This window comes from Streptomyces sp. NPDC038213 (genome assembly GCF_055600495.1).
In genome coordinates, this window is the sequence record NZ_JBVJYM010000001.1 from 222,333 (window position 1) to 337,675 (window position 115,343).

Annotated in this window: 91 protein-coding genes, 2 pseudogenes and 1 riboswitch (1 of these 94 only partly in view); of the genes and pseudogenes, 34 read left to right on the top strand and 59 right to left on the bottom strand. The window is 74.0% G+C overall.

The window, feature by feature from the left end; genetic code table 11:
- Positions 1-56: 56 nt before the first annotated feature.
- Positions 57-962 carry a LysR family transcriptional regulator gene (locus tag ACZ7JZ_RS01040; RefSeq protein WP_470931837.1) on the bottom strand — a complete coding sequence of 302 codons (906 nt, stop codon included), beginning with the start codon at positions 960-962 and terminating at the stop codon, positions 57-59.
- Between the two features lie 120 nt (positions 963-1,082).
- Here ACZ7JZ_RS01040 and ACZ7JZ_RS01045 point away from each other — a divergent pair, with 120 nt between their 5' ends.
- From ACZ7JZ_RS01045 to ACZ7JZ_RS01055, 3 genes are all read left to right on the top strand, one after another.
- The gene (locus ACZ7JZ_RS01045) at positions 1,083-2,381 is read left to right on the top strand and encodes an MFS transporter (protein ID WP_470931839.1); all 1,299 of its coding nucleotides are present in this window, start codon (positions 1,083-1,085) and stop codon (positions 2,379-2,381) included.
- Positions 2,382-2,573: 192 nt separating this feature from the next.
- On the top strand, positions 2,574-3,326 hold the full coding sequence (locus ACZ7JZ_RS01050; RefSeq protein WP_470931841.1) for a L,D-transpeptidase family protein: 753 nt from the start codon (positions 2,574-2,576) through the stop codon (positions 3,324-3,326).
- Between the two features lie 149 nt (positions 3,327-3,475).
- Complete coding sequence (locus tag ACZ7JZ_RS01055) at positions 3,476-4,537, top strand: sigma-70 family RNA polymerase sigma factor (protein WP_470932425.1); 1,062 nt, start codon at positions 3,476-3,478, stop codon at positions 4,535-4,537.
- A gap of 4 nt (positions 4,538-4,541) precedes the next feature.
- Here ACZ7JZ_RS01055 and ACZ7JZ_RS01060 read toward each other — a convergent pair whose 3' ends face one another.
- The 12 genes and pseudogenes from ACZ7JZ_RS01060 to ACZ7JZ_RS01115 form a co-directional block, all read right to left on the bottom strand.
- On the bottom strand, positions 4,542-4,853 hold the full coding sequence (locus ACZ7JZ_RS01060; protein WP_470931843.1) for an STAS domain-containing protein: 312 nt from the start codon (positions 4,851-4,853) through the stop codon (positions 4,542-4,544).
- Positions 4,854-4,960: 107 nt separating this feature from the next.
- Positions 4,961-6,238 (bottom strand): thymidine phosphorylase, encoded by a 1,278-nt coding sequence (locus tag ACZ7JZ_RS01065; RefSeq protein WP_470931845.1) that lies wholly within the window; start codon positions 6,236-6,238, stop codon positions 4,961-4,963.
- Between the two features lie 97 nt (positions 6,239-6,335).
- Positions 6,336-6,746 (bottom strand): cytidine deaminase, encoded by a 411-nt coding sequence (locus ACZ7JZ_RS01070; protein WP_470931847.1) that lies wholly within the window; start codon positions 6,744-6,746, stop codon positions 6,336-6,338.
- Positions 6,743-8,008, bottom strand: a complete 1,266-nt coding sequence (locus ACZ7JZ_RS01075) for an ABC transporter permease (protein WP_470931849.1) — start codon at positions 8,006-8,008, stop codon at positions 6,743-6,745. The genes ACZ7JZ_RS01070 and ACZ7JZ_RS01075 overlap by 4 nt, the downstream gene beginning before the upstream one ends.
- A complete protein-coding gene (locus tag ACZ7JZ_RS01080; RefSeq protein ID WP_470931851.1) occupies positions 8,005-9,120 on the bottom strand; it encodes an ABC transporter permease in 1,116 nt (371 codons plus the stop codon). Before ACZ7JZ_RS01080 ends, ACZ7JZ_RS01075 begins: the two co-directional genes overlap by 4 nt.
- Positions 9,117-10,847 carry an ABC transporter ATP-binding protein gene (locus ACZ7JZ_RS01085; RefSeq protein ID WP_470931853.1) on the bottom strand — a complete coding sequence of 577 codons (1,731 nt, stop codon included), beginning with the start codon at positions 10,845-10,847 and terminating at the stop codon, positions 9,117-9,119. Before ACZ7JZ_RS01085 ends, ACZ7JZ_RS01080 begins: the two co-directional genes overlap by 4 nt.
- Before the next feature lie 125 nt (positions 10,848-10,972).
- The gene (locus tag ACZ7JZ_RS01090; protein WP_470931855.1) at positions 10,973-12,031 is read right to left on the bottom strand and encodes a BMP family lipoprotein; all 1,059 of its coding nucleotides are present in this window, start codon (positions 12,029-12,031) and stop codon (positions 10,973-10,975) included.
- A 343-nt stretch (positions 12,032-12,374) separates the two neighbouring features.
- A complete protein-coding gene (locus ACZ7JZ_RS01095; RefSeq protein WP_470931857.1) occupies positions 12,375-13,619 on the bottom strand; it encodes an amidohydrolase in 1,245 nt (414 codons plus the stop codon).
- Positions 13,620-13,756: 137 nt separating this feature from the next.
- Entirely contained in the window at positions 13,757-14,971 is a 1,215-nt protein-coding gene (locus tag ACZ7JZ_RS01100; protein WP_470931859.1) for a hypothetical protein, read from the bottom strand.
- A gap of 87 nt (positions 14,972-15,058) precedes the next feature.
- Positions 15,059-15,988, bottom strand: a complete 930-nt coding sequence (locus ACZ7JZ_RS01105; RefSeq protein ID WP_470932427.1) for an N-acetylneuraminate synthase family protein — start codon at positions 15,986-15,988, stop codon at positions 15,059-15,061.
- Positions 15,989-16,492: 504 nt separating this feature from the next.
- Positions 16,493-16,891: pseudogene (locus ACZ7JZ_RS01110) on the bottom strand (cytidylyltransferase domain-containing protein); the annotation flags it as partial.
- A complete protein-coding gene (locus tag ACZ7JZ_RS01115; RefSeq protein ID WP_470931861.1) occupies positions 16,888-18,198 on the bottom strand; it encodes a DUF6716 putative glycosyltransferase in 1,311 nt (436 codons plus the stop codon). The pseudogene ACZ7JZ_RS01110 and the gene ACZ7JZ_RS01115, both read right to left, overlap by 4 nt.
- Before the next feature lie 226 nt (positions 18,199-18,424).
- Here ACZ7JZ_RS01115 and ACZ7JZ_RS01120 point away from each other — a divergent pair, with 226 nt between their 5' ends.
- The 3 genes from ACZ7JZ_RS01120 to ACZ7JZ_RS01130 are packed head-to-tail and all read left to right on the top strand — an operon-like array spanning position 18,425 to position 21,965.
- Complete coding sequence (locus tag ACZ7JZ_RS01120) at positions 18,425-19,420, top strand: glycosyltransferase family 2 protein (RefSeq protein ID WP_470931863.1); 996 nt, start codon at positions 18,425-18,427, stop codon at positions 19,418-19,420.
- Entirely contained in the window at positions 19,420-20,784 is a 1,365-nt protein-coding gene (locus tag ACZ7JZ_RS01125) for a polysialyltransferase family glycosyltransferase (protein ID WP_470931865.1), read from the top strand. Before ACZ7JZ_RS01120 ends, ACZ7JZ_RS01125 begins: the two co-directional genes overlap by 1 nt.
- Positions 20,781-21,965 carry an acyltransferase family protein gene (locus tag ACZ7JZ_RS01130; protein ID WP_470931867.1) on the top strand — a complete coding sequence of 395 codons (1,185 nt, stop codon included), beginning with the start codon at positions 20,781-20,783 and terminating at the stop codon, positions 21,963-21,965. Before ACZ7JZ_RS01125 ends, ACZ7JZ_RS01130 begins: the two co-directional genes overlap by 4 nt.
- Here the strand turns inward: ACZ7JZ_RS01130 and leuE are convergent.
- Together leuE and ACZ7JZ_RS01140 are read right to left on the bottom strand one after the other, a co-directional pair.
- The gene (gene leuE / locus ACZ7JZ_RS01135) at positions 21,958-22,638 is read right to left on the bottom strand and encodes a leucine efflux protein LeuE (RefSeq protein ID WP_470931869.1); all 681 of its coding nucleotides are present in this window, start codon (positions 22,636-22,638) and stop codon (positions 21,958-21,960) included. The genes ACZ7JZ_RS01130 and leuE overlap by 8 nt on opposite strands.
- A gap of 136 nt (positions 22,639-22,774) precedes the next feature.
- Entirely contained in the window at positions 22,775-24,355 is a 1,581-nt protein-coding gene (locus tag ACZ7JZ_RS01140; protein ID WP_470931871.1) for an acyl-CoA mutase large subunit family protein, read from the bottom strand.
- Between the two features lie 117 nt (positions 24,356-24,472).
- Here ACZ7JZ_RS01140 and ACZ7JZ_RS01145 point away from each other — a divergent pair, with 117 nt between their 5' ends.
- Entirely contained in the window at positions 24,473-25,309 is an 837-nt protein-coding gene (locus ACZ7JZ_RS01145) for a L,D-transpeptidase family protein (protein WP_470931873.1), read from the top strand.
- Between the two features lie 263 nt (positions 25,310-25,572).
- On the opposite strand, the gene ACZ7JZ_RS01150 is transcribed toward ACZ7JZ_RS01145, so the two are convergent.
- Both ACZ7JZ_RS01150 and ACZ7JZ_RS01155 read right to left on the bottom strand, forming a co-directional pair.
- Positions 25,573-26,694 (bottom strand): hypothetical protein, encoded by a 1,122-nt coding sequence (locus tag ACZ7JZ_RS01150; RefSeq protein WP_470931875.1) that lies wholly within the window; start codon positions 26,692-26,694, stop codon positions 25,573-25,575.
- A complete protein-coding gene (locus ACZ7JZ_RS01155) occupies positions 26,694-27,413 on the bottom strand; it encodes an RNA polymerase sigma factor (protein ID WP_470932429.1) in 720 nt (239 codons plus the stop codon). The genes ACZ7JZ_RS01150 and ACZ7JZ_RS01155 overlap by 1 nt, the downstream gene beginning before the upstream one ends.
- Before the next feature lie 423 nt (positions 27,414-27,836).
- Between ACZ7JZ_RS01155 and ACZ7JZ_RS01160 the strand changes: the two genes are divergently transcribed.
- The 9 genes from ACZ7JZ_RS01160 (at position 27,837) to ACZ7JZ_RS01200 (ending at position 35,953) form a co-directional block, all read left to right on the top strand.
- Positions 27,837-28,412 carry a 2-oxo-4-hydroxy-4-carboxy-5-ureidoimidazoline decarboxylase gene (locus tag ACZ7JZ_RS01160; RefSeq protein ID WP_470932431.1) on the top strand — a complete coding sequence of 192 codons (576 nt, stop codon included), beginning with the start codon at positions 27,837-27,839 and terminating at the stop codon, positions 28,410-28,412.
- Positions 28,413-28,546: 134 nt separating this feature from the next.
- Complete coding sequence (gene sdhC, locus ACZ7JZ_RS01165) at positions 28,547-28,927, top strand: succinate dehydrogenase, cytochrome b556 subunit (protein WP_470931877.1); 381 nt, start codon at positions 28,547-28,549, stop codon at positions 28,925-28,927.
- A gap of 5 nt (positions 28,928-28,932) precedes the next feature.
- Positions 28,933-29,412, top strand: coding sequence for a succinate dehydrogenase hydrophobic membrane anchor subunit (locus ACZ7JZ_RS01170; protein WP_470931879.1), 480 nt, complete (start codon positions 28,933-28,935; stop codon positions 29,410-29,412).
- Positions 29,413-29,437: 25 nt separating this feature from the next.
- Positions 29,438-31,192, top strand: coding sequence for a succinate dehydrogenase flavoprotein subunit (gene sdhA, locus ACZ7JZ_RS01175; protein ID WP_470931881.1), 1,755 nt, complete (start codon positions 29,438-29,440; stop codon positions 31,190-31,192).
- Positions 31,192-31,950, top strand: a complete 759-nt coding sequence (locus ACZ7JZ_RS01180) for a succinate dehydrogenase iron-sulfur subunit (protein WP_470931883.1) — start codon at positions 31,192-31,194, stop codon at positions 31,948-31,950. The genes sdhA and ACZ7JZ_RS01180 overlap by 1 nt, the downstream gene beginning before the upstream one ends.
- 166 nt (positions 31,951-32,116) lie before the next feature.
- On the top strand, positions 32,117-32,893 hold the full coding sequence (locus tag ACZ7JZ_RS01185) for an alpha/beta fold hydrolase (RefSeq protein ID WP_470931885.1): 777 nt from the start codon (positions 32,117-32,119) through the stop codon (positions 32,891-32,893).
- A 1,333-nt stretch (positions 32,894-34,226) separates the two neighbouring features.
- Positions 34,227-34,631, top strand: coding sequence for a hypothetical protein (locus ACZ7JZ_RS01190; protein WP_470931887.1), 405 nt, complete (start codon positions 34,227-34,229; stop codon positions 34,629-34,631).
- Between the two features lie 3 nt (positions 34,632-34,634).
- A complete protein-coding gene (locus ACZ7JZ_RS01195; protein WP_470931889.1) occupies positions 34,635-35,090 on the top strand; it encodes a thiol-disulfide oxidoreductase DCC family protein in 456 nt (151 codons plus the stop codon).
- Between the two features lie 11 nt (positions 35,091-35,101).
- On the top strand, positions 35,102-35,953 hold the full coding sequence (locus ACZ7JZ_RS01200) for a TetR/AcrR family transcriptional regulator (protein ID WP_470931891.1): 852 nt from the start codon (positions 35,102-35,104) through the stop codon (positions 35,951-35,953).
- A 63-nt stretch (positions 35,954-36,016) separates the two neighbouring features.
- Here ACZ7JZ_RS01200 and ACZ7JZ_RS01205 read toward each other — a convergent pair whose 3' ends face one another.
- Together ACZ7JZ_RS01205 and ACZ7JZ_RS01210 are read right to left on the bottom strand one after the other, a co-directional pair.
- Positions 36,017-37,312 carry a metallophosphoesterase gene (locus ACZ7JZ_RS01205; RefSeq protein ID WP_470931893.1) on the bottom strand — a complete coding sequence of 432 codons (1,296 nt, stop codon included), beginning with the start codon at positions 37,310-37,312 and terminating at the stop codon, positions 36,017-36,019.
- A complete protein-coding gene (locus tag ACZ7JZ_RS01210) occupies positions 37,309-37,596 on the bottom strand; it encodes an SCO4848 family membrane protein (RefSeq protein ID WP_470931895.1) in 288 nt (95 codons plus the stop codon). Before ACZ7JZ_RS01210 ends, ACZ7JZ_RS01205 begins: the two co-directional genes overlap by 4 nt.
- 121 nt (positions 37,597-37,717) lie before the next feature.
- Here ACZ7JZ_RS01210 and ACZ7JZ_RS01215 point away from each other — a divergent pair, with 121 nt between their 5' ends.
- Positions 37,718-38,971 (top strand): D-alanyl-D-alanine carboxypeptidase family protein, encoded by a 1,254-nt coding sequence (locus ACZ7JZ_RS01215; RefSeq protein ID WP_470931897.1) that lies wholly within the window; start codon positions 37,718-37,720, stop codon positions 38,969-38,971.
- Here ACZ7JZ_RS01215 and ACZ7JZ_RS01220 read toward each other — a convergent pair.
- The 4 genes from ACZ7JZ_RS01220 to ACZ7JZ_RS01235 all read right to left on the bottom strand — a co-directional run bounded on the left by ACZ7JZ_RS01220 (position 38,922) and on the right by ACZ7JZ_RS01235 (position 43,473).
- Entirely contained in the window at positions 38,922-39,917 is a 996-nt protein-coding gene (locus ACZ7JZ_RS01220; RefSeq protein WP_470931899.1) for a YihY/virulence factor BrkB family protein, read from the bottom strand. The two genes, ACZ7JZ_RS01215 and ACZ7JZ_RS01220, sit on opposite strands and share 50 nt — an antisense overlap.
- 218 nt (positions 39,918-40,135) lie before the next feature.
- Positions 40,136-40,723 (bottom strand): 2'-5' RNA ligase family protein, encoded by a 588-nt coding sequence (locus ACZ7JZ_RS01225; protein WP_470931901.1) that lies wholly within the window; start codon positions 40,721-40,723, stop codon positions 40,136-40,138.
- 152 nt (positions 40,724-40,875) lie between these two features.
- Positions 40,876-41,889, bottom strand: coding sequence for a tryptophan--tRNA ligase (gene trpS / locus ACZ7JZ_RS01230; protein ID WP_470931903.1), 1,014 nt, complete (start codon positions 41,887-41,889; stop codon positions 40,876-40,878).
- 318 nt (positions 41,890-42,207) lie between these two features.
- Positions 42,208-43,473 carry a serine hydroxymethyltransferase gene (locus tag ACZ7JZ_RS01235; RefSeq protein ID WP_470931905.1) on the bottom strand — a complete coding sequence of 422 codons (1,266 nt, stop codon included), beginning with the start codon at positions 43,471-43,473 and terminating at the stop codon, positions 42,208-42,210.
- A 35-nt stretch (positions 43,474-43,508) separates the two neighbouring features.
- A riboswitch (ZMP/ZTP riboswitch) is annotated at positions 43,509-43,600 on the bottom strand.
- A 106-nt stretch (positions 43,601-43,706) separates the two neighbouring features.
- On the opposite strand from ACZ7JZ_RS01235, the gene rocD reads away from it, so the two are divergent.
- Positions 43,707-44,933 (top strand): ornithine--oxo-acid transaminase, encoded by a 1,227-nt coding sequence (rocD, locus tag ACZ7JZ_RS01240; protein ID WP_470931907.1) that lies wholly within the window; start codon positions 43,707-43,709, stop codon positions 44,931-44,933.
- 33 nt (positions 44,934-44,966) lie between these two features.
- Here rocD and ACZ7JZ_RS01245 read toward each other — a convergent pair whose 3' ends face one another.
- Positions 44,967-46,157, bottom strand: a complete 1,191-nt coding sequence (locus ACZ7JZ_RS01245) for a glutathionylspermidine synthase family protein (RefSeq protein ID WP_470931909.1) — start codon at positions 46,155-46,157, stop codon at positions 44,967-44,969.
- 2 nt (positions 46,158-46,159) lie between these two features.
- Positions 46,160-46,402, bottom strand: a complete 243-nt coding sequence (locus ACZ7JZ_RS01250; protein WP_470932433.1) for a hypothetical protein — start codon at positions 46,400-46,402, stop codon at positions 46,160-46,162.
- Between the two features lie 248 nt (positions 46,403-46,650).
- On the opposite strand from ACZ7JZ_RS01250, the gene ACZ7JZ_RS01255 reads away from it, so the two are divergent.
- The 3 genes from ACZ7JZ_RS01255 to ACZ7JZ_RS01265 are packed head-to-tail and all read left to right on the top strand — an operon-like array spanning position 46,651 to position 51,023.
- Positions 46,651-47,526 (top strand): DMT family protein, encoded by an 876-nt coding sequence (locus ACZ7JZ_RS01255; protein ID WP_470932435.1) that lies wholly within the window; start codon positions 46,651-46,653, stop codon positions 47,524-47,526.
- A 52-nt stretch (positions 47,527-47,578) separates the two neighbouring features.
- On the top strand, positions 47,579-48,346 hold the full coding sequence (locus tag ACZ7JZ_RS01260; protein ID WP_470931911.1) for a hypothetical protein: 768 nt from the start codon (positions 47,579-47,581) through the stop codon (positions 48,344-48,346).
- A 52-nt stretch (positions 48,347-48,398) separates the two neighbouring features.
- Positions 48,399-51,023 carry a VWA domain-containing protein gene (locus tag ACZ7JZ_RS01265; protein WP_470931913.1) on the top strand — a complete coding sequence of 875 codons (2,625 nt, stop codon included), beginning with the start codon at positions 48,399-48,401 and terminating at the stop codon, positions 51,021-51,023.
- A 27-nt stretch (positions 51,024-51,050) separates the two neighbouring features.
- Here the strand turns inward: ACZ7JZ_RS01265 and pdxR are convergent, their stop codons facing one another.
- The gene (pdxR, locus tag ACZ7JZ_RS01270; RefSeq protein ID WP_470931915.1) at positions 51,051-52,478 is read right to left on the bottom strand and encodes a MocR-like pyridoxine biosynthesis transcription factor PdxR; all 1,428 of its coding nucleotides are present in this window, start codon (positions 52,476-52,478) and stop codon (positions 51,051-51,053) included.
- 47 nt (positions 52,479-52,525) lie between these two features.
- Between pdxR and ACZ7JZ_RS01275 the strand changes: the two genes are divergently transcribed.
- Complete coding sequence (locus tag ACZ7JZ_RS01275) at positions 52,526-53,041, top strand: carboxymuconolactone decarboxylase family protein (RefSeq protein WP_470931917.1); 516 nt, start codon at positions 52,526-52,528, stop codon at positions 53,039-53,041.
- A gap of 25 nt (positions 53,042-53,066) precedes the next feature.
- Here the strand turns inward: ACZ7JZ_RS01275 and ACZ7JZ_RS01280 are convergent, their stop codons facing one another.
- The 6 genes from ACZ7JZ_RS01280 to ACZ7JZ_RS01305 all read right to left on the bottom strand — a co-directional run bounded on the left by ACZ7JZ_RS01280 (position 53,067) and on the right by ACZ7JZ_RS01305 (position 59,240).
- Positions 53,067-54,215 (bottom strand): serine/arginine repetitive matrix protein 2, encoded by a 1,149-nt coding sequence (locus ACZ7JZ_RS01280; RefSeq protein ID WP_470931919.1) that lies wholly within the window; start codon positions 54,213-54,215, stop codon positions 53,067-53,069.
- Between the two features lie 2 nt (positions 54,216-54,217).
- Positions 54,218-54,637 carry a hypothetical protein gene (locus ACZ7JZ_RS01285; RefSeq protein WP_470931921.1) on the bottom strand — a complete coding sequence of 140 codons (420 nt, stop codon included), beginning with the start codon at positions 54,635-54,637 and terminating at the stop codon, positions 54,218-54,220.
- A complete protein-coding gene (locus ACZ7JZ_RS01290; RefSeq protein WP_470931923.1) occupies positions 54,624-56,426 on the bottom strand; it encodes a hypothetical protein in 1,803 nt (600 codons plus the stop codon). Before ACZ7JZ_RS01290 ends, ACZ7JZ_RS01285 begins: the two co-directional genes overlap by 14 nt.
- A gap of 128 nt (positions 56,427-56,554) precedes the next feature.
- Entirely contained in the window at positions 56,555-57,544 is a 990-nt protein-coding gene (locus ACZ7JZ_RS01295; protein WP_470931925.1) for a malate dehydrogenase, read from the bottom strand.
- Positions 57,545-57,889: 345 nt separating this feature from the next.
- Positions 57,890-58,351 (bottom strand): DUF3017 domain-containing protein, encoded by a 462-nt coding sequence (locus tag ACZ7JZ_RS01300; protein WP_470931927.1) that lies wholly within the window; start codon positions 58,349-58,351, stop codon positions 57,890-57,892.
- Positions 58,341-59,240: a bifunctional methylenetetrahydrofolate dehydrogenase/methenyltetrahydrofolate cyclohydrolase gene (locus tag ACZ7JZ_RS01305; RefSeq protein WP_470931929.1), complete on the bottom strand. Its 900-nt coding sequence runs from the start codon at positions 59,238-59,240 to the stop codon at positions 58,341-58,343. Before ACZ7JZ_RS01305 ends, ACZ7JZ_RS01300 begins: the two co-directional genes overlap by 11 nt.
- A 238-nt stretch (positions 59,241-59,478) precedes the next feature.
- Here ACZ7JZ_RS01305 and ACZ7JZ_RS01310 point away from each other — a divergent pair, with 238 nt between their 5' ends.
- On the top strand, positions 59,479-60,072 hold the full coding sequence (locus ACZ7JZ_RS01310) for an RDD family protein (protein WP_470931931.1): 594 nt from the start codon (positions 59,479-59,481) through the stop codon (positions 60,070-60,072).
- Positions 60,073-60,164: 92 nt separating this feature from the next.
- Here ACZ7JZ_RS01310 and purH read toward each other — a convergent pair whose 3' ends face one another.
- Both purH and purN read right to left on the bottom strand, forming a co-directional pair.
- Entirely contained in the window at positions 60,165-61,730 is a 1,566-nt protein-coding gene (gene purH / locus ACZ7JZ_RS01315) for a bifunctional phosphoribosylaminoimidazolecarboxamide formyltransferase/IMP cyclohydrolase (RefSeq protein ID WP_470931933.1), read from the bottom strand.
- Positions 61,727-62,359 carry a phosphoribosylglycinamide formyltransferase gene (gene purN, locus ACZ7JZ_RS01320; protein WP_470931935.1) on the bottom strand — a complete coding sequence of 211 codons (633 nt, stop codon included), beginning with the start codon at positions 62,357-62,359 and terminating at the stop codon, positions 61,727-61,729. Before purN ends, purH begins: the two co-directional genes overlap by 4 nt.
- Positions 62,360-62,635: 276 nt before the next feature.
- On the opposite strand from purN, the gene ACZ7JZ_RS01325 reads away from it, so the two are divergent.
- Positions 62,636-63,205, top strand: a complete 570-nt coding sequence (locus ACZ7JZ_RS01325; protein WP_470931937.1) for a hypothetical protein — start codon at positions 62,636-62,638, stop codon at positions 63,203-63,205.
- Positions 63,206-63,653: 448 nt separating this feature from the next.
- On the opposite strand, the gene ACZ7JZ_RS01330 is transcribed toward ACZ7JZ_RS01325, so the two are convergent.
- Positions 63,654-65,525, bottom strand: a complete 1,872-nt coding sequence (locus tag ACZ7JZ_RS01330) for a cell division protein PerM (RefSeq protein ID WP_470931939.1) — start codon at positions 65,523-65,525, stop codon at positions 63,654-63,656.
- Between the two features lie 116 nt (positions 65,526-65,641).
- Between ACZ7JZ_RS01330 and ACZ7JZ_RS01335 the strand changes: the two genes are divergently transcribed.
- Positions 65,642-67,144, top strand: a complete 1,503-nt coding sequence (locus tag ACZ7JZ_RS01335; protein ID WP_470931941.1) for a helix-turn-helix domain-containing protein — start codon at positions 65,642-65,644, stop codon at positions 67,142-67,144.
- A 101-nt stretch (positions 67,145-67,245) separates the two neighbouring features.
- On the opposite strand, the gene sucD is transcribed toward ACZ7JZ_RS01335, so the two are convergent.
- From sucD to ACZ7JZ_RS01360, 5 genes are all read right to left on the bottom strand, one after another.
- Positions 67,246-68,130, bottom strand: coding sequence for a succinate--CoA ligase subunit alpha (gene sucD / locus ACZ7JZ_RS01340; protein WP_470931943.1), 885 nt, complete (start codon positions 68,128-68,130; stop codon positions 67,246-67,248).
- 20 nt (positions 68,131-68,150) lie between these two features.
- Positions 68,151-69,329: an ADP-forming succinate--CoA ligase subunit beta gene (gene sucC / locus ACZ7JZ_RS01345; RefSeq protein ID WP_470931945.1), complete on the bottom strand. Its 1,179-nt coding sequence runs from the start codon at positions 69,327-69,329 to the stop codon at positions 68,151-68,153.
- Positions 69,330-69,564: 235 nt separating this feature from the next.
- Positions 69,565-70,764, bottom strand: a complete 1,200-nt coding sequence (locus tag ACZ7JZ_RS01350; RefSeq protein WP_470931947.1) for a VWA domain-containing protein — start codon at positions 70,762-70,764, stop codon at positions 69,565-69,567.
- Positions 70,765-70,846: 82 nt separating this feature from the next.
- Positions 70,847-73,366 carry a DUF5682 family protein gene (locus ACZ7JZ_RS01355; RefSeq protein ID WP_470931949.1) on the bottom strand — a complete coding sequence of 840 codons (2,520 nt, stop codon included), beginning with the start codon at positions 73,364-73,366 and terminating at the stop codon, positions 70,847-70,849.
- Positions 73,363-74,469 carry an ATP-binding protein gene (locus ACZ7JZ_RS01360; RefSeq protein ID WP_470931951.1) on the bottom strand — a complete coding sequence of 369 codons (1,107 nt, stop codon included), beginning with the start codon at positions 74,467-74,469 and terminating at the stop codon, positions 73,363-73,365. Before ACZ7JZ_RS01360 ends, ACZ7JZ_RS01355 begins: the two co-directional genes overlap by 4 nt.
- 179 nt (positions 74,470-74,648) lie before the next feature.
- Here ACZ7JZ_RS01360 and ACZ7JZ_RS01365 point away from each other — a divergent pair, with 179 nt between their 5' ends.
- Positions 74,649-76,013 (top strand): SWIM zinc finger family protein, encoded by a 1,365-nt coding sequence (locus ACZ7JZ_RS01365; protein WP_470931953.1) that lies wholly within the window; start codon positions 74,649-74,651, stop codon positions 76,011-76,013.
- 287 nt (positions 76,014-76,300) lie between these two features.
- The gene (locus ACZ7JZ_RS01370; RefSeq protein WP_470932437.1) at positions 76,301-77,908 is read left to right on the top strand and encodes a DUF5691 domain-containing protein; all 1,608 of its coding nucleotides are present in this window, start codon (positions 76,301-76,303) and stop codon (positions 77,906-77,908) included.
- 305 nt (positions 77,909-78,213) lie between these two features.
- Here the strand turns inward: ACZ7JZ_RS01370 and ACZ7JZ_RS01375 are convergent, their stop codons facing one another.
- On the bottom strand, positions 78,214-78,627 hold the full coding sequence (locus tag ACZ7JZ_RS01375; RefSeq protein WP_470931955.1) for a cobalamin B12-binding domain-containing protein: 414 nt from the start codon (positions 78,625-78,627) through the stop codon (positions 78,214-78,216).
- A gap of 225 nt (positions 78,628-78,852) precedes the next feature.
- Between ACZ7JZ_RS01375 and ACZ7JZ_RS01380 the strand changes: the two genes are divergently transcribed.
- Entirely contained in the window at positions 78,853-79,653 is an 801-nt protein-coding gene (locus tag ACZ7JZ_RS01380) for an esterase/lipase family protein (protein ID WP_470931957.1), read from the top strand.
- A 251-nt stretch (positions 79,654-79,904) separates the two neighbouring features.
- Entirely contained in the window at positions 79,905-81,470 is a 1,566-nt protein-coding gene (locus ACZ7JZ_RS01385; RefSeq protein WP_470931959.1) for a M23 family metallopeptidase, read from the top strand.
- A 53-nt stretch (positions 81,471-81,523) separates the two neighbouring features.
- Here ACZ7JZ_RS01385 and pcrA read toward each other — a convergent pair whose 3' ends face one another.
- Positions 81,524-84,001: a DNA helicase PcrA gene (gene pcrA / locus ACZ7JZ_RS01390; protein WP_470931961.1), complete on the bottom strand. Its 2,478-nt coding sequence runs from the start codon at positions 83,999-84,001 to the stop codon at positions 81,524-81,526.
- Between the two features lie 71 nt (positions 84,002-84,072).
- Positions 84,073-84,426, bottom strand: a complete 354-nt coding sequence (locus ACZ7JZ_RS01395; protein ID WP_470931963.1) for a hypothetical protein — start codon at positions 84,424-84,426, stop codon at positions 84,073-84,075.
- 141 nt (positions 84,427-84,567) lie between these two features.
- Here ACZ7JZ_RS01395 and ACZ7JZ_RS01400 point away from each other — a divergent pair, with 141 nt between their 5' ends.
- Positions 84,568-85,662, top strand: a complete 1,095-nt coding sequence (locus ACZ7JZ_RS01400) for a C40 family peptidase (RefSeq protein ID WP_470931965.1) — start codon at positions 84,568-84,570, stop codon at positions 85,660-85,662.
- A gap of 48 nt (positions 85,663-85,710) precedes the next feature.
- On the opposite strand, the gene ACZ7JZ_RS01405 is transcribed toward ACZ7JZ_RS01400, so the two are convergent.
- Positions 85,711-86,412: a LuxR C-terminal-related transcriptional regulator gene (locus tag ACZ7JZ_RS01405; RefSeq protein WP_470931967.1), complete on the bottom strand. Its 702-nt coding sequence runs from the start codon at positions 86,410-86,412 to the stop codon at positions 85,711-85,713.
- Positions 86,409-87,728, bottom strand: a complete 1,320-nt coding sequence (locus ACZ7JZ_RS01410) for an ATP-binding protein (RefSeq protein WP_470931969.1) — start codon at positions 87,726-87,728, stop codon at positions 86,409-86,411. The genes ACZ7JZ_RS01405 and ACZ7JZ_RS01410 overlap by 4 nt, the downstream gene beginning before the upstream one ends.
- 130 nt (positions 87,729-87,858) lie before the next feature.
- Here ACZ7JZ_RS01410 and ACZ7JZ_RS01415 point away from each other — a divergent pair, with 130 nt between their 5' ends.
- Both ACZ7JZ_RS01415 and ACZ7JZ_RS01420 read left to right on the top strand, forming a co-directional pair.
- Positions 87,859-89,190, top strand: a complete 1,332-nt coding sequence (locus ACZ7JZ_RS01415; protein WP_470931971.1) for a PspC domain-containing protein — start codon at positions 87,859-87,861, stop codon at positions 89,188-89,190.
- Positions 89,177-89,377 carry a hypothetical protein gene (locus ACZ7JZ_RS01420; protein ID WP_470931973.1) on the top strand — a complete coding sequence of 67 codons (201 nt, stop codon included), beginning with the start codon at positions 89,177-89,179 and terminating at the stop codon, positions 89,375-89,377. The genes ACZ7JZ_RS01415 and ACZ7JZ_RS01420 overlap by 14 nt, the downstream gene beginning before the upstream one ends.
- Here ACZ7JZ_RS01420 and ACZ7JZ_RS01425 read toward each other — a convergent pair.
- The 4 genes from ACZ7JZ_RS01425 to guaA all read right to left on the bottom strand — a co-directional run bounded on the left by ACZ7JZ_RS01425 (position 89,347) and on the right by guaA (position 93,871).
- Positions 89,347-89,784, bottom strand: a complete 438-nt coding sequence (locus tag ACZ7JZ_RS01425; protein ID WP_470932439.1) for a DoxX family protein — start codon at positions 89,782-89,784, stop codon at positions 89,347-89,349. The genes ACZ7JZ_RS01420 and ACZ7JZ_RS01425 overlap by 31 nt on opposite strands.
- A 111-nt stretch (positions 89,785-89,895) precedes the next feature.
- A complete protein-coding gene (locus ACZ7JZ_RS01430) occupies positions 89,896-91,170 on the bottom strand; it encodes a hypothetical protein (RefSeq protein ID WP_470931975.1) in 1,275 nt (424 codons plus the stop codon).
- A gap of 79 nt (positions 91,171-91,249) precedes the next feature.
- Positions 91,250-92,104, bottom strand: a complete 855-nt coding sequence (locus ACZ7JZ_RS01435; RefSeq protein ID WP_470931977.1) for a class II aldolase/adducin family protein — start codon at positions 92,102-92,104, stop codon at positions 91,250-91,252.
- A gap of 186 nt (positions 92,105-92,290) precedes the next feature.
- Entirely contained in the window at positions 92,291-93,871 is a 1,581-nt protein-coding gene (gene guaA / locus ACZ7JZ_RS01440) for a glutamine-hydrolyzing GMP synthase (protein ID WP_470931979.1), read from the bottom strand.
- 298 nt (positions 93,872-94,169) lie between these two features.
- Here guaA and ACZ7JZ_RS01445 point away from each other — a divergent pair.
- Positions 94,170-94,493 (top strand): annotated as a pseudogene (locus tag ACZ7JZ_RS01445) (chorismate mutase); the annotation flags it as partial.
- A 328-nt stretch (positions 94,494-94,821) separates the two neighbouring features.
- Here the strand turns inward: ACZ7JZ_RS01445 and ACZ7JZ_RS01450 are convergent.
- The 7 genes from ACZ7JZ_RS01450 to ACZ7JZ_RS01480 all read right to left on the bottom strand — a co-directional run bounded on the left by ACZ7JZ_RS01450 (position 94,822) and on the right by ACZ7JZ_RS01480 (position 110,598).
- Entirely contained in the window at positions 94,822-96,444 is a 1,623-nt protein-coding gene (locus tag ACZ7JZ_RS01450) for an LPXTG cell wall anchor domain-containing protein (protein ID WP_470931981.1), read from the bottom strand.
- 240 nt (positions 96,445-96,684) lie between these two features.
- Positions 96,685-98,583 carry a GMC oxidoreductase gene (locus ACZ7JZ_RS01455; RefSeq protein WP_470931983.1) on the bottom strand — a complete coding sequence of 633 codons (1,899 nt, stop codon included), beginning with the start codon at positions 98,581-98,583 and terminating at the stop codon, positions 96,685-96,687.
- 11 nt (positions 98,584-98,594) lie between these two features.
- Complete coding sequence (locus tag ACZ7JZ_RS01460; RefSeq protein WP_470931985.1) at positions 98,595-100,238, bottom strand: succinic semialdehyde dehydrogenase; 1,644 nt, start codon at positions 100,236-100,238, stop codon at positions 98,595-98,597.
- A 177-nt stretch (positions 100,239-100,415) separates the two neighbouring features.
- Positions 100,416-102,194, bottom strand: coding sequence for a serine/threonine-protein kinase (locus ACZ7JZ_RS01465; RefSeq protein ID WP_470931987.1), 1,779 nt, complete (start codon positions 102,192-102,194; stop codon positions 100,416-100,418).
- Between the two features lie 155 nt (positions 102,195-102,349).
- Positions 102,350-105,907: a protein kinase gene (locus ACZ7JZ_RS01470; RefSeq protein WP_470931989.1), complete on the bottom strand. Its 3,558-nt coding sequence runs from the start codon at positions 105,905-105,907 to the stop codon at positions 102,350-102,352.
- Between the two features lie 202 nt (positions 105,908-106,109).
- Positions 106,110-108,701, bottom strand: a complete 2,592-nt coding sequence (locus ACZ7JZ_RS01475) for a serine/threonine-protein kinase (protein WP_470931991.1) — start codon at positions 108,699-108,701, stop codon at positions 106,110-106,112.
- Between the two features lie 190 nt (positions 108,702-108,891).
- On the bottom strand, positions 108,892-110,598 hold the full coding sequence (locus ACZ7JZ_RS01480; RefSeq protein ID WP_470931993.1) for a glycerol-3-phosphate dehydrogenase/oxidase: 1,707 nt from the start codon (positions 110,596-110,598) through the stop codon (positions 108,892-108,894).
- Positions 110,599-110,989: 391 nt separating this feature from the next.
- On the opposite strand from ACZ7JZ_RS01480, the gene ACZ7JZ_RS01485 reads away from it, so the two are divergent.
- Positions 110,990-112,219 (top strand): nucleotide sugar dehydrogenase, encoded by a 1,230-nt coding sequence (locus ACZ7JZ_RS01485; protein WP_470931995.1) that lies wholly within the window; start codon positions 110,990-110,992, stop codon positions 112,217-112,219.
- 104 nt (positions 112,220-112,323) lie between these two features.
- Here the strand turns inward: ACZ7JZ_RS01485 and ACZ7JZ_RS01490 are convergent, their stop codons facing one another.
- The 3 genes from ACZ7JZ_RS01490 to ACZ7JZ_RS01500 all read right to left on the bottom strand — a co-directional run.
- On the bottom strand, positions 112,324-113,448 hold the full coding sequence (locus ACZ7JZ_RS01490; protein ID WP_470931997.1) for a GuaB3 family IMP dehydrogenase-related protein: 1,125 nt from the start codon (positions 113,446-113,448) through the stop codon (positions 112,324-112,326).
- Between the two features lie 147 nt (positions 113,449-113,595).
- On the bottom strand, positions 113,596-115,101 hold the full coding sequence (gene guaB, locus ACZ7JZ_RS01495; protein ID WP_470931999.1) for an IMP dehydrogenase: 1,506 nt from the start codon (positions 115,099-115,101) through the stop codon (positions 113,596-113,598).
- A 135-nt stretch (positions 115,102-115,236) separates the two neighbouring features.
- A protein-coding gene (locus ACZ7JZ_RS01500) for a sigma-70 family RNA polymerase sigma factor (RefSeq protein WP_470932001.1) crosses the window boundary here: on the bottom strand, positions 115,237-115,343 show its 3' end. It continues 523 nt past the right edge of the window; 107 of the gene's 630 nt are visible here — the last part of the coding sequence; its start codon lies beyond the right edge, outside the window; its stop codon occupies positions 115,237-115,239.

Sequence of the window (115,343 nt, forward strand, 5' to 3'; positions counted from 1 at the left end):
GGCGGGGTAAACGGGCGGGGGAGGAGACCCCGCCCCGGGGGGTGGCGCCCGTACCCCTACACGTGCGGCAGCAGGTTGCCGCGGCGGCTGAGGAGGAAGCGTTTGAAGGCGGCTACCGGTGGGGTGTCGGGGTGGCCGTCGAGCCAGGCGACGCCGATTTCGCGGACGGCGCGGGGGGCCGTGACGGTCAGTTCGACGACTCCGGGGCGGGCCACCGCCGGGGGCGGGAGGAGGGCCACGCCCAGGCCGGCGGCGACCAGGCCGCGGAGGGTCTCCGCCTCCTCGCCCTCGAAGGCGACCCGGGGGGTGAACCCGGCCGCCGCGCACAGGTCGTCGGTGATGCGGCGCAGACCGTAGCCCGGTTCCAGGGTCACGAAGGTCTCGTCGGCGGCCTCGGCGAGGCGGACGCGCTTGCGGGCGGCCAGGCGGTGGTCCTCGGGGACGACCAGCCGCAGGCGCTGTTCGTCGAGGCGGCGGGCGACGAGGTCGGGGGCGTCGGGGACCGGGGAGGTGAGGCAGAGGTCGAGTTCGCCGGCGCGCAGGCGCTCCAGCATGGCCTCGCCGTAGTTCTGCACGAGCGAGAACCGCACCTTGGGGTGGTCGACGCGGAAGGCCCGGATGAGCTCGGGTACGGTCTCGGAGCCCATGGTGTGCAGGAAGCCGAAGGCGACCTTGCCGGCCGCGGGGTCGGCGTCGGCCTGGACGGACTCGGCGGCGCGGGCGAGGTCGGCGAGGGCCCGTTCGGCGGCGGCGTGGAAGGTGCGGCCGGCCGTGGTGAGGACGAGGGCGCGGCCGCGGCGGGCGAACAGCGTTACTCCCAGGTCCTGTTCGAGCCGGGCGATGGAGCGGGACAGGGTCGGCTGGGGAACTCCCAGTTCCTGGGCGGCGCGTGTGACGTGCTCGTGGCGGGCCACGGCGGCGAAATGGGTCAGGCGCGGGGCGATGATCGTTGTCACGGCCATGTCTTCTTCGTAACTACTCAATGACAGGCACCTCCCTGAGCATTGCTTATACGGCTGTGCATGGATTATCGCGATTCATTGCATTGGACGCATGAAGGCGGGCCGCCCTACCGTCGACGCATGCCTCCCGCTCATACCGGGGCACCCGCCACCGCGGGTGCCTCTCCCCTGCCGTCCCCCGCACCCCTCACCCCCGCACCGGCCGCCCCCGAGCCCCTCTCCCCCGGCCGTCCCGGCTACCGCCGGCTGAGCCTCGCGCTCTTCGCCGCCGGTCTGGCCACCTTCGCCCTGCTGTACTCCACGCAGGCGCTGCTCCCGGCCCTCTCCGCCGGCTTCGGCGTGACGGCGGGCCAGGCCAGCTGGACGGTGTCCGCGGCCACCGGTGCGCTCGCCCTCTTCGTCCTCCCGCTGAGCGCCCTGTCCGAGCGCTTCGGCCGGACCCGGATGATGACCTGGTCGCTGGCCCTCGCGGTCGGCGTCGGCCTGCTGGTGCCCCTCGCGCCGAGCCTGGAGGCGCTGACCGTGCTGCGCGCGGTGCAGGGCGCGGCGATCGCCGGCATCCCGGCCTCCGCGATGGCGTACCTGGCGGAGGAGGTCAAGCCGCGGGCGCTGGTGGCGGCGATCGGGCTGTTCGTGGCGGGCAATTCGATCGGCGGCATGAGCGGGCGCCTGGTCACGGGCTGGGGCGCCCAGCTGTGGGGCTGGCGCGGCGGGCTGGCCGCGGTGGGCGTGCTGGCGCTGCTGTGCGCGGTGGTGTTCCGGATGCTGCTGCCGAAGGCGCGGTTCTTCCGCCCGGCCTCGCTCCAGCCGCGGGCGGTGGGCCGTACGGTCGCCGGGCACCTGAAGGACCCGCTGCTGCTGCGCCTGTACGGGATCGGCGCGCTGTTCATGACGGTGTTCGGGGCCGTGTACACGGTGATCGGCTACCGGCTGTCGGAGGAGCCGTTCTCGCTGGGGCAGGGCGTGATCGGCTCGGTGTTCCTGGTCTACCTGGTCGGTACGGTCTCCTCGGCCGCGGCCGGGCAGCTCGTGGCCCGGCTCGGGCGGCGCGGGGCGCTGTACCTGGCCGTGTCGACCACGGCCGCCGGTCTGCTGCTGTCGCTGTCGGACCGGCTGGGGGCGATCGTGGCGGGCCTGGTGCTGATCACGGCGGGGTTCTTCGCGGGCCACGCGGTGGCCTCGTCCTCGGTGAGCCGGACGGCGAAGACGGGCCGCGCGCAGGCCTCGGCGCTGTACCAGTCGGCGTACTACCTGGGCAGCAGCGCGGGCGGCACCCTCGGGGCGGTGGCGTACCACGCCGGGGGCTGGGAGGCGACGGTGCTGCTGGGGCTGCTGGCGGTGCTGGGCGTCGTATCGATCACGCTGTACGGGTCGCGGGTGGCCCGCGCCGAGCGGCTGGCACTGTCGGCGGCGCGCTGACCGCGCGGGCGCGGGGCTCCTACGGGGTCCCCGGCCGTCCCCACCCCTCCGTCCCTCCGCGCCTCCATCCCTCCACCCCCTCGATAAGCCCGAATATCCGAAAAATACGTGCGCGGAACGCAACCCTCCCCACCCCCTCGTGCGTCACCCATCCGAGGGCCCGCCCGGGGCCCGCGAGGGGAGGACGACGAGATGGACGTGAAGGCCGGAATACGGTCGCGGGCAGCGGTCCGGGGGGACGGTACGACGGGGCGGCGGCTGCGACTGCGTGCCGCTGCCGTGGGTGCGGCGACGGCGCTGGTCGTGCCGCTGACCCTCGCGGCCACGGCGGCTCCGGCACAGGCCGCCTCCTGCACCACGAGCACGGGCCCGTACCAGAAGCAGGTGGAGAAGTTCCTGGGGCGGACGGTGGACGGCCGCCAGTCCGCCGGTGACTGCCAGGCCATCAAGGCCTTCCAGGCCAAGCACGGGATCACCCCGACCATGGGGTACGCCGGGCTGGTGACCTGGCGCACGATGGAGACGATGATCGCGCAGAAGGCCGCGGGCAAGAACCCGAACAAGGCCGGCAAGTGTCCGACCAACAAGGGCCGGATCGCCTGCGTGGACCTGACCCGCCAGCTCAGCTGGATCCAGGACGGGTCGGTGCTGAAGTTCGGTCCGGTGCCGGTGCGCACGGGCAAGGACGGTACGGAGACCCGTACCGGCCTGAAGAAGATCTACCACCGGAACATCAACCACTGGTCGTCGATCTACAAGGTGTGGATGCCGTACTCGCAGTTCTTCGACGGGGGCCAGGCCTTCCACTCCACGAAGAAGAGCATGTGGAACCCGCCGGGCTCGGGCGGCTGCGTGAACATGACCCCGGCCGACGCCAAGGTGTACTGGAACATGCTGAAGAAGGGCGACGACGTCTTCGTGTACGGGCGCAAGCCGGGTACGTGACCGACGGCCGGAGCGCGCGGGCCGGATCGTACGGTCCGGCTGCGCGTTCCGGCTGCCGCTGTCAGTGCCCTCGGGTAGTTTCCGGAGTACCGGGTGTGCGGCGCCGCGCGTCCGGTCACCGCAGAACCGATCCTGGGGGATTGAGCACGATGAGCGACCTCGGCCTCGACCTGGACCTGATCCGCGAGCCCGACCCGGTCGGCGGCCCCGGCCCCGGCCCTGCGGACCGGCCGGCGCTGGACGGGGTGCTGGAGCGGCACCGGACCGAGCTGCGCGGGTACTGCTACCGGATGCTCGGCTCGGCCTTCGACGCCGAGGACGCGGTGCAGGAGACCTGCATCCGGGCCTGGCGGAGCTACGAGAGGTTCGAGGGCCGCTCCTCGGTGCGCTCCTGGCTGTACCGGATCGCGACGAACGTGTGCCTGGACCTGCTGAGCGCGGGCAGCAAGCGGGCCCGCCCGATGGACCTGTCGGCCCCGCAGGCCCAGTCCTCCGCGGTGCTGAACACCCTGCCCGAGGTGACCTGGCTGGAGCCGGTGCCGGACGGGCGGGTGCTGCCGCAGACCGCCGATCCGGCGGAGATGGCCCTCGCGAAGGAGTCCGTGCGGCTGGCGTTCGTCGCGGCCCTCCAGCACCTGCCGGCCAAGCAGCGGGCCGTGCTGATCCTGCGCGAGGTGCTGGCCTGGAAGGCCGACGAGACGGCGGAGCTGCTGGGGACCACGGTGGCCTCGGTGAACAGTGCCCTCCAGCGGGCGCGGGCCACGCTCGCCGCCCGGCCGGTGCGCGAGAGCGAGACGGCCGACCCCCTGGACGAGGAGCAGCGCAAGCTGCTCGACCGGTACGTGGCCGCCTTCGAGGGCTACGACATCGCGCAGCTGACCTCGCTGCTGCACGAGGACGCGGTGCTGTCGATGCCGCCGTTCGACCTGTGGCTCCAGGGCCCGGCGGACATCGCGGCCTGGCACCTGGGGCAGGGCATCGGCTGCAAGGGCTCGCGCCTGGTCCCCACGGTGGCGAACGGACTCCCGGCCTTCGCCCAGTACCGTCCGGCGGAGGACGGGCGGGGGCACACCCCGTGGGCCCTCCAGGTGCTGGAGATAGCGGACGGCCGGATCGTCGGGCTGAACGCCTTCCTGGACACCGACCGGTGGTTCCCGCTGTTCGGGCTGCCGGAGCGGCTGGCGCCGGAGCCGGCCGCCGGTCCCGCCTGAGGGTTCAGTCACTGCCGAGTACGCCGGTCAGCCCGGTCAGGACCAGGAGGCTGCGCAGTCCGCCGCCCGCGCCCGTCACCCGCATCCGGGTGCCGTGGCGGCGGGCGGTGAGCGCCATGCGCGCGAGGGCGTTGACCGCGCCGAGGTCGGGCCGGACGAGGGCGGCGGCGTCGCACAGCAGCTCGGCGGGGCCGTCGCGGCTCAGCTCCCGCACCCGTTCGCACAGGGCGGGTACGTCGCTCTCGGGCAGCCCGGGGCCGGGCAGGGTCAGGATCCGGGGTGTCTGGTGCCCGTACGGGCTCGGATTGGTCTCCACGGGGTAGAGACCCCGCCCGGCCCCCCGATTCATCGGTGGGCCGGGCGGAAAGGCGCCGGAGGGGCGCCGGAAGTCGCTGCGGGCCGCCGCGGGGCGGCCGCGGGACGTCAGGCGATCCGGTCGAGGACGATCGGGTCGGCGGTGAAGGCCGTGCCCGCGGGGGCGATGTCGTAGCCGCCCTCCAGGGCCGCGAGGGCGTAGTCGAACTTCTCCGGGGTGTCGGTGTGCAGGGTCAGCAGCGGCTGGCCGGCCACGACGGTGTCGCCGGGCTTGGCGTGCAGCTCGATGCCCGCGCCCGCCTGCACCGGGTCCTCCTTGCGGGCCCGGCCGGCGCCCAGGCGCCAGGCGCCGACGCCCACGGCGTAGGCGTCCATGCGGGTCAGGACGCCGGAGGCGGAAGCGGTGACCACGTGCTGCTCGCGGGCCACCGGCAGGGCCGCGTCCGGGTCGCCGCTCTGGGCGGAGATCATCCGGCGCCAGACGTCCATGGCGGAGCCGTCCGCGAGGGCCTTCGCCGGGTCGGCGTCCTTGATGCCGGCCGCGTCGAGCATCTCCCTGGCCAGGGCGAGGGTCAGCTCGACCACGTCGGCGGGGCCGCCGCCGGCCAGGACCTCGACGGACTCGCGGATCTCGAGCGCGTTGCCCGCGGTGAGGCCGAGCGGGGTGGACATGTCGGTGAGCAGGGCGACGGTCTTGACCCCGGAGTCGGTGCCGAGGCCGACCATGGTGCGGGCCAGCTCGCGGGCGTCCTCGATGTTCTTCATGAAGGCGCCGGTGCCGACCTTGACGTCGAGGACCAGGGAGCCCGTACCCTCGGCGATCTTCTTCGACATGATCGAGGAGGCGATCAGCGGGATGGCCTCGACGGTGCCGGTCACGTCGCGCAGCGCGTAGAGCTTCTTGTCGGCGGGGGCGAGCCCGTCGCCGGCGGCGCAGATGACCGCGCCGGTGGTGTCGAGGACGTGCAGCATCTCCTCGTTGGAGAGCAGGGCGCGCCAGCCGGGGATGGACTCCAGCTTGTCCAGGGTGCCGCCGGTGTGGCCGAGACCGCGGCCGGAGAGCTGCGGTACGGCGGCGCCGCAGGCGGCGACGAGCGGGGCCAGCGGCAGGGTGATCTTGTCGCCGACGCCGCCGGTGGAGTGCTTGTCGGCAGTGGGGCGGGAGAGGGAGTCGAAGTTCATCCGCTCGCCGCTCGCGATCATCGCGGCGGTCCAGCGGGCGATCTCGGCGCGGTTCATGCCGTTGAGCAGGATGGCCATGGCCAGCGCGGACATCTGCTCGTCCGCGACCGCGCCGCGGGTGTACGCGTCGATGACCCAGTCGATCTGCTCGGGGCTCAGCTCGCCGCGGTCGCGCTTGGTCCGGATGACGGAGATGACGTCCATGGAGGTACTTCCTTCTACGCGCATAGAGAGGGGTGTCAACGGTACTGCGGGGAAGTGCGACGGCCCCCCGCCCGGCAGGGGGCGGAGGGCCGTCCTCTTACGGCTTTCTCAAGTGGTCGGGCCCGAAGGCCTGCGGCAGCATCGCCGCCAGCGGGAGCACCCCGTCGGGGGTCTCCACCAGCAGCTCGGGGCCGCCGAACTCGTAGAGCAGCTGGCGGCAGCGGCCGCACGGGACCAGGATCTCGCCCTTGCCGTCCACACAGGTGAAGTGCGTCAGGCGGCCGCCACCGGTGGCCTGGAGCTGCGAGACCAGTCCGCACTCGGCGCACAGGCCCAGTCCGTAGCTCGCGTTCTCCACGTTGCAGCCGGTGACCGTGCGGCCGTCGTCCACCTGGGCGGCCACGCCGACCGGGAAGCCCGAGTACGGGGCGTAGGCGCGGGACATCGCGTCCCGGGCCAGCTCCCGCAGGGCCTCCCAGCCGATGGCCGGCCCGGCGGACGCCGTCACTTGCCCTGGCCCTTCCGGTACGGCATGCCGTCCGCCTTGGGCATCCGCAGGCGCTGGGCCGACAGGGCCAGCACGAGCAGGGTGGTGACGTACGGGGCCGCGTCCACGAACTGGCTCGGGACCTCGTCGGTCAGCGCGTACCAGACGAAGAGGCCGGCGGAGCAGGCCGCGGAGACCAGGGCCGCCGTGTACTTCTTCTTGTACAGCTGCCAGGCGAAGGCGATGACCAGCAGCAGGGCGATCAGCAGCAGCATCGCGTGGACGTTCTCGGCGCCGCCGCGCAGCTTGAGGCTGTCGGTGAAGCCGAAGAGTCCGGCGCCGAGGGCCATGCCGCCCGGCATCCAGTTGCCGAAGATCATCGCGGCGAGGCCGATGTAGCCGCGGCCGCCGGTCTGGCCCTCCTGGTAGATGCCGGTGGACACGATCGCGAGGAACGCGCCGCCGAGACCGGCCAGGGCGCCGGAGATGACCACGGCGATGTACTTGTACTTGTACACGTTGACGCCGAGGGACTCGGCGGCCACCGGGTTCTCACCGCAGGAGCGCAGGCGCAGGCCGAAGGACGTGTGCCACAGCAGGTAGATCGACGCGGGGATCAGCAGCAGCGCCACGATGGTGAGCAGCGACAGGTTGGTGATCAGGCCGCCGAGCACGCCGGCGAGGTCCGAGACGAAGAACCAGTGCTTGGCCTGGAGGTCGGCCAGCCAGTCGGACAGCCCCGGAATGGTGACGTCCGTGATGGGGTCGATGCGCGGGGACTGCTTGGAGGAGCCGCCCGGGGCCTCGTTGAACGTGTAGTTCGAGAGGTACTGGGTCATGCCGATGGCCAGGATGTTGACGGCGACACCGGACACGATGTGGTTCACGTTGAACGTGACCGTGATGATCGCGTGCAGCAGGCCGCCGAGGGCGCCGCCGACGATGCCGAGCAGGACGCCGGTCCACGGGCCCCACTGGTAGCCGGCCCAGGCGCCGAACCAGGTGCCGAGGACCATCATGCCCTCGAGGCCGATGTTGACCACGCCGGCCCGCTCGGCCCAGAGGCCGCCGAGGCCGGCCAGGCCGATCGGGATGGCGAGCTGGAGGGCGCCGGAGACCTGGCCGACGGAGGTCAGGTCGTTCGCGCCGCTGACGAGGCGGACCAGCGACACCAGGGCGAGGCCGCCCGCGATGATCAGCAGGATCCAGGGCAGGGTGAGCTTCTTGCGGCCCGAGTCCTTCTTGGGCGCGGAGCTCTTGGCGGAAACGGTGCTGGTGCTCACGCCGAGGCCTCCTTCTCGGTCTTCATCGCGAGGCCCGCGGCCAGTTCCTCGCCGACCTTCTGCTGCTGGCGGCGGATGCCGTAACGGCGGACGAGTTCGTAGGACACGACGACCGCGATCACGATCAGGCCCTTCATGATCGTGGCGATCTCCTTGGCGTACCCGTACTGGTCCAGGGAGGCGGACGCCTTGTCGAGGAACGCGATCAGCAGGGCGGCGAAGAAGATGCCGACCGGGTGGTTGCGGCCCAGGAGCGCGATCGTGATGCCGGTGAAGCCCACGCCCGCCGGGAAGGACAGGCTGTACGTGTGGGTGTCGCCGAGCAGGGTGGGCATACCGGCGAGGCCGGCCACGGCGCCCGAGATGAGCATCGAGGTGAGGATCATCTTCTTGGCGTCCACACCGGAGGCCTGCGCGGCGGACTCGCTGGCGCCGGTGGCGCGCAGGTCGAAGCCGAAGCGGGTGCGGTTGAGGACGAACCAGTAGACGACGCCCAGGGCGAAGGCCACGAAGGTGAACCCGTAGATCTCGCCGGAGTCGCCCATGCTCACGCCGGGGAACCAGCCGGATTCGGCGATCTCGCCGGTGGTGAGGTCGTTGGAGCCCTCGATCTGCACGCCGAAGTTCTTCGGCAGGAGCAGCCAGGCGATCAGGCTGGTCGCGATGGCGTTCAGCATGATCGTGGAGACGACCTCGCTGACCCCGCGCTTGGCCTTCAGCAGACCGGCGATGCCGGACCAGAAGGCGCCGACGCACATGGCGACGAGCACGATCAGCAGGATGTGCAGCGGGCCCGGCAGGGTGACGGCCGCACCGACAACCGCCGAGATCATCGCGGCGAGGCGGTACTGACCGTCCACGCCGATGTTGAAGAGGTTCATCCGGAAGCCGATGGCCACGGCCAGGGCCGCCAGGTAGTACGTACCCGTCTGGTTCAGGATGAGGACCTGGACGTCCTCGTAGCCGGCGTTCTCCACCATCAGGCGGATCGGCTCGATCGGGCTCACGCCGGTGGCGAGGAGCACCAGGGCGGTCAGCAGGAAGGCGCTGACCAGGGCCAGTACCGGACCGGCCGCCCCCAGGATCAGCTTGTCCTTGTCAAAGCTCTTCATCGGGCCTCGCCCTCCGGCGCGTCGCCCTCGGCGGCGGAGTTGTCGTCGTTGGCTTCCAGGTGGCCCCGGGCCGCGCCGGTCATGGCGGTGCCCAGCTCCTCCGGGGTGATGGTCGCAGGGTCGGCGTCCGCGACGAGGCGCCCGCGGTAGATGACCCGCAGGGTGTCGGAGAGGCCGATCAGCTCGTCCAGGTCCGCGGAGATCAGCAGGACGGCCAGGCCTTCGCGGCGGGCCTCGCGGATCGCGTCCCAGATCTGGGCCTGCGCGCCGACGTCCACACCGCGGGTGGGGTGGGCGGCGATCAGGAACTTGGGGTTGTGGCTCATCTCGCGGCCGACGATCAGCTTCTGCTGGTTGCCGCCGGAGAGCGAGGCCGCGGTGACCTCGATGCCGGGGGTGCGGACGTCGTACTCGCGCACGATCCGCTCGGTGTCCTTGCGGGCCGCCTTCGGGTCCAGGATGCCGCGCTTGGAGTTGGGCTCCTCGGTCACGTGCCCGAGGATGCGGTTCTCCCACAGCGGGGACTCCAGCAGCAGGCCGTGCCGGTGCCGGTCCTCGGGGATGTACCCGATGCCGCCTTCGCGGCGCTTGCGGACCGGGGTCTTGGTGATGTCGGCCCCGTCCAGGGTGATGACGCCGGCGTCGGGCGTGGTCATCCCCATGAGGGCTTCGATCAGTTCGGTCTGGCCGTTGCCCTCGACACCGGCGATACCGAGGATCTCACCCTTGTGGATCGTGAAGCTCAGGTTGTCCAGCAGGAGGCGGCCGACCTCGGCGCCCTCGTGGATGTAGGTGTCGCTGAGGCCGATCACCCGCTGCGTGGACACCTGCGGTACGGCACGGACACCGCTTTCGGCAAGGGTCAGACCCTCGACCTTCAGCATCGGCACGTCGGTGACCGTGGACTCGCGGGTCTCCGGGGAGGGCAGCTCGCTGCCGACCATCAGCTCGGCGAGCTGCTTGGTGGTGGCGGTCTTCGGGTCGGCGGTGCCGACCGTGGTGCCCCGGCGGATGACGGTGATGTCGTCGGCGACCTTCAGGACCTCTCCCAGCTTGTGGGAGATGAAGATGACGGTCAGGCCCTCGGACTTCAGCTCGCGGAGGTTGTCGAAGAGCGCGTCCACCTCCTGCGGGACGAGCACGGCGGTCGGCTCGTCGAGGATGAGGATCTTCGCCCCGCGGTACAGGACCTTGAGGATCTCCACGCGCTGGCGGTCGGCGACGCCGAGGTCCTCGACCAGGGCGTCCGGGCGCACGCCCAGACCGTAGGCGTCGGAGATCTCGACGATCTTCTTGCGGGCCTTGGCACCGATGCCGTACAGCTTCTCGCCGCCGAGGACCACGTTCTCGAGGACGGTGAGGTTGTCGGCGAGCATGAAGTGCTGGTGGACCATGCCGATGCCGCGGGCGATGGCGTCGCCCGGGGTGTTGAAGGCGACCTGCTCCCCGTCGATGGCGATGGTGCCCTCGTCCGGCTTCTGCATGCCGTAGAGGATCTTCATCAGGGTCGACTTGCCGGCACCGTTCTCACCGATCAGGGCATGCACGGTGCCCTTGCGGACGGTGATCGCGATGTCCTTGTTGGCGACGACGCCGGGGAAGCGCTTGGTAATGCCGTGCAGTTCTACGGCGGGAGGCGGGCTGGACGCGTTGATGACGCACTCTCCTTGACGGAAGGAGCGGGGAGCAGGAGAAGGACAGGCGGGTCGTGAAGGTATCGCGTCCACGAGACCTCTACGCGCGTAGCACTGTCGAAAGTGAAAACTTCAGGCCACAAAAGCGGCCCGGGGTCCGGGAGCGGCTGTGCCGCGTTCCCGGACCCCGGGGACCGTCAGATCGAGACGACCTGCCCTTACGGGGTGGTCTTGACCTTGATCGTGCCGGCGATGATGTCGGCCTTCGCCTTGTCAACGGCGGCGATCAGGTCGGTCATCTTCTTGTACTCGGGGTTGGAGTCGGCCAGGCCGACGCCGTCCTTGTCCAGGCCGTAGCGGATCTCACCGGTCTCCGGCTTGCCGTCCTTGACCGACTTGATCAGGTTGTAGACGGCGTCCGAGACGTCCTTGGTGACCGAGGTCAGGATCTGGTTCTTGTACTTCGCCAGACCGGCCTGGTTGTACTGGTCCGAGTCCACGCCGATGGCCCACTTGCCGGCGGTGGAAGCGGCCTCGATCGCACCGGAACCGGCGAGACCGGCGGCGGCGTAGACCACGTCGGCGCCCTTGTCGAGCTGGCCCTGCGCGGCGGCCTTGCCCAGGTCGGGCTTGGCGAAGCCGTCGAAGTTCGGCGGCTGGGTCAGGTACTGGGTCAGCACCTCGGCCTTGGGGTTGGTGTCCTTGACGCCCTGGACGTAGCCCGCCTCGAACTTCTTGATCAGCGGAACCTCGACACCGCCGATGAAGCCGACCTTGCCGGTCTTGGAGGCCTTGGCGGCGGCGACGCCGGCCAGGTAGGAGCCCTGCTCCTCGTTGAAGACCATGTTGGCCACGTTGGCGCCGGTCACCGAGGTGTCGTCGATGATGCCGAAGGTGGTCTTCGGGAACTTCGGGGCGACCTTCTTGATGGCCGGGGCGTACGCGAAGCCGACACCGATGACCGGGTTGGCGCCGGAGCGGGCCAGCTCGGTGAGGCGCTGGACCTTGTCCGCGTCGCTCTCGCCCTCGGTGGGCTCGGCTTCCTTGCCCTTGACCTGGAGGTCCTTCTCGGCCTTCTCCAGACCCGCGTAGGCGGCGTCGTTGAAGGACTGGTCGCCGCGGCCGCCGATGTCGTAGGCGATGGCGGCGGTGGCGTCCTTCGCCGACGGGTCCGAGGACCCGGCGTCGGTGGACTTCTTACCGCCACACGCGGTGGCGGACAGCGCGAGGGCCGCGGACGCGATGCCCACGGTGGCGATCCTGGTGATCCGGCGCAAGGGGAGGCTCCTTCAAAACCTGACCGAAGCGCCACTGACCGGCGCTGGTTTCGCCGCGATCGTAACGCGCGTAGATGTCAGTTAAAGGCCCGTTCAGGAGTCGTTATCGGATCGTCGCGAACCGGACAGTGACCGGCTGGTAACCCGAAAGGCCCAAAACCTTGTGGTACCTGGGCTCTCTCCGGCCCGTCCCGGGCCCCCGCCCGGTCCGGGGGCGGCCGAAAAAAATCCGGGGAAATCTGCGGCAAACCCTGGAAGCGGCGCCCGGGGCCCGCTCCGGCCGCGGGGTGTGCGGCGGACCGGGCGGGTCCGGGCGGGTCCGGGACGGACCGGCGGGGACGGGTCAGCGGCCCGGCCGGGTGTGGCGGGCGTCGAGCAGGGCCGCCGCGGTGAAGAGCTCCACGCCCACCGCGATGGCGGACTCGTCCACGTCGAAGTCGCCGCGGTGCAGGTCGCGCTTGACCGGGTCGCCGGGGGTGCGGACGCCGAGCCGGGCCATGGCCCCGGGCACCTGCTCCAGGTACCAGGAGAAGTCCTCCCCGCCGAGGCTCTGCTCGGTGTCCTCGACCGCGCCGGGGCCGCGGCGGGCGGCCATGGAGTCCCGGAGCAGGTCGGTGACCACGGGGTCGTTGACCACGGGCGGCACCCCGCGCACGTAGGTGATCTCCGACTTGGCCCCGTGCAGGGCGGCGACCTCGTCGATGGCCGCGTGGATCAGGTCGGGGGCCTCGTGCCAGGCGTTGATGTCGAGGCAGCGGACGGTGCCGGAGAGCTCGGCGGTCATCGGGATGACGTTGCAGGCGTGGCCCGACTCGATGCGGCCCCAGGTCACGGAGAGTCCGGAGCGGGTGTCGATGCGCCGGCTGAGGAGGGCGGGCACGTCGACCGCGACGCGCGCGGCCGCGGTGACCATGTCGGTGGTCAGGTGCGGCCGGGCGGTGTGTCCGCCGGGCCCGGAGAGGCTGACCTCCAGCCGGTCGCAGGCGGAGGTGATGGGTCCGGCCCGCAGTCCGATCTTCCCGGCGTCGACGCGCGGGTCGCAGTGCACGGCGATCATCCGGCCGATCCCGTCGAGCACGCCCGAGGCGATGGCGTCGGCGGCTCCGCCGGGCAGCACCTCCTCGGCGGGCTGGAAGAGCAGCCGTACGGGCCGGGGCAGCAGGCCCTGCCGGTGCAGCTGGGCCAGGACCAGGCCGGTGCCGAGCACGGTGGCGGTATGCACGTCGTGCCCGCAGGCGTGGGCCCGGTCGGGGACGGTGGACCGGTAGGGGGCCGAGAGCTTGGCGTCGGGGATGGGGAGGGCGTCGATGTCCGCGCGGATGCCCAGCATGGGCCGCTTGCCGTCCCATACCCCGATATCGCAGACGAGTCCGGTGCCGGTGGCGAGTACGCGCGGGCGCAGCCCGGCTTTCTCCAGTCTCGCCTTGATCGCGGCAGTGGTACGGAACTCCTGGTGGCCCAGCTCGGGGTGCATGTGCAAGTCCCGGCGGAACGCGATCAGTTCGGCTCGCAGGTTCTCCGGGAGCTTGCCGGGCAGCGCGGGCTCGGCCGGCGCTCCGGGCAGGACGGTCTCAGATTCGCGGGACATCAACTGGTTCACCCGTTTAAGGGTAGGCGCACGCAGCACCCAACTGGCTGGAGATCACGAAAAGTTCAGCCCGTTAGGGGAAGAAAAACCGGCTTCCAGACGCATAGCCCCCTACCCGTAGGGGTAAACTCCGCCGCTCATCCGGCCGGGGAGGGGGTCCTCGGACCCGCCGCCGTGGCCGCGAGCCTGCGCACGTCACGTGCGGTGTCGGTGACCCCGGCGAGGAAGCTCTGGGCCCGCGGGGAGGCCGTGCCGGTGAGCCAGTCCGGATCGATGTCGATCACGCCCACGGTGACCCCGGTGCCCGCGAGTGCGTAGGGCAGGGTGTGGACGACCGTGGACGGAAAGCTGACGATCGTACGTCCGACCGGTCCACGGCGGGCAATGAGTTCGAGCGGCAGGTCGGGGCGGACGATCTCCATGCCGGTGGCCTCGGCCAGCTCGCGCAGTTTGGCGCTGCTCTCGCGGCGGTGCGCGAAGTAGCGGCCGGCCCCGTGGGTGCGGGCCAGGGCCCCGACGGCGGCCAGGTAGCGGGCGCCGTCGACCACCCCGGTCTCCACGAGCGAGGTGCCGACCAGGTCGGTGCCGGGGAGGACCCTCGGCGGGCCGAAGGCGCTGCGGGTCCACGCGAACTCGTTGACCCGCAGCCGGACCCCCTCGGGGGCGGTCACGGGCATCGCGCTGAACACCTCGACGCGCTGCCCCGGGCGCGGGGTGAAGCGGCGCCGGGCGGTGGTGGACACCGGGGCGTAGGCCAGCTCGCGGGCCCGCCCGGCCAGGCCGGACCCGGCCCGGTGCCAGCGCACCAGGCGCTCGCCGCGGGCGATCTGGGAGACGAACTCCATGGTCGCGGTGCCGTCGTCGACGACGACGAGCTCGTCGGCCCGTACGAGGGTCAGCAGCAGCTGGACGTACCGCGAGAAGGGGTCGCCGACCACGATCCGGTCGGCGCGGCGCACGTCGCGCGCGAGGGCGGCGAGCGCCTTGAAGGGGGCGGTGCCGGAGCCCCGGGCCTCCTGCCACTGGACGCGGTGGCCCGCGTCCCGGGCCAGTGCGGCCATCCGGCGCAGCTGGCCGCGGGACATCGGGTCCACGGGCGGCAGGACGACTATGCGCAGCTCCTCCGCGCCGGGTGCGGGCTCCCCCGCCCCGCCCCGGGCCCCCGCCCCGCCCGGCCGGGTGCCGCCGGCGGGCGGCTGGGCCGGTACGCCGTCCAGGAGGACGGTGTCGGGGGCGGGCCCGGACGGGGCGGCCGCCCCGTCCCGCCATGCGTGCGCATGGGCCCATTCCAGTACGTTCAGCAGCTGGACCGGGCTCTCCACGAAGGCCAGGGTCGTCACGTGCGCGGTCACCGGGTTCTCCTCGGGTCGGGGACGGGCCGTACGGGACGGGCGGTTCGGAGGACGGGGCGGGGCGGCGGGGTGCGTGGGCGGTGCGGGTCAGACGCCCGCGGTGGCCGGCACGGGGGCGGCGGTCCCGCCCTGGACGCGGCGGAGCTTCTTCATCGGGCCGAGCTCGGACTCGTAGACCTTCTTGACGCCGTCGCCGAGGGCGGTCTCGATGGTGCGGATGTCGCGGACGAGGCGGGTGAGGCCGCCGGGCTCGACGGAGGCGGCCTGGTCGGAGCCCCACATGGCGCGGTCGAGGGTGATGTGGCGCTCGACGAAGGTGGCGCCGAGGGCGACGGCGGCGAGGGTGGTCTGCAGGCCGGTCTCGTGGCCGGAGTAGCCGATCGGGACGTTGGGGTACTCCTCCTGGAGCGTGTTGATCACGCGCAGGTTCAGCTCCTCGGCCTTGGCCGGGTAGGTGGAGGTGGCGTGGCAGAGCAGGATGTTCGCGCTGCCGAGGACCTCGACGGCGTGGCGGATCTGCGCCGGGGTGGACATGCCGGTGGAGAGGATGACGGTGCGGCCGGTGGCGCGCAGGGCGCGCAGCAGCTCGTCGTCGGTGAGGGAGGCGGAGGCCACCTTGTGGGCGGGGACGTCGAACTTCTCCAGGAAGGCGACGGCCTCGGTGTCCCACGGGGAGGCGAACCAGTCGATGCCGCGCTCCTTGCAGTGCTCGTCGATGGCGCGGTACTCGTCCTCGCCGAACTCGACGCGGTGGCGGTAGTCGATGTAGGTCATGCGGCCCCAGGGGGTGTCGCGCTCGATGTCCCACTGGTCGCGCGGGGTGCAGATCTCCGGGGTGCGCTTCTGGAACTTGACGGCGTCGCAGCCGGCCTCGGCCGCGGCGTCGATCAGGGCGAGGGCGTTGCCGAGGTCGCCGTTGTGGTTGATGCCGATCTCGCCGACCACGTAGACGGGGTGGCCGGGGCCGGCGGTGCGGGAGCCGAGGGTGCGCAGGCGGGGCGAGGCGGTGGCGGTCATGGCAGGTGGTGTCCTTCGGGGGTGAGTGGTTCGGGGTGCCGGGGGGCCGGGGACTGCTTCGGGGTGGCCGGGCACTCCGGCGGGGTGGAGCTGCGGGTCGTCCGGGTGGTTCTGGTGGTCCTGTTCGCGCAGGTCGGCCCCGTGCTGCGGGTGCTCGCGGGCCGGGCCGTCCAGGAGGGGGGCCAGGGCGCGGGCGCGGGCCAGGTCGTGCGGGTCGTCGATCTCCAGCACGCGGGCGGGGTCGGTGTGGACGGGCACGATGTGCCCGAAGAAGCGGTGGCGGGCGGTCCGGAAGCCGGCGGCGTCCATGGCGTACGCGGCGCCGGTCTCCAGCAGGTCGAGGGGGCGGTCCTGGCGGCGGGGCCGGTGGGACTCGTCGTGGTTGACGCCGTAGCCGGTGCGGCCGGAGGGGACGGGGCTCTCGCGCCACAGGAAGCCGTGGAAGGGGGCGACGGTCATCGCGCAGTCGGCGCCGCCCCGGACCACCGCGGCGGCCACGCCCCCGACGTCGCCGGGGGTGAGGAAGGGGCTGGTGGCCTGGACGAGGAGGACGACGTCCGCGGCGGGTCCACCGAGGGCTTCGAAGGCGTCCATGGCGTGCAGGACGGCGGCCTCGCTGCTCGCGGTGTCCCCGGAGAGGGCGGCCGGGCGGGGCAGGGCCTCGGCACCGGCGGCGCGGGCCGCGGCGGCGATGTCCGCGTCGTCGGTGGAGACCACGACGTGCGTGACGTGCCGGGCGGCCAGGCAGGCGCGGACGGCGCGGGCCACCAGCGGGCTGCCGCCGACCTCGGCGAGGTTCTTGGCCGGTACGCCCTTCGAGCCGCCCCGGGCGGGGATGACGGCGAGGACCACGGGGGCGGCAGCGGCGGGTGCCGTGCCGGGGGTCGCGGCGGGGGTGTTCACAGGTCTCCCATCCGGCGGATGGCCGGGGCCACCCGCTGTACGCCGTGCCGGTAGGCGCCGCGCGCCGCATCCCGCAGTGCGGAGCGGACGTAGCGCCGCATCCGCGACTGGCCGGCCGCCGGGCGGGCGGCTCCGGGCAGCGGGATGCCGTCCGGGCCGAGGTGGTGGCGGGCGAGGATGCCGGGCAGGTAGCCGGGGGCGGTGGCGAGCGTGTAGTAGGGGGCGATGGCGGGCAGTTCGGGGCGGGCCGCGAGGGCGGCGACGCGCTGGCGCGCGGTGTCGAAGGCCCGGTCGTACGGACCGTCGGAGGCGACGCCCTGGCGGGCGAGCCAGCCGGGGTCGGCCTGCGGGCGCAGTCCGCGGTCGAGCTGGTCCCAGGAGGCGAGGCAGCCGGAGCCGAGGAAGTGGTGGTTGCCGAGGGCCTCGCGGACGCCGAGGTCGGTGAGGACGGCGGTGGGGATGCCGCGGTGCAGGGATTCGAGGGCGGCGGTCGAGGAGACGGTCACCAGCAGGTCGGTGCCGTCCAGGACCTCGCCCATGTTCCCGTACACCAGGCGGCAGTTGGCGGGCAGGCCGCCGGGGAGCTGCTCGGCGAGCCGCTGGTAGGGCAGCTCTTCGAGGTGGGTGGTGTGCTCGCCGGGCCTGCTGCGGAGTTTGACCAGCACCTGCCGGCCGGGGTGCAGCCGGGCGTGTTCCGCGGCGCGGCGCAGGATGTAGGTGCGCTCGGCGCGGGTGGCGGGCACGGAGGGCTGGGCGGCGAAGACCACGGTGTGGGCGCGCTCGCCGGCCTGCTCGTACGGGGCTCCGCCGAGGAAGGGCAGCGCGGTCTCGGTGACCGCGCCCGCGTCGGCGCCCACGCCCTCGTACACGGCGCGGAACCGGTCCGCGTCGTGGCGGGAGTTGGCGAGGACGAGGTCGGCGCCGTGCCGCAGCAGCAGCCCGTCGGAGAGCTTCTCGTAGACGACGCCCACGTAGCCGGTGACGACCACGGGACGGCGGGCGGGGGCGGGCCACAGGGCGCGCATCCCGTGCAGGACGGCCTGGACCGCCCCGCCGACCAGGGCGAGGACCACGGCGTCGTACCCGCCGCGCCCGACCTCCGCGAGGAATTCGGCGCAGGTGACCTCGGAGAGCCGGTCCGTGTGCACGCCGACCTCGCCGAGCTGCCGCGCGGTGGGCGTGGCCCGGCCGCGCAGCAGGAACCCCGAGACCACGGCGGGGGTGTCGGCGGCGGGGGCGAGGCGGCGGGCGGTGAGCGCGCCCCATTTCCATCGCGTATCGGAATCGGCGATTACGGCGATCCGCATTGTCCCGGGAACGCTCGAGCCGTTGGTACTTGCTGGCACGGGAAGGAAGCTATGCCGGAATTCCAGTGATCGGCCCAACGACCGCACAACAGACGGTTAACAGCCGGTCTACGCGATGCGAATCCGCAGGCGGCGGGGGCCGGTTAACAGTTCCGACCCCCGGAGTTCACCGAAAGGCCTTGCCCGGTCCATGGTGAATGCCGCCCCAAGTCCTAGTGTCACTCGGGTGGTCAAGCTCTCTGTCGTCGTGCCGTTCTTCAACGTGCAGACATACGCACCAGATGCCCTCCGGAGCCTGCGCGCCAATGCGCGGGAGGACTTCGAGTTCGTCCTCGTGGACGACTGCTCCACGGACGGGACGCCCGGTCTCCTGGAGCGCGCGGCCGCCGAACTGCCCGGCGCGGTGTACGTACGGCACGAGGTGAACGGCGGTCTCGCCACCGCCCGCAACACCGGGCTCGACGCGGCCCGCGGCGAGTACCTGGCCTTCATGGACGGGGACGACTGGCTGGCCCCCGGGCACCTGGCCCGGGTGCTGTCCGCCATCGAGACCCTGGGCTGCGATTTCGTACGCACCGACCATGTGCAGTGCACCGGGCGCAACCGCAGCGTGCAGCGGGTGCCGCACGGCCCGCAGGGAGAGGTGCTCGACCCGCGCGAGGCCATCCTGCCCGCCGACCGGTCCACGTCGGTGGACTACCCCTTCGCCTGGGCCGGGATGTACGCCCGGCGGCTCGCGGACCGGGGGCTGCTGCACTTCACGGACGGGCTGCGGACGGCCGAGGACCGGCCGTGGATCTGGCGGCTGCACCGGGAGGCGGAGAGCTTCGCCGCCGTGGGGCTGCCGGGGCTGTTCTACCGGCGCGGGGTCGCCACCTCGCTCACGCAGATCGGCGACGTGCGCCAGCTCGACTTCATCCGGGCATTCGACCAGGTACTGGCCGATACGACCGGGGACCGGGAAGCCGACCGGCTTATGCCCAAGGCCGTGCGCACCTATTGCGCGATCATCGCCCATCATGTCGGCAATATCGAAAGGTTCGAACCGGCCGTGGCCAGAAAACTTCGCTCCATGGCCTCGGCTGCATTGCGGAGAATGCCTCAGGACGTTCTCGACGAGGCATTGAATTCCATGGATGCGGAGCGGGCGGTGCGGCTGCGCCGGCTGCGCCGCCGTCCGGCCGGCCCGGAGGGCCAGGGCGGCCCGGAGGTGGCCGCCTGATGGCCGCGCCCCGCACCACCCAGATCTTCCTGGCCTCCACCCTCTACGGCATCGCCACCCTGGCCGCCGCCCTCGACGCGGGCTGCTTCCGCCCGGCCGACCGCCGGATCCTGCTCGTCAGCAACAACGCGGCCGTGCCGGAGACCACCCCCGGCCCCGCCGAGATGCCCGGCTTCGGCCTGCTCGCGGGCCGCTTCGACGAGGTCCTCGACTGGAACGCCGTCATCGCGCCCTTCCACCCGGGCGGCTGGCAGCCCCGCACCGAGGACGCCCCGCTGTGGGAGCGGCAGTTGAGGCACCTGTGGGGGCTCGGCGAGGACCGCGTCGAGCTGGTCGTCGAGTCCATCCAGGTCGCGCCCGCGCAGGCCCTCGTGCAGCTGTTCGCGGGCGTGCCCGTGGAGGTCTACGCCGACGGGCTGATGAGCTACGGCCCCACCCGCAACAAGCTCGACGCGCTGACCGGGCTGCGCATCCGGCGGCTGCTCCACCTCGACCTGGTGCCGGGCCTGGAGCCGCTGCTGCTCGGGGAGTTCGGCGTACCGGCCGAGGTGGTGCCCACCGCGGCCTTCCGCACGGTGCTCGACGAGCTCGCCGCCGACCCGGAGTGCGCCCCCGGGCCGGGGGCCGGCGCCCGGCCCGCCGTACTGCTCGGCCAGTACCTGTCCGCCCTCGGCCTGATCACCCCGCAGGAGGAGGAGGAGCTGCACGTCCGGATGGTCCGCGGCGCCCACGCCCTCGGCCACACCGAGCTCGTCTTCAAACCCCACCCCAGCGCCCCGGCCCGCTGGTCGCGCATGGTCGAGGAGGAGGCGGAGCGGCTCGGCGCCCGGCTGCGGGTGGCGGACCGCCCGGTCCTGGCCGAGGTGCTGTACGCGCAGCTCGAACCGGCCCTGGTCGTCGGCTGCTTCTCCACCGGCCTGCTCACGGCGGCGAGCCTGTACGGGATCCCCGTGGCCCGCACCGGCACCGGCCCGCTGCTCGACCGGATCACCCCGTACGAGAACAGCAACCGCATCCCGCTCACCCTCGTCGACGCCCTGCTGCCCGACCTGGACGCGGGGCGGCCCGTCGGGGACTGGAGCCCGCCCGGGCCCGCGGCCCTGGAGGAGCTGACCGGCCTGGTCACGGCCGTGGGGTACGCCATGCAGGCGCAGATCCTGGCCGGGCGCCGGGCGGCGGCCGAGCAGTACCTCGCCACCCGCCTGGACGAGCGCACCTGGCGGTACTTCAAGAAGCGCCGCCTGACGGCGCTGGGGCTGCCCGGCGCCGTACCGCCGCAGCTGGCCTTCATCCCGCGCAGCCCGGCCGTGCGCCGGGTGGTGCGCCGGGTCCGGCACCTGCGCCGCACCGCCGCCCGCCGGTGAGCGCCCCCGGGACCGCACCCGCGCCGATACCCTCCCCCGCCGGGGCGGGCGGGACGGCCGGGGACACCGCGCCCGCGCCCGTACCCGCTGCCGGTGCTCCCGGTGCTCCCGCCCCCGGCGGGAAGCGGCGGGCTGCGCCGCCGCGGCTGCGGGCCCTGGACGGGCTGCGGCTGCTGGCCGCCCTGATGGTCGCGGGCTACCACTACGCCGGGCGCGGCGGCGAGGTGGCCCGGTCCTGGGGGGCCTCGCCGCGCGAGCTGTTCCCCGGGTCCTCGCCCTGGCTGGCGTACGGCTGCCTCGGGGTCCAGATCTTCTTCGTCATCAGCGGTTTCGTCATCTGCATGAGCGCCTGGCAGCGGCCCCTGCGCTCGTTCTTCGCCTCGCGGGTGTCCCGGCTCTACCCCGCGTACTGGGCCGCCCTCGTGCTCGTGACCCTGGTCTTCGCCCTGCCCTGGGCCGGCCGGTCCGCCGTGCCCGCCTCGGACTTCCTGGTGAACCTGACCATGCTCCAGCAGCCCGTGGGCGCCGACCGGGTGCTCGGCGTGTGCTGGACCCTCTGGGCGGAGCTGCGCTTCTACGCCCTCTTCGCGCTGTTCGTGGTGCTGCCGGGCGGCGGCCGGCAGCGGATCCTGCTGTTCTGCGCCGCGTGGACGCTCGCGGCCGCACTCGCGGACGCCGCCGGCAGCGAGCTGCTGCGGCAGGTGCTGATGCCGGAGTACGCGCCGTTCTTCATCGGCGGTATCGGCCTCTACCTCGTCCACCGCAACCACCGCGACGCCCTGGCCTGGGGCGTGGCCCTGTCGGGCTGGCTGATCGGGCAGCACTACGCCGTGGCCGGGCTCTGGCACGCCCCGGACCCGCGGTTCTTCTCGTACCGCAGCGCGGCCGTGATCGTCGCCGTGGTCACCGCGGGGTTCGCGGCCGTCGCCCTGATCGCGCTGGGCCGGCTCGACCGGCTGAACTGGCGCTGGCTGACCGTGGCGGGCGCGCTCACGTACCCCTTCTACCTCGTGCACGAGCACCTGGGCTGGGTGGCCATCGCGTACCTGCACCGCACCCTCGGGCTGCCCCCGACGGCCACCCTGCTGGGCACGACCGCGCTCATGCTGCTGCTGGCCTGGCTGCTGCACCGGCTGGTGGAGAAGCCGCTCACCCCGCTGCTGCGGCGGGCCCTCAGCTGACGGCGAGCTTGGCCGCGAAGCCGAGGAAGAGGACGCCCGCGGCCGAGGTGACCCCCGCCGAGAGCCGGCGGCGCCGCCGGAAGGCCTCCGACAGCCGGGCGCCGCTGAAGATGAGCGCGCTCAGGTAGGTCATGCTCGCGATCTGCGACAGCGTGCCCAGCAGCAGGAAGGACAGGGCCGGGTACGGGTACGCGGGGTCCACGAACTGCACGAAGAACGACAGCAGGAAGAGGATGGCCTTCGGGTTGAGCAGGCTGACCACCAGCGCCCGCCGGTACGGCCGCTCGCCCGAACCCGCGCCCCCCGGGGCTGCACCCGCACCCGCCGCGGCCCCGCCCCGGTCCTCCAGCGGGTCCACGCGGGCGGCGCGGGTGCGCCACAGCCCCCACGCGGCCCGCATCATGCCGACGGCTATCCAGGCCAGGTACCCCGCGCCGAGCACCTTCACGATGCCGAAGAGCAGCGGGCTGGCCTGCAGCAGCGCCCCGGCACCGACGGCGGCGAGCACCATCAGCACCGTGTCGCCCGTGAAGACCCCCGCGGCCGCGCGGTAGCCGTCGCGGACCCCGCGGCGGGAGGCCACGGAGAGCACGTAGAGGGAGTTGGGTCCCGGCAGCAGGACGATCAGCACCAGCGCCGCGACGTACGTCGGAAGATCGGTCACACCCAGCATGTCCGGAGTGTCGCACGGAGGTACGACAACGGCGCCAGTCAGTTTCGTCACGTGAGATGACACCTGACAGCCGGGGCCTGCGCACGCCGTCTCCGGGGCCGCCCCGGAGCAGCCCCCCGGGCAGCGCCCGGAGCCCTCAGAACGTGTCCGCGGGCACGTACGTGCCCCACACCTCCCGCAGCGCGTCGCAGACCTCGCCGACCGTGGCCCGGGCCCGCAGGGCCTCCTTCATCGGGTACAGCACGTTGTCCGTGCCCGCCGCGGCCTCCCGCAGGCGGGCCAGCTCCCGCGCCACCCGCTCCCCGTCCCGCCCGGCCCGCAGCCGGGCCAGGGCCGCCGCCTGCCGCTCCTCGATCGCGGGGTCCACGCGCAGCGGCTCGTACGGCTCCTCCTCGTCGAGGGCGAAGCGGTTCACGCCCACGACCACCCGCTCGCCGCCGTCCGTCTCCAGCGCGATCCGGTAGGCGTTCTGCTCGATCTCCGCCTTCTGGAACCCGGCCTCGATGGCCGCCACCGCCCCGCCGAGGTCCTCGACCCGCCGCATCAGCCCGAGCACCGCCTCCTCCAGCCCGTCCGTCAGCGCCTCGACCGCGTACGAGCCCGCGAAGGGGTCCACGGTCGCCGTCACGTCCGTCTCGTACGCCAGGACCTGCTGGGTGCGCAGCGCGAGCCGGGCGGACTTCTCGGTGGGCAGGGCGATGGCCTCGTCGAAGGAGTTGGTGTGCAGGGACTGGGTGCCGCCGAGCACGGCGGCCAGCCCCTGCACGGCCACCCGCACCAGGTTCACCTCGGGCTGCTGCGCGGTCAGCTGCACCCCCGCGGTCTGGGTGTGGAAGCGCAGCATCATCGACTTGGGGTCGCGGGCCCCGAACTCCTCCTTCATCACCCGCGCCCAGATCCGCCGCGCGGCCCGGAACTTGGCCACCTCCTCCAGGAGGGTGGTGCGGGCCACGAAGAAGAACGACAGCCGGGGCGCGAACTCGTCCACGTCCATGCCCGCCGCCAGGGCGGTGCGGACGTACGCGATCCCGTCGGCCAGGGTGAAGGCGACCTCCTGCGCGGGCGAGGCCCCCGCCTCGGCCATGTGGTAGCCGGAGATGGAGATGGTGTTCCACTTCGGCAGCTCGGCCCGGCAGTAGCGGAAGACGTCGGCGACCAGCCGCAGCGAGGGGGCCGGCGGGAAGATGTACGTCCCGCGGGCGATGTACTCCTTCAGCACGTCGTTCTGGACGGTCCCGGTCAGCCGGTCCCCCGGGACGCCCTGCTCCTCGGCCACCAGCTGGTAGAGCAGGAGCAGCAGGGCGGCCGGGGCGTTGATGGTCATCGAGGTGGAGACCCGGTCGAGGGGGATCCCGTCGAACAACACCCGCATGTCCTCGACCGAGTCGACCGCGACCCCCACCTTGCCGACCTCGCCGTGGGCGGCCGGTGCGTCGCTGTCGTAGCCCATCTGCGTGGGCAGGTCGAAGGCGACGGACAGGCCGGTGGTGCCCTGCCCGATCAGCTGCCGGTAGCGGGCGTTGGACTCGGCGGCCGTGCCGAAGCCCGCGTACTGGCGCATGGTCCAGGGGCGGCCGGTGTACATCGTGGGGTACACCCCGCGGGTGTAGGGGTAGCCGCCCGGCTCCCCGAGCTGCCGCTGCGGGTCCCGTCCGGGGTGGTCCGCGGGACCGTACACCGGCCGGATGGGCAGTCCCGACTCCGTCTCGCGCGCCATGTGCGTACCTCCGTGCGGGGTCCGTGTCACGTACTGGCAACATCGTCGCGCCGTCCGCAACCGTGCACGTCCGGGCGGCATCCATTACGTACACACGCAGATATTCGGGGGAGACCAATGCGCCGCAAAACCGTCATATTCCACACGTTCGCGGCAGTCGCCGCCATGGCCGTGGCGGTCGGCTGCGGTCCGTCGGACGAGCCCGGCCCGGCCGGTACGGACAGCGGGGCGGTCGGCGCCGCGCCCAGCCCCTCGACGGACGACAAGCCGGGCGGCGGCCCCTCCGCCTCCGCCGAGCCCTCCGCCTCCGCGCCGGCCTCCAGCGGCCCCCTGATGGCGGACGGCACGGAGAGCGAGCAGGTGCGCGAACTCCAGGCCCGGCTGCGGCAGCTCGGCCACTTCAAGCGCAGCCCCACGGCCTTCTACGGCACCCTCACGGGCGCGGCGGTCAAGGCCTTCCAGGAGGACAAGCAGCTGCCGGCCACGGGCACCGTGGACGGGAGGACCTGGCAGGTGCTGCTGGAGTCCTCCCGCAAGCCCACCGGGAGCGAGCTGAACCCGCCCACCACCAAGGAGCTGGCCGCGCCCGACCCGCGGTGCCTGACCGGCCGGGTGCTGTGCATCAGCAAGGAGAGCCGCACCCTCGCCTGGATGGTCGACGGCAAGGTGGTCTCGGCGATGGACGTCCGCTTCGGCTCCGAGAACACGCCCACGCGCGAGGGCGAGTTCAAGGTGGACCGCAAGGAGGTCGAGTGGACCTCGACGCTCTACCACACCGAGATGCCGTACTCGATGTTCTTCAGCCGGGGCCAGGCCGTGCACTACTCGGCCGACTTCGCGGCGCGCGGCTACTCGGGCGGTTCGCACGGCTGCGTGAACGTCCGCGACAAGGCGCGGCTCGCGTCGGTGTTCAAGCAGGTCAACGTGGGTGACAAGGTCGTCGTCTACTGGTGAGCCGACGGCGGCCGCAGGGCGGCGGCCGGGCGGGACGCAGGGGGCGCGGGCAGGGCCGGGGGAACGTGCCCCGCCCGCGCCAGGTGCGCAGAGCCCAGGGGTACGGGGGGAACCCCGGCTCATGCGCGGCCGATGACCAGTCGGCTCACTAGGTACTGCGCCGACGGGTCGGAAAGTGTTACAGCCGGGTGCGGGGGCCCGCCGGAACCGGAGTGTCCGGCCTGTTTCCGGGCGGCCGGGCCGGGCTGCGGTACGGGTCCCGCTCAGTCCTCGCCGCTGCCGAAGCCCAGCTTCGGGAGGTCGCCGTCCCCGCCGCCGCCCGGCCGGGAGCCGGCGGGCGGGGTTTCGAGGATCTCGTTGTCGCCCGGGTCGGCGGGCTCCCGGCCGCCCGAGCCGCCCGTACCCCCGGAGCCGCCCGCGGCGGAACCCGCGTCGGCTCCGGTGCGGCCGGTGATCCGCTCGCAGAACTTGTCCAGGCGGGTGCCCTGTGCGGCGCGCTCCAGCCGCTTGCGGCGCTCCCGGTCCAGCCGGCCCGCCTCCAGCTCCCGGCAGAAGGCGGCCAGGGCGGTGCGGCTCAGGACGCTGTCCCCGCCGTCCCCGTCCCCGCTGCCCGCGCCGCCGGAACCGCGCTCGCGGTCCTTGCCCTTGGCCTCGTCGTCGCCGGCGGCGCCGGCGTCGGTGCCCGCGTCCGGGGTGGGCGTGGCCTGCGGGTCCGGGGACTCGGAGCTGCCCGAGGCGCCGCCGACGGCCTGCAGCCGGTCCGCCGGGACCCCCTCGACGGGGTGTCCGGTGGCGCCCGGTGCGGTGGTCCCGGGTACGGGTGCGGGGCCGACGGACAGGGCGGGGCCGGTGCCCGCGACCTCCCGCCCGTCGCGCAGCATCCCGCTGCCCGCGGCGAAGGCGGCCCCGCCGAGGGTGGCGGCGGCCAGGGTCGCGGCCAGGGCCAGGCGCACCGGGCGGGCGGAGCGGCGGCGGCGCACCGGCGCGCCGCAGTTCCCCGCCGGGTGCGGTGCGCCGAGGCGGACGGTCAGGGGGGTGTCCGCGGCGGGGCCTGCGTACAGGTCGTGCACGTGCGGGTCGGCGGGGTGCGGGGCGGCGTACGGGTCCGCGGTGCGGCCGTCGGCCGCGTGCGGGTCAGCGGCGTACGCGGCCGGGGCCGCGGGCCGGGCCGCGCGGAAGGCGGCCAGGGCGGCCGCCTCGCCGGGGAGTTCGCCGGAGCCGGGGGCGCGCGGTACGGGTACACCGGAGCCGAGCGCGCCGAGGGCCTGCGCCAGGCGTTCCGCTTCGGCTTGCGCACGGGGGCCTTCGAGGGGCTCGAGCGGTTCGCCGCGCAGCAGTTTCTCCGCCGCGGCTCCGTCGAGCCACCTGTAGCGATCGTCGGCCATCACATGTCCTTCTGCGTACGCCAACGCGAATGCGTCACACCGGTGCGCGCCACCGGGCCTTCGCGGTGGGCCCGCTGCGCCGGTACGGCGTCGAGCTCCCCGGGGTCTGCCTGGCCCCGGGAACCGCCGGGTTCGCCGGGCGGGCCGTGGGCCTCCGCATTATCCCCGAATTCGCCGCCGATCATCTCGGCGAGCCGCTTGAGCCCGCGGTGGGCGGCGGTGCGGACGGCTCCGGGGCGCTTGCCGAGGGTCTCGGCCGCGCTCTTGGCGTCGAGGCCGACGACCACGCGCAGGACGACGGCCTCGGCCTGGTCCTGCGGGAGTTTCGCGATGAGGGCCATGGTGCGGCCGGTGGCGAGGGCTTCCATCGCCTCGCCCGCGGTATCGCTGTCGGCGGCCCTGCCGGTGAGTTCCGTTTCGTCTCCGCCGACGGCCGGCCGGCGGCCGCGCATCCGGACGTGGTCCAGGGCGCGGTTGCGGGCTATTCGGGCGGCCCAGCCCCGGAAGCGGTCGGCGTCGCCGCTGAAGGAGCCGAGGTCCCTGGCGATCTGCAGCCACGCCTCCGAGGTGACGTCCTCGGCGTCGGCCTCGCCGACGAGCGTGCGTACGTATCCGAGCAGCCGTGGATGCACGGCGCGGTACACAGTCCGGAAGCCGTTCTCGTCGCCGCACTGTGCCGCGAGCACCGCGGTGGTCAGCTCCGCGTCGTCCCCCAGCAAAGTCCCCAACCCGTTCACTGTCCTGTTACGTCCTGCGCAAATCAGCACGTTACGGCTTTCACGTACCCGCCGTCCATGTGTAGTACAACCAGCAACCATCCGTACGCGAAGCGGGGTGTGACACAAAACGCACCCGCGGCGCTGTAGGGGGTACGGGCTTGTCGCACGAGCCCGTGTCGGACGGCGGCCGGGGCCTCTCCTGTGGGGGGTGGCGGCCTCGGCTGTCGCTCCGGACCCCCGGGTCCCGCCCGCGCCGGCCGCACCCCGCACGTCCCGCCCCCTGCGTGCACCACACCCCCTCCCCCGGCACCGCCCGGTCCACTCCCCCTCGTACGGGTGAAATCCGCGTATCCGTACGACGCCGCCGCCCCGCCCTCGATAGCGTGGCCGCACACCCCCCGCTGCGCCGCCCCGAGGAGCCCCCTGCTGTCCAGCCACTTCCCGGCCCAGGTCCGCGGCAGCTCAGGGCTGGCCCGGTTCAACGCCGCGCCGGCCGCGGAGGCCGAGGAGGAGCTGCTGCACTGCTGCGGCAGCCGGCGCTGGGCCCACCGGCTGGCCGCCCACCGCCCCTACCCCGACCTGGGATCCCTCCTGGCAGCCGCCGACGAGGCCGGGTACGACCTGTCCCCCGCGGACCTCGCGGAGGCGCTGGCCGACGAGGACTCGGCGGAACTGCACCACGGCGCACCGTACGCCGCCCACCTCGCCCTCGGGGCCGCTCACGCGGAATACGAGCGGAAATTCGGCCACGCCTTCGTCATCTGCCTGGACGGCCATCCGGCGGAGGAGCACCCCGACCAGGTGCTCGCCGGGATCCGGCACCGGATGGCCCACGAGCAGGAGGAGGAGCGGGCCGTCTCGGCGGAGGAACTGCGGCGGCTCGCCCGGTCCCGGCTGACCGCGATGGTCGGCGGAGGGGCTCCGGCCGGCCCGGCGGCCCCGGTACGCCCGGAACACACCGGTTCCGCCCTGTCGGATAGCCCGTCCGTGCCTGTTTGATCACACCAGAGGCCCCCGCGCGAAGGAACCGACAACTCGTCGCTACGATGTCCGGGGCCGGAGGACCGTACCCGGCCGGGCCCGACCGACAACGAAGCCGGCAGGCCCCCGCCCCGCTTCCGGAGGGTTATTCCGTGCCGGCTGGAACGTTGTACCGCGGCCGGGAAGGAATGTGGTCCTGGGTGGCTCATCGAGTCACCGGCGTCCTCATCTTCTTCTTCCTGTTCGTACACGTCCTCGACACCGCTCTCGTCCGCGTCTCCCCCGAGGCGTACGACGATGTCGTGGCGACCTACAAGACCCCGATCGTCGCGCTGCTGGAGTACGGCCTCGTCGCCGCCATCCTGTTCCACGCGCTCAACGGTCTCCGTGTCATCGCCGTGGACTTCTGGTCCAAGGGCCCGCGCTACCAGAAGCAGATGCTCTGGACCGTCGTGGGCATCTGGGTCGTGCTGATGGCCGGGGCCCTGTACCCCGTGCTCGGCCACGCAGCCGCTGAACTGTTCGGGAAGTGACGCCGATGTCCGCAGACACCTCTTCTTCCGCCGTCGGCGATGTCGAGGGCGTAAGCCTGTACGACGTCGACAACCCGGCCCCGTACATCGAGGCCCCGCGCAAGCGCACCGGCAAGACGCCGCGCTCGACCCGCGGCAACTTCGAGATGGCCGCCTGGCTCTTCATGCGCCTGTCGGGCATCGTGCTGGTCGTCCTGGTCATCGGCCACCTCCTGATCCAGCTGGTGCTGGACGGCGGCGTGTCGAAGATCGGCTTCGCCTTCGTGGCCGGCCGCTGGGCCTCCCCGTTCTGGCAGATCTGGGACCTGCTGATGCTGTGGCTGGCCATGCTGCACGGCGCGAACGGCCTGCGTACCGTCATCAACGACTACGCGGAGCGCGCCAACACGCGGCTGTGGCTGAAGGGCCTGCTCTACACCGCCACGGTGTTCACCATCCTTCTGGGCACGCTGGTGATCTTCACCTTCGACCCGAACATCCGCTAGGCAACGGGGCTGAGGCGAAACACTGATGAAGATCCACAAGTACGACACCGTCATCGTCGGCGCCGGCGGCGCGGGCATGCGCGCCGCCATCGAGGCGACGAAGCGCAGCCGCACCGCCGTGCTGACCAAGCTGTACCCCACCCGCTCCCACACGGGCGCCGCGCAGGGCGGCATGGCCGCCGCGCTGGCCAACGTGGAGGAGGACAACTGGGAGTGGCACACCTTCGACACGGTCAAGGGCGGTGACTACCTGGTCGACCAGGACGCCGCCGAGATCCTGGCGAAGGAGGCCATCGACGCCGTCCTCGACCTGGAGAAGATGGGCCTGCCGTTCAACCGCACCCCGGACGGCACCATCGACCAGCGCCGCTTCGGCGGCCACTCGCGCAACCACGGCGAGGCCCCGGTCCGCCGGTCCTGCTACGCCGCGGACCGCACCGGCCACATGATCCTCCAGACGCTGTACCAGAACTGCGTCAAGGAGGGCGTGGAGTTCTTCAACGAGTTCTACGTCCTGGACCAGCTCATCACCGAGGTGGACGGGGTCAAGCACTCCGCGGGCGTCGTCGCGTACGAGCTGGCCACCGGCGAGATCCACGTCTTCCAGGCGAAGGCCGTGATCTACGCCTCCGGCGGCACCGGCAAGTTCTTCAAGGTGACCTCCAACGCGCACACCCTCACGGGTGACGGCCAGGCGGCCTGCTACCGCCGCGGCCTGCCGCTGGAGGACATGGAGTTCTTCCAGTTCCACCCGACGGGCATCTGGCGCATGGGCATCCTGCTGACGGAGGGCGCCCGCGGTGAGGGCGGCATCCTCCGCAACAAGGACGGCGAGCGCTTCATGGAGAAGTACGCGCCGGTCATGAAGGACCTCGCGTCCCGTGACGTCGTCTCGCGCTCCATCTACACGGAGATCCGCGAGGGCCGCGGCTGCGGCCCCGCCGGCGACCACGTGTACCTGGACCTGACCCACCTCCCGCCGGAGCAGCTCGACGCCAAGCTCCCGGACATCACGGAGTTCGCGCGCACCTACCTCGGCATCGAGCCCTACACGGACCCGATCCCGATCCAGCCCACCGCGCACTACGCCATGGGCGGCATCCCGACCAACGTCGAGGGTGAGGTCCTGTCGGACAACACCACCGTCGTCCCGGGCCTGTACGCCGCCGGCGAGGTCGCCTGCGTCTCCGTGCACGGCGCCAACCGCCTCGGCACCAACTCGCTGCTGGACATCAACGTGTTCGGCAAGCGCTCCGGCATCGCGGCCGCCAAGTACGCGGCCGAGGCCGACTACGTCGAGCTGCCGGAGAACCCGGCCCAGCTCGTCGTCGACCTGGTCGAGCAGCTGCGCAACTCCACCGGCAACGAGCGGGTCGCCGACCTGCGCCTGGAGCTGCAGGAGACCATGGACGCGAACGTCATGGTGTTCCGCACCGAGCAGACGATCAAGACCGCGGTCGAGAAGATCGCCGAGCTGCGCGAGCGGTACAAGAACGTCTCGATCCAGGACAAGGGCAAGCGGTTCAACACGGACCTGCTGGAGGCCATCGAGCTGGGCAACCTGCTCGACCTGGCCGAGGTCATGGCGGTCTCCGCCCTGGCGCGCAAGGAGTCCCGCGGCGGTCACTACCGCGAGGACTACCCGAACCGCGACGACGTCAACTTCATGCGCCACACCATGGCGTACCGCGAGGTCGCGGCCGACGGCTCGGACTCGGTCCGCCTGGACTACAAGCCCGTCGTCACCACCCGCTACCAGCCGATGGAGCGTAAGTACTGATGGCTACCCCGACCCTGGACAAGGTGGAGTCCGAGGCAGCCGCCTCGCACAACATCACGGTCACCTTCCGGATCCGCCGCTTCAACCCCGAGGTCTCGGACCAGGCGGAGTGGCAGGACTTCCAGATCGAGATCGACCCGAAGGAGCGCGTGCTCGACGGTCTCCACAAGATCAAGTGGGACCTCGACGGCACGCTGACCTTCCGCCGCTCGTGCGCGCACGGCATCTGCGGCTCCGACGCGATGCGGATCAACGGCAAGAACAGGCTCGCCTGCAAGACGCTGATCAAGGACATCAACCCGGAGAAGCCCATCACCGTCGAGGCCATCAAGGGCCTCACGGTGATGAAGGACCTCATCGTCGACATGGAGCCCTTCTTCCAGGCGTACCGGGACGTCATGCCGTTCCTGGTCACCAAGGGCAACGAGCCGACGCGCGAGCGCCTGCAGTCCGCCGAGGACCGCGAGCGCTTCGACGACACCACCAAGTGCATCCTGTGCGCCGCGTGCACCTCCTCGTGCCCGGTGTTCTGGAACGACGGCCAGTACTTCGGCCCGGCGGCGATCGTCAACGCGCACCGCTTCATCTTCGACTCGCGCGACGAGGCCGGGGAGCAGCGCCTGGAGATCCTGAACGACAAGGACGGCGTGTGGCGCTGCCGCACGACCTTCAACTGCACCGACGCGTGCCCGCGCGGCATCGAGGTCACCAAGGCGATCCAGGAAGTCAAGCGCGCGCTGATCACGCGCCGCTTCTGACCCGCCCGGCCGCCGTGCGCAGGCCCGCACCCCCCGGGGGGGGTACGGGCCTGCGCCGTATCCGCCGCGCCCGGGGGCCTGGGCCCTGCCCCTGCCCCTGCCGTACGGGGATTCGCCGGTCGGCAATTCGCTGGTCGGCACTGCATGGACCTGCCAGGATGCCGCCATGATCATTTCTCATGACGTGGACGGCCCGCTCGACGGCCCCGCCGTACTGCTCCTGCACTCGACCGTCTGCGACCGCCGCATGTGGGACCCCCAGATCGGGCCGCTCACCGCGGCCGGATACCGGGTGGTGCGCCCCGACTTCCGCACCTGCGGGGCGTCCCCGGCGGCCACCGCGCCGTACTCCGACGAGACCGACGTACTCGCCCTCCTGGACCACCTGGGCATCGAACGGGCCGCCGTCGTCGCCGCCTCGTACGGGGGCCGCGTCGCCCTGCGCGTGGCGGCCCTGGCCCCGGAGCGGGTCACCGCGCTCGCCCTGCTGTGCGCGGGCCGGCCGGGCCAGGAGCCGGGGCCGGCGCTGCGGGGCTTCTGGGACGAGGAGAACGCCCTCCTGGAGGCCGGCGACGTCACCGGCGCGGTCGACCTCAACGTCCGCACCTGGCTGGGCCCGGACGCCGCACCGGAGGTACGCGCGCAGGTGGCCGACATGCAGCGCCGCATCTTCGACACCGCCCTCGCCGCGCACGCGGCCGGGGCGGAGGACCACGAGCTGCCAGAGCCGGACCTCGACCTGAAGACCGTGACGGCGCGCACGCTGGCGGTGGGCGGCGCGCACGACCTCGCGGACTTCCGCGAGGTGGCCGCGTCCCTCCCGGCCCTCCTCCCCGACGCCCGCCACATCGAACTCCCCTGGGCCGCCCACCTCCCGTCCCTGGAACGCCCCGAGGAAACCACGTCCCTCCTCCTGTCCTTCCTGAACCCCCAGGACGGGTAACCCGCGGGCCGGGGCGGGGTACGGATCCCAGCTCCGGGCCGGGGTCTCCACCCCCGGAGCGGGCCGGGGTACGGCGCCCAGCTCCCGGCCGGGGTCTCCACCCCCAACCGTCCACCCCCGCCGACCCGTCTTTGCCCACCGCCCCCGGAGCGGGCCGGGGTACGGCGCCCAGCCCGTACGGGGTTGGGTGGGCGGCCCGTGTCGCGGCGCGGGGTCGGGGCACCCCCCGGGGCCCGTTCCGACCCGGCTGTCCGGCCCCGTCAGGGGCTGGCCCCCGGGACGAAGTCCGGGGGGTTCGTTGCGCGGGCTTGGTCCATCCCCAAGTCCCGTCTCGACCCCGTCTATCCAGCCTCGCCAGGGGGTCCCCCCGGACGAAGTCTGGGGGAGTTTGAGGCGCGGGGTCTGGGGCGGAGCCCCAGTTTCGGGAAGGGGCGGGTAGGGGAACCAGCACCGCGCAGCGGCCCCCGCTACCCCCGGCCCACCTCTCTGACCCCTTACCCGGGTCGGGAAGGCTCTCCGGTGTCTGCTCGCATGTCTGAGGGTGCGGCCGTCCCGCGGCACCCTGTCAAGGGCGCTCCCTTCGGTCGCGTCGCTGCGCGACTCCGCTTCGCTCCGCCCTTGACAGGGCACCACGGGACGTCAAGTCCCAGACTTGCCAGCAGCCACAGGAGAAAAAGCAGCAGGGGGACCAGGACCCCGGCCGGTCCGGATAGCCAGGCGGGCCCGAGCCCGCCGGACCCCCGCCCCCCGGGCGGAAAGACAACCGACACAAGCCGCGACGGATCGCTACACAGCCACGGCCGACTCAGCGGCAGCCGGACCGCCCGGGGCCGGGCAACGGCCGCCAACGACCGCTACGCGCTCCGCCCGGCCAGGCGGCCTGCGGGCCGCCCTCGGCTGGGCAAAGGCCGCCAGGGATCGCTACACGCTCCTGCCGTCCCGGCGGCAGCCGGACCGGCAGGGGCCGGGCAACGGCCGCCAACGACCACTGCGCGCTCCGGCCGTCTCAGCGGCCTCCGGGCCGTCCCGTGTCCTGTGAGCCGCTGGACGGGACTCAAGGCACAGCACCCGGCAGACAACCACCCCGCCACGGGACCCAAGGCCGCCTCCCGTGCCCTGAGATCCGCTGAACGAGCCTCAGAGCACGGCAGGACCACTGCTGTCGCGAGGCGGCGGGGCCGGGGGCCGCCGAACAGCCCCTGCTGCGTAGCGATCCGCCGCGCACCCGCCACCATCGACTTGAACGTGTTCAACCCCGAGCTTGAACGCGTTCAAAGAACCCCCTACAGTGAGTCCCGTCAGCCTTTTGAACACGTTCAAGGAGGCGGGGGGCATGGACCTCACCGTGGTCGCGTACGTCATCTACCTGCTCATCAGCGTCGGACTCACCATCTGGGTCGCGCGCACGCTCAGCCGCAACGGACGGATCTTCATCTCGGACGTGCTCCAGGGGAACGAGAAGCTCGCCGACGCCGTGAACCACCTCCTGGTGGTCGGCTTCTACCTCGTGAACTTCGGCTTCGTCACGCTCTACCTCCGCGCCGCGGAGAGCATCACCGACGCCCGCGGCCTCTTCGAGGCCCTCTCGGTCAAGCTCGGCGTGGTCCTGCTCGTCCTCGGGTTCATGCACCTCGCGAACGTCTACGTGCTGAACAAGATGCGCCGCCGCAGCACCCTGGAGCGCCAGAACACCCCGCCCGTGGCCCCGCAGGGCTGGACCACCCCGGCCGGAGCCTGAGCCGTGACCGCGCCCGCGCCCGCGTACGGACCGCAGCCCGTCAGGCGGCTGACCGTCCTCTACGACGCGAACTGCCCGCTCTGCGTACACATCAGGCAGTGGCTGCTGAGCCAGCGCTGGCTGGTCCCGCTCTCGCTGGTACCGGCGAACTCCTTCGAGGCCCACCGCCGCTTCCCGCAGCTCGACCACGCCGCCACGCTCCGCGAGATCACCGTGGTCGGCGACCGCGGGCAGGTCTTCACCGGCACCAGCGCCTTCATCGTCTGCCTCTGGGCCCTGACCGAGTACCGGCCGAAGGCGTACTGGCTGGCCACCCCGGCCGGTGCGCCCTTCGCCCGGGCGACCATGCTCGCCGCCGCCAAGTGGCGCGAGGCCACCCGGGACGGGGGCGGACCCGCCGGACCCGGCGGCACGGCCTGCGAGGACGGCGCGTGCCACGCGCCCGGTACGCCCGGATAGGCTCGGGAACCGTGACAGACACGAAGCCCGTGGACGCGAAGGCGGCCAAGAGCGAGCAGACCCGCACGCTCATCCTCGAAACCGCGCTCCGGCTGTTCCAGGAGCGCGGTTACGACAAGACGACCATGCGGGCGATCGCGAAGGAAGCCGGAGTCTCGGTGGGCAACGCCTACTACTACTTCGAGTCGAAGGAACACCTCGTCCAGGGGTTCTACGACCGCATCGGCGCCGAGCACCTGGAGGCCGTGCGCCCGATCCTGGCGCGCGAGACCGACCTGCAGGCCCGGCTGTCGGGGGTCCTGACCTCCTGGCTCGACATCGCGGCGCCGTACCACGAGTTCGCCGCCCAGTTCTTCAAGAACGCGGCCGACCCGCAGAGCCCGCTCAGCCCCTTCTCCGAGGAGTCCGAGCCGGCCCGCAACCAGGCGATCCGGATGCACCGCGAGGTGCTCGCCGGTTCGAAGACGAAGGTGCCGGCGGAGCTGGCGCAGATCCTGCCCGAGCTGATGTGGCTCTCGCAGATGGGCCTGGTCCTGTACTGGGTCTTCGACCGCTCCGAGAACAGCGAGCGGACCCGGCGGATGGCCGAGCGCGGCGCCGCGCTCACCACCCGCGGCATCCTCCTGGCCCGCTTCCGGATCCTGCGCCCGCTGGTGCGCGAGCTGCACGAGCTGTTCGACGACTTCCTGCCGGGGATGACCGGGCCGGCGCAGGAGCCCGCCCCCGCAGCGGATCCGGAGGACGGCGCGGAAGTCGGCGCGGGCGACGGCACGGAAGACGCCCACGACGGCGGCCCCGGGACCGCCGCGAAGCCCAGGGCGACGCGGCGGGCGGCGAGGACCGCACGCAAGGCCGGGCAGTAGCCGGGACGCCGGGCCGGGCGGCAGGCCGTCCCGGGCGGGCGATGCCGCAGCCGGCCTCGAAGATCACGAGTGGTAGGAGGCGAGTTCCACGACGGTGATGTCGGACGGTGCGCCGACCCGGACGGGCGGCCCCCACGCACCGGCTCCGCGGGAGACGTAGAGCTGCGTGTCGCCGTAGCGCTCCAGCCCGGCCACGGTGGGGTTGGCGAGCTCGGCGAGGTAGTTGCCGGGCCACAGCTGGCCGCCGTGGGTGTGCCCGGACAGCTGGAGGTCCACCCCGTGCCGGACCGCGTCGTGGATGACCACGGGCTGGTGGGCGAGGAGCACGGCGGTGCGGCCCCGGTCGCGGTCGCCGAGGGCCTTCGCGAAGTCGGGTCCCTGCCCCTCGCTCTCGCCCGCGATGTCGTTGACCCCGGCGAGGTCGAAGCCGGGCAGCTCGGTGCGGGCGTTCTCCAGCGGGTGCAGGCCGAGTTCGCGCACGTGGTCCACCCACTGCTGCGCGCCCGAGAAGTACTCGTGGTTGCCGGTGACGAAGAAGGTGCCGTGCCGGGCGCGGAGCCGGGCCAGGGGCTCGGCGGCCGAACCCAGGTCGGCCACGTCCCCGTCGACGAGGTCGCCCACGATGGCGATCAGGTCGGGCTGGGTGGAGTTGACCGTACGGACGATCCGCTCGGTGTGGGCCCGGCCGAGCACCGCGCCGATGTGGACGTCGCTCACTACGGCGATCCGGAATCCGTGCGCCGCCCGCGGCAGCTTCGCCAGCGGTACGGTCACCCGCTTGACCGAGGGCCCGTTCAGGACCCCGTACGCCCCGGCCCCGACGGTGCCGGCCGCGGCGGCCACGGCCGCTCCGGCGAGGGAGCGGGCCACGAAGGTGCGGCGGGTGAGGGAGGGGCGCTGCGGCCCGGGGTCCGGGGGCGCGGCCGCGGTCTCCGTGGCGGCGCCCGCGCCCGCTCCCGTACCGGCGGCGGAAGCGGAGGAGGTGTCGGCAGCAGAAGCGGAGGAAGCGGTCCGGGGGGCCGCCGCCACGGTCTCCCGGGCCGCCGACCGGCGCAGCCACAGGGCGCGGACCGGCTCGGCCACCAGCAGGGCCAGGACCAGGTACAGCAGGAACGGCAGCCACAGGTACCCGGGCCACGCGACGGCCTGCTGGACGGCGAACGGCATTCCGGCCCGGCCCGCGGTCAGGGCCGCGAGGGAGAGCAGCGGGAGGACGATCAGCGCCCAGGTGCCGGCCCTGCGGGCGGGGCTGCCGGGGGCGGTCGTATCGCGGACGGTGCGGATCCACACCCAGCGGTGTACGAGGGCCAGCACGGCCAGGACCGCGAGCACGGCCGCCACGGCGATCACCACGCTCATGCCGCAGCCCCGGAGGACTCGGAGGAACCGGCGTCCCCGTCACGTGATCCCCGCCGCAGCGCGCGTACTCCGCGCAACCCGATCAGGCCCACGGCCGTCCCCAGGAGAAGGGACGTGACGGCGAGGGTGAGGTGCACCCAGAAGTACGCTGTCGGGTCCCCCGCGTCGTCGAAGGCCTGGCCGCTGCCGTCCTTCCAGAGGTTCCGTACGAAGGACACCCAGATGAACCAGCTCCACACCCCGAAGGCGAGCAGGAACCAGGATGCGGCGCGGCTCAGTCTCATGGTTCCAGTATCGGTTCCGTCCCCAGGACGGCCGCGTCGGGGTGGGCTGTCCCGGCGTCCCTTGCGGCGGGTTTTCCGGAGCCGCTCGGCATCCCCGCAGACTGCATGTACTTTCACCTGCGTGTCTGCCAAGAAGACCGCGCTGACGGTCCTTACCGCCGCGCTGCTGCTGCCCGCCCTGGCGGCCGGCCCGGCCTCCGCCGCACCCACTCCGCCGCCCGCCGACGCCAAGGGCCAGACGAAGAAGGAGCCCGCGCCGCCGGCCTCGATGTCCACGGTCGGCGGGGTCCGGCTGGGCCAGCCGGGCACCCAGGTGAACCTGGTGCCCGGGGTGCCCGCGCTGCCGGCGAAGCTGACCGGCCGTTCGTGGATCGTGGCGGACGCGGAGTCGGGCGAGGTGCTCGCCGCGCACAACGCGCACTGGCGGCTGCCCCCGGCCTCCACGATGAAGATGCTCTTCGCGGACACCGTGCTGCCCGCCCTGCCCAAGGAGCAGGTGCACAAGGTCACGGACGCCGAGCTCCAGGGCATCGGCGCGGGCAGCAGCCTGGTCGGGGTCAAGGAGGACCAGGAGTACTCCGTCCACGACCTGTGGCTCGGGGTCTTCCTGATGTCGGGCAACGACGCCGTGCACGTCCTGGCCTCGATGAACGGCGGGGTGGAGAAGACCGTGCGGGACATGCAGGCGCACGCCGAGGAGCTCCAGGCCCTCGACACGCAGGTGGTGTCCCCGGACGGGTACGACGCCCCGGGGCAGGTGAGCAGCGCGTACGACCTGACGCTGATCGCGCGCTCGGGGATGCAGAAGAAGGACTTCCGGGAGTACGCGGCGACGGCGACCGCCCAGTTCCCCGGGGAGGCGAAGCCGGGCAAGAAGCGGCCCACCTTCGGGATCCAGAACACGAACCGGCTGATGACGGGCGCGCACCAGGTCACCCCGTACAAGGGGATCGCCGGGGTGAAGAACGGCAATACGACGATGGCGGGGTCCACCTTCACCGGCGTGGCCCAGCAGGGCGACCGCAAGCTGCTGGTGACGGTGATGAACCCGAGCGCGGGCAGCGGGAACCCGGTCTACGAGGAGACCGCGGCCCTGTTCGACTGGGGGTTCGCGGCGGCCGGCAAGGTGAAGCCGGTCGGTGAGCTGGTGCCGCCGAAGAGCGCGGACACCCGCCCGCACGGCTCGCCGGCCCAGTCGCACGAGGACAACTCCGGCGACACCCCGGAGACGGCGCAGGCCGTGGAGCAGCAGGGCGGCGGCTTCGCCACGGCCCTGGCGGTCACGGGCGGGGTGCTGGCGCTGCTGGCGGGCGGCGGCTTCGCCGTCAACCGGCGCTGGCCGCGGAGCCGCCGGACGGCCGCGGGCGGGGAGTGACGGACGGGGGCCCCTCGGGCTCCCCCTCCGCCGGTTCCTTCCTTGGTCCCTCCGCCTGCGCCTCCGTCTCCCCCGGCTCCGGCGCCCCTTCCTCCCCGGCCTTCGGCGTGGCCGTCCAGGCCGCGCAGAACAGCAGCAGTTTCGCCGTGAAGCTGATCCACAGCAGCAGGGCGATCGGCACGCCGAAGGCCCCGTACATGCTCTTCGCCGCCACCTCGCGCATATAGCCGCTGAGCAGCAGTTTCAGCAGTTCGAACCCGGCGGCCCCGATGAGGGTGGCGACCACGAGCCGGCCGCGCGGGGGCTGCACCCCGGGCAGCAGGGTGAGCACGTACAGCAGCAGCAGGAAGGCCGCGAGCACGCCGACCCCGAAGGCGGCGGAGCGCAGGACCGCGCCGCCCGCCCCGTCCCGGGGTACGCCCAGCCATTCGGCGCCCTTGCCGACGGCGCTGGAGCCGATGACGGAGGCGGCGGCGGAGGCGAGTCCGGCGGCGCCGAGGCCGAGGAGCACCGCGCCGTCCTTGAGCTTGCGGACGACCGGGTTGCCCTCGTCCTCGTCGTCCTTCTCCCAGACGGCGCGCAGGCAGTCGCGCATGGAGCCGACCCAGCTGATGCCGGTGACGAGGAGGACGGCGCCGGCGACGAGTCCGACCGTGCCGGCGTTGTCGACCAGTCCGGAGATGTTCAGCTGGTCGGAGATGCCGGGGACCTGCTCGGCGAGGCTGTCCTCCAGCTTGTCGAGCTGCTTGGGGGTGAGGAGGGCGGCGCCGACGGCCGCGGCCACGGTGAGCAGGGGGAAGAGGGAGAGGAAGCTCGTGAAGGTGATGGCGGCGGCGAGCCGGGTCCACTGGACCCGGTCGAGGCGCTCGTACGCGAGCCAGGCGCGGGTCCGCATCAGCTGTGTGACGAGCGGGCCGACCACGGGGAGCTTCTTCAGCCAGTCCATGGGCTCACGGTAGACGCGAACGGCCTACGGGGCGGGGAAGCCGGACCGGGCGGCTCCGGGGTGCCGGACGGCCCGGGGTGGATCGACCCGATGCGCCGGAAATCACCGGATTTGTCCCTATTGGGCGCTACCGTCGGGCGCATGAGGAAGTCCGCAGCCGTCCGACCGTTCCGCACCCTGGTACTGCGGTCCCTCCGCTTCCGGGCCCGCCGGGCCCGTCAGGCCTGCTGCCTGGTCGGCTCGTCCAGGTGGGCCGGCACCTGCGCCGGCACCGCGGCCGGACCGGTCCCGAAAGGGTAGTCGCGCAGCTTGCGCCAGATCCCGTCCGCGCCCTGCTCGTAGAGGGCGAAGCCCTCGGAGGTCCACTCCGCCTCGAAGCCCGCCAGCTCCTCGTGGGCCAGGTCCATGGCCTCCTCGGAGATGCCGTGCGCCACCGTGACGTGCGGGTGGTACGGGAAGAGGAGCTCCCGCTGGAGGGGGCCCTGCGGGTCCCGGACCAGCTCCTGGAGCCGGGTGCAGCCCGCCCCGCCCTCGACGACCTTCACGAAGACCACCGGGGACAGCGGGCGGAAGCTGCCCGTCCCCGCCAGCCGCATCACGAAGGGCCGGGTGGCCGCGGCCACCCGGTCGAGGTGGGCCCGGATCGCGGGCAGCCGCTCGGGCGCCACCTCGGTGGGCGGTACGAGGGTCACGTGCGTGGGGATGCCGTGCGCGGCGGCGTCCCCGAAGCCGGCGCGCCGCTGCTGGAGCAGGCTGCCGTACGGCTCCGGGACCGCGATCGAAACGCCGAGCGTTACGGTCCCCACGGGTTCTCCTCAGTCGTCGGTGTGCGGGCCTCGGTACAGGCGGGTCGGTACGAGTGTGCTGCCGCCCAGTGTGGGGGCAGCACCCCCCTTACTGCCAGGGTCGCAGGTCCGCGGGTGTGGCTGCGCACCCGGCGGGCCCCGGCGGTGCCCCGTCAGCGCTTCGGGGGCAGGAAACCGATCCGCTCGTAGGCCTGTCCGAGGGTGTCGGAAGCGACCGCGCGGGCCTTCTGCGCGCCCTTGGCCAGCACGTTGTCCAGCTCCGCCGGGTCGTCCAGGTACTCCTGGGTGCGCTGCTTGAAGGGTGTGACGAACTCGACCATGACCTCGGCCAGGTCGGTCTTCAGTGCGCCGTAGCCCTTGCCCGCGTACTTCTCCTCCAGGACCGGGACGGCGGTGCCGGTCAGGGTGGAGTAGATGGTGAGGAGGTTGCTGACGCCGGGCTTCTTCTCGGTGTCGAAGCGGATCTCGGCCTCGGTGTCGGTCACCGCGCTCTTGATCTTCTTCTCGGTGACCTTGGGCTCGTCGAGGAGGTTGATCAGGCCCTTGGGCGTGGAGGCGGACTTCGACATCTTGATCGCCGGGTCCTGGAGGTCGTAGATCTTCGCGACCTCCTTGACGATGTGCGGCGCCGGGACGGTGAAGGTCTTGCCGAAGCGCTGGTTGAAGCGCTCCGCCAGGTCGCGGGTCAGCTCGATGTGCTGGCGCTGGTCCTCGCCCACCGGGACCGCGTCGGCCTGGTAGAGCAGGATGTCGGCGACCTGGAGGATCGGGTACGTGAACAGGCCGACGGTGGCGTTGTTCGCACCGGACTTCGCCGACTTGTCCTTGAACTGGGTCATCCGGCTGGCCTCGCCGAAACCGGTGATGCAGTTCATCACCCAGCCGAGCTGCGCGTGCTCGGGCACGTGGCTCTGGACGAAGAGGGTGCAGCGGTCCGGGTCCAGGCCGGCGGCCAGGAGCTGCGCCGCCGAGAGGCGGGTGTTCGCGCGCAGGGCCTCGGGCTCCTGCGGCATCGTGATCGCGTGCAGGTCGACGACCATGTAGAAGGCGTCGTGCGTTTCCTGCAGGGCGACGTACTGGCGAATCGCACCGAGGTAGTTCCCGAGGTGGAACGAACCGGAGGTGGGCTGGATACCGGAGAGCGCGCGGGGACGATCGAAGGCCATGCGCCCATTCTCTCAGGTACGGGGGCTGACTCCGGCCCCCGCTGGCCGGAACCCGGCGGGTCAGCGGGGCGGGTGAGGCGGGGATCACACCCCGCCCGCCGCGCGGGGGCGGGGGGCCCGCCAATAACCGGGCAGTAGCGGCGCGGCCGGAATGCGCCCCGGCCGAGCGACCGCTTTGACGACCGCCGCGGCGGGCTCTCCGGCGACCCCTCCGACGACTCTTCGAGGAGCGTTCCGGCCATCGCTCCCGCCGCAGCCCGGCCGCTGCCCGGACACCGCCCGGCCGCCGCCTCCCGCGGCAGCCGGGCGGCCGGCCCCTCAGTCCTGCGGCAGGCCCGGGGCCGGGTACGCGGCCATCAGCGCGGCGACCTCGGCGCGGACCGCGGCGAGGGCGCCCCCGTCCTCCTTGGCGGCGGCGGCCACCGCGCGGGCGATCCAGTCGGCCACGGCCGGCATGTGCTCGGCGGTGAGTCCGCGGGAGGTCAGCGAGGGGGTGCCGATGCGGATGCCGGACGGGTCGAACGGCTTGCGCGGGTCGTACGGCACGGTGTTGTAGTTGACGACGATGCCCGCCCGGTCCAGGGCCTTGGCCGCCACCTTGCCCGCGACCCCCTGCGCGGTGAGGTCGATCAGGATGAGGTGGTTGTCCGTACCGCCGGAGACCAGGTCGAAGCCCCGCTCCAGCAGGGCCGCGGCCAGCGCCCCGGCGTTGTCCACCACCGCGTGCGCGTACGTGCGGAAGGCGGGCTGCGCGGCCTCGTGCAGGGCCACCGCGATACCGGCCGTGGTCTGGTTGTGCGGGCCGCCCTGGAGGCCCGGGAAGACCGCCTTGTCGATGGCCTTCGCGTGCTCCGCGCGGCACATCAGCATGGCGCCCCGCGGGCCGCGCAGGGTCTTGTGGGTGGTCGTGGAGACCACGTCCACGTGCGGTACGGGCGAGGGGTGGGCCCCGCCCGCGATCAGGCCGGCGATGTGGGCCACGTCCGCGACGAGTACGGCGTCCACCTCGCGCGCGATCTCCGCGAAGGCGGGGAAGTCGATGGTGCGGGGCAGCGCGGTGCCGCCGCAGAAGATCACCTTGGGGCGCTCGGCGAGGGCCAGTTCGCGGACCTGGTCGAAGTCGATCAGCCCGGTGTCGGCGCGCACGCCGTACTGGACCCCGCGGAACCAGGAGCCGGTGGCGGAGACGCCCCAGCCGTGGGTGAGGTGGCCGCCCATGGGCAGGGCCATGCCCATGACGGTGTCGCCGGGCTTCGCGAAGGCCAGGTAGACGGCCAGGTTGGCCGGGGAGCCGGAGTACGGCTGGACGTTGGCGTGGTCGACGCCGAAGACGGCCCTGGCGCGGGCGACCGCCAGGGACTCGACCTGGTCGATGTTCTGCTGGCCCTCGTAGTAGCGGCGGCCGGGGTAGCCCTCGCTGTACTTGTTCTGCAGGACCGTGCCGGAGGCTTCGAGCACGGCGGCGGAGACGTAGTTCTCGCTGGGGATCAGGCGCAGGGTCTCGGCCTGCAGGGTCTCTTCGGCCCCGACGAGCGCGGCGAGCGCGGGGTCGGTGGCGGCGAGGGCGGGGTGGCGCGGGGTCATGGCGCGTCCTCCGGGGTCGTTGTCGATGCGTACCCCGCGACGGCCCAGGCGAGCGGCCCGCGAATGCGGTCGTGCGCGCGCGGCTCCCCCGGAGTTGTTTCCCCGTACGCCAGTCGCCGCGCGTGGTGCCACCCTAACGGGCGCGCCGGGCGGACAGGTTTCCCCGTCCACGATGCGAGCGACGATAGGAATTGACGCCACCCACGTCGCCGGCCAGGACGAACGGAGATCCCGTGTCGACTACAGCAGACGCCATCCGCTCCGCCGAGGCGCACAGCGCGCACAACTACCACCCCCTCCCCGTCGTGGTCGCCTCCGCCGAGGGCGCGTGGCTGACGGACGTCGAGGGCCGCAGGTACCTCGACATGCTGGCCGGCTACTCGGCCCTCAACTTCGGCCACGGCAACCGCCGCCTGGTCGAGGCCGCGAAGGCGCAGCTGGAGCGGGTCACGCTCACCTCCCGCGCCTTCCACCACGACCGCTTCGGCGAGTTCTGCGCCCGGCTGGCGCAGCTGTGCGGCAAGCAGGCGGTGCTGCCGATGAACACGGGCGCGGAGGCCGTGGAGACGGCGGTCAAGACGGCCCGCAAATGGGGCTACGAGGTCAAGGGGGTCCCGGACGGGCACGCCAAGATCGTGGTCGCGGCGAACAACTTCCACGGCCGTACGACCACCATCGTGTCCTTCTCCACGGACCACGAGGCCCGCGACCGCTTCGGCCCGTACACCCCGGGCTTCGAGATCGTCCCGTACGGGGACCTGACGGCCATGCGGGAGGCGCTGACCGCGCACACGGTCGCGGTGCTGATCGAGCCGGTGCAGGGCGAGGCGGGGGTGCTGGTGCCGCCGGCGGGCTACCTGGCCGGGGTGCGGGAGCTGACCCGGGAGCGGAACGTGCTCTTCATCGCGGACGAGATCCAGTCCGGGCTGGGCCGCACCGGGCGCACCTTCGCCTGCGACCACGAGGGCGTGGTGCCCGACGTGTACGTGCTGGGCAAGGCGCTGGGCGGCGGGATCGTGCCGGTGTCGGCCGTGGTGGCCGACTGGGACGTGCTCGGGGTGTTCAGACCGGGCGAGCACGGCTCCACCTTCGGCGGCAACCCGCTCGCGTGCGCGGTGGCGCTGGAGGTGGTCGCGATGCTGGAGACCGGCGAGTACCAGCAGCGCGCGGCGGAACTGGGCGACCACCTCCACCGGGAACTGGGCCTGCTCCTGCACACGCCCCCGGCGGCAGGCGCACCCGGCCCGGTCACGGCGGTGCGCGGCCGCGGCCTGTGGGCGGGCGTGGACATCGCCCCGGCCCACGGCACGGGCCGGCAGGTCTCGGAGAAGCTCATGGAACGCGGAGTCCTGGTCAAGGACACCCACGGCGCCACCATCCGCCTGGCCCCGCCCCTGGTCATCTCCAAGGAGGACCTGGACTGGGGCCTGACCCAGCTCCGGACGGTCCTGACCACCTGACCTCCGCCCTCCCGGCTCCGGGAGGGCGGCGGTTCAGAGGATGACGTGGGGGATGAAGCGGGCGTACTCGTCCGTGACCGGGCCCGCCGACTCGCGGATGCCGAGGCCTGCGGCCTCGTCCTCGACCACCCAGGCGCCGAGGACGACGTGGTTGCCGTCGAACTCGGGCAGGGTGGCGAGGGCCTGGTAGCAGCAGGGCTCGTCCTCCCGTACGGCGGGCGCGCTGCCCGCGGCGTGCAGGGTGACCCCGGCGCCCTCGCGCCCCAGGAGGGGTTTCGACACCCAGCCCGCGCCGTCCGCGGCGGCCAGTTCGCGCGGGCCGTCGAGGTAGGCGGGCAGCAGGTTGGGGTGGCTGGGGTAGAGCTCCCACAGCACGGCCAGCAGGGCCTTGTTGGACAGCAGCATCTTCCAGGCCGGTTCGATCCAGCAGGTGCTGCCGGAGCCGCCCCCGTTGTCGAGGGTGGCGAGGACCTGCGGGCCGAAGGCGTCGGTGGCCAGCCACTCCCACGGGTAGAGCTTGAAGCAGCTGCGGATGAAGCGGAGCCGCTCGTCCACGAACCGCCCGGTGATCCGGTCCCAGCCGATCTGCTGCACCGGCAGCGCGGCGGTGTCCAGGCCGGCCTGCTCCGCGGTCTCCCGCAGGTAGGCCACCGTCATCAGGTCCTCGCCGAGCTCGTCCGCGTCCGAGTGCGCGAAGTGGACGGGCCCCGGGGGCAGCAGGCGGGCCTGCCTGCGCCAGGCCTCCACGAGCCGCTCGTGCAGGGAGTTCCACTGGTCGGCGCCCGGGAAGCGCTCCTCCATCCAGAACCACTGCGGGCCGGCCGCCTCGACCAGCGAGGTCGGGGTGTCGGCGTTGTACTCCAGCAGCTTCGCCGGGCCCGTGCCGTCGTAGCGAAGGTCGAAGCGCCCGTAGAGGGAGGGCAGTTCGGCGCGGCGCTGCCAGGACTCGGTGACCAGCGCGGCGAGCAGCGGGTCGGTGATGCCGAGCTCGGCGAAGCGGTCCCGCTCGACGATGTGCGCGGCGGCCGCCAGGCACATCGCGTGCAGCTCCTCGACGACCTCCTCCAGCGCCTCCACCTCGGGCAGGCTGAAGGAGTAGTACGCGCTCTCGTCCCAGTACGGGCGCAGGGAGCCGTCGGGGTAGCGGGTGAGCGGGTAGATCAGGCCCTGCTCCTCGACGGTCTGCTGCCAGCCGGGGCGGGGCTCGATGGTGTGCCGGCGCACGCTCAGCCGCCGGAGGAGCCGGAGCCGGACTTGCCGATGCCGCCGCGGGTGACGGCCGACTTGTCGAAGCTGCCGCCGGAGATCTTGCCGTCGCGGACGGTGCCGCCGTAGTAGTACGTGCCGCTGCCGCCCTTCCTGCTGCAGTCGCGGTCCGGCAGCTTCTTCATGGTCTTGCGGTCGGCGCAGCGCCTGTCGGGCTCGCTGTCGGAGCCGCAGGCGACGAGGGTCGCGGCGAGCAGGCCCATGCCGCCGAGCACCACGGCGCCGGAGCGGAAGCGGCGCTTCGCGCTGCGGCGGCCCTCCGCGGGCCCGGCTGCGGCGCCCGCCGTCCCGTCCGTACCGCCCGCGGCCCGGGCCACCTGACCGGTCTGCTCCATGACTGTTCCTCCCCCGTACGCGCCGATGTCCGCCACCAGAGTAGGACCGGCCGCGGGGGCGGCGGAATCCGGCCGCCCGGATCTCTCTGGACTACAGTCGGTTCGTGCTGTTGGGGATGGTTTGCGCACTCGGTTCGGCGGTCTGCTTCGGCACGGCCTCGGTGCTCCAGGCCGTGGCCACCCGCGCGACCGGCCCCGGAACCGGCTCCGGCGTGGACGCCCGGCTGCTGCTGCGCGCCCTGCGGCAGTGGCGGTATCTGGCCGGACTGGCCCTGGACGGCTGCGGTTTCGTCCTCCAGATCATCGCCCTGCGCTCGCTGCCCATCTACGCCGTCGGGGCGGCCCTCGCCGCGAGCCTCGCCGTGACCGCGGTGGTCGCCGCCCGGCTGATGCGGGTGCGGCTCAGCGGGACGGAGTGGGCGGCCGTCGGGGTGGTCTGCGCGGGCCTCGGCATGCTGGCCCTCGCCGCGGGCGAGGAGGGCTCCGACCCCGCCCCGGAGGCCCTCCGGTGGGCCGTGCTCGGCTGCGCGGCGGCGGTCCTGCTGCTCGGCGCGGCCGCGGGCCGGCTCCCGGACGGGCCGCGCGCCCTGGTCCTGGGCCTGGGCTCCGGCACGGGCTTCGGCGTGGTCGAGGTCTCGGTCCGGCTGATCGACAGCCTGTCCCCCGCCCACCTGCTGGCCAACCCGGCGGCGTACGCGCTCCTGCTCGGCGGCGGCGCGGCCTTCCTCCTGCTCACCTCGGCCCTCCAGCGGGGCTCGGTGACCACGGCGACGGCGGGCATGGTCCTCGGCGAGACGGTCGGCCCGGCCCTGGTCGGCGTGGTCTGGCTGGGCGACCGCACCCGCGGGGGCCTGGGCTGGCTGGCCGTCACGGGCTTCGCGGTCGCGGTGGCGGGCGCCCTGGCGCTGGCGCGCTTCGGCGAACTGCCGCAGGAGCGGGCGGGCGTCGGGGCGGGGGACGCCGGACCTCCGGAGGCTTCCGGAAAGGCGTGAACTGCCCCCGAATTCCGGACAGAGCCCTGCCCAAGGTCCTACAGTCCGTGGCATGTTGGAGCTCTTCCAGATCCTCGGCGGCATCGCCGGATTCGGCGGCCTGGCCCTCTGCGTGTACTTCCTGATCTACCGCGACTTCGTCCGCGGCCTCATCCAGCAGCGCCTGTTCCGCACCCTGACGGCCGCCCAGGCCACCGGCCTCTTCGCGGGGGTCATCGTCCTGACCTTCGTCATCGCCGTCCTGGGCGTCTTCGCCACCGTGGGCGGCGGGGCGGCCTCGCAGCCCTTCCTGATCCTGGTCGGCATCGTGCTCGTGTTCATCCTGCTGGTGCTGCTGCTGGCCGGCCGCTACCTGGCCCCGGCGCGGGTGCCCGCCGCGGGCGGCGCCGGGCCCGCCGAGCGGCCCCTCGCGAAGGTCGAACGGCTGCTCGCCGCCAAGGAGCCGCAGCAGGCCGACCGGGCCCTGCGGGCCGCCGGTGCCGACCGCGAGTCCGAGGAGTACTGGTACTGGAAGGGCCGGATCGCCCTGGCCCAGGGCAACCCGGCCGCGGCCGCCGGGTACGCCGACGAGGCCCTGAAGATCGACGCCCGCAACCCGTACGGCCTCGCCCTCAAGATCCGGGTGCTGCTGGTCGGCAGCGACCCGGCCGACCTGGAGCGGGCGCGGGCGCTCGCCGCCGGGGCGGAGGGCGTCAGCACGGGCTTCGACTCCTGGCTGCGCAGCCTGCGGGCGGAGGGCATGTTCGCGGCCCGCGTCAGGACCGCCACCGACCTGGACGAGCGCTTCCCGCTGCCGACCCGGTACGGCCCGGCGGCCTGACCCGGCCGCCCCTCCCGGCGGCGGAACACCCACGGAATCGGAGAAGGTGCGCATGACGAACACCCCCGGCGGACCCGCGGCGGGCACCCCCGCGGTCCTGTACGTGCCCGAGCCGCTGCCGGACGACCCCGGCCCCTGGTACTGGGCCTCCGAGGAGGCCGTACGCCGGGCCCGCGCGGACGCACGGGCGCGGGGCCTGGACCTGGCACCCCGCACGGCCCGCGAACCCGGCGAAGTGGAGTCCCTGGCCGGGGATCCGGGGACGGTCATCGTGGTCCAGCCGCCCCTGCGGGACGGCTGGCTGCACGCCTGCGTACAACGCCCCGGCACCCTCCTGTCCGCACTGCTCGGCCTCGGCGCGAGCCTGCGGATCTGCGGCGGACCGGCTCAGGCCCCCTTACCCCGGCACGACGGCCTGGCCGCCGACGGCGCCGTACTGCTCGTCGGGAACCCCTACGCACCCGCCCCGGCGGACCCCGCCACCGCCCGGCGGCGCCTGGCGGAGTGCCGCGCCCAGACGCGGGCACCGGGCTGGGACCTCGACGTCCACGAGGTGGTCACGGACCTGCGGACCTTCGCCCGGTTCGCGGTACCGGCGCTCAGCGAGCGGTACCGGGCCACCACGGTCGTGGTCCACCCCGACCTGCTCCCGGCCCTCACGGACCTGCACGCGTACCCGCCCCGCACGCCCGACGCGTGGATCGCGCGCTGGCTGCTCCGCGGGTACGTGGTCCACTCCGCGGGCCCCGCGCCCGAGGGCAGCGACGGGCTGCTCAGCCTGACCCACGGGGACCGGCTGGACAGCCCGGCGCCGGAGAGGGTCCGGCTCTCCGAAACAGTGCCGCAGCCGAGCATGCAGGGCGCCGTTCGCCGCCGGGTGCAGGTCCGCGGCTTCGACAGGGAGGACGTCGGCTCCCCTGATTTCCACGTATCCGCGTCCCGGGTGCGGAGGCGGACGACCGGGTCCGGAGCCCAGCCCCGAGGCGCCGCCAACCGCCGGACCGCGGCCGGCACCCCGCGGGCGGCCGAGACCGGTCCCGGCCGCCCGCCCGGGCAGCCGCTCCCCCGCGACGGCCTGTTCATCCGGCGCAGTTCGGCCTTCGGCACCCGGTCCGTGCTCGGGGTCGGGGAGCTCATCGACCAGGGGATCCTGATCGGCCAGGAGCAGATCCGCTTCGACGACTTCGTCGCCTCGCGCAGCGACCAGGTGCCCGCCCCGGCCGCGGGCGAGGCCGTCGCCGTCAGCCACGGGTTCGTCCCCGTACCGGCCGACGCGAAGGCGCACCCGGAGACGACGCACTTCGTGGAGATCGCCCTCAAGGCGGCCGCGGGGCCCGGGGCCGGGTCTGCGGCCGGGGCCGCGACCGGCGGCACCGCCCCCGACCCGCTCCCCGTCAACTTCGTCTTCGTCGTGGACACCAGCATCTCCATGGCCGGGGAGAAGCTGGACACCGTGAAGACCTCCCTCCAGGAGATCTACGACCGGCTGCGCCCCGGGGACTCCCTCGGCATCGTCACCTTCGCCACCGACGTCTCCACCCTCCTCCAGGCCACCCGCAAGCAGGACCTGCCTCCGGAGCGGTTCGCCGCGGTCGTGGCGGGCATGACCGCGGGCGGCGGCACCGACATCAACCTCGGCCTCCAGTACGGCATCGCCGAGATCGCCCGGCGCGGGGGCGGCGGCCGCACGGTCAACCGCCTGTACCTCTTCTCCGACGGGGACCCCACCTCCGGCGAGCGCAGCTGGATCACCATCCGCAGCAACGCGGCCTCCCGGATGCGGGGGGACCTGGCCCTGTCCTGCTTCGGGTTCGGCGCGGACGCGCGGATGCCCGAGCTGTCCGCCCTCGCGGGGGCGGCCGGCGGCCACTCGACCTTCGTCACGCGGCCCGAGCAGGTGCGGGCGGGGCTGCTGGAGGACCTCGGGCGGCGCGACCACCTGGCCGCCGTCAACATCCAGCTGCGTCTGGACATCGACCCGGCGGTGACGGTCTGGCACCTGTACGGGCACGACCACGTGACCGATCCGGCCGAGCGGGCGCGGGTCTTCCAGGAGGCCGGGGACGCGGCGCGGACCGGGCTGCGGGAGTACGGCACGCGGTCCCTGCCCGACCTGGTCACCGGGGAGGAGGGCATCCGGATCTTCGCTCCGGACCTGGCCTTCGGGGAGACGTACTGGGTGGTGCTGGAGGTCCAGGTGCCGGAGGGTGCGGGGGCCGTGGGGACGGCCGCCGTGCAGTACGTGGACGCCGTGGCCCGGGACAACCGGTCCCGGACCCTCACGCTGTCCGAGGACCCGACGCTGTCCGCGGAGACGGTGACCGTGCACGCGGTCGGGCTGCGGACCAGCGAGGTGGTCTTCCATGCGCTGGACGACCTCTACGAGGACGACCGGGACGCGGCGGGGCGGCGGCTGGACCGGCACGGGCAGGTGCTGATGCGGGTGCACGGGGCGGTGCCGTGCGAGGAGTTCGTGGAGGACCGGGTGACGCTGGAGAAGCTGGGGATTCTGGCGGGGGCGCTGGGGACGCTGGCGTACGGGACGGATGACGCGGGTGCGGTGGGGGTTGCCGGGTACGCCGGGTCCGGAGCGGGACCCGGCCCCGCCGCACCGGCCGCCCACACGATCCGGGTGATGAACCGCTTCGGCCGCGTCCGCTCGGGCGTCACCTTCTGACCCCGGTTCCCGCTGCGCGGGGTGTGGTCACGGGGAGCCGTGTGGGGGGAGGCTCGCGCAGAGGGCGGTCAGGGTCGCGGCCCACGCACTGTCCGGCGGCGTGCCGAAGCCGATGACCAGGGCGTCGCGGGGCGGGAGCTCCGCGAGGGGGTGGCGGTAGGGGCCCAGCCCGCAGACCGTCAGGCCGCGCCCGGCTGCCGCCCGGACCGTCGCGTCCTCCCTCCCCCCGGGCAGGTCGAGGACCGCGTGGAGCCCGGCCGCCACCCCGGTGACCGCCACCGCCGGCGCCGCCGCGGCGACGGCCGCCACCAGCTGGTCCCGCCGCCTCCGGTACCGCAGCCGCATGGCCCGGACGTGCCGGTCGTACCCGCCGGAGGCGATGAACCGGGCCAGGGTGAGCTGCTCCAGCGCCGACGAGTACCGGTCCGCGCCCGCCAGTTCCGCCACCGCCTCGTCGACCGCGCCCGGCGGCAGCACCATCCATCCGATCCGCAGCCCGGGCGCCAGCGACTTGCTCGCCGTACCGAGGTACACGACCCGGTCGGGGTCCAGGCTCTGGAGGGCGCCGATCTGGCGCCGGTCGTAACGGAACTCCCCGTCGTAGTCGTCCTCCAGGATGAGCCCGCCCGTCTCCCGCGCCCACCGCAGGAGCCGTTCGCGCCGCGCGGGCGGCAGGGCCTCCCCGGTGGGGAACTGGTGGGCCGGGGTGAGGAGGACCGCGCCCGTGCCGGGCCCGGGCAGGTCTCCGGGCGGCACCGGCACGGTGCGCATCCCGGCCCGGTCCAGGACCGCCCGGTGCAGGTCGAGCATGTACGGGTCCACGCCGACCGCCCGTACCCCGCGCGCCTTCAGCATCCGGGCGGCCAGCGCCAGCCCGTGTCCGAAGCCCGCGCACATCACCATGTGCGCGGGGTCGGCGAACACCCCGCGGGCCCGGGCCAGGTACTCGGCGAGGACGGTGCGCAGTTCGGTGCGCCCGCGCGGGTCCCCGTACCCGAAGGCGTCGTACGGGGCCGCGGTGACGGCCTGCCGGGCGGCGGCCAGCCAGGCCGCGCGCGGAAAGCCGGAGAGGTCGGGGGTACCGGGGACCAGGCTGTACGCGGGCCCGCGGGCGACGGGGGTGCGGCGCGGCGGCGCGGGCCGGTCCGCGACCCGGGTGCCGGAGCCCTGGCGGGCCGTCAGCCAGCCCGCGGCGACCAGTTCGGCGTACGCGTCGGCGACGGTGTTGCGGGCCAGTCCGAGATCGGCGGCGAGCTGCCGGGAGGAGGGCAGCCGGGTCCCGGCGGCGAGGCGCCCGCCGCGCACGGCCTCCCGCAGCGCCGCGACCAGGGCGGCCCGTACCCCGCGGGTACCGGGTCCGGCGGGTCGGCGCGCGTCGGCGGCGGCTCCCGGTGGCCCACCGGCGGCCAGTTCCAGATGCAGGTCAGCGCCGAAAGTGGCCCACGTTTCCGTCACGGGAATGGACCATATCGCCCCGCCGGGCGGCTCGTACGGTGGGACGCATGACGACGACGACCACGCACGAGACCCCCGCCCCCGCCGACCGCGCCCCCGAGCAGCCGGCCCGGCTGAACTGGACCAGGTACGCCCCCGAGGCATTCAAGGCCATGCTGGCCCTGGAGAACGCCTCCAAGAAGCACCTGGACCCGTCCCTCGTCGAACTGGTCAAGATCCGCGCCTCGCAGCTCAACCACTGCGCGTACTGCCTGGACATGCACACGGCGGACGCGCTGGAGCACGGCGAGACCCCGCAGCGGATCGTGCAGCTGGCGGCCTGGGAGGAGTCCCGGCACTTCTACACCGAGCGGGAGCTCGCGGCCCTCGAACTGACCGACGCGGTGACGGTCCTGACGGACGGCTTCGTGCCGGACGGGGTCTTCGAGCGGGCGGCCGGCCAGTTCGACGAGCGGGAACTGTCCCACCTGCTCGCGGTGATCGCCACCATCAACGCCTGGAACCGCTTCGGAGTCGCCTGCCGCCTGGTGCCGGGGCACTACACGCCGGGCATGTACGCGTAACACCCGCCTCCCGCCCCCGCCTGCCTCAGGGCTTGGTGAAGGATCCGACGGCCGCGGCCAGCACCTCCTGCTGGCGCGGCCATTCGGCGGCCGGGGCCCGGACCAGCACGGCGTACTTCTCCCCGCCGGGGGTCACGAACACCCGCTCCACGCCGCGCCGCCGGACACCGGTGTCCCTGCCGTCGTACTCGTAGACGAGCTCGGCGGCGGGCCGGCCGCCGGCCGCGGCGGGCAGTTCGCGGACGGACACCTCGGTGTAGCCCGGGTTCGGGGACAGGGTCCGGGAGGCCCCGCGGACCGCCTCCAGCGGGCTCATCCCGGCCTCGTCCACGCGGAAGACCTGGAGCAGGGACTCCCGGTCGGCGGACCGGAAGAACACCCCGGTCGGCTCCCTGCTGCGCTCCCACTGCTCCGGGACGGCGAGGGTGAAGCCCTCGGGGTCCCGGGCCAGCCGGAACCCGGCCGGGAGGACCGGGACGCCCGCGGAGGGCGCGGCGGAGGCGGGTGCGGAGGGCGCGGCGGCGGCCGGGTCCCCGGACGGGGCCGCCGGGTCTTCGCCCGGCCGGGCACCGGCCGTCCCCCCGGTCGCCGCCGGGGCCGGGGCCGCCTGCCCGGCGGGCTCCCCGTCGCCGCGCTGCACGAGCCACACGGCAGCCGCCCCGCCCAGCAGGGCCGCGACCGCCACGGTCGCCAGCACCGGGGTGAACCGTGCCCCCTTCCGCGCGGGCGGCGAGGGCGGCGGAGGCAGGGGCTGCGGGTAGGGGGACCCCGCGGGCCGGTACGGGCCCGGGCCGGGGGCGATCGGCGGCAGCGGGGGCACGGGCGGCAGCCCGGACGGTACGCCGGGGGCAGCGGGCACGGGGGCAGCGGCCTGAGCGGGGCCGGGCGCCGGCTCGGGGTACGGGAGCCGCGAGGCCTCCGCAGTCGCCGCGGTCTCCGCGGGTGCCGATGCCTGTGCTGCCTGCGCCGGGCGGGGCTGGGGCAGCGGGGGGAGCGGGGGCAGGACGGGCAGGGGCGTGTCCTGCCGGAAGCCGAGGGCCGGGGCGCTCGCCTCCGGCCCCGGCGCCGCCTCCGGCTTCGGCCCCGGCTCCGGCTTCGGCCCCGGCTCCGTGTCCCAGCTCTGCGTGGCCGGGTTCCAGCGGGGGACCCCGGCGCCGCCCCGGCTCGCGGCCACGGTCAGCTCCCGAGGAGGGTCGCGAGGGCGGCCGTCACCGCGGCCCCCGAGGCGAGGAACTCCGCCACCGGGCCGGCCTCGGCCAGGGCGGTGCGCAGCCGGGCCAGCCGGCCGGGTGCGGCGGCGCCCTCGTCCTCGATCTCCTCGGCCGTACCGGCGAGTTCCGCCTCCAGCGCCTCCGTGCCCGCCGTCCGGTTGACCCGCGCGAGGTCGGTGCGCAGGTCCCGTACGGCGGCGAGCAGGGCCAGCTGGTGCGGGTCGGGGGCGGGTGCGGCGGCCGGGCCCGTGTTCACGTGGTTGACGGCGGAGCCGCCCTGTCCGAAGTTCACGGCGCCGCCGGAGATGCCTCCGACGTGGAAGACGGGCCCGGGCCCGTTCTCCCCCGCCGCCCCCTGCTGGTTCCCGCTGCTACTTGCCGCCACCGGCTCCCCCGTTCATCGGTCCGCCCTGCTGGTTGGTCACGTTCCTCGCGGAGCCGCCCTGTCCGAAGTTGACGGCGCCGCCGGAGACCTCGCCGACGTACGCCGAACCCGCCCCCATGTTGATGATCTTCTGCTCGAACTCGCCGGTCTGCCAGCCGTTCTGGTGGAGCGCCGTCTTCACCCCGCTCTGGATGCGGTCCTCGATGGTCTTGAGGTACCGGTCCACGTCCATGCTCTGGAAGAGGGACGCGTCGTCGGTGGAGCCGAGTTCCCGTACGGAGGCCGCGGGGCCGGCGGGCCGGGCGCCGCCGTTGCCCTCGACCAGGATCCGCCAGCTGCTGACCAGTCCGCGGCCGAGGGTGGCGAAGGCGCCGCCGAGGGCGCGCGGGGCGTGGGTGAGGGCCCAGACGGCCTTGCCGACGTGGTTGTTGTGCAGGAAGCGGTACGCCTGTTCGTCGGCGTCCTGGAAGGCCTCGCGCACGGGCGGCAGCACGTGCGGGGCCACCTCCAGCATGAGCATCCCGCCCTGGGTGTGGACCCGGACGAAGACGGTGACGACGATCTCCTCGTCCCAGCCGCCGACCCGGATCCGCAGGAAGTGCCGCCGCTTCTCGCCGCCCTCCTCGACGGACTCGCCGCGGTGGCGGGCGAAGTCCTCGGCGGTGAAGGGCACGGCGTCCCGGTGCGGGAGGCCGCGGGCGGGCAGGAAGACGCACTCGTCGACGGCCAGTTCGCGCAGCCGGTCCGCCACCGCCTCGGCGGCCTGCGGGGAGCCGTGCGGGGAGGGCACCCGCAGCCGCTCCAGCAGCGGCAGGACCTGGCGGAGGATCTCGGCGTTGTCGACGGCCTTCGCGCCGGTGCCGGCCGGCAGGTCGGTGCGGGGGACCAGTTCGACGGCGAGGTTCCAGGTCCGGTAGGCCAGGCCCGCCCCGCAGAAGGGGTCGTGGACGTCGTACATGACCAGCGGCCAGTGCTGTTCGGCGCGGATGCGGGTGCGGGCGCGGGCGAACCGGGCGCCCGCGGCCTTCTCGGCCGGGTCCGCGGACAGGTCCGGGTAGCGCTGCGGGGACAGCTCGGCGGTCAGCACCCGCGCGAACTGGCCGCGCTGGAGCCACTTCAGGGCGGCGACGCCGGTGAAGAGGACCAGGACGCCCCAGGCCGTGCCCCTCGGGAGGCCGCCGCCGTCCTGCGGCAGCAGCAGCCCGCCGGCCAGGTCGAAGAGGTCGTCGCCGGAGCCGTACGGCTCCCCGGACCAGCCCGGGGAGCCGTCCCCGTAGCCGTACCCGTCCCCGTCCGAGCCGCCCGCGAAGCCCGCGAGGAGCAGTCCGGCGAGGACGAGGAGGAGGAGCAGCCGGGACCACAGCCGCAGCAGGAGGACCGGGAGCCGGATCCAGGCGGCGGCCCTGCGGGTGCGGTCGGTGAGCCAGCCGGCGAGGCTGAGCCACAGGCAGGGGCCGAGGAGCAGCAGGAAGACGTAGTCCGTGACGAGGGCGGCGAAGACCCACAGGGCGACGACGGCCGCGGCCCACAGCAGTTCGAAACGGCGGGCGCGCAGCGCGTGCGCGAGGACGCGGGCGGCGTCGAAGCCGTAGGAGGGGGCGGCGATGCGCTCCTCGTGGACGTACAGCTCGTCGATGACGCGGTCGCGGTACGCACCGTCGAGGTACGTGCCCGCGCACAGCAGGCGGCCCGCCTCGCTGGCGGCCGGGTGGACGGGCGTCCGGCCGGGGCGCGGCCGGGGGTCGTCCCAGGCGCTGCTGGGCTGAGGGGGAACGGCACTCTGGGTCACCGTCGGCACCTTAGAGCGACGGGGTGGGGGCCGACAGTCGTATTCGCGCCAAAGCGCCCCGGCGAGGTTTACCGGGGCGCTTCGGGTGGTTCAGCAGGGTGCGGCGGCCGGGTGGGCCGCTGCGGGGGTCAGAGCAGGCCGAGCTCGCGGACCGCGTCGCGCTCCTCGGAGAGCTCCTGCACCGAGGCGTCGATGCGGGTGCGGGAGAACTCGTTGATGTCGAGGCCCTGGACGATCTCGTACTTGCCGTCGGTGCAGGTGACGGGGAAGGAGGAGATGAGGCCCTCCGGGACGCCGTAGGAGCCGTCCGAGGGGATGCCCATGGAGGTCCAGTCGCCCGCGGCGGTGCCGTTGACCCAGGTGTGGACGTGGTCGATGGCGGCGTTGGCGGCCGAGGCGGCCGAGGAGGCGCCACGGGCCTCGATGATCGCGGCGCCGCGCTTGGCGACGGTCGGGATGAAGGTGTCGGCCAGCCACTGCTCGTCGTTGACGACCTCGGCGGCGTTCTTGCCGGCGATCTCCGCGTGGAAGATGTCCGGGTACTGGGTGGCCGAGTGGTTGCCCCAGATCGTCAGGCGCTTGATGTCGGAGACGGCGGCGCCGGTCTTGGCGGCCAGCTGCGAGATCGCGCGGTTGTGGTCCAGGCGGGTCATCGCGGTGAAGCGCTCGGCCGGTACGTCCGGGGCGGCGGCCTGGGCGATCAGGGCGTTGGTGTTGGCCGGGTTGCCGACGACGAGGACCTTGATGTCGTCCGCGGCGTTGTCGTTGATGGCCTTGCCCTGCGGCTTGAAGATGCCGCCGTTGGCGGAGAGCAGGTCGCCGCGCTCCATGCCGGCCGTACGCGGGCGGGCGCCGACCAGGAGGGCGACGTTGGCGCCGTCGAAGGCCTTGTTGGCGTCGTCGGTGATCTCGATGCCGCGGAGCAGCGGGAAGGCGCAGTCGTCGAGCTCCATGGCGGTGCCCTCGGCGGCCTTCAGGCCCTGCGGGATCTCCAGGAGGCGCAGGTTGACCGGCACGTCCGCGCCGAGCAGGTGACCGGAGGCGATGCGGAAGAGCAGCGCGTAGCCGATCTGGCCGGCGGCGCCGGTGACGGTGACATTCACGGGAGTGCGGGTCATGGCCTTCTCCGTTAGACAGCTGGCGGTGGGGGCGGCTCCGCCCCGGTGCTGGGGGACGCCGCTTCGCCGTGAATCTTGATGTGAAGAGACATCCGCGGTCAGGCTATCCGACCCGGACTCCGGCGAATCCCCACCCCCGTGTGGTCCGGCGCACACGGCGGCCGTCCGGGCGGCCCGGATTCGAAGGCGGGGCGCTGCCCCGGCCACCGGAACGGGTGGCCGGGACGGGTCCGGACGGCGGAAACCCACCCGTACGGCGGCCGGAACCGGACGCGGTACGGAGGGGGGCCGGACGCGGCGCGGCCGGGAAGGCGGCCGGGAAGGCGCCGGGGACGGCCGGTCGCGTCAGCGGACGGTGATGCGGACCGCTTCCTCCAGGAAGGGCAGGTTCAGCAAGGGCTTCGGCTCCGCGGCCAGGGCCAGCAGCGTGATGGTCACGCCCAGCAGCCCGTACGTGACCATGTCCGTGAACCGGGACCGCACCGCGAGCATGCCCACCGAGGGCACCACCCGGCGCAGCACGGCCGCCGCGATCAGGGCCGCTCCGATGATCACGCAGCCGATCCGGAACTGGTCGAAGGCCGTGACGAGCAGCCCGGCCGCCGTGGCGGACAGCACCGCGAGCATCGGCCACTGGCGGGCCGGGGCCGGGGCGTCCCCGGGCGCGGCGCGGCCGCCGCCCTCGGGGCGGGCGGTGTCGCGGGTGATGGAGGGGAAGCGCCGGGAGCGCCTGGGCTCGGGCTCCGGGCCGGGGCCCGGCCCGGCCGCTGAGCCGCCCGGACCGCCCGTACCGCGCTCAGCCAACACGGGGTCCGCCCTGCGCCTCCGGTGCGGCGGCCGCCTGCGCCGCATCCCGCTCGGCCGCCTCGACCACGTTCACGAGCAGCTGGGCCCGGGTCATCGGGCCGACTCCGCCCGGGTTCGGGGAGAGCCAGCCGGCCACCTCGGCGACCCCGGGGTGCACGTCCCCGACGATCTTGCCCTCGTCGTTGCGGCTGACGCCCACGTCGAGCACGGCCGCGCCCGGCTTCACGTCCTCCGGCCGGACCAGGTGCGGGACGCCCGCCGCCGCCACGATGATGTCGGCCGTCCGCAGGTGGGCTGGGAGGTCGCGGGTGCCGGTGTGGCAGAGGGTCACGGTGGCGTTCTCGGACTTGCGGGTGAGGAGGAGTCCGATGGAGCGTCCGACGGTGATGCCCCGTCCGACGACGACCACGTGCGCACCCTTGATCTCCACGCCGTGGTGGCGCAGCAGTTCGACGATCCCGTACGGGGTGCAGGGCAGCGGTCCGGGCTCGTTGAGGACCAGGCGGCCCAGGGACGTCGGGTGCAGCCCGTCCGCGTCCTTCGCCGGATCCATCAGCTCCAGCACGCGGTTGGTGTCGATGCCCTTGGGGAGCGGCAGTTGGACGATGTACCCCGTGCACTCGGGGTTCCCGTTGAGTTCACGTACGACCGCTTCGATGTCCTCCTGCGTGGCCGTGGCGGGCAGTTCGCGCTGGATGGATGCGATGCCCACTTCGGCACAGTCCCGGTGCTTGCCGTTGACGTACCAGCGGCTGCCCGGGTCGTCGCCGACCAGGAGGGTTCCCAGGCCGGGGGTGACGCCCCGTTCCCTGAGCGCCGCCACGCGGGCGGTCAGTGCGGACTTGACGGCCGCGGCCGTTGCCTTGCCATCGAGAATCTGGGCGGTCATGACCCCCATCCTCCCGGATGAGGGCACCCCGGTTCCAGTTGGTGGCGCACAGCGGTCGCGGAGGTTGCACTTGCACAACGGGTCCTGCACCCGGCTGGACAAGAACGGCGCCGCCGGACCACGATGGCCGAACTTAGTAGTACCGCGGGCAGTGCCGGGGGGCGGACCGCTCAGTTCGTTTAGTTCCTCCACACGGGCCGCGCGTCCCCGCACTTCCATTTCGGAGGAACACCCCAAGATGAGCTTCGGCGACCCGAACAACCCGTACGGCCAGCCCCAGCAGCCCCAGCAGGGCCAGCCCGGTTACGGCTACCCGCAGCAGGCCCCCCAGGGCGTCCCGCAGCAGGGCGGCTACGGCTACCCCGCCCCGGGCCAGCAGGCCTACCCGGCCGCCCCCGGCTACCCCAACCAGGCCGCCGTCCAGCAGCAGTACGCCGGCTGGGGCTCCCGCTTCGTCGCGCGCATCATCGACGGCCTGCTGATCGCCGTGGTGCCCCTCATCCTGATGTTCACGGGCGGCATCGACCCGGAGACCGGCGAGATCGGCGCCCTGTACTGGGTCGGCATCCTGCTCCTCTTCGGCGGCCAGATCTTCCTGGCCTACATGCTCGGCACCACCGGCCAGACCCCCGGCCGCAAGGCCGTCAGCATCCAGGTGCTGAAGGAGTCCACGGGCCGCCCGATCGGCTTCGGCATGGCCTTCGTCCGCTTCATCCTGGACTTCATCAACGGCCTCCCCTGCTACCTCGGCTACCTGTGGCCGGCGTGGGACGCGAAGAAGCAGACCTTCACCGACAAGATCGTCGGCAGCGTCGTCGTCAAGAAGTTCTGACGGCAGGACGCCGCAACGGCCGAAGGCCCTGCTCCCCTCGGGGGGCAGGGCCTTCGCCTCGTGCGGTGCCGGCGGGTCCCACCGGTGCGGGCTCAGTGGAAGAAGTGGCGGGTCCCGGTGAGGTACATCGTCACTCCCGCGGCCTTCGCGGCCTCGACGACCTGGTCGTCGCGCATCGAACCGCCCGGCTGCACGACGGCCTTGATGCCGGCCGAGGTCAGGATCTCCAGCCCGTCCGGGAAGGGGAAGAAGGCGTCGGAGGCGGCGTACGAGCCGCGCGCCCGCTCCTCGCCCGCGCGCTCCACCGCGAGCTTCGCGGAGTCCACGCGGTTGACCTGGCCCATGCCGACGCCGACCGAGGCGCCGTCCTTGGCGAGCAGGATGGCGTTGGACTTGACGGCGCGGCAGGCCTTCCACGCGAAGGCGAGCTCGGCGAGCTCCTCGGCGGAGAGGGCCTCGCCGGTCGCGAGGGTCCAGTGCGCCGGGTCGTCGCCCTCGGCCTGGAGGGTGTCGGTCTGCTGGAGCAGCGCACCGCCGCTGATGACCTTCAGCTCGCCCGGCTGGTAGGGGTCTCCGTCGACCTTCAGGACGCGGACGTTCTTCTTCCTGGCGAGGACCTCGAGGGCGCCGTCCTCGTACCCGGGGGCGGCGACGACCTCCGTGAAGATCTCGGCGATCTGCTCGGCGAGCTCGACGGTCACCGGGCGGTTGACGGCGATGACCCCGCCGAAGGCGGACAGCGGGTCGCAGGCGTGCGCCTTGCGGTGGGCCTCGGCCACGTCCGCGCCGACCGCGATACCGCACGGGTTGGCGTGCTTGATGATCGCGACGCAGGGCTCGGCGTGGTCGTACGCGGCGCGGCGGGCGGCCTCGGTGTCCAGGTAGTTGTTGAAGGACATCTCCTTGCCGTGCAGCTGCTCGGCGTTGGCGAGCCCGCCCGGACGGCCGTCGGTGTAGACCGCGGCGGCCTGGTGGGGGTTCTCGCCGTAGCGGAGGGTGGCCTTGCGGTCCCAGGCGCCGGCCAGGAACTCGGGCAGGGCCGCGCCCTCCTCGGGGGCGTACGCGCTCGTGAACCAGGAGGCCACGGCCACGTCGTAGGCCGCCGTGTGCTGGAAGGCCTCGGCCGCCAGGCGCTTGCGGGCGGTCAGGTCGAACCCGCCGCTCCCGACCGCGGCCAGCACGTCGGCGTACCGCTCCGGGCTGGTGACCACGGCCACCGAGGGGTGGTTCTTGGCGGCGGCGCGCACCATCGAGGGGCCGCCGATGTCGATCTGCTCGACGCACTCGTCGGGGGTGGCGCCGGAGGCGACCGTCTCCCGGAAGGGGTACAGGTTCACGACGACCAGGTCGAAGGGCTCCACGCCCAGCTCGGCCAGCTGCCGCTGGTGGTCCTCCAGGCGGAGGTCGGCGAGGATGCCGGCGTGCACGCGCGGGTGGAGGGTCTTGACCCGGCCGTCGAGGCACTCGGGGAAGCCGGTGAGCTCCTCGACCCTGGTGACCGGCACGCCGGCGGCGGCGATCTTCGAGGCGGTGGAACCGGTGGAGACCAGCGTGACGCCCGCCTCGTGCAGCCCGCGCGCGAGCTCCTCCAGCCCCGTCTTGTCGTAGACGCTGACGAGCGCACGGCGGATGCCGCGCTTGGTACCTTCGGCGGTCACTGGATCGTTACCTTTCGTCCCTCAATGCGGTAGCCGTGCCGGGCCAGACGCCCCACGACATCGACGAGCAGCCTGCGCTCGACTTCCTTGATGCGCTCATGGAGAGCGGCTTCGCCCTCAGGCGTGTCCTCTTCCGTCACCTCGACCACACCCTGGGCGATGATCGGACCGGTGTCCACGCCGTCGTCCACGAAGTGGACGGTGCAGCCGGTGACCTTCGCGCCGTACGCGAGGGCGTCGCGGACCCCGTGCGCGCCGGGGAAGGCCGGCAGCAGGGCGGGGTGCGTGTTGACGAAGCGGCCGCCGAAGCGGGACAGGAACTCCTTGCCCACGATCTTCATGAACCCGGCGGAGACCACCAGGTCGGGGGCGTACCCGGCGGTCCGCTCGGCCAGGGCCGCGTCCCACTCACCGCGGGTGGCGAAGTCCTTGACCGCGCACACGAAGGTGGGGATGCCGGCCTTCTCGGCCCGCTCCAGACCGGCGATCCCGGGGCGGTCCGCCCCGACGGCCACCACCTCGGCGCCGAAGCCGTCGGCGCCTTCCGGGTGGGCGGCGATGGCGTCGAGCAGGGCCTGGAGGTTGGTGCCGGAACCGGAGACCAGCACGACCAGGCGGGAGGCGGCCATGGGAGGCCCTTTCTCGCAGGTGCAGCGTGGAGCGTGCAACGGGATGCAACTTGTGTGGTCGTACAAAAACATAGACCCCCGCCATACGGGGGACTCTACGAAGGAGCCGACCGCCTGCAACGATACCGGCACACCGGACGGGCCCCGGGGGACGGGGGCAGGGCCGGGGGGTAGCGTCTGGGTACGGACCGCCCGCCGGTCCGTACGGCCCCGACGGGCCCGCCCGCTCACCCGCCCGACCCACCCGCCGACGACTCAGGGGAAGAAACGCACCCGATGCCGGACCCACGCCAGTCCCCCACAGACGACAACCCCTTCGCGGCCCCGCCGGAGGACCGGCCCGACCAGCCGTGGCAGCCGCGCGGCGGCGCTGCGGAGGAGAACGGCGGCGACGGCTCCGGGAACGGCTCCGGGTCCGGGAACGGCGGGCGCCCCTCGCCTGACAGCGGCAACGGCCCCGGCGGCCCGGGCCGCTGGGACCCGAGGGACCCGGCCCAGCGCCGCGCCCGCTACGCGCTGCTCGCCGGCATGTGGGCCTTCTTCTTCGCCCTGTTCGGCATCCCCGCCATGGGCCTGCTGCTCGGTGCGCTGGCCCTGTACTGGGGCATCAGCTCGGTCCGCGCGAAGACCCCCCCGGAGGAGTCCCGCCCGCAGCTCACGGCAGCGATCGGCGGCCTGCTGACCGCGGCGGTGGCCCTGGTCCTGACGGTGGGCACGTACACGGTGCAGCTGGTCTACAAGGACTTCTACGTCTGCCGCGACGACGCCCTGACGCAGCAGGCGGAACTCCAGTGCAACGACCTCCTCCCCACCCCCCTCCGCGACCTGATGGGCGTCAAGAACTAACCCCTTCCCCACCCCGGGGCTCCGCCCCGAACCCCGCCCCCGCGCGCTCCGCGCCCGGAGCGCTCAAACGCCGCGCAGGCTTGATTTCCCCCCACCAGCCCTTGAGGCCCGGGGCGGACCCCACCCCGCCCCGGGGCTCCGCCCCGAACCCCGTCCCCGCGCGCTCCGCGCCCGGTGCGCTCAAACGCCGCGCAGGCTTGATTTCCCCCGCCGACGCTTGAGGCGCGGGGCGCGGGCCCACCCCACCCGGGGCTCCGCCCCGAATCCACCCACCCACCCATCCACCCGCACTCGACCCACCCACCCCGGCAAAATCCAGCCCCGCCAGGGGGTCCCCCCGGACGAAGTCTGGGGGAGTTTGAGGCGCGGGGGTGTGGGGGCGGAGCCCCCGCTTCGGGAAGGGGCGCGTCGGGGAACAGGCCCCGCGCAGCGGGGTGGTGGGTGACGGTCAGGACGGCGGGGCGGGGTCTCGACGCGGACGACGCGAGATCAGCCGCATCCCGGTAGCTCCGGCCACCACCCCTCCGGCCGCCCCCGGCGCCGAACCCGCGGCCAGGTCCGGGTTCAGGGACGAGTCCGGGTCCGCGTACGGGCCAGCCCCCGCACCGGATGACCCGGCATCGGACACGGCGCCACCGCCCGACACGGCCTCAACCCCCGCCACCGCGGGCCCGGTCGAGGCCAGCACCTGGCTGGTAGGGGACAACACGGTCGGATCCGGGGCAGACCCGGCGGCCGCCCCCGGAGGGGCGGAAGGTACGGCCCCGCCCACCGGCCCCCCGGCCCCTGCCGTGGGCACGGGCAGCAACACCCCCGACTCCGCCCCACCCGCCGTCGGCACCACCGGCCCCGCCACCGGCGTCAACCCGCTCGCCTCCACCCCACCCCCGGCCCACCCGGATCCGGAGGCCCCGGACCGGGCCCCCGCCCCCGCCGACCCCGCCCTCAGGTCCGGGAACAGCGTTCCGGCAGACCTCCGCAGCGTCTCCCACCGCAACTCCCGCACCCCGCTGTCGTGCCAGTTCCCCACACCGGGAACGTCCGCCGGATCCAGCGGCCCCCCGGCCGCCCCCCGCTCCCGCCAGGCCGCGACGACCAGCGCGACCGGCACCGACACCACCAGCGTCCACCCGAACGCCGCCGCCCCCACCGCCCACCACACCGGTCCGAACCGCGCCAGCTCCCCCGAGCCCATCGGCCCCCCGGCGGCGGCCGCCAGCCCCGCGGCCAGCAGCCCGCAGACGAGGGCCCCGCAGGCGGCCGTGGCCGCGGTCTCCCTGAACCGCCGCGACTCCCGGCCCGCCTCCACGGCGAACCGCCCGACCACCACCCCCGCCAGCACCGGGATCCCGGCCGCCGCCCAGGTCAGCGGGGTCCCCGGCCCCTCGGCCGGCAGCGCCGCCAGCAGCGGGAAGCGCGGCAGCGCCGGCTCCCCGGCGAAGCCGAGCGGGGTCACCGCGGCCCCGGCGCCCAGGGTGAACCCCGGCCCGAGCCCGTACGAGGCCCCCCACACGGCCGCGTTGGGGATCAGCGCGAGCGCGAGCAGCAGGACCGCGAAGCGCCCGGACCAGACCCCGGTCAGTTCGAGGAAGGTCTGCTGCGCCGCCCCCGCGTGCCAGACGAGCGACAGTCCGACCAGCAGCGCCCCGCCGCCCAGCAGGGTGAGCACCCCGGCCGTCCCGGCGCGCAGCGCCAGCGCGTACCGGGGGCGCTCGAGGTGGTCCCGCACGCCCCAGGGGAGCCAGGCGGGCAGGGGCCCGTACGGGCGTCCCCGCACGGCCCAGACCCCGCCCGCGGCCGCCGCGACGGCGACCAGCGGTACGTGCCAGGCCGCGCTCAGCGGGTCGGCCGGCATCGGGCCGCCCGCCGCGTAGACGGTGGCGGCGGCGCCGACCAGCAGGTATCCGCAGGTCACAGCGGAGAAGACCACGACGGGCGGCAGCCCGTCCCCGTCCTCCGCCTCGTCCTCGTACACGGCGAGCCGGGCCGCCCTGCGCATCAGCCAGACCGGCAGGGCCACCAGCAGCAGGGGGGTCATCCCGACCGGAGCGGGCACTCCGGAGAGCGTGTCGTACCTGATCAGCTCGGTGCCGTGGGCCAGCAGCCACAGCCCGGCGGCCACGTGCAGGGCGCCGTCCGGACCGCTGTCGGGATAGGGCGAGCTGATCCAGAGGACCATGACGAGGACGGCCAGGGAGCCGAGCCCCAGCCCGGCGGCGACGGCCCCGCCCAGTACACAGGCGACGGCCGCGGGCGAGCGGCGGCGCCCGGACCGCTGACCGCTCGTAGCGGAGGGGACGCGTTCGGTCACGTGGGTCACTCCGCCATGGTCCCAACGACACGCGCTAAGGCCGCGTAACAGGCGAACGATCGTTGTGTCGCCCAATATACGTTTATGTACTTTTTTGCCCAGTGCTGCGCCACGGGGGGTCAGGCATGACACAGAGCGTCCACACCGCCTCCGACATGTCCCTGCCCTCCCCCAAGGAGCGGCGCAGGCTGCGGGAGTCCCGGGACCTCAGCCACGAGGAGGTCGCGGCCGCGGTCGGGGTGACGGCCACGACGGTCCGGTCCTGGGAGACCGGGCGCACCGACCCCCGCGGACGCAAGCGCGAGGCCTACGTGAAGCTGCTGGAGCGGCTGCGCGTCCTCGACGAACTGTCAGCGGAGGAGCGGGAGGGGGGAAATGGGGCGGATGAGGCGGCTGAGGCGAGTGAGACCATCGTCTCCGGACCCCCGTTCGAGCCCGAGGCCGAGGCAGCGGACGAGGCTCCGGTACGGCGCTCCGGCCCCGCCCCGAAGCCGGGGGCGGCGGGGGCCGGCACCCGGCCGCGGCCCGCGGCCAAGCGCGCTGCGAAACCCCCGTCCGGGACGGGACGGCAGCAGCATCCCCAGCCCCAGCAGAGCCCGCAGGCTCCGGCCCCAGCCCCGACCCCTTCTGCCGCGTGGGCCGCGTGGGCCCCGTCCGCCCCCTCAGCCGCGTCAGCCCCTCCGTCGCCCGCCCCGGGTACGCACACGGACACGGCCACCGACACCGACGGGCCCGCGGGTACGGATACCGGTACGGCCCCCCGTACCGGAGACGCCGCCGCCACCCCGCCGGCCGCGGGGAGCGACCAGCCCTCCGTCCGGCCCGAAGAGGCCTTCGACGCGCTGTACGCGTTCACCGCGGCCTCCCTGGTCCGGCAGGCGTACCTGCTCACCGGGCGCCGCTCGCTCGCCGTCGAGGCCGTGGAGCGGGCCTTCCAGCAGGCCTGGGAGCGCTGGCCCGAGGTGGCCGTGGACCGGGACCCGGTGGGCTGGGTGCGCGCCGCGGCCTACGAGTACGCGCTCTCCCCCTGGCACCGGCTGCGGCGGGCCCACAAGCACCCCGACCGGGCCCCCGCCGCCCCCGCGGACAGGGCCCTGCTGAACGCGATGCTCGCGCTGCCGCCCCGGCAGCGGCGCACCCTGCTCCTGTACGACGGGGTGGGCCTGGACCTGCCCGATACGGCCGCCGAGACCGAGGCCAGCACCCCGGCCGCCGGCAACCGGCTGCTGTGCGCCCGGGCCGAACTCGCCCGGCGGCTGCCGGAGCTGGGGGAGGTGGCGGCCGGGTCCCCGTCGGCGGTGCTGCGCGAGCGGCTCGGGGCGCTGGCCCCGGCGGTGCGGCTGGAGGCGCGCCCGGCGCGGGCCGTGCGCGCGGCGTCCGAGCACCGGGCGAAGCGGTGGACGCGGGCGGCGGTCGGGCTGACGGCGGTCATCGCGGTGGCGACCGCGTACACCGCCTTCACCGCCCCGACGAAGTACGAGCCGGCCCCCGCACCCGGGGCCTCCGTGACCGGCGTGCCACCGAACATGGGGCCGCAGCGGCTGACGGAGGAGCGGCGGGAGCTGCGGGACAAGCTGCGCTCCGAGACCAGCAGCGGACCGGAGCGGCTGGTTCCCCAGCTGTCCTGAGGGCGCCCCGGTACCGGGACACAGCGGAAAGGCCGCGGGCCCGCACCCCTTGACGGGGGTGCGGGCCCGCGGCCTTCGAACGTGTGCCGTCCGGACCCGGATTACAGGCCGAGGATGGCGCGCGCCAGCTTGGCGGTCTCGGTGGGGGTCTTGCCGACCTTCACACCGGCGGCCTCGAGGGCCTCCTTCTTCGCCTGCGCGGTGCCGGAGGAGCCGGAGACGATGGCGCCGGCGTGGCCCATGGTCTTGCCCTCCGGGGCGGTGAAGCCCGCGACGTAACCGACGACCGGCTTGGTGACGTTCTTCGCGATGAAGTCCGCCGCCCGCTCCTCGGCGTCGCCGCCGATCTCGCCGATCATGACGATGAGCTCGGTCTCCGGGTCGGCCTCGAAGGCCTCCAGGGCGTCGATGTGCGTGGTGCCGATGACCGGGTCGCCACCGATGCCGACGGCCGAGGTGAAGCCGATGTCGCGGAGCTCGTACATCATCTGGTACGTCAGCGTGCCGGACTTGGACACGAGGCCGATCTTGCCGGGCTTGGTGATGTCGCCCGGGATGATGCCGGCGTTGGACTGGCCGGGGGTGATCAGGCCGGGGCAGTTCGGGCCGATGATCCGGGTCTTGTTGCCCTTGGCGGTGGCGTACGCCCAGAAGGCCGCGGAGTCGTGGACCGCGATGCCCTCGGTGATGACGACGGCCAGCGGGATCTCGGCGTCGATGGCCTCGACGACGGCGGCCTTGGCGAAGGCCGGCGGCACGAAGAGGACGGACACGTCGGCGCCGGTCTTCTCCATGGCCTCGGCGACGGAGCCGAAGACGGGGACCTCGGTGCCGTCGAAGTCGACGGTGGTGCCGGCCTTGCGCGGGTTCACGCCGCCGACGATGTTGGTGCCGTCACCGATCATGAGCTTGGTGTGCTTCATGCCGGTGGCGCCGGTCATGCCCTGGACGATGACCTTGCTGTCCTTGGTGAGGAAGATAGCCATGGCTGTGTGTTCCCTCTTCCTTACTTCGCAGCCGCGAGCTCGGCGGCCTTGTCGGCCGCGCCGTCCATGGTGTCCACGCGCTGGACCAGCGGGTGGTTGGCGTCCGACAGGATCTTGCGACCCAGCTCGGCGTTGTTGCCGTCGAGGCGCACGACCAGCGGCTTGGTGACTTCCTCGCCCTTGGTCTTGAGGAGCTCCAGGGCCTGCACGATGCCGTTGGCGACCTCGTCGCAGGCGGTGATGCCGCCGAAGACGTTGACGAACACGGACTTGACGTCCGGGTCGCCCAGGATGATCTCCAGGCCGTTCGCCATGACCTCGGCGGAGGCGCCGCCGCCGATGTCGAGGAAGTTGGCGGGCTTGACGCCGCCGTGGTTCTCACCGGCGTACGCGACCACGTCGAGGGTGCTCATGACGAGGCCCGCGCCGTTGCCGATGATGCCGACCTCACCGTCGAGCTTGACGTAGTTCAGGCCCTTGGCCTTGGCCGCCGCCTCGAGCGGGTTGGCCGCGGCGTGGTCCACGAACTCCTCGTGGCCCGGCTGGCGGAACTCGGCGTTCTCGTCCAGGGAGACCTTGCCGTCGAGGGCGATGACCTGGCCGGACGCGACCTTGGCGAGCGGGTTGACCTCGACGAGGAGGGCGTCCTCGGCGATGAAGGTCTTCCACAGGGTGACCAGGACCTCGGCGACCTGCTCGGCGACCTCGGCCGGGAACTTCGCCAGGGCGACGATCTCGCGGGCCTTCTCGATCGTGACGCCCTCGTTGGCGTTGACCGGGACCTTCGCGAGCTTCTCCGGGGTCTCCTCCGCGACCTGCTCGATGTCCATGCCGCCCGCGACCGAGGCCATGGCCAGGAAGGTGCGGTTGGTGCGGTCGAGCAGGTAGGAGACGTAGTACTCCTCGACGATCTCGGGAGCGGTCTCCGCGATCATCACCTTGTGGACCGTGTGGCCCTTGATGTCCATGCCCAGGATGTCCGTCGCGCGGGCAACGGCCTCGTCCGGGGTCGCGGCCAGCTTGACGCCGCCGGCCTTGCCGCGGCCGCCGACCTTCACCTGCGCCTTGACGACCGACTTGCCGCCCAGTCGCTCGGTGGCCTCGCGAGCCGCCTCAGGCGTGTCGATGACTTCACCGGCCAGCACCGGTACACCGTGCTTGGCGAAGAGGTCCCTCGCCTGGTACTCGAACAGGTCCACGCGCGTCCGTCCCTTGTCTTAAAGATTCGCAGTGTTCGCGGTTGTCTGCGTGGGCGTGCCGCGAGGGCAACGTGACGGCGCTGTCACAGGGGATGCGCACACGGTGACCGTGGACGCGGCATGTCCGTCCGGCAGGTTATCCCCGCAGGACGTAGGTCCCTAAATCGCAGCTCACACCGGCGCGGTGATTCCCCTCACAGATCGCCTCACCGGTGAGCTGCACCTTCGTGCGATCTCACGAATTCTCGCCGGTGGGCAGGGGGCGCTTCTCGATGGCCGCCGCCATGACCTCCGGGAAGAGGCCGGGGGTGCAGGCGAAGGCCGGGGCGCCCAGGGCCGCCAGCGCGGCGGCGTGCTCGCGGTCGTAGGCGGGGGCGCCCTCGTCGGACAGGGCGAGCAGGGTCACGAACTGCACGCCGGCGCCCTTCATCGCCGCCACCCGCTTGAGCATCCCGTTGCGTATCCCGCCCTCGTAGAGGTCGCTGATGAGGACGACCACGGTGTCGGCGGGCCGGGTGATCTTGGACTGGCAGTAGGCGAGGGCCCTGTTGATGTCCGTACCGCCGCCGAGCTGGGTGCCGAAGAGCACGTCCACGGGGTCGTCCAGCTCGTCCGTGAGGTCCACGACCGCGGTGTCGAAGACGACGAGGCGGGTGGAGAGGGAGCGCATCGAGGCGAGGACGGCGCCGAAGACGGAGGCGTAGACGACGGAGGCGGCCATCGAGCCGGACTGGTCGATGCAGAGGATGACGTCCTTCTTGACCGACCGGGCGGCGCGGCCGTACCCGACGAGCCGCTCGGGGACGACCGTGCGGTGCTCCGGGAGGTAGTTCTTCAGGTTGGCCCGGATCGTGCGGTCCCAGTCGATGTCCCGGTGGCGGGGGCGGCTGATCCGCGCCGAGCGGTCCAGGGCGCCGGTCAGGGTGGCCCGGGTGCGGGTCGCGAACTTCTTCTCCAGCTCCTCCACCACCTTGCGGACCACCGCGCGCGCCGTCTCCCTGGTCGTCTCGGGCATCGCCTGGTGCAGGGAGAGGAGGGTGCCGACCAGGTGCACGTCGGGCTCGACGGCCTCCAGCATCTCCGGCTCCAGCAGCAGCGCGGACAGCCCCAGCCGCTCGACGGCGTCGCGCTGCATGACCTGGACGACCGGGCCCGGGAAGTACGTGCGGATGTCACCGAGCCAGCGGGCCACGGACGGGGCCGAGGCGCCGAGCCCCGCCGAGCGCTCGCCGGAGCGCCGGCGGGTCCCGCCGGTCCCGGCCCCCGCGCCGTAGAGCGCGGCGAGCGCGGCGTCCATCGCCGCGTCCCGCCCGGTCAGCGCGCAGCCCGTCCCCTCGGCCCCCTCGGCGCCGAGCACCAGCCGCCAGCGCCGCAGCCGCTCCCCGGCCGGGTCAGGCGCCGGTGCGCCTGCTGCTGCCGGGTCCCTGTGGTCCATCGGTCCTCCCCCTGCTTCGTCCCTGTCGGCTTCGTGCTGTGAGCTGCTGCTGCGGTGCGCCGGCCCGGATTCCCGCGTGCGGTCAGGCCGGGCCGGCGGCGGTCAGGAGCAGCCTGACCAGCGGGACCACCGCATCGGCGCGGACCGGGTCCAGCTCCGGTGCGAATCCGGGCGGGGCCTCGGCCGCGGGCCCGGCGCCCGGACTCCCGGGGCCGCCCGGGCCGCGCCGGACCAGCTCCCCGAGGCTGCGGCGCACCCCGGGCTCGTACGCCCCGAAGGTCCGGCGCAGCAGGGGCAGTACGTCGTTAAAGGCCTGCGCCGGTATGCCGCTGAGCCAGGCGTCGACCAGCCCGAGCAGCCGCTCGTCGTGGACGAGGAGGGTGCCGCCGCCCGAGGCCCCGCCGGCGAAGCCCTCGATCCAGGCGGCGGCGTCGGCCGGGGCGGCCGCCGGCGAGAGGGCCAGTCCCATCAGCCGGGCCGTCCCGGGCGCGGACAGCCGGCCCTCGTCCAGCAGCAGCCGGGCGGACCGCCCGCGGATCCCGCCCGGTACGGTCTCCCGCCCGGCCAGGGTCCGCAGCACGGCCGACCAGCGCTCCCGCAGGCCGGGCTCGGCGAGCAGCGCGACGGCCGCGTGGACGGCGTCCACGTGCCCGCACAGCTCGGCCGCGCCCTGTGCGTCGAGCCCCGCGCAGGCGGGCGGCAGGCCGACGCAGATCCGCTCGGCGAGTCCGGCCGCGACCCCGGCGAGGGCTCCCGTGTCGGTGCCGCGGACGTCGCCGTAGCGCAGGGCGCGGGCCAGGGCGGGCAGGGCCCGGGCCAGCTGGCCCACGTCCGTGCCGAGCGCCGCGCGGTCGGCCAGCACCCGCATCACGGCCGGCAGGGCCTCCGGGAGCCCCGCGCGCAGGCAGGTCTCGGCCAGGGCCGTGACCTCGGCGAGCCGGTCGGCGGCGGCCGCGTCGGACTCCGCCTTCGCGGCGGCCGCGGCCCGCACCGTGGTCCCCCAGACGGCGGCCTCGGCGACCCGTACGGACAGCTCGGGCTCCCAGCGCAGCCGCCAGGTCTCGCGGAAGGTGCCCGTGCTCCCGCGGGAGGCGGCGGGCTCGCCCCAGCCGATGCCCAGCAGCCGCAGCCGGTGCAGGAGCAGGCTGCGGGCGGTGTCGGTGTCCTTGCGCAGGTCGAGCTCCAGCTCCCGCTCCAGCGCCTCCGGCTTCAGCTGCAGCGAGCGCTGCCGACGGGTCAGGTCGCGCTGGAGGGGCACGGCCGGGGCCCCTTCGGGCACCTCGCCGAGCTCGTCCCCCACCACGAGCCGGTCCCCGATGAGGGCGAGGGGCAGCTCCGACCCCTCGCACATCACGGCCCGTACGGCGTCCAGGGTTTCGGAGAGGCCGGGCAGCGGGCGGCCGCGCATCGCGGCGAGGGCGTCGGCGAGCCGGACCGCCTCGATGACGTGCGCCGAGGAGACCGGGCGGTCCTCGGCGCGCAGCAGTCCCGCGACCCTGGTCAGCCAGCGCTCGACGGGCCGGTCGGGGGCGGTGAACAGGTGCCGGTACCAGCCGGGCGAGGAGATCCCGGCGCCGTACCCGCCCGCGCGCGTGAGCCTGCGGTGGGTCCAGGGGACCCAGGCGGTCTCGGTCTTCACCCTGGGCAGGCCGGTGAGCAGGGCGCGGTCGGCCGCGGCGGTGGTCCGGGCGCGCAGCGCCGGGACGTGCCAGGCCCCGCAGACCACGGCGTAGTCCTCGCCGAACTCCCGGCGGGCGGCCCGCATCTTCTGGCGCATGTACGCCTCGCGGACCAGGTCCCGGGGGTCGCCGGGGACCGGGCCGGCGGCTCCTCCCCCGCCGCCGCTCCCGCCGCTCCCGCCGTCCCCTTCGCCGGCCGCCCCGCGTGCTGCCCCGCGGTGCTCCGTGCGGAGTACGGCCATGGCCTCGCCGACGGCCTCGAAGGCGGCGAGGGCGTCACCGGGGCCGGGGCCCGTGCCGCGGTGCTCGACGGCGTCCTCCCACCACCGCTCGGGGTCCTCGTACCCGGCGGCCTCCGCGAGGGCGGCGAGCGGGTCCAGGCGCAGGGCCGCGGCAGCTCCGTCACCCGCGTCCCCCTCCGGACCCGCGCCCTGGGGAGCGGCTCCCCCGGGGGGCGCGTCCGGCCCGGCCGCCCCGGCGCCCGGTGCGTCCTCCGCACGCGGGCCCGGGCCGGGTCCGGGTCCGTCGGCCGCGCCCAGCGCCAGGGTGTGGGCGGCCGGGAGGTCGATGAAGCGGACCGGCACCCCGTGCGCGAGCGCCCAGCGGATGGCCACCCATTCCGGCGAGAACTCGGCGAGCGGCCAGAAGGCGGCGCGCGCCGGATCGTCGGCCACGTGCGCGAGCAGGGCGACCGGCGGGCGCATGCCGGGGTCGGCGGCCAGCGGCAGCAGGGCGTCGCCCTCGGGCGGGCCCTCGACCAGCACGGCGCGCGGCCGGGCCGCGTCCAGGGCGGTCCGGACGGCGCGGGCGGAGCCCGGCCCGTGGTGCCGGACGCCGAGCAGCAGCGGCCCGCTGCCCGCCGCCGCCCTGCCGCCCGCACCCCGTGCGCCGGCCGCGCCGCCCGTACCCCCTGCGGCGCTCATACGGAGACCTCCCGGCAGGCGCGGTAGAAGTCCTTCCATCCCTCGCGCTCGCGGACCACGGCCTCCAGGTACTCCTGCCAGACCACCCGGTCGGCGGCGGGGTCGCGGACCACCGCGCCGAGGATGCCCGCGGCCACGTCGGAGGGGCGCAGGACGCCGTCGCCGAAGTGGGCGGCGAGGGCGAGGCCGTTGGTGACCACGGAGATGGCCTCGGCGGTCGAGAGGGTGCCGCTCGGGGACTTGACCTTGGTGCGGCCGTCGGCGGTGACCCCGTCGCGCAGTTCGCGGAAGACGGTGACGACGCGGCGGATCTCCTCCAGCCCCTCGGGGGCCGGCGGCAGGTCGAAGGAGCGGCCTATCTGGTCGACCCGGCGGGCCACGATGTCCACTTCGGCCTCAGGGCTCTCCGGCAGCGGCAGGACCACGGTGTTGAAGCGCCGGCGCAGGGCGCTGGAGAGGTCGTTGACCCCGCGGTCGCGGTCGTTGGCCGTGGCGATCAGGTTGAACCCGCGGACGGCCTGGACCTCCTCCCCCAGTTCGGGAATGGGCAGGGTCTTCTCCGAGAGGACGGTGATCAGGGTGTCCTGCACGTCGGCGGGGATGCGCGTGAGCTCCTCGACGCGGGCGGTCATGCCCTCGGCCATGGCCCGCATGACGGGGCTGGGCACGAGGGCCTCGCGGCTGGGGCCGTGTGCCAGGAGCCGGGCGTAGTTCCAGCCGTAGCGGATCGCCTCCTCGGGGGTGCCCGCCGTGCCCTGGACGAGGAGGGTGGAGTCCCCGCTGACGGCGGCCGCGAGGTGTTCGGACACCCAGGTCTTGGCCGTGCCGGGGACTCCGAGGAGCAGCAGGGCGCGGTCGGTGGCGAGGGTGGTGACGGCGATTTCGACGATGCGGCGCGGGCCCACGTACTTCGGCGTGATCACCGTGCCGTCCGGCAGGGTGCCGCCGAGGAGGTACGTGGCCACCGCCCAGGGCGAGAGTTTCCAGCGGGTCGGGCGGGGCCGGTCGTCGGCCGCGGCCAGGGCGGCGAGCTCGTCCGCGAACGAGTCCTCCGCATGAGGCCTCAGCACCTGCTCGGCCGGGCTGTTTCCGGGCGTGGTCATGGCTCCCCCTCCAAGTGCCCTCAATGGGCTTCGACCGGTTCTCCCCGTCGCTGCGGGGTGTGCTGCCACGGTGCACCACGGCACTGACAACGGCCCCCGCTGTCTGCGGCAACCCCGGCCGCGGGGAGTGTTGTTGCAGGTCGGGGCCGTTGTCAGTGGGGCCCTCTACCTTCGTGGACATGACTGAGGAGGCGGTGCGCTGGACTGCCGAGCAGGTGCTGTCGCTGGCGCCTGACGAAGCGTCGCGCAGGGCGGGGAGCAGGCTCGGCAGTGCCGGGCCGTGGTCGGGGGCGGGGTGTTCCGCTTCGGGTGCGGTGTGGGGGCTGTGCAAGGGGAGCGGCAGCAAGCCGTACCAGACGGTGGTGGACCTGGGGGGCGGGGCGTACAAGTGCTCCTGCCCGAGCCGGAGGTTCCCGTGCAAGCACGCGCTGGGGCTGCTGCTGCTCTGGGCTGCGGACGAGGGGGCGGTGCCGCGGGGGGAGGCGCCCGACTGGGCCGGGGAGTGGCTCGGGCAGCGGGCGCAGCGCGCGGAGCGCAGGAAGGAGGGGACGGCGGGCGGGGGCCCGGGCCGGACCGCCGATCCGGAGGCGGCGCGCAGGCGGGCCGACCGCCGGGCGGAGCGGATCGGCGCGGGCGTGGCCGAGTTGGAGCAGCGGCTGGCGGACCTGCTGCGCGCGGGGCTCGCCGGGCAGGAGCAGGCGGGGTACGGGGCCTGGGAGGAGACGGCCGCGCGGATGGTCGACGCGCAGGCGCCGGGACTGGCATCGCGGGTGCGGGAGTTGGGGGCGGTGACGGCTTCGGGGCCGGGCTGGCCGGTGCGGATGCTGGAGGAGTGCGCGCTGCTGCACCTGCTGGACCGGGCCTGGCTGGGGGTCTCGGAGCTGCCCGAGCCGCTGGCGGCGACGGTGCGGACCCGGGTGGGCCTGCCGGGCGCGGTGGCGGAGGGGGTGCCCGCGGTGCGGGACCGGTGGCTGGTGCTGTCGCAGTACGACTCGGCTTCTGCGGACCGGCGGCTGACGACGCGGCGGATCTGGCTGCACGGGCTGCGGAGCGGGCGTCCGGCGATGCTGCTGGACTTCGGCCCGCCGGGCCGGCCGCCGCAGCTGAGCCTGCCGGTCGGGCTGGTGGTGGAGGCGGAGGCCGCATTCCATGCGGGTGCGGGCCAGGTGCGGGCCGAGCTGGGCGAGCGGTTCGGGGTGCCGTCGCCGGTGCAGGCGGGGCCGCCGCCGGGGGTGGACACGGGGGCGGCGCTGGACCGGTACGGGGCGGCGCTGCGGGAGGACCCCTGGCTGGATGCGTGGCCGGTGGTCCTGGACGGGGTCATACCGGTGCCGTCCGACGACGGGGGGTGGCAGCTCGCCGACGCGGACGGGAAGTTCGCCCTGCCGCTGAGCCGGTCCGCCCGCGCGGGCGCCGGGCGGTGGCAGCTCGCGGCGCTGTCGGGGGGCGGCCCGCTGACGGTCTTCGGCGAGTGCGGGCACACGGGGTTCACCCCGCTGACCGCCTGGCAGCCGGGTTCCCCGGAGGCCGTCCCACTGGGCTGATCCGGCCCGGCACCGGGCCGGATCGGGGCCCGCCGCGACGGGCGGGCCCGGGTCGTCTCCTCCGGATCTTCGCGGCCCCGCCGCGAACCGAAGGGGACGGCCTACGGGGGAGCACGGGCGCCCCGGTCCCGCGGAGGGGGCGGGACCGGGGCGCAGCACCCGCGCCGGGGTGCACGGGGACGGGCAGCACGGGGAGCGGGGGCGCAGTGCAGCAGGTGCAAGCGGCGGAACGGGCGGGGCGGGCCGGACAGGCCGGACAGGGGGGTGTCGTGGAGCGGGAGGGCATCGTGGAGCAGGCGGTCGTGGAGCAGGCGGGTGTCGTGGACTGGGAGGCGCTGGTGACGGCTGCGCTGCTCGGGACGGAGCGGCGCAGCGGGGGGCCGGGCACCGGCAGTCCGGAGGAGCTGCTCGACGCGGCGGCCCTGCAGACCGTACGGCGGCGGGCGGGGCTGCGGCCCGCGGCGGCGGGACCGCTGCCGGAGCCCGCGGCCACGGATCCGCGTCCGGAGCTGCCGGAGGCGGCGCGGCGGCGGCTGGCGCAGCTGCTGGCGGGCCGGGCCGCGGGCGGGGCCACGGGCCGCGGGAGCGCCCCGGACCTGGCGGAGCTGCTGCCGCAGTGGCTCGCGGCGGCGAACGGGCACGGCTACCGGGCCCCGGCGGCCCTGCTGCCCGCCCTGCTCGACGCGGCCCGGGCCCGTACGGACCTGCGGCCGCCGGCCCTGGTGCTGGCGGGGGTGCGCGGGCTGTGGCTGGCGCGGCTGAATCCGGACTGGCGGTTCGCCCTGCGCAGCGGCAGCGGGGGTGCGGCGCTGCCCGAGCCGGGGGACGCCCCGGCCGTGGAGCGGCTCTGGCAGGAGGGGCTGTTCGCGGAGCGGGTGGCCCTGCTGGCCCGACTGCGGGGCCGGGACCCGCAGGAGGGCCGGGCGCTGCTGCGCAGCACCTGGTCGACGGAGCGGGCCGAGGACCGGCTGATGTTCCTGGACTCGCTGCGCACCGGGCTGTCGGACGCCGACGAGCCGTTCCTGGAGGAGGCCCTGTCGGACCGCAGCCGCAATGTCCGCGCCACGGCCGCCGAGCTGCTGTCGGCCCTGCCGCGGTCGGCGCTGGCGGCGCGGATGGCGGAGCGGGCCCTCGCCTGCGTGGGCCCGGAGGGGGTGGTGCCGCCGCGCGAGTGCGATGCGGGGATGCTGCGGGACGGCGTGGTGCCGAGGCCGCCGGCCGGGCGGGGGGAGCGGTCCTGGTGGCTGGGCCAGGTCGTGGAGGCCGCGCCGCTGTCCTGCTGGTACGAGCGGTTCGGCGGGCGTACGGCGGAGGAGATCGTGGCCCTGCCGGTGGCGGAGGGCTGGGCGGAGGACCTGCACGCGGCCTGGTGCCGGGCGGCCGTGCGCCAGGGCGACGCGGACTGGTCGAAGGCGCTGCTGGGCTCGCCCGCGGACCCGCCGGCGGCCGGGCCGGGGACGGCCTCGCTGGCCGAGCGGGCGAAACTGCTGGAGACCCTGCCGGATGCGGCGCGGGCGGCCTGGGTGGCCGGGTTCGTGCGGGCGCACGGCCTGTCCGAGGCCTTCCAGCTGCTCGGGGTGTGCGCCGTACCGTGGGCCGCGCCGCTGGGGCGGGCGGTGGTGGACGCGCTGGACGGTGCGCGGGACGCGGGCAGCTACCCGTGGAGCTTCAGCGGGGTGATGGGCCTGGCCGAGCGCTGCCTCGACCCGGCGGAGGCGGGCCGGCTGGAGTCCCTGGCGGCGGCGTACGAGGATCCGCCGGAGGGCGCGGCGGGGGCGGCCGGGTACTGGGCGGAGGCCTTCCAGCGCCTGGTGGCCACCCTCCACCTGCGGGCGGCCCTCCACGCGGAACTGGCACCGGTCCTGGCACCGGCGGCGGACGGGCTGGCCGCTTAGCCGCCGCCCCTTCCGGTTCGGGGCCGGGTTCCCGTTCCCGCTCCCGCTCTCGTTCCCGTTCCCGGTCCCGCTCCCGGTCCTGCCGGGGGCGGACGCAGCTCTGCGCCCCTCGCCGGTACGGGCCGGGAGGGGCGGGGCACGGCGCGGCGGGCGGGCCCGGTGGACGGGCGGAGGAGCGGCCCGGCGGCAAGGCAGGCGGGCCGCCGGGTGACCGGACGGCCCTACGGCCGGGTGACCGGGCGGTGAGATGACCGGACAGCCCTACGGCCGGACGGTCCTACGGCCGGTGACCGGGCGGTCGAGGATCAGGCCCCGGCGGGCTGGCGGACGTTCGCGCGGACCCAGTCGACGATCGCGGTGGTCGTGGCGCCCGGGGTGAAGATCTCGGCCACGCCCTTCTCCTTCAGCGGGGGGATGTCCGCCTCGGGGATGATGCCGCCGCCGAAGACCTTGATGTCCTCCGCGTCGCGCTCCTTGAGGAGTTCGAGGACCTTCGCGAAGAGGGTGTTGTGGGCGCCGGAGAGGATGGAGAGGCCGATCGCGTCGGCGTCCTCCTGGATCGCCGTGTCCACGATCTGCTCGGGGGTCTGGTGGAGACCGGTGTAGATGACCTCCATGCCCGCGTCGCGCAGCGCCCGTGCGATCACCTTGGCGCCGCGGTCGTGGCCGTCGAGACCCGGCTTGGCGACCACGACTCGGATCGGACCGGTCACACCCATCACTACCTCCAGGTGAACGAACGTTAAGCACAGCATCCCGCACGCCGCCGTTTCGCGGTGCACGGCATGGGGGAAATCACACCTGACACGTTTCGGTCATTGACAGAGCCGGTCGCAAGGGGAGCCGCGACGAGGTCGCCCCGCCATCGTGCCGACAGCCGCACGGCACGGCGGCGGGGGCCGACCCCGGCCGGGCGCCCCGCGAGGAGCCGTCCGGGAGCCGGTATGGGCCTGCCACTGAAGTTACCCGCGGGGGGCCTCGGAGCCCCGCCGTCCGCGGACGGCCTGCGCGCCGCGGTCCTGGAGCTCGCGGTCCTGGCCGCCCACCTGCTCGTGTACCCCACCGGGGTGCTCCCGGAACGCCGCGCGGCGGGGGCCGCGCCGCAGACCCGCCCGCCCGTCCTGCTGCTGCACGGGTTCACGGACAACCGCTCCGTGTTCCTCCTGCTCCGCCGCACCCTGGCGGCGCACGGCCCGCGCTCCGTCGAGGCCCTGAACCACTCCCCCTTCACCACGGACCTGCGGGCCGCGGCCCGCGGCCTCGCCGAGCGGGTCGAGGAGACCTGCGCCCGTTCGGGACACGCCCGGGTGGACCTGGTCGGCCACAGCCTCGGCGGGCTGATCGCCCGCTACTACGTGCAGTGCCTCGGCGGCGACACGCGGGTGCGCACGCTGGTCACGCTGGGCACCCCCCACCAGGGCACCCGCGTCGCCCCGCTGCTGGACGCGCACCCGCTGGTCCGCCAGCTGCGCCCGGACTCCCCTGTACTGGCGGAGCTCCGGCGGCCCGCGCCCGGCTGCCGGACCCGGTTCGTGAGCTTCTGGAGCGACCTCGACCAGCTGATGGTGCCGGCGGGGACCGCCCGGTTGGAGCACCCGGACCTCGACTGCACGGACGTGCCCGTCACCGGGATCGGCCACCTCGCCCTCGCCGTCCACCCCGCGGTCACCGCCGCGGTCCTGCGGGCCCTGGACGGCCCCGGTCCGGTCGCGGCCAGCGGCGCCGGTGCGGTCGCGGCCGCCTGAGGGCCGCCGCACGACCGCCGCAGGACCGCGCAGGGCCCGTCATTTCTTCGAACGTTTTTCGAACGCAGGGCCAAGGCTTTTCCCGGTCTCGGCCGAAAGGCGGCCGAATGCCCGGTTCCTGAGCAACCGAAACCCGCCGAAGATTGTCGAGGCCGCGAACCGCCGGGTACAGTCACGCCACTGCTCTCCTCCGGGGAACCACGCGTTCCCCGGCCACCCAGGCCCCCACTGCCGAGGCGAAAGAGAAGTTGGTGAACGACCGCTCCTCGTCGGGCCCGTACCCGGAATCCGGATACGAAGGCCTTTCCACCACCACTTTCGCCGGTGATCCGCTCTACGGGTCCCTCGACGGCGGTTACGAGGGCGGGCAGCCGCAGCAGGCGCCCGACCACGGTTACGGGTACGACCCCTATGCCGCTGCCGCGTACGGCGCCCAGCAGGGTTACGACACCGGCAGCCACGACGCCACCGCGTGGGCCTCCCCCGAGGGCTACCTCTCCTCGATCCCGGCCCAGTCGGCCCCCGAGGACACCACGGGCCAGTGGGACGCGAGCGCCTGGAACAGCGCGCACGCCGGCGAGTACCAGCAGCCCTCCTTCGGGTACGAGACCTCCGGCCAGGACTCCGGCCACTGGGCGATGCCCCAGTTCGCCGCCGCGGGCACCGACACCGGCTCGTACGACGCGACCGCGTGGAACGCCCCCGCCGAGGAACTCCCCCAGGAGTACGCGCAGGGCTACGAGGCGTACGACACCGCGCCGCAGGCCCAGCCCGCGTACGAGACCCCCCAGACCTACGAGGCGTACGAGACCTACCCGGCCTACGAGGGCCAGGAGCACGCCGCGGCCTACGAGGCCTACGACCCGTACGCCCCCTACGCCGCGGCCGCTGCCGAAGCCGCCGCGGCCGAGGCGGCCGGAGCCGTGGACTCCACCGCCGCCTTCGAGATCTCCTTCGACGGGGAGGGCGAGGAGCCCCCGGCCGCCGGGAGCGCGCACCCCGCCGGGGCCACGGCCCCGCACCAGCCCCGTTCGGCCCGCCGCGGCGCCGCCGCGGCGAACGGCTCGGCGGGCGGCCGCGCCCGCCGCCGCACCCCGGCCAAGCGCTCCGCCCTGCTGACCGTGGCCGTGCCCTCGGCCTGCGTGATGGGGGTCGCCGGAGTGGCGGCCGCCTCCGTCGGCGGGCTCACCGGCCAGCAGCCCGTGGAGGACACCACCACGCTGGCCGCGCCGGACCCGGCCTCCGTGAAGCCGGTGGCCTCCAACACCAAGCTGGACACGCAGCTCGCCGCGCTCAGCGCGGACGCGGGCGATTTCGCGGACCGCGCCAGCCGCACCCAGGAGCGGATCGACCTGAAGGTCCGCCAGGAGGCCGAGCGCAAGAAGCGCGCCGAGGAGGCCGCCCGCAAGGAGGCCCTGCGCCCCAAGTTCGCCCTCCCCGTAGCCCAGCACGGACTGAGCGCCAACTACGGCCAGTCCGGGGTCAACTGGATGTCGCTGCACACCGGCATCGACTTCCCGGTCTCGTACGGCACGCCCGTGATGGCGGCCACCGACGGCACCGTGCGCACCCAGTGGAACAGCGCCTACGGCAACATGGCCATAGTCACCGCCCCCGACGGCACGGAGACCTGGTACTGCCACCTGAGCAGCACCAAGTTCCGCTCCGGGACGGTCAAGGCCGGCGACGTCATCGCGTACTCCGGCAACTCGGGCAACTCCACCGGCCCGCACCTGCACTTCGAGGTGCGCCCCGGCGGCGGCTCCGCGATCGACCCGCTGGCCTGGCTCCGCAGCCACGGCCTGGACCCGACGTAGGACCCCCCGGCCGGACCCGATCCGGGCCCGGCCCGCGGCCCCACCGAGAACTTCTAGAGCTTCTGCACCGGCGCGTACCGCAGCAGCAGCCGCTTCGGCTTCTCGTCCCCGAAGTCGATGGTCGCCTGCGCGTCCGCGCCCGCGCCCGTGACCTGCATGACCGTGCCCAGACCGAACTGGTCGTGGGTGACCCGGTCCCCCACCGCCAGCGCGATCACCGGCTTGTCGGCGGCCCGGCGGGTGGCGAAGCCCGAGGGGCCCGAGCGGGTCCGCGAGGAGGACAGGAAGGCCTCGGGCGAGGTCCCGAAGGAGGCCTTGCCGCCCCCCGGCCGCGAGCCCGCACCCGACACCGGGCCGGCGGGCTTCTGCGCGCCGGTGCGCTTCCAGTGCAGGTACTGCTCGGGGATCTCGTCCAGGAACCGCGAGGCCGGGTTGTACGAGGGGGTGCCCCAGGCGCTGCGCATGGCCGAGCGGGTCAGGTACAGCCGCTCGCGGGCGCGCGTGATGCCCACGTACGCGAGGCGGCGCTCCTCCTCCAGCTCCTTGACCTGCCCGAGGGCGCGCATGTGCGGGAAGACCCCGTCCTCCATGCCGGTCAGGAAGACCACGGGGAACTCGAGGCCCTTGGCGGTGTGCAGGGTCATGAGCGTGATGACCCCGGAGCCGTCCTCGTCCTCGTCGGGGATCTGGTCGGAGTCGGCGACGAGGGCCACCTTCTCCAGGAACTCCGCGAGGGTGCCCGCGCCCTCCTCCTCGCCGCGCTCCTGCTCGAATTCGAGGGCGACGGCGGCGAGCTCCTGCAGGTTCTCGATGCGGGTCTCGTCCTGCGGGTCCGTGGAGGCCTGGAGCTCGGCCAGGTACCCCGTGCGCTCCAGGACGGCTTCGAGGACGACGGCGGGGCCGGCCCCGGACTCGACGATCGTGCGCAGCTCCTCCATGAGCGCGTTGAAGCGCTTGACGGCGTTCACCGAGCGGGCGGCCATGCCGTAGGCCTCGTCCACCCGCTTGAGGGCCTGCGGGAAGGTGATCCGCTCGCGCAGCGACAGGGCGTCGACCATCGCCTCGGCGCGCTCGCCGATCCCGCGCTTGGGCACGTTGAGGATCCGGCGCAGCGGGACGTTGTCCTCCGGGTTGGCGAGGACGCGCAGGTACGCGAGGACGTCCCTGACCTCCTTGCGCTCGTAGAAGCGCACCCCGCCGACGACCTTGTACGGGAGGCCGACGCGGATGAAGATCTCCTCGAACACGCGGGACTGGGCGTTGGTCCGGTAGAAGACGGCGACGTCCCCGGCCCTGGCGTCGCCCGCGTCCGTGAGCCGGTCGATCTCGTCGGCGACGAACTGGGCCTCGTCGTGCTCGGTGTCGGAGACGTAGCCCGTGATGCGGGCGCCGGTGCCGGCGTCCGTCCACAGGTTCTTGGGGCGGCGGTTCTCGTTGCGCTCGATGACGGCGTTGGCCGCGGAGAGGATGGTCTGCGTGGAGCGGTAGTTCTGCTCCAGCAGGATCGTCACGGCCTGCGGGTAGTCCTCCTCGAACTGGAGGATGTTGCGGATCGTCGCCCCGCGGAAGGCGTAGATCGACTGGTCGGCGTCGCCGACGACGCAGAGCTCGGCCGAGGGCAGGTCCTCGTACCCGGGGCCGACCAGTTCGCGCACGAGCGTGTACTGCGCGTGGTTGGTGTCCTGGTACTCGTCCACCAGGACGTGCCGGAAGCGGCGGCGGTAGTGCTCGGCCACGTCCGGGAAGGCCTGGAGGAGGTGGACCGTGGTCATGATGATGTCGTCGAAGTCGAGGGCGTTGGCCTCGCGCAGGCGCGACTGGTACATCGCGTAGGCCTGCGCCAGGGTCTTCTCGAAGCCGTCGACGGCCTGGGCGGCGAAGGCGTCCTCGTCGATGAGCTCGTTCTTCAGGTTCGAGATCTTCGCGTTGAAGGACTTCGGGGGGAACTTCTTCGGGTCCAGGTCCAGATCGCGGCAGACCAGGGCCATGAGGCGCTTGGAGTCGGCGGCGTCGTAGATCGAGAACGAGGAGGTGAACCCGAGCCTCTTGGACTCGCGGCGCAGGATCCGCACGCAGGCGCTGTGGAAGGTCGAGACCCACATGGCGTTGGCGCGCGGGCCGACGAGGGACTCCACGCGCTCCTTCATCTCGCCCGCGGCCTTGTTCGTGAAGGTGATCGCGAGGATCTGGCCGGGGTGGACCCCGCGGGCGCCCAGCAGGTGCCCGATGCGGTGCGTCAGCACGCGGGTCTTGCCGGATCCGGCCCCGGCGACGATGAGCAGGGGGGAGCCGGCGTGCACCACGGCGGCCCGCTGCTGCTCGTTCAGCCCGTCGAGGAGGGCCGCCGGGTCGATGACCGGCTTGGGGGCGCCGTCGCGGTAGTACGCGTCCCCGGACATGGGTACGTCGAAATGCCCGCCGAACAGGTCGTCCGCGGGCTCCTCCGGGCCGTACTCCTCCGGGGGCGGCGGGGGCTCCTCCGCCGAGGGCTGCAGGTCCGCCAGGAAACTGTCGTCAAAGAGGCTGCTCATCGCCTTCCGAGTCTAGGCCCCGGGACCGACACTCCCGGCCCGGGTGCGGGAAATCACCCGGGCCCCGGCCGTCAGGTCCAGAGGACCGCGAGGAAGATGTTGAGGACGGTGAGCCCGCCGACCGCGGCGAAGAGGCCCTTGTCCACGCTCTCCTCGTCCCGCTTGACGTACACGAGGGCCATGACCACGAAGAGCACGGCGAGCTTCACGCCGATCTTCACGTGGTTGAGGGTGTTGCCCTGCATCTCGTTGAAGCCGACCAGCGCCACGCCCGTGACGAGCATGGTCAGCGCGCCGTGCCACATCGCGGGCACGAAGCGCGCGGTGCCGGCGCCCATCGCCTTCATCTGCGTGAGGAACCCGCCCAGCAGGGAGGCGATGCCGATGATGTGCAGGCCCACGAAGACATGAATGAGTACGTCCATGGAGCCGAGCGTAGCCAGCGCACCGGAACGGATCCGACACCGCCCCCGGTGGATCAATTCCGATCATCGCGCTTAAGGGAACCGGCAATTTCCGGTCATTGCGATATCCGCCCGTTACCTGCGCCCCTAGCGTCCTCCCCCATGAAGCATCGAAAGCCGAGGCAGCTCCCGCTTGCCGGTGGCCCGGTACGCACTGCCGCCACCACTCTCGCGCTCGCGGGCGCTGCCACCGCCACCGCGTTCGAGGGCTCCTCCTCCGCGGAGCCCCGCCTCACCCCGGCCCAGGTCAAGGCCCAGGTGGACGAGCTCCACCAGCAGGCCGAGGCCGCCGCCGAGCGGTACAACGGGGCGAAGGAGAAGTCCGGGCGGGCCCAGCGGGCGCTCGACGCCCTGCGCGACGAGGCCGCCCGCAAGACCGCGAAGCTCAACACCGCGCGCACCGCCCTGGGCTCGATGGCCGCGGCCCAGTACCGCACCGGTGCCCTCGGGCCCGCCGTGCAGCTCGTGCTCTCCGGGGACCCCCAGGAGTACCTGGAGCGGGCCTCGCGCATGGAGCGGGCCGGGGACCGCAGCGCCGCGGACATCGACTCCGTACGCCGCAGCGTCGACGAGGTGCGGGCCCTGCGCGAGAAGGCCGCCGGCACCCTCGCCGAGCTGCGCACCCAGCAGGCGGCCCTCGCCCGCCACAAGGACACCGTCGAGTCCCGGCTGGCCGCGGCCGAGCGGCTGCTGGACCGGCTCACCGCCGAGGAGCGCGCCCGGTACGAGGCCCGGCAGGCCGCCGGGGAGCAGCGGGCCGCGGACCCGCGGGGACCGGCCCGCCCCGGCACCGCCGCACCCGGCCGCCCCGCGGCCCCCGCCGCCCCGGCCGCGCCCGCGGCGACGGGGTCGCGGGCGGCGCAGGCGGTGGCCTTCGCCTACAGCAAGATCGGCAAGCCGTACGTCTGGGGGGCGACCGGCCCGAACGGCTACGACTGCTCCGGCCTGACCCAGGCCGCCTGGCGCTCGGCCGGGGTCGCCCTGCCGCGCACCACGTACACGCAGATCAACGCCGGGCGCCGGGTCTCCCGCTCCCAGCTGGCCCCCGGGGACCTGGTCTTCTTCTACTCGGGCATCAGCCACGTCGGGCTGTACATCGGCAACGGCAAGATGATCCACGCCCCGCGCACCGGGTCCACCGTGCGCATCGCCCCGATCACCGAGATGCCGTGGGCGGGCGCCACCCGGCCCGCCTGAGCCCCGTACCCCTGCCCGTACCCCGTGCCCCCGCCCGCCCGGCGGCCGTCAGACCAGGCGGCGGGCCGTGGCCCAGCGGGTCAGCTCGTGCCGGTTGGACAGCTGGAGCTTGCGCAGCACGGCCGAGACGTGCGACTCGACGGTCTTGACCGAGATGAAGAGCTGTTTGGCGATCTCCTTGTACGCGTACCCGCGGGCGATCAGCCGGAGCACCTCCCGCTCGCGCTGCGTGAGCCGGTCCAGGTCCTCGTCCACCGGCGGGGCGTCGGTGGAGGCGAAGGCGTCCAGCACGAACCCGGCGAGCCGGGGCGAGAAGACCGCGTCCCCGTCCTGCACCCGGAAGACCGAGTCGACGAGGTCGGTGCCCGTGATGGTCTTGGTGACGTACCCGCGGGCGCCGCCGCGGATCACACCGATGACGTCCTCGGCCGCGTCCGACACGGACAGGGCGAGGAAGCGCACCGGCCGCTCGGCCGCCGCCATCAGCGGGGCGCAGCGGCGCAGCACCTCGACCCCGCCGCCGCCGGGCAGGTGCACGTCGAGGAGGACCACCTCGGGGCGCGTGGCCGTGATGACCGTGACGGCCTGGTCCACGTCGGCGGCCTCGCCGACGACCTCGACGCCGGTGCGCGCGGTCTCGCCGATCTCCGCCTGGACACCCGCGCGGAACATCCGGTGGTCGTCCACGAGCACCACCCGCACCCGGCGCTCCTCGGCCGCGGCCGGGTTGATCTCGTGCTGCTCCGTCATGACGTGCTCGCCCTCTCCATCTCCAGCTCGACCTCCGTGCCCCCGTCGGGCGCGGAGCGCAGCCGCGCGGTCCCGCCGTTGCGCTGCATGCGGCCGATGATCGATTCTCGTACGCCCATCCTGTCCCCGGGGACCTCGTCGAGGTCGAAGCCCGGCCCCCGGTCCCGTACGGACACGAACACGGTGCGGCCCTCCACCTCGGCGTAGACCTGCACCGGCCCGCCCTCGCCACCGTACTTGGCGGCGTTGACCATCGCCTCGCGCGCGGCCTGGACCTGGGCGGCGAGCTTCTCGTCGAGCGGGCAGTCGCCGACGACCACGACCTCGATGGGGACGCCGTGGTGGTCCTCGACCTCCGCCGCGGTCTTCTTGACGGCCTCGGCGAGGGTGTCGGGCTCCTCCGACTCCTCCTTGCCCGTCCCGGCGGGCTTGTAGAGCCAGTTGCGCAGCTCCCGCTCCTGGGCCCGGGCCAGCCTGCGGACCTCCCCGGGGTCGTCGGCGTTGCGCTGGATCAGGGTCAGGGTGTGCAGGACGGAGTCGTGGACGTGCGCGGCGACCTCGGCGCGCTCCTGGGCCCGGATGCGCATCAGGCGCTCCTCGGACAGGTCCTGGGTCATGCGGATGAGCCAGGGGCCGGCGAGCAGGGCGATGCCGACGAGCACCGCGAGCGCGGCCGTGAGCACGTTGCCCAGCTGGGCGGCGGAGCCGCGGACCACGATGAACACGGTCAGGCCGACGCCGACCAGGGCCACGCCCGCCAGGGCCCGCGCCGTGGTGAGCAGCCGCCCGTGCCTGCGGGAGACGCTGGTCCAGTGCGCCCGGCGGGCGTTGTCGGCCTGGCGCCAGACGAGGACCACGCCGGCGCCGACGAGCAGCATCGGCCAGACGTACCGGCCGGACTCGGCGCCGCTCTGCACCTGCGAGACGAAGATGCCGGAGCCGATGAACAGGGCGATCAGCGCGGCGATCTGCCCCCGGTCGGGCTTGCGCAGCCTGCGGCTGCCGTCCTCCCGCGTCTCGAACAGCGACCGGTCCGCGGCCCGCCCGCCCACGCCCAGCGGTACGAACACCCAGAACGCCGCGTACAGCAGCACCCCGAGGCCCTCCCCGAACATGGACATCCCGAGGAAGGCCAGCCGCACCCAGACCACGGGCAGCCCGAGGTGCCCGGCGAGCCCGCGCGCGACGCCGCCCAGCATCCGCCCGTCGGCGCTGCGGTACAGCTTGCGCAGCGGCTGCTCCTCGGACTCGGCGGCCGGGGCTCCCGGACTCCCGGGGCGGGGCTGCTGGCTGGGCGGGGACGCTGCTCCTGGCATGCCCCGATGGTCACACGCACCGGGGGGCCGGGACATCAGGGCATCCCCCCAGTTCTGCGGCCCGGATATCAGGGTCGGGCCAGGGTCGGGCCGGATACCGGGGCCCGCGGCGGCCCGTCACCATGGAGCCATGACCGAAGCACAGGACTCCCCCGCGGCGCCCGCCGCCGATCCCGCCGCCCCGGGTCCGGAGCGGCCGCTGCTGCGCCGCAGCCGGCGCAGCACGGCGGTCGCGGGCGTGTGCGGGGGCCTGGGCCGGTACTTCGACGTGGACCCGGTGGTCTTCCGGGTGGTCTTCGGGGTGCTCACCGTCACCGGCGGCGCCGGGCTGGTGCTGTACGGGTTCGCCTGGCTGCTCGTCCCCCTGGAGGGCGAGGAGGACAACGAGGCGCGGCACCTGCTGACCGGCCGGATCGAGGGGTCGACGCTGGCGGCGGTACTGGCGGCCCTGGCGGGCTGCGCGCTGTTCCTGTCGATGCTGAACAACGGCGGCACGGCCGTGTTCTCGCTGCTGGTGGTCGTCGGGCTCGGGGTGGTGGCGCGCTGGTCGCGGCGGCGGCGGCAGGCCGGGCCCGCGGAGAGCGAGCCGGCCCATCCGCGGGCCGAGGCCCCGCCGGAGACGCAGGCCCCGCCCGCCCCCGCGGTGGTGTCGTGGTGGCGGGACCCGCTGGTCAAGGACGGGACGACGGGCCCGGTGTCCTTCGGGTACCTGTGGGGTCCGGACCCCGACGCGGAGGCCGGCCCGCGCGGCGAGGGCTCCGCCGCGGCCCGGCACGCGGCGGCGGCCCGGGAGTTCCCGGACGGGAAGTGCGGGTCGGCGGAGCGCCGGCCGCGCGAGGGCATCGGCGGGCGGATCTTCGTGGCCGCCCTGCTGGCCGCGGTCGCGGGCACGGCCGCCACCTGGCACGGCAATCCGCTGGGACAGGCCCTCCAGACCGGTCTGGCCGCGGCCCTCGCCGTGTTCGGCCTGGGCCTGGCCTTCAGCTCGGTCAAGGGGCGTACGGGCTTCGGGACCCTGCTGCTGTCGGTCGTCACGGCCGGGCTGCTGCTGGGGGCCGCGGTGCTGCCCCGGGACATCGGCACGCTCTGGCGCAACACGGTGTGGCGGCCCGCCTCGGTGGCGGCCGTGCAGCCGCAGTACACGGCGGGTACGGGCCTGGCCACGCTGGACCTGGGCCGCATCGACGTGCCCGAGGGCACCACCCTGGCGGTGCGGGTGTCCGTGGACGCGGGCCGGCTGAAGGTGGTGCTGCCGCCGGAGGCCGCGGCCACCGCCGAGATCCGGATCGGGCTGGGCGACGTACAGCTGCCCGGGGAGCGGGCGGACGCGGTGGACCCGCACCGGGACCTGGTGCGGAAGGTGGACCTGCCGCCGGTGCCCGGCACCGCGGCGGGCGGGAAGATCGAACTGCGGCTCGAAGCGGAGCTGGGACAGGTGGAGGTGGCCCGTGCGGCGTCATGAGTTCCAGCCCGGGCGGCTGCTGGCGGGGCTGGTCCTGCTCGCGGCGGGGCTGCTGTACCTGGGGGACGCGACCGGCGGGGGCGACCTGCCCTGGTACACGATCGTCCCGCTGACCGTGGGCGGGCTGTCGCTCGCGGCCCTCGTGGGCCTGGTCGCCTACTCCGTGCGGCGGGACCGGCGGGACTGAAGGCGCCCGTCCAGTGAGAGGTACGGGGCCCCGGCCAGCACGAGGGGCACCCAGCAAAGCATGTACGGGAGGTCGTTGCCGTAGTAGTACGGGCTGGTCTGCCAGCTGACCGTCAGCCAGAGGCTGAGCGAGACGAGGGCACCGCCGAGGGCCGCCCACCGGGCGAGGAGCCCGGCCAGGGTGCCCAGTCCGACCAGCACCTCGGCGACGGCCAGCAGAACCGCGAAGGCCACGGGCCCCTTGAGCGCGAGGTCCACGAGCGCGGGTACGGCCGATCCGTCGCGGACCGCCTCCATCAGCTCCCCGATGGAGCCCGGACCGGAGGCCTTGAGGAACGCGGAGTCCGTGAGCTTGTCCAGGCCCGCGTACACGAAGGTCGCGCCGAGGAAGATCCGCAGCGGCAGCAGCGGGTGGCGGACCGCCCAGGACCAGGCGGTGCGGACCCGCTCGCGCGGGGCGGTCGTGCGCCCGCGCGGGGCGGGTGATTCGAAACCGGTCACCCGGCCATCATCACCCCGTCACTCGGCCACGTCGATGGTGCAGCGGTTGGATTCCACGCCCGCGGCCGTCACCACCTGCACCTCGCAGCGGCCGGGCTCCACGTCGGCGGGCACCGGTACGGTCAGCACCTGGTCGGACGGGTTGCTGAAGCCCCCGGGCACCGGCACCAGCGGGACGTGCACGTGCACCGTCCCGATCCGGACCACGATCCGGGCCAGCATCTCCGGGGTCCCGGCCCCGGGCGGTACGAAGCCCACCCCGCGGATCTCGATGTCGTCGCCGGTGCGGACGGCCGCGTCGAGCTCGCCCTTCTCCCGGATCCGGACCACCGACAGCACCAGCGGCCGGCTGCCCTCGGCGTACTTCGCCGCCAGGTAGACCGCGGCCGAGAGCACGGTCAGCACCGCCAGCGCCCACGGCAGCTGCGGCAGCCGGTCCGGGCGGCGGGCCACCGCGGCCGCCACGTACAGCAGGGTGACCGTGGCGACCAGCACGTACTGCGCATCGGGGAAGCTGCCCCGGCCCGAGTCGTCCGTCACCAGGTCCGCCCCGCGCGGCCGCTCCGCGGGCAGCTTCTGCAGCCGCTGCGCCAGGATCCGCACCGACACCACCCGCCGGACCAGCACGGCCACCGCGCAGGTCACGGCCAGTACGGTCAGCAGCGGCAGCGCCCCGGACAGGGCGAGCCCGCCCGGCAGGCCGGCGGGCCGCGCACCCTGCGCCGCGGAACCGGAGGCGGCCAGCCGCACCGCGGGCAGCAGGGCCGCGAACGCCGTCACCACCAGCCAGGCGCAGGGCACCGCCCGCGAGGTGGACAGCCGGTTGTCCTCGCCGATCAGCGGGGCCAGCAGCCCGCCGCGGCGCATCTGCGCCCGCGCGGCCACCGTCAGCAGCACGGCGAGCACCAGGGCGGAGAGCAGCCCCGCGGTGCGGGCCGGGCTCCAGCCGGTGCCGAGGGCGGTGGCCACCTGCACCACGAGCAGCACCCCGGCGGCGATCCACACGGCGAGGACGGCCCGCCGCGACAGCAGGTACAGCCAGGACTGCCCGGCCTCGCGCCCGCGGTCCGCGACCCCGCGGGCCGACTGGGTCAGCTCGTCGGACACCCACTGCCGGGAGGCCCCGGCGGAGCGCGCGACGGCCGCGGGCAGGCCCTGGCCCGCGGCGAGGCCGTCGCGCATCTCGAGGAACGCGGCGACGGCCCGGCGGTGCCCCTCGCGCGCCCCGTGCGGGCAGGCCTCGCAGGTGCAGCCGCCGCCGTGGGTACTCCGGTGCAATTCCTGGACAGCCACGATGTGCCGCCTCCCTAACTACCGTGCAGTGCCTGCGAATTGTGCACCACTGCGGCAGTGCTCCGGATCGCCACCGATGTCAGGGCGGGTGATTGTCCGTACGCGGTGTTGACGCGACGCGCTGCCACAGCGGCTGGTAGCTGATCCACGCGACCAGGTCCGTGCCGAGCTGCTCCCGGGTGGCGACGGCGCTCCTGTGGTCGATGCGCACGGGCTTCCCGGCGGCCTTCGCGGCCAGCTGGATCCCGCAGGCGCGGTCCATCGAGACGAACCACCAGGCCGCCGCGTCCACCGAGTCCCCGACGGTCAGCAGCCCGTGGTTGCGCAGCACCAGGGCCTTGTACGGGCCGAGGGCCGCCGCGATCAGCGCCCCCTCCGCCTCGTCCACCGCGACTCCCGTGAACCGGTCCAGGAGGGCGTGGTCCTCGTAGAAGGCGCAGGCCTCCTGGCTGATCGGGTCGAGGAGTTCGCCGAGGGCGGCGAAGGCCCGGCCGTGGGCCGAGTGCGCGTGCGCCACGGCCACCACCCCGGGCCGGGCCCGGTGCACGGCGGCGTGCACGGCGAAGGCCGCCTGGTTCACGTGCCGCCCGCCCCGCAGCACCCGGCCGTCCCCCGACACCAGGAGCAGCTCCTCCGCGGTGATCGCGCCGAGCGCCGCCCCGAAGGGGTTGACCCAGAAGCAGTCGGCGAACTCCGGGTCCCGCGCCGTGATGTGGCCCGAGACCCCGTCCTCGAAGCCGAGCTCGCCGAACAGCCGCAGCGCCCCCGCCAGCCGCTCCCTGCGGTACGCGCGCTCCGCGGCCGGGTCCGTGTGCACCGGCGGCATCGCGAACCGCAGCCGCTCCACGGGCACCGGGTCCGGCCGCACCGGTACGGGACCCGGCTCCGGCTCCGGCCGCGCGGGCTCGGTGGAGTGGTGCGCGGGCTCGGGCATGGCGGCGCTCCTTCGTCGGGTCGGGCGCAAGGTACCCGGACCCGTGGCAGGTGGCCAGAGACCCGGCGCAGGGCGGTGCCTGCGGCGCCGGCAGCGGGGCGGCCGGACATGCGGCAGGGCCGCCGTCCCGCACGGTGGCGGGGCGACGGCCCTGTCAGGGGGTCCCGGGGGTGCCGGGGTCCGCCCCTACTCCCACTCGATGGTGCCCGGCGGCTTGCTGGTGCAGTCGAGCACCACGCGGTTCACGTCCGGGACCTCGTTGGTGATGCGGGTGGAGATCTTCGCCAGGACCTCGTACGGCATCCGGGTCCAGTCCGCCGTCATGGCGTCCTCGGAGGAGACCGGGCGCAGCACGATCGGGTGCCCGTAGGTGCGGCCGTCGCCCTGGACGCCGACGCTGCGGACGTCGGCGAGGAGGACCACCGGGCACTGCCAGATCTCGCGGTCGAGGCCGGCCGCGGTCAGCTCGGCGCGGGCGATGGCGTCGGCCTCGCGCAGCAGGTCCAGGCGCTCGCGGGTGACCTCGCCGACGATGCGGATGCCGAGGCCGGGGCCCGGGAAGGGCTGGCGCTGGACGATCTCCTCGGGCAGGCCCAGGTCCTGGCCGACCATGCGGACCTCGTCCTTGAAGAGCTGGCGGAGCGGCTCGATGAGCTTGAACTCCAGGTCCTCGGGGAGGCCGCCGACGTTGTGGTGCGACTTGATGTTCGCGGTGCCGGTGCCGCCGCCGGACTCGACGATGTCCGGGTACAGCGTGCCCTGCACCAGGAACTCCACGGGCTGGTCGCCGGGAGCTTCGGCGACGATCTCGGCCTGCGCCTGCTCGAAGACGCGGATGAACTCGCGGCCGATGATCTTGCGCTTCTCCTCCGGGTCGGAGACGCCCTTGAGGGCGTTGAGGAAGCGCTCCTGGGCGTCGACGACCTTCAGCTGTACGCCGGTGGCCGCGACGAAGTCCTTCTCGACCTGCTCGGTCTCGCCCTTGCGCATCAGGCCGTGGTCGACGTACACGCAGGTCAGCTGGTTGCCGATGGCCTTCTGGACCAGGGCCGCGGCGACCGCGGAGTCCACGCCGCCGGAGAGGCCGCAGATGGCGCGGCGGTCGCCGACCTGCTCGCGGATGGCCGCGACCTGCTCCTCGATGACGTTGCCCGTGGTCCAGTTCGGCTCGATGCCGGCGCCGCGGTAGAGGAAGTGCTCCAGGATCTGCTGGCCGTGCGTCGAGTGCATCACCTCGGGGTGGTACTGCACGCCGTACAGCTTCTTCTCGTCGTTCTCGAAGGCGGCGACCGGGACCACGCCGGTGGAGGCGGTGACCGTGAAGCCCTCGGGGGCGGCGGAGCAGGCGTCGCCGTGGGACATCCACACGGACTGGTGCTCGGGGGTGCCCTCGAAGAGGGTCGAGCCCGCCTTGGTGACGGACAGCTGGGTACGGCCGTACTCGCGCGCACCGGTGTTGTCGACGGTGCCGCCGAGGGTGACGGCCATCAGCTGGAAGCCGTAGCACATGCCGAAGACGGGGACCCCGGCCTCGAACAGCGCGCGGTCGAGCTGCGGGGCGCCCTCTTCGTAGACGGAGGACGGGCCGCCGGAGAGGATGATCGCCTTCGGGTCCTTGGCCAGCATCTCGGCCACGGGCATCGTGCTCGGCACGATCTCGCTGTAGACCCGGGCCTCGCGGACCCGGCGGGCGATGAGCTGGGCGTACTGCGCGCCGAAGTCGACGACGAGAACGGTGTCAGGGGCGACGGAGGGTGCTTCTGGCACGGGGGCGGCCTTCCGGCGGAGAGGAGCTGTTCACTCGGGCTGTTTGTCGATTCTAACGGGGCCCGTACACCCGTTTTCGTCTCACCATCCGAACCCGCTTGGTGCACGGCGGGGCACGGGGCCATAATCCGTGACGTGCGCAAGCAGCTGAGCTTCCTCTTTACCTATGGCACCGGTCGGTCCGGTCGCCATGGGTACGCGTGCTGCTCCGCTTGAGCCGCCGACTTCCAGGAGCGCCCCGGTCCGACAGGACCGGGGCGCTTTCGCGTTCCCGCTCCTCAGGCTCCCGGACCGCGGCGCCCGCCGCCCGCCCCACCCACAGGAGAGAACGATGACCACCACCGCCACCGCCACCGCCGCCGCGTCCGCTGCCTCCCCCGAGCAGCTGATCGCCGACTCCCGCGCCCGCATCGACGCGATCGACGACCGCATCATCGGGCTGATCCAGGAGCGGATGGCCGTCTCGGCGGTCATCCAGGAGGCCCGGATCACCTCCGGCGGGCGGCGCGTGCACCTCGCGCGCGAGATGGAGGTGCTGGCGCACTTCGGCGACGCGCTGGGCACCAAGCAGGGCACGGCCCTGGCGATGACCCTGCTGGAGCTGTGCCGCGGCCGGGTCTGAGGCCCGCCGCCGGGGGCGTCCGGGCGGTGCGCAGCCGCCGCGCCCCGCCGCGCGGCCGTTCGTCACCCGTCCGGACCGTGACCGGGCCCGGGGGCCTTCGTTGGTGTGGATGTCCGCGCCAGCCAGGCGCGGGAGCGCACCACCACGCGTGGCTCTGCTGGAGCGGTGAGGCGTACGGCCCGTGGAGCGTACGCCGTGGGACCCCGCTCCGGCGCGTGACCGGACGGCAGGGGACAGCAGCCCGGTCACCCCAGAGGACGGCCGGCACCGGGGACGCCCGGGGCCGGCCGTTCCGCATGTGCGGGCCCGGTCGGTTCCGTACGGGCTGCTACGCGCGGCCCGAGCGGCGCCGGGACGCGAACACCAGGGCGCCGCCGGCCAGCAGGGCCGCCCCCGCCAGCAGGCCCAGCCCGCCCGCGTCGGCCCCGGTGCGGGCCAGGTCGCCGCGCGCCGAGGCGGAGGCCGAGGGGGTCGGGGTCGCCGACGGGGCCGGGGAGGCCGATGCGCCCGGGGTGGGCGGGGCGGTCGCCGTGGCCGAGGGGCTCGGGGTGGCGGTCGGCGTGGGCGCCGGCTTCGGGTTCAGGACCAGGGGCGCGCTGTCGTTCGCGGGCTTGCCGTCCCTGCCGAGCGGGCCCCGCTCCCCGAAGGAGGCCCCGATGCGCACGCTGCCGGCCGCGTCCGGGACGAACCGGTCGACGACCAGCTCGAAGCGGTGGGTCTCGGCGTCCCCGTCGAGGAAGACGGGCCGGGTGCCGGTGCAGCGGTAGCGGGGGGCGCCGAGTTCTTCGGCGCGCGGCTTGTCGTCGGAGGTCCGCGCCTCGCAGCCCGCGGGCTTGCGGGTGACGCGCGCGCCCGGCGGGATCTGCACCTCGGCGACGCGCGCGGCGCCCCCGGTGAGCTCCGTCCAGGCGGGGCCCGCGTTGCGCTGGCCGACGCTGAGGACGGCCCCGGCGCCCTCGGCCGCGTGGAGGGTGGCGCCGATGGCCGCGAAGTCCACGGTGTTGGGGGTCCGGAAGGCGTAGCTCTGCCCGTTGTCGCCCGGGGCGGGGTCGGCGGTCAGCGCCGTGCGCTCCTGCGGGCGCACGGCGAGCGCCGGTCCCCCGCTCCTGCCGCCGTCGAGGCCCAGCCCGGCGGGCAGCTGCTTCGGGTCGGGGGTGAGCGTGTACGAGAAGGAGTCGCGCAGGGCGTGGGCGTTGGTCAGGAGGGTGAGCGCCCCGTCGAGCGCGTAGGCCTTCCCGGCCTTGAAGGGCCCGGTGAAGTGGCAGGCGACGCTGCTGGTGCGGGACTTGCGCCGCGGGTCCGGGTAGGTGCAGTTGGAGTAGCGCTCGACGATCTCGGCACCGCGGGTGGTGTCGAGCTCCATCAGCAGTTCGCGGGCGTCGGCGCTGCCGGTGTTCTTGAAGGCGATGGGCAGGGGCTGCTTCTGGCCGGTGCGCGGCCGGGGCTCCAGGTCGAAGGGGAACACCGAGACGTCGGTGCCGCCGACGGTGACGGTGCTGGTGAACGGGGTGAAGACGACCCCGTCGGCCTGCGCGGTGACCTTGATGGTGCCGGTGTCGCCCGGCCGGCTGCCCTCGGCGGCGCGCAGTTCGAGGACGGCGAGCTCGCTGGGCTCGGTCCTGATCCTGCTGTCGGCGCAGTGCGCGACGGTGCCGCGGATCTCGCAGTCGGCGTCGAACATCCTGTCCACGAGCTCGACTTCGGCGATCCCGGCCAGTCCGGTGAAGTCCACGGTGGCCTCGTACGGCCGGTCGTACGCGGCGGCGGGGAGTTCGCCCGCCTCCCTGAGGGTGAAGGTGACCCGCTCGGCCTTCCCGGTCTGCGGGTCGGGAGCGAGCCGGACCTCGGATTTCCCGCCGAACCGGAAGACGGGAACTTCTGCGGCGGACGCCGGGGCCGACAGGCCGACGACCGCCAGACCTGCCGCGACCAGCAGGGATATTCGCTTCATGCCCCCATCGACCCATGGATCGGTGACAGAGTTGCCCGCTGCGAGGTCACGAATTGAGGACGATGCACACACCACGCACATCCGTGTGGCGCGGGTCACGTCGGAATTTCCGCATCCGCATACAACCTCCGGCGCCCCCGCGCGGTCACACCAGTGCGGGACCAGCGCTCCGGCGTACACGCGGGACTGCGCACGGGGAGCTGCACGCGGAGGGGGCGTGCAGCCCTCCGTGGTCCGGCCCTACGCCGGCTCCGGCGAAGGCTCCGCCGGGGGCTCCGGCGAAGGCTCCGCCTGCTGCGGCCGCTTCGGCGGCACCGCGGGTACGGCCAGGAAGGGCAGCCGCAGGGCCCCGAAGGCCTCCTTCGGCACCGCCGGACTGACCGGTTCCACCGCCGGCAGCCGCTCGTACGCGGCCCCCTGTACGGGCCTCGGGTCCCGCTCCCCCTTGTTCGGCCAGTACGACATGGCCCGTTCGGCCTGGGCCGTGATGGTCAGCGAGGGGTTCACCCCGAGGTTCGCGGAGACCGCGGAGCCGTCCACGACGGAGATCCCGGGATGCCCGTACAGCCGGTGGTACGGGTCGACGACCCCCTCTTCGGCGGTGGCCCCGATCGGGCAGCCGCCGAGGAAGTGCGCGGTCAGCGGGGTGCCCATCAGTTCGCCCACGTTGCTGCCCGGGAAGCCGTTGATCTCCTCGGCGAGCAGGGTGGCCGCGCGGGTGGCCTCCGCGATCTGGGTGGGGTTGGGGGCGCCGTGGCCCTGACGGGCCGTCAGGAGGCCCTTGCCGATGCCGCCGGGCTTGCGGTAGGTGGTGAGCGAGTTGTCCAGGGACTGCATGACCAGGCCGATGATGGTCCGCTCGGACCAGCGCCGGTTGGAGAGCGAGCGCAGGAACTGCAGCGGGTGCGCCGCGGTGCGGCCCAGCCAGGCCGCCACGCGGTGGCGGGAGTAGGGGACCTGGAGGATCGTCATGAACCCCATGGCGTTGGAGCCCCTGCCGTAGCGGACCGGCTCGATGTGCGTGTCCCCGTCGGGGTGCACGGAGGAGGTGATGGCCACGCCGCGGGTGAAGTCGGCGCGGGCCTGCGGCCCGTGGCGCCTGCGGTAGCGGCGGTCGTCGGTCTGGGCGCCGACCAGGCCCTCGGAGTTGGTGCGGGTCAGGTCGCCGAGGCGGGGCGAGATCCGCGGGAGTTCGCCGCGGTCCTTCATGGTGTGCAGGAGGGTCTGGGTGCCGTAGGTGCCGGCGGCGAGGACCACGTGCCGGGCGCGCAGCACCTCCGCCCGGCCCTTCCCCTTCGCCTTCGTCCGGCCGGCGCGGCGGCCGTCGGTGGGGACGGTCCGCACCCGGTAGCCGCCGCCGGGGTGCTCGGCGAGGGCGGTGACCGTGGTCATGGGGCGGATCTCGGCCCCGGCGCGCTCGGCGAGGTGGAGGTAGTTCTCGTTGAGGGTGTTCTTCGCGCCGTGCCGGCAGCCGGTCATGCACTCGCCGCATTCGGTGCAGGCGCTGCGGGCGGGTCCGGCGCCGCCGAAGTACGGGTCGGGAACCTCCTGGCCGGGCCGGGCGCGGCAGTCACCCCCGGCGTCCTCCCCGTCGCCGAAGAAGACGCCGACGGGGGCCATGTGGAAGCTGTCCCCGACGCCCATCCGCTCGGCCACGGCCTTCAGGTGCACGTCGGAGGGGGTCAGGGTGGGGTTGAGCCGGACCCCGAGCATCCGCCGGGCCTGGTCGTAGTACGGGGCGAGCTCCTCCTGCCAGTCGGTGATCGAGGCCCACTGGCGGTCGCCGAAGAAGGCCGGCGGGGGGACGTAGAGGGTGTTGGCGTAGTTGAGCGAGCCGCCGCCGACCCCGGCTCCCGCCAGCACCATCACGTTGCCGAGCAGGTGGATCCGCTGGATCCCGTACAGGCCGAGGGCCGGGGCCCACAGGTAGTTGCGCAGGTCCCAGCTGTTCCTGGGCAGCGCGTCGCGCGTGAAGCGGCGGCCCGCCTCCAGCACGCCGACGCGGTAGCCCTTCTCGGTGAGCCGCAGGGCGGACACGGCGCCGCCGAAGCCCGAACCGACGACGATGACGTCGTAGTCGAAGCCCTCTGCGCCGTCCCTGCCGCCGCCGTCCCCGCCGTCGTGCTCGTCGTACGTCACTGCCGCGCCTCCTAGCGCAGTCGGAGAGCCTTCATGATCTTGAGGCTGCGGGTCATGAAGGCGGCGTACGCCTCGTCGTCCATGCCCAGGGAGGGGGCCATCGGGATCAGCCGCTGGTGGGCGACCGTCTGGGCCTCGGTGTACTTGAGGATGCCCTCGGAGCCGTGCCGGCGGCCGAGCCCGGAGTCCTTCATGCCGCCCATGGGGGCGCCGACGCTGCCGTAGGCGGGGGCGTAGCCCTCGTTGATGTTGACGGTGCCGGTGCGCATCCGGGCGGCGACGGCACGGCCGCGGCGGGCGTCCCGGGTCCAGACGCTGGAGTTGAGGCCGTACGGGGTGGAGTTGGCGAGGGCGACCGCCGCGTCCTCGTCGGTGAACCGGTAGACGGAGACGACCGGCCCGAAGGTCTCCTCCGTGCACACGGCCATGGGGGGCTCGACCCCGTCGAGGATGGTGGGCTCGTAGAAGAGGGGGCCGATGTCGGGGCGGGCCCGCCCGCCGGCGACCAGGGTCGCGCCCTTGGCCACGGCCTCGTCCACGTGCCGCCGTACGGTCTCCAGCTGCCGCTCGCCGACCAGCGAGCCCATGTCCGCGCCGTACGCGAGGGAGCTGCCGAGCCGCATGGCGCGGGTGCGGGCGGCGAACCGCTCCAGGAAGGCGTCGGCCACGGACTCGTGGACGTACAGCCGCTCGATGGAGATGCACAGCTGGCCCGCGGAGGAGAAGCAGGCGCGGACGGCGCCCGCGGCGGCCTTCTCGATGTCGGCGTCGTGCAGGACGAGCATGGCGTTCTTGCCGCCGAGCTCCAGGGTGACCCCGATGAGGCGCTCGGCGGCGCCGCGGGCGACCTCGCGGCCGGTGCGGGTGGAGCCGGTGAAGGAGACGTAGTCGGCGTGCCGGACCACCTCGGGGCCGACGACCGGGCCCTCGCCCAGGACCACCTGGAAGACCTCCTCCGGCAGCCCGGCCTCGATGAGGAGGCGGCGGGCCCACAGGGCGGTGAGGGCGGTCTCGGTGTCGGGCTTCATCACGACGGCGTTGCCCGCGGCGAAGGCGGGCAGGGCGTCGCCGACGGAGAGCTCGAGGGGGTAGTTCCAGGGGGCGATCTGGCCGACGACCCCGCGGGGCTGGCGCAGCTCGGTGACCTTGGTGAGGGTGGGCATGGCGCCCTGGTGGCCGCGCGGGCGCAGGTAGGAGGGGGCCTTGCGGCCGTAGTGGCGGGCCGCGACCGCGACGGCCTGGACCTCCTCGTGGGCGTGGAGGCGGGCCTTGCCGGTCTCCAGCTGGATGAGGTCGAGGACCTCGGACTGCCGCTCCAGCAGCAGGTCGTGGAAGCGGAGCAGGACCCCGGCCCGGCTGCGGACGGGTACGGCGGCCCAGCGGGACTGGGCGGCGCGGGCGGCGGCGAAGGCCCCGGCCACCTCGTCCGGGGAGGCCTCGGGCAGGTCCGCCAGCTTCTCCCCGGTGAAGGGGGTGTGGTTGGCGGTGCGGCCGGAGCCCGCGATCCCGGCGGTGAGCCGGGCCACGAGGGCGGGGGTCACCACGTCGGCGGCGGTGCGTGCGCCGGCCGGGGCGGGGGCCACGGGGTTGGCGGGCTTGTCCTCCGCGGCGGGCGGGACGCTGCGGAGGGGGGCGGGGGCCTGCGAGTCCGTCATGCCGGTGAGCGTAAGCCGCCCCGGGGCCCTTTGGATACCCGGCGGTAACCGTTTTCTGCGATTCCGCCAGCAATCACTGGCAGGACGGCCCGGGGTGGCCGGAAACGGGGCCCCGGCCCGGCCCGGAAGCGGCTCTGGAGGGCCCCGGACGGGCCCGGCAGCTGCGCCGGAGGGCCCTCAGGGCGCCCGCCAGCCCCGCAGCACCGTGTCGAACTGCTCCCGGGTCGTGTCCCAGTCCGACTGGGGCCCCGACATGTAGATCGCGTACTCGGTCCCGTCCGGGGCCACGTACATCTGGTCGATCGCCCGCCGCTTGCCGGGGAAGTCCTTCTTCTCGGTCCAGGTGAACTCCCAGATGCCCGCCTGGGTCCGGCCGCGGAAGGTGTTCGGGTGCAGGGTCTGGCGCTCGTAGCGGGGCAGCCGGCCGCGCACGGTCTTCTCCAGGGCGAGGAGGTGCGCGTACGGGTCCGGGAAGTCCGGGGTCGGGTCCACGCTGATCCGGATCCGGTGCTTCCCGTTGTCCGGGGTGTAGTCGATCTGGTCCCCGTCCGTCTGGCGGCGCCAGCCCTCGGGGACCCAGAGCGTGAAGCCCTCGGCGTCGGTGACCTCGCGCCAGCCCTCGGGGACGGCTCCGGCGGGCCGGGCGCCGTCCTTCCCGGAATCCTTGCCCGCTCCGGTGCCGCCGGCGGTGCCGGTGGTCGTACCGGTCGTGGTGCCGCCGGACCCGCCCCCCTTCTCCGGGCCGTAGTACTTGAGGGCCCCGAAGGCCAGTCCGCCGCCGACGAGGGCCGCGACCAGAGCTACGACCGCGATCCGGCGCAGGCGCCCGTCACCCCGGCCGCGGGCGGGCGCGGGCGACAGGTGCGGGGGCAGCAGGGCGGCGTACGGGCCCTGCCGGTGCCGGCCGTACGGCGGGTGCTGCTGGTACGGGGCCTGCTGCGGGTGCTGCTCGTACGGGGCGTGCTGCTCGCGCGCGGCCGCGGGCGGACCCGGCAGGGTGTGCGCGGGACGGGTGTGGCCGGACCGCGCGGGACCGGACTGCCCGGGGCCGGAGCGGCCTTGGCCGGAGTGGGCGCCGCCGGGGTACGGGTCGGGCACCGGGCCGCTGCCGGATATCGACTGCGTCGGTACGTACGCCTGCGCGGACCGCGGCTCCCGGCCCTCCATCGCCTCGATCAGCATCTGCTCGGCCTCGGCGGCCGAGGGCCGCTGCGCCGGGTCCTTGCGCAGCAGCGCCGTGATGACGGGGCCGAGCGCACCGGCCTGCGCGGGCGGCGGCGGCTCGTCGTTGACCACGGCCGCCAGGCTGGAGATGGGCGAGGTGCGGCGGAAGGGCGAGCGGGCCTCGACGGCCGTGTAGAGGGTGGCGCCGAGGGACCACAGGTCGGAGGCCGGGTCCGGGGCGCCGCCGGTGACCCGCTCGGGCGCCAGGTAGTCGATGGAGCCGACGAGTTCGCCGGTGCGGGTGATGGAGGAGTCCCCCTCGATCGCGGCGATCCCGAAGTCGGTCAGCAGCACCCGGCCGTCCTTGGCCAGCAGCACGTTGCCCGGTTTCACGTCGCGGTGCAGCACGCCGACCGCATGCGCGGCGCGCAGGGCGCCGAGGACGTGCAGTCCGATGCGGGCGGCCTCGCGGGGCTCGATGCGGCCGGCCGCCTTGGCGGCCTCGGCGAGGGAGGGCCCGTCGATGTACTCCATGACGATCCACGGGCGTTCGTCGTGTTCGAGCACGTCGTGGACGGTGACCACGGCCGGGTGCGCGATCCGCGCGGCCGCCCGGGCCTCCTTCTGCGTCCGCGCGTGCAGGATGGCCCGGTCGGCCTCGGCGACGTACAGACCCGCCGTCAGTTCCTTGACGGCGACGGTCCTGTGCAGCAGCTCGTCATGGGCCCGCCAGACCTTGCCCATGCCGCCGGTGCCGATGGACTCGCCGAGCCGGTACCGGCCTGCGAGCACTGCGCCCGCACCTGTCCTTTGATTCACGAAATCCTGCCGCTTCTCCGTTTCCGGAGGGCCAGATTACGGAGCGCCGAAGAGCAGTCCATACCACCGGGGGCCTGCGAGACCGCACTGTGACGGAACTGTCGGTTTCGGCAGGTCACCCCGTTGCCTCAGGCTCCCGACTGGTAACTGGCCGTGGCCCGTTCGAAGATCTCGGTGACCTTGTCGCGGCTTCCTTCGGGCCCGATGACCATGAGCACGTGGTAGCGCCCGCCGAGCGCAACGACCCGGTTGCGCACGTACACGGACCGCCCGCTCGCGTCGGTCCACGTGTACTGGCCTTCCGCCATCACCTTCTGACCGACGGTGAGCTGCCGCGCGTCGAGCTGCTGGGCCCAGCTGGAGGCCCGGTACGGATCCAGCTCCCGCTCCCGGTCGCGCTGGTAGCCGAGCGGGTCCGGATTGCCCTGGAAGGAGTCCCGGCCGGGTACGACGATCAGCTCGAACTCCCCGTCGGCGAAGCGGACCTGGCCCGCGTCGTTGCGCGCGCGCCGGTCCCAGCGCTCGGGAACCACCACCTGGAAGCCCTCCGCATCCCTGACCAGCGTGTACCCCTTGGGGACCTCGGCGGTGGCGCGCGGGGTGGCCGGGGTCGTGGTCTGCGGGTCGGGCTGCGGCGGGCGGGTGCCGCCGGTCGGGCGGGGGGCGGGGGCGGAGGAGCCGGCGGTGGCCGGCGCGGAGGAGCCCGCCCCGCTGCTCGCGGCCGGGGGCCCGGCGATCTCCTTCGCGGCGGGCTCGGACTTCGGGAGGAAGACCATCGCGTACGCCACCGCCCCGGCGAGCGCCAGCATGATGCCGAGCAGCAGGTTGCGCCCCAGCGAGCGCGCCCCGGCGCCACCCTGCGGGCGCTGCTGCCGGCCGCCGGGCCGGGGGCGCGGCGAGGGCGAGGGCCGCGGCCGGCGCGGCTCCCCTGCGGCCTCCGGGGCCGCGTGCCCGACCGCCTCGGGCTCGGGGCGGGGCCGGCCCGACTGCCGGTGCCGGCCGTGCGCGGCCGCGTCCCCCTTGCCCGCGGCGCGCCCCGGGCGGCCCGTACGGGACGCGGAGCGGCGCCTGCGGACCAGTTCGCCGCGACGGCGCACGATCGGGAGCCGGGCCGCGTCGGGGGCCGGGAGCTGCACCACCCCGGCGCCCGCGTCCGGCTCCGGGGCGGAGCGCACGAGCGAGCGCAGCCAGCCGCGCAGCTCCTCGAAGTCCGGCCGCTCCGTGGGGTCCTGACGCAGCAGGGACTCGACCACCGGCCGCAGCGGCCCGCACTCCTCCGCGAAGGCGGGCGGCTCGGAGCAGACCATCTCGACCAGCTCGGCGGCACTGTCCTCCGGGTAGGGGGCGTGGCCCTGGACCACCCGGTAGAGCAGGGCCCCGAGGGCCCACAGGTCGGCGGCGGGCCCGACGGGGGCGGCGAGCTGCCAGTTCTCGTGCACGGGGTGCGCCTGCTCGGGCGCCCACCGCTCGGTGACGGCCCCGACGACCACGATCCGCGCCTGCCGCGCCCGCTCGGCCCCGAGCACCGTCCCGGCCCCGCGCCCCCGGCCGCCGTCCCCCCCGTCCCATCCACGCCCGGCCGCATCCTGCGCGGGCCCCTGCGCATGCGCCACCGCGGACGCCTGCCCGTGAGGCACGGTCCCGTGCCCACCGGAAACCGCCCCGTGCCCGGAGCCGCCTGCCTGCCCGGGGACGGACGTGTGCCCGGGGACGAGCGCCTGCCCGGGTGCGGCCACACGGCCGGGCACCTGACCGGGCGCGAACGCCTGACCGGACGCCGAAGCGTCCCCGGGTACGGCCGCATGGCCGGGCGCGGGAGCCTGCCCGGGTACGGGTGCCCGACCGGGTACGGCCGCATGGCCGGGCGCGGGAGCCCGTCCCGCCCGGAACTCCGCTTCCGCAGCGGGCCCCTGACCGGCCGTGGCGCCCCGGCCCGCTCCGGGACCGTAGCCGTGCACGGGCCCCTGACCCGGTACGGCGTCCCGGCCCGGCCCGGCGGGACCGCCCGGCACGGGGGCCTGGCCGGGGTCACGGCCCGGTACCGGGGTACGGCCCTGGGCTGCGGGGTTGCCGGGGCCGGCGTAAGCAGCAGGACTGCCGGAATCGGCGTAGGCGGCGCGGCTGCCCGGATCGGTGTAGGCAGCGGAGCTGCCCGGATCCGCATGGGGGGCTGAGCTGCCGGGGTCGGCGTAGCCCGCGGGGCTGTCGGGGCCGCCGTAGGCGGCGGGCTGCGCGTCCGGGCCGGGGGCCGGGTAGGCGCCCTGGGGCCCCACCGGGGCGGCGCCCGCGCCGGGGTGCGGCCCGCGGCCCTGGTCCTGGTGTGCCCCCGGCACCGACGCGGGCGGAAGTGCCGGGCGGCCGGCCGCGGCCGCGGACTGCTGGTCCCCGGCCCCCTGCGGGTCGGCCGGAGTGAAACCGGCCGGGAGGGCCGGGGTCCGCGGGGTGGCACCGTGCCAGCTTCCCGCGTCCGGCCTGCCGTACGGGTACGAGTAGCCCTGCGGGAGGTTCGAGCCCTCCGGTCGGGGTTCGGAGAGCTCGGCGGCCCGGCGCTCCTCGGCGGCGCGCGCAGCGGCCTGGGCGACCCCGGCCCGGTAGGCGGCGACCGTCCCGGCCCGCGCCGCGGCCTTCGGATCCGGGGAACCCGGCCCGTACCCGTCCGCAGCCGTCTCCGCGCCCGCGCTCCCGGCACCGGCCTCCCCGCCGGTCCCGTGGGCCCGGCCCGCGCCGGGGAGCCCGCCGCTCCCGCCGCGGTACGCCTCGGGCAGCGGACCCGTCAGGGGGTCGGTCAGGGGATCGTCAGCCGCGCCCGCCCCCGGGCCACCGCCCGCGCCCGTACCCGCGTACAGACCCTGGTCCCGGTACGGACTCGGGGCCCCGTACCCGCTCCCGCCCGCAGCCGGCTCCGGATCCCGGCCCTGCGGCACCTGGAGGTGGGCCTGGGGTCCGGCCGCCCGGTCACCGCCCCGGGCGGGCGGGGCGGAAGCGGTGAGGGGGACGCCCCAGCCGGGCCGGGGCGGTTCGGGGACGGGGTCCGGCGCGGGGTCCTCGGGCGGCGGGACCACGTCGTAGCCGCACAGGGCCTCCTCCGCCGCCCCGGCCGCCAGGCCGGTCAGCACCACGCGGCCGTCCTCGCAGACCAGCACCGTGCGGACGGTGATGTTCCGGTGGGTCCACCCGTGCGCGTGCAGCACGCGCAGCGCGGTCAGCACGTCCGCGGCGACCTCCGCCGCCCGGTACGGGTTCAGGGGCCGCTCGGCGACCAGCGCCGCCAGCGGGCGGGCCCGCACCAGCTCGCTCACTATCCACAGCGAGCCGCCCTCGGCGAACACGTCGAAGACCTGGTCGAGCCGCGGATGGTCGGGGATCCCCGCGGCCGCCTGCGCCGCCTCGATCGCGCGCCGCACCACCGGATCGGAGGGCCGCCGGGTCGCCCCGCGCTCCCCGCCCCGGCGGGCCCGCGCACCCGCGCCGCCACCGGGCCCCGCCCCATAGCCGCCGCCGGCCTCCGCGCCCGGCTCGTCGAGCAGTTCGGCGTCGACCACCTCGGGCAGCGGGACCTGGCGCACCAGCACTTCCTGGCCGCTGCGGGTGTCGAAGGCCCGGGTCTCGACGAGGTCGAACTCGTCGGACGGCGGCAGCGGCAGACGGTAGCGGTCGGCAAGGACCCTTCCCGCGTACTCCTCCACGACCCGCCTCCCCAACGCGTTCCCCCGTCACGAGCAGCCACGGGCGTACCCACCGAAACAGGCCAATTCCGGTCGGATTCCGGCCCGTTGCGGCTGCGTACGGTCCGCGGACTCTCACGATACGTCGCAGCGGCCACCCGCGTCGCGGGTCCGGGCGGGTTGGGGGGTGCGGGTCACGGCACCCGGTCGCGCGCTGCCGGGGTCAGCCCTTCGGCTGGAAGGTCGCGAACGCCGTCTCGCGGAGCGTCTTGCACTCGGCGCCGTTCCAGTCCGCCACCTTGCAGCTGATCATGATCGCGTAGCCGTGCGTCGCGTCGACCTTGAACCCGCGGTTCAGTATCCGGATCCGCTCGCCGCCCTGGTCCCGCTCGAACTGCCAGTCGGCGACGGTCGGATAGCCGCGGTACTCCGTCTGCGCGATACCGATCATCTTGTAGTTGCGGCTGCTGCCGGCCACCGCCGCGGAGAGCTGGATCCAGGCGAGGCGCGCGTCGTCCCCGGGGCTGTCGTTGAAGTCGACCTGGATCCGCGGGAACCCGCCGCCGCGGCTGTAGATCCCGCCGGAGTTGCGGCCCGCTATGTCGGTGAGCTTGAAGTCCTTCGGCATGGCCATCGTGAAGCGGAAGCGGTCGTCGGCGACCTGCACGTACCCCGCCGGCAGACCCCCGGCCTGGGTACCGCCCTGGGTGCCGCCCTTGCCCTCGCCCTGCCCCTTCGTCTGGCCCTGCGCCTGCCCCTGGCTGCCGGCGGACTCCCCGCCGGCGCCCTGGCTCTGGCCCTGGCCCTGGCCCTGGCCCTGGCCCTGGCCCTGGCCCTGGGTGGCGCCGCCCGAGGCGCTGCCCCCGGAGCCGCCGCCGGAGGCAGCGGCCGCGGCGGAGCCCGCTCCGGTCTTGCCCTGCTGGCCCTTGCTGTCGCGCTCCGGGTCGTCGTCCCCGCTGAACACGTACGCGATCACGCCGCCGATCGCGGCCAGCACGACCACCAGCGCCACGAGCGCCATCGCGATCGTCTGCCGCGGCACCACGTCCGTGAGCGGGGCCGCGGGCGCGGTCCGCCGGCCGGCCGGGGCCCCGGCCGCGGAGGCCGCGACCTCGCCCTTGGCGCCCTTCTCGGCCTTCTCGGCCTTCTCGGTCTTCACGGCCGCCGCGGCCGCCCGCACGGAGGACAGCGCGGCCCGGACCCGCTCCTTCTCCTTGGAGGCCTTGGCCGCCCTGGCTGCCCTGGCCGCCTCCTTCGCCTCGCGGGCCGCCTTCGCCGCCTCCTTGGCCGCCTCCTTCGAGGCCTCCTTGGACGCGTCCTTCGCCGCAGCGGCGGCGGACGCGTTCGCCGCGGCCTCCTCCGGTACGGGCGGCAAGGCGATGACCCGGGTCTGGTCGGACGGGGGCTCCGGCTCGGGCTCCGGGGCGTTGATGACGGCGTTGAGGAGGACGCGGGCGCCCGCGTCGTCGAGGCGCTGCTCGGGGTCCTTGGCGAGCAGGCCGTAGATGACGTCGGCCAGCGCGCCCGCGTTCTTCGGCGGGTCGACCGGCTCGGTCATCACGGCGGTCAGGGTCGCGAGGGCGGACCCCTTGTCGTACGGCGGAACCCCTTCGGTGCAGGCGTAGATCAGGCCGCCGAGCGACCACATGTCCGCGGGCGGGCCGGGCTTGTAACCGCGCGCCCGCTCCGGGGAGATGTACGAGGGCGCGCCGACGAGCATCCCGGTGGAGGTGACCGAGGGGTCCCCCTCGACCTGGGCGATGCCGAAGTCCGTGAGGACCACCCGGCCGCTCTCCGAGATCAGCACGTTGGAGGGCTTCACGTCGCGGTGGAGGATGCCCTCCTGGTGCGCGGCGCGCAGCACGTCGAGCACCGCGAGTCCGACCTCGGCGGCCCGGCGGGGCGTCAGGACGCCCTTGTCGCGGATGAACTCGGCGAGGGAGGAGCCCTCGACGAGCTCCATCACGATCCACGGCCGGTCGTCCTCGTGGACCACGTCGAACACGGTGACGGCACCGGTGTTGCGGATCTTCGCGATGGCCTTGGCCTCGCGGAGGGTACGGGTGATCAGCCGGCGCTTCTCGTCCTCGTCGACGGCGTTGGAGAACCGGAGCTCCTTGACCGCGACGGAACGGCCCAGGGTCTCGTCCACGGCCCGCCAGACCGTACCCATGCCGCCCTTGCCGAGGACCCGCCCCAGCCGGTAGCGGCCGGACAGCAGCCGGCCCTGGTGCTCACCGGTGTCCGAACCCCCGGAAGCCCCGCCGGAGCCCTCCGCAACCCCTCCACCGGCCGCAGCCGACGCGGCAGCCGGAGCAGCAGCCCGCCCCTTGCCCAGCGCGACCTTGGCCGCGGGGGCCGGCGCGTCCTGCACCGAAACCCCTGCCCCGGCCGCGGCACCGGCCTGGGGCCCGCCGGAACCCGACGCGCCAGTCCCGGCACCTGCACCGGCACCGGCACCGGCCGAACCGCCCTTCCCGAGACCGACCTTGGGCGCCCCGGCCCCGGACTCCGACTCGGACCGCTCGGCCCCGTCCCCGGCCCCGGACGGCTCAGCTGCAGCCGGTTCCGCTTCGGACGCTTCCACCGCCGCTTCCGCTCCCGCGGACGCGGCGTCATCAGGCCGATTCTCCGCGGCGGCAGACCCTGCGTCAGCCTCCGCCGCCACCGCTCCACCGGACGCGCCGGACCCGGCCCCGGGCGCGGCGAGTCCGGCCGGCTCCTCCTCGGGGGAGGTGCGGGGACCGGTCACGGGAGAACCGGCTGCACCGCCCGCAAGGGCATCCGGCTTGCGCGTGTGCTCCGGCTTCGACATGCGTCCCCTCTGCGTTCGTGCCGCCTGCGGTTCACCCTCGCCGGGCCGCCCCCGCGTCAGCGGGGGGCGCGGCAACCCGCCCCGGCTGGAACCTCATTGTTCCTCACTCCGGCACGGACGGATGCCCGGGGTCCGCGGTTCCACCGAACCTCAGAAGCGCCTCAAGATCACTTGATTCCCGGGGCGGACCTCAGAGCGGAACGATGTCCGGCGCCCCCAGCCGGGCGGCGTCCGCCGTCTGGTCGTCGGGCTGGCGCTGCGATTCCCTTTCCGCCTGCACCCGCTTCTCGTAGTGCTCCACCTCCCTCTCGATCTGCCCCTTGTCCCAGCCCAGTACGGGCGCCATCAGCTCGGCGCACTCCCGCGCGCTGCGCGTCCCCCGGTCGAAGGTCTCGATGGAGATGCGGGTCCGCCGGGTGAGGACGTCGTCCAGATGGCGTGCGCCCTCGTGCGAAGCCGCGTAGACCACCTCCGCCCGCAGGTAGTCGTCCGCCCCGCCGAGCGGCTCGCCGAGTCCCGGGTCGGCGGCGATCAGCCCGAGCAGCTCTTCCGTCAGGGAGCCGTAGCGGTTGAGGAGGTGCTCGACGCGGGCCACGTGCAGCCCGGTGCGGGCGGCGATCCCCGCCCGCGCGTTCCACAGCGCCCGGTACCCCTCGGCGCCGACCAGCGGCACGTCCTCCGTGACGCACGCGGCCACGCGCTGGTCCAGTCCGTGCACGGCCTCGTCCACGGCGTCCTTCGCCATCACGCGGTAGGTCGTGTACTTGCCGCCCGCGACCACCACCAGCCCCGGGGCCGGGTGCGCGACCGTGTGCTCGCGGGAGAGCTTGCTCGTCGCGTCCGACTCCCCGGCCAGCAGGGGCCGCAGGCCCGCGTAGACCCCCTGCACGTCCTCGCGGGTCAGCGGGACCGCGAGCACGGAGTTCACGTGCTCCAGCAGGTAGTCGATATCGGCGCTGGAGGCGGCCGGGTGGGCCTTGTCGAGGTCCCAGTCCGTGTCCGTCGTACCCACGATCCAGTGCCGGCCCCACGGGATCACGAACAGCACGGACTTCTCGGTGCGCAGGATCAGCCCGGTGGTCGAATGGATGCGGTCCTTCGGTACGACCAGATGGATGCCCTTGGACGCCCGGACGTGGAACTGCCCGCGCTCCCCGATCAGCGCCTGCGTGTCGTCCGTCCACACGCCGGTGGCGTTGACGACCTGCTTGGCCCGGATGCGGTACTCACCGCCGCCCTCCACGTCCTGGACCAGCGCCCCGACCACCCGCTCGCCCTCGCGCAGGAAGCCCGTGACCCGCGCACGGTTCGCCGCCAGGGCCCCGTACGCCGCGGCCGTGCGCACCAGCGTGGCGACGTACCGGGCGTCGTCCATCTGGGCGTCGTAGTACTGCAGGGCGCCCACCAGGGCGTCCTTGCGCAGGCAGGGGGCCACCCGCAGGGCCTGCCGGTGCGTGAGGTGCCGGTGCACGGGCAGACCGCGCCCGTGCCCGCTCGACACCGACATCGCGTCGTACAGCGCCACGCCCGAGCCCGCGTAGAACCTCTCCCAGCCGCGGTGCTGGAGCGGGTAGAGGAAGGGCACCGGTTTGACCAGGTGCGGCGCCAGGCGGCCCAGCAGCAGACCGCGCTCCTTGAGGGCCTCGCGGACCAGGGCGAAGTCGAGCATCTCCAGATAGCGCAGCCCGCCGTGGATGAGCTTGCTCGATCTGCTCGACGTCCCCGAGGCCCAGTCCCTGGCCTCCACGATGCCCGTCGACAGCCCGCGCGTGACCGCGTCCAGCGCGGTGCCCGCGCCGACCACGCCCGCGCCCACCACCAGAACGTCCAGCTCCCGCTCGGCCATCCGGGCGAGCGCATCGGCGCGCTGCGCGGGTCCCAGTGTCGCTGTCCTCACCGCTGCCTCCCGTTCCTGCCCTGCCTGCTCTGCCTGCCCTGCCTGCCCTGCCCTGCCCACCGCGCCCGCCCACAGGCCCGCCTGCCCGGCCCCGGCCGACCCACTCCTCCCGAACGAACCGGCCCCTCCCAGCCCGAAGCGGCCCGAAGCGGCACGGAGCAGCCAGGAGCGACCCGGAGTGACCCGGAGTGACCCGGCTCACATTCCCCACGCCACGATTCTGACCGCCCGCTCCCCGATCAGCCACCGCCTGTGGACAACACAACGGCGACCCCCAGCCCACAATGCCGCAGATCGGTCATATATACGCCTAGTCTGACATAGCGCCAGCTTTCGTGTTTCGCAGGAGTTGCGCGCCCAGCCCTCTCCGGTTAGGGAAGGACGGCCCTCCATGCCCGCAGACCTCGCCGTCATCGGCCTCGGCCACCTCGGCCTCCCCCTCGCCCAGGCCGCGGTGGCCGCCGGCATCGCGACCGTCGGCTACGAGACCGGTCCGGCCACCGACACCACCCTCAGCGCCGCCGAGGTCCGCCGCATGTCGGCCGCGGGCTTCCGCATCACCACCGACCCCGTCGAGCTCGGCCGCGTCCGCACCGCCGTGATCTGCGCACCCACCGCCCTCGGCGCCGACCGGGCCCTCGACCTGTCCGCCGTCGGCGAGGCCGCCCGCGCGCTCGCCGCCCGGCTGCGCCCGCACACCACCGTCATCCTCGAATCCGCCGCCCACCCCGGCGTCACGGAGGACTACCTGCGGCCCCTCCTCGAAGCCGGCTCCGGGCTGCGCGCCGGAAGGGACTTCCACCTGGCCTACTCCCCCAGCCGCCTCGACCCCGGCAACCGCACCCACGGCATCGCCAACACCCCCAAGGTGATCGGCGGCCTCACCCCCGCCTGCACCGAGTCCGCCGCCGCCTTCTACGCCCGCCTCACCGACAAGGTCGTCCGGGCCCGCGGACTGCGCGAGGCCGAGACCGTCCAGCTCCTCGAAACCACCTACCGGCACGTCAACATCGCGCTGGCCAACGAGATGGCGGTTCTCTGCCACGACCTCGGCGTGGACCTCTGGGACGTCATCCGCTGCGCCGAGACCAAGCCGTACGGGTTCCAGGCCTTCCGCCCCGGCCCCGGAGTCGGCGGCCACGGGGTCCCCCTGGACCCCAACTACCTCCCCCACACCCCCCGCACCCCCGGCCACCCCCTGCGCATGATGGGCCTCGCCCAGGAGGTCAACAACCGGATGCCGCAGTACGTCATCCAGCGCTGCGCCACCCTCCTGAACGAGCACGGCAAGTCCGCCCGCGGCGCCCGCGTGCTGCTCCTCGGGGTCACCTACAAGCCCGACCTCGCCGACCAGGAGGGCTCCCCCGCCCGCGAGATCGCCAGCCGCCTCCTCGACCTGGGCGCCCAGATCAGCTACCACGACCCGTACGTCGCGGGCTGGCGGGTGCGCGACCAGCCGGTCCCCCGGGCCGAGTCCCTCTACGAGGCCGCGGCCGGCGCCGACCTGACCGTCCTGCTCCAGCACCACCGCACGTACGACCTCCAGGGCCTGGCCGTGAAGGCCCAGCTCCTCCTCGACACCCGCGGCGCCAGCCCCGCGGGCGCCGCCCACCGCCTCTGACCGGTCCGCGCCGGGCGCCCCCGGACACGCCGGAGGGCCGGCACCCCCTCGGGGTACCGGCCCTCACGTACGCGCGCAGGCGCTGCCGTGCGCGCCCGTTTCGGTCAGCGGCGGTGCTGCGAGTCCGCGACCGTGACCTCGACCCGCTGGAACTCCTTGAGCTCGCTGTAGCCGGTGGTGGCCATCGAGCGGCGCAGGGCGCCGAACAGGTTCATCGAGCCGTCGGGGGTGTGCGAGGGGCCCGTGAGGATCTCCTCGGTGGTGCCGACCGTGCCCAGGTCCACCTTCTTGCCGCGCGGCACGTCCTCGTGGACGGCCTCCATGCCCCAGTGGTGGCCCTTGCCGGGCGCGTCCGTGGCGCGGGCCAGCGGGGAGCCCATCATCACGGCGTCGGCACCGCAGGCGATGGCCTTCGGCAGGTCGCCGGACCAGCCCACGCCGCCGTCGGCGATGACGTGCACGTACCGGCCGCCCGACTCGTCCATGTAGTCGCGGCGGGCCGCGGCCACGTCCGCGACGGCGGTGGCCATCGGGACCTGGATGCCGAGCACGTTGCGGGTGGTGTGCGCGGCGCCGCCGCCGAAGCCCACCAGCACGCCGGCCGCACCGGTGCGCATCAGGTGCAGGGCCGCGGTGTACGTGGCGCAGCCGCCGACGATGACGGGGACGTCGAGCTCGTAGATGAACTGCTTCAGGTTCAGCGGCTCGGCGGCGCCGGAGACGTGCTCGGCGGAGACCGTCGTACCGCGGATGACGAAGAGGTCCACGCCCGCGTCGACGACGGCCTTGGAGAACTGGGCGGTGCGCTGCGGGGAGAGCGCGGCGGCGGTGACGACGCCGGAGTCGCGCACCTCCTTGATGCGCTGCCCGATCAGGTCGGCCTGGATCGGGGCCTCGTAGATCTCCTGGAGGCGGCGGGTGGCGGCCTCCTCGGAGAGCTCCGTGATCTCGTCGAGCAGCGGCTGCGGGTCCTCGTACCGGGTCCACAGGCCTTCGAGGTTCAGGACGCCGAGGCCGCCCAGCTCGCCGATGCGGATGGCGGTCTGCGGGGAGACGACCGAGTCCATGGGGGCGGCGAGGAAGGGGAGCTCGAAGCGGTAGGCGTCGATCTGCCAGGCGATCGAGACCTCCTTCGGGTCCCGGGTGCGCCGGCTCGGGACGATGGCGATGTCGTCGAACGCGTACGCCCTGCGGCCGCGCTTGCCGCGCCCGATCTCGATCTCAGTCACGTGTGGTGGCCTTTCCCTCTTGGTCTGCCCGTCCAGTATCCCCGAACGCAGGAGCGGCGCGTCTCGGTGACCGCTGTACGGACGCGCGGCGAAGGGGCGGACCCGGTTTCCCCGGGCCCGCCCCTTCACGGGTCACTGCGGGTGCCGTCAGCCCTTGCGGGAGTAGTTCGGCGCCTCGACGGTCATCTGGATGTCGTGCGGGTGGCTCTCCTTGAGGCCCGCGGAGGTGATGCGCACGAAGCGGCCGTTGTCCTGGAGCTCGGGGACGGTGCGCCCGCCCACGTAGAACATCGACTGGCGCAGACCGCCGACGAGCTGGTGGACCACCGCGGAGAGCGGGCCGCGGTAGGGCACCTGGCCCTCGATGCCCTCGGGGATGAGCTTGTCGTCGCCGCCCACGCCCTCCTGGAAGTACCGGTCCTTGGAGAAGGACTTGCGGTCGCCGCGGGACTGCATCGCGCCGAGCGAGCCCATGCCGCGGTACGACTTGAACTGCTTGCCGTTGATGAAGAGCAGCTCGCCCGGGGACTCCTCGCAGCCCGCGAGCAGCGAGCCGAGCATCACCGTGTCGGCGCCCGCGACCAGGGCCTTGGCGATGTCGCCGGAGTACTGGAGGCCGCCGTCGCCGATGACCGGGACGCCCGCGGCCTTCGCCGCGAGGGAGGCCTCGTAGATCGCCGTGACCTGCGGGACGCCGATGCCGGCGACCACACGGGTGGTACAGATGGAGCCGGGGCCGACGCCGACCTTGATGCCGTCGCAGCCGGCGTCGATCAGCGCCTGGGCGCCGTCGCGGGTGGCGACGTTGCCGCCGATGACGTCCACGGCGGAGTTCGACTTGATCTTGGAGACCATGTCGCCGACCAGTCGGGAGTGGCCGTGCGCGGTGTCGACGACGATGAAGTCGACACCGACCTCGATGAGCGCCTGCGCACGCTCGTACGCGTCCCCGGCGACGCCGACCGCGGCGCCGACGAGCAGGCGGCCGTCCTTGTCCTTGGCGGCGTTCGGGTACTTCTCGGCCTTGACGAAGTCCTTGACCGTGATGAGGCCCTTGAGGAGGCCCGCGTCGTCGACCAGCGGGAGCTTCTCGATCTTGTGGCGGCGCAGCAGCTCCATGGCGTCCACGCCGGAGATGCCGACCTTGCCCGTGACCAGCGGCATCGGGGTCATGACCTCGCGCACCTGGCGGCTGCGGTCCGACTCGAAGGCCATGTCGCGGTTGGTGACGATGCCGAGCAGCTTGCCCGCCGGGTCGGTGACCGGCACGCCGCTGATGCGGAACTTGGCGCACAGCTCGTCGGCCTCGCGGAGCGTGGCGTCCGGGTGGACCGTGATCGGGTCGGTGACCATGCCCGACTCGGAGCGCTTGACCAGGTCGACCTGGTTGGCCTGGTCCGCGATGGAGAGGTTGCGGTGCAGGACGCCGACGCCGCCCTGGCGGGCCATGGCGATGGCCATCCGCGACTCGGTGACCTTGTCCATCGCCGCGGAGAGGAGCGGGATGTTGACGCGCACGTTCTTCGAGATGAGCGAGGAGGTGTCGATCTCGTCGGGGGCCATGTCCGACGAGCCCGGCAGCAGCAGGACGTCGTCGTAGGTCAGCCCGAGAGCGGCGAATTTGTCGGGCACTCCGTCAGCGTTGACAGTCATGACACCTTCCAAGATGGTCTTGCTCAGCGCAGACGTCCATGCTAACGGGATCCCGTCGCGTCTCATTCCACGACCAAGATCGACCTAAATTTTCGTAGGTTCCTACGAGTTTACGGTCGAGCTTAAGCCCTGTGGTTACTGCTCCGCCAGAGCGCGGAGCCGACTGAGCGCCCGGTGCTGCGCCACGCGCACGGCGCCCGGGGACATGCCGAGCATCTGCCCGGTCTCCTCCGCCGTGAGCC

Bases quoted from the DNA above. Each gene is read 5' to 3' on its own strand.
- ACZ7JZ_RS01040 (WP_470931837.1), bottom strand. From the start codon at position 962: ATGGCCGTGACAACGATCATCGCCCCGCGCCTGACCCATTTCGCCGCC.
- ACZ7JZ_RS01045 (WP_470931839.1), top strand. From the start codon at position 1,083: ATGCCTCCCGCTCATACCGGGGCACCCGCCACCGCGGGTGCCTCTCCC.
- ACZ7JZ_RS01050 (WP_470931841.1), top strand. From the start codon at position 2,574: ATGGACGTGAAGGCCGGAATACGGTCGCGGGCAGCGGTCCGGGGGGAC.
- ACZ7JZ_RS01055 (WP_470932425.1), top strand. From the start codon at position 3,476: ATGAGCGACCTCGGCCTCGACCTGGACCTGATCCGCGAGCCCGACCCG.
- ACZ7JZ_RS01065 (WP_470931845.1), bottom strand. From the start codon at position 6,238: ATGGACGTCATCTCCGTCATCCGGACCAAGCGCGACCGCGGCGAGCTG.
- ACZ7JZ_RS01080 (WP_470931851.1), bottom strand. From the start codon at position 9,120: ATGAAGAGCTTTGACAAGGACAAGCTGATCCTGGGGGCGGCCGGTCCG.
- ACZ7JZ_RS01095 (WP_470931857.1), bottom strand. From the start codon at position 13,619: ATGTCCCGCGAATCTGAGACCGTCCTGCCCGGAGCGCCGGCCGAGCCC.
- ACZ7JZ_RS01105 (WP_470932427.1), bottom strand. From the start codon at position 15,988: ATGACCGCCACCGCCTCGCCCCGCCTGCGCACCCTCGGCTCCCGCACC.
- ACZ7JZ_RS01115 (WP_470931861.1), bottom strand. From the start codon at position 18,198: ATGCGGATCGCCGTAATCGCCGATTCCGATACGCGATGGAAATGGGGC.
- ACZ7JZ_RS01125 (WP_470931865.1), top strand. From the start codon at position 19,420: ATGGCCGCGCCCCGCACCACCCAGATCTTCCTGGCCTCCACCCTCTAC.
- leuE (WP_470931869.1), bottom strand. From the start codon at position 22,638: ATGCTGGGTGTGACCGATCTTCCGACGTACGTCGCGGCGCTGGTGCTG.
- ACZ7JZ_RS01140 (WP_470931871.1), bottom strand. From the start codon at position 24,355: ATGGCGCGCGAGACGGAGTCGGGACTGCCCATCCGGCCGGTGTACGGT.
- ACZ7JZ_RS01145 (WP_470931873.1), top strand. From the start codon at position 24,473: ATGCGCCGCAAAACCGTCATATTCCACACGTTCGCGGCAGTCGCCGCC.
- ACZ7JZ_RS01150 (WP_470931875.1), bottom strand. From the start codon at position 26,694: ATGGCCGACGATCGCTACAGGTGGCTCGACGGAGCCGCGGCGGAGAAA.
- ACZ7JZ_RS01170 (WP_470931879.1), top strand. From the start codon at position 28,933: ATGTCCGCAGACACCTCTTCTTCCGCCGTCGGCGATGTCGAGGGCGTA.
- sdhA (WP_470931881.1), top strand. From the start codon at position 29,438: ATGAAGATCCACAAGTACGACACCGTCATCGTCGGCGCCGGCGGCGCG.
- ACZ7JZ_RS01180 (WP_470931883.1), top strand. From the start codon at position 31,192: ATGGCTACCCCGACCCTGGACAAGGTGGAGTCCGAGGCAGCCGCCTCG.
- ACZ7JZ_RS01185 (WP_470931885.1), top strand. From the start codon at position 32,117: ATGATCATTTCTCATGACGTGGACGGCCCGCTCGACGGCCCCGCCGTA.
- ACZ7JZ_RS01190 (WP_470931887.1), top strand. From the start codon at position 34,227: ATGGACCTCACCGTGGTCGCGTACGTCATCTACCTGCTCATCAGCGTC.
- ACZ7JZ_RS01205 (WP_470931893.1), bottom strand. From the start codon at position 37,312: ATGAGCGTGGTGATCGCCGTGGCGGCCGTGCTCGCGGTCCTGGCCGTG.
- ACZ7JZ_RS01210 (WP_470931895.1), bottom strand. From the start codon at position 37,596: ATGAGACTGAGCCGCGCCGCATCCTGGTTCCTGCTCGCCTTCGGGGTG.
- ACZ7JZ_RS01220 (WP_470931899.1), bottom strand. From the start codon at position 39,917: ATGGACTGGCTGAAGAAGCTCCCCGTGGTCGGCCCGCTCGTCACACAG.
- trpS (WP_470931903.1), bottom strand. From the start codon at position 41,889: ATGGCCTTCGATCGTCCCCGCGCGCTCTCCGGTATCCAGCCCACCTCC.
- ACZ7JZ_RS01235 (WP_470931905.1), bottom strand. From the start codon at position 43,473: ATGACCCCGCGCCACCCCGCCCTCGCCGCCACCGACCCCGCGCTCGCC.
- ACZ7JZ_RS01250 (WP_470932433.1), bottom strand. From the start codon at position 46,402: ATGGGCCTGCTCGCCGCGACCCTCGTCGCCTGCGGCTCCGACAGCGAG.
- ACZ7JZ_RS01255 (WP_470932435.1), top strand. From the start codon at position 46,651: ATGGTTTGCGCACTCGGTTCGGCGGTCTGCTTCGGCACGGCCTCGGTG.
- ACZ7JZ_RS01260 (WP_470931911.1), top strand. From the start codon at position 47,579: ATGTTGGAGCTCTTCCAGATCCTCGGCGGCATCGCCGGATTCGGCGGC.
- ACZ7JZ_RS01265 (WP_470931913.1), top strand. From the start codon at position 48,399: ATGACGAACACCCCCGGCGGACCCGCGGCGGGCACCCCCGCGGTCCTG.
- ACZ7JZ_RS01275 (WP_470931917.1), top strand. From the start codon at position 52,526: ATGACGACGACGACCACGCACGAGACCCCCGCCCCCGCCGACCGCGCC.
- ACZ7JZ_RS01295 (WP_470931925.1), bottom strand. From the start codon at position 57,544: ATGACCCGCACTCCCGTGAATGTCACCGTCACCGGCGCCGCCGGCCAG.
- ACZ7JZ_RS01305 (WP_470931929.1), bottom strand. From the start codon at position 59,240: ATGACCGCCCAGATTCTCGATGGCAAGGCAACGGCCGCGGCCGTCAAG.
- ACZ7JZ_RS01310 (WP_470931931.1), top strand. From the start codon at position 59,479: ATGAGCTTCGGCGACCCGAACAACCCGTACGGCCAGCCCCAGCAGCCC.
- purN (WP_470931935.1), bottom strand. From the start codon at position 62,359: ATGGCCGCCTCCCGCCTGGTCGTGCTGGTCTCCGGTTCCGGCACCAAC.
- ACZ7JZ_RS01325 (WP_470931937.1), top strand. From the start codon at position 62,636: ATGCCGGACCCACGCCAGTCCCCCACAGACGACAACCCCTTCGCGGCC.
- ACZ7JZ_RS01335 (WP_470931941.1), top strand. From the start codon at position 65,642: ATGACACAGAGCGTCCACACCGCCTCCGACATGTCCCTGCCCTCCCCC.
- sucD (WP_470931943.1), bottom strand. From the start codon at position 68,130: ATGGCTATCTTCCTCACCAAGGACAGCAAGGTCATCGTCCAGGGCATG.
- ACZ7JZ_RS01350 (WP_470931947.1), bottom strand. From the start codon at position 70,764: ATGGACCACAGGGACCCGGCAGCAGCAGGCGCACCGGCGCCTGACCCG.
- ACZ7JZ_RS01355 (WP_470931949.1), bottom strand. From the start codon at position 73,366: ATGAGCGCCGCAGGGGGTACGGGCGGCGCGGCCGGCGCACGGGGTGCG.
- ACZ7JZ_RS01360 (WP_470931951.1), bottom strand. From the start codon at position 74,469: ATGACCACGCCCGGAAACAGCCCGGCCGAGCAGGTGCTGAGGCCTCAT.
- ACZ7JZ_RS01365 (WP_470931953.1), top strand. From the start codon at position 74,649: ATGACTGAGGAGGCGGTGCGCTGGACTGCCGAGCAGGTGCTGTCGCTG.
- ACZ7JZ_RS01375 (WP_470931955.1), bottom strand. From the start codon at position 78,627: ATGGGTGTGACCGGTCCGATCCGAGTCGTGGTCGCCAAGCCGGGTCTC.
- ACZ7JZ_RS01380 (WP_470931957.1), top strand. From the start codon at position 78,853: ATGGGCCTGCCACTGAAGTTACCCGCGGGGGGCCTCGGAGCCCCGCCG.
- pcrA (WP_470931961.1), bottom strand. From the start codon at position 84,001: ATGAGCAGCCTCTTTGACGACAGTTTCCTGGCGGACCTGCAGCCCTCG.
- ACZ7JZ_RS01395 (WP_470931963.1), bottom strand. From the start codon at position 84,426: ATGGACGTACTCATTCATGTCTTCGTGGGCCTGCACATCATCGGCATC.
- ACZ7JZ_RS01400 (WP_470931965.1), top strand. From the start codon at position 84,568: ATGAAGCATCGAAAGCCGAGGCAGCTCCCGCTTGCCGGTGGCCCGGTA.
- ACZ7JZ_RS01405 (WP_470931967.1), bottom strand. From the start codon at position 86,412: ATGACGGAGCAGCACGAGATCAACCCGGCCGCGGCCGAGGAGCGCCGG.
- ACZ7JZ_RS01410 (WP_470931969.1), bottom strand. From the start codon at position 87,728: ATGCCAGGAGCAGCGTCCCCGCCCAGCCAGCAGCCCCGCCCCGGGAGT.
- ACZ7JZ_RS01415 (WP_470931971.1), top strand. From the start codon at position 87,859: ATGACCGAAGCACAGGACTCCCCCGCGGCGCCCGCCGCCGATCCCGCC.
- ACZ7JZ_RS01435 (WP_470931977.1), bottom strand. From the start codon at position 92,104: ATGCCCGAGCCCGCGCACCACTCCACCGAGCCCGCGCGGCCGGAGCCG.
- ACZ7JZ_RS01450 (WP_470931981.1), bottom strand. From the start codon at position 96,444: ATGAAGCGAATATCCCTGCTGGTCGCGGCAGGTCTGGCGGTCGTCGGC.
- ACZ7JZ_RS01460 (WP_470931985.1), bottom strand. From the start codon at position 100,238: ATGACGGACTCGCAGGCCCCCGCCCCCCTCCGCAGCGTCCCGCCCGCC.
- ACZ7JZ_RS01475 (WP_470931991.1), bottom strand. From the start codon at position 108,701: ATGTCGAAGCCGGAGCACACGCGCAAGCCGGATGCCCTTGCGGGCGGT.
- ACZ7JZ_RS01485 (WP_470931995.1), top strand. From the start codon at position 110,990: ATGCCCGCAGACCTCGCCGTCATCGGCCTCGGCCACCTCGGCCTCCCC.
- guaB (WP_470931999.1), bottom strand. From the start codon at position 115,101: ATGACTGTCAACGCTGACGGAGTGCCCGACAAATTCGCCGCTCTCGGG.